Source organism: Burkholderia sp. HI2500 (assembly GCF_002223055.1).
Taxonomy (GTDB): domain Bacteria; phylum Pseudomonadota; class Gammaproteobacteria; order Burkholderiales; family Burkholderiaceae; genus Burkholderia.
Genome location: NZ_NKFL01000006.1, coordinates 2,853,113 through 2,968,455 on the forward strand (window position 1 = coordinate 2,853,113; position 115,343 = coordinate 2,968,455).

At 66.8% G+C, this 115,343-nt stretch carries 100 protein-coding genes (2 of these 100 running past the window's edge); 63 read left to right on the plus strand and 37 right to left on the minus strand.

Annotated features, from left to right (window positions below):
* From CFB45_RS30615 to CFB45_RS30635, 5 genes are all read left to right on the plus strand, one after another.
* Nucleotides 1-747, plus strand: the 3' portion of a protein-coding gene (locus CFB45_RS30615) for a Gfo/Idh/MocA family protein (RefSeq protein ID WP_089428757.1). Its footprint begins 183 nt before the window's first position; the window shows 747 of its 930 coding nt (coding positions 184-930); its start codon lies off the left edge, out of view; it ends in the stop codon at nt 745-747.
* 74 nt (nt 748-821) lie between these two features.
* Nucleotides 822-1,835, plus strand: a complete 1,014-nt coding sequence (locus CFB45_RS30620; RefSeq protein WP_089428758.1) for an arabinose ABC transporter substrate-binding protein — start codon at nt 822-824, stop codon at nt 1,833-1,835.
* Between the two features lie 20 nt (nt 1,836-1,855).
* Nucleotides 1,856-3,418, plus strand: coding sequence for an L-arabinose ABC transporter ATP-binding protein AraG (gene araG, locus CFB45_RS30625; protein ID WP_089428759.1), 1,563 nt, complete (start codon nt 1,856-1,858; stop codon nt 3,416-3,418).
* A 32-nt stretch (nt 3,419-3,450) separates the two neighbouring features.
* Nucleotides 3,451-4,470 (plus strand): L-arabinose ABC transporter permease AraH, encoded by a 1,020-nt coding sequence (araH, locus tag CFB45_RS30630; RefSeq protein WP_089428760.1) that lies wholly within the window; start codon nt 3,451-3,453, stop codon nt 4,468-4,470.
* A gap of 52 nt (nt 4,471-4,522) precedes the next feature.
* Entirely contained in the window at nt 4,523-5,419 is an 897-nt protein-coding gene (locus CFB45_RS30635) for an SMP-30/gluconolactonase/LRE family protein (protein WP_089428761.1), read from the plus strand.
* A gap of 61 nt (nt 5,420-5,480) precedes the next feature.
* Here CFB45_RS30635 and CFB45_RS30640 read toward each other — a convergent pair whose 3' ends face one another.
* Nucleotides 5,481-5,759, minus strand: a complete 279-nt coding sequence (locus CFB45_RS30640) for an XRE family transcriptional regulator (RefSeq protein ID WP_089428762.1) — start codon at nt 5,757-5,759, stop codon at nt 5,481-5,483.
* A 96-nt stretch (nt 5,760-5,855) separates the two neighbouring features.
* Here CFB45_RS30640 and CFB45_RS30645 point away from each other — a divergent pair, with 96 nt between their 5' ends.
* From CFB45_RS30645 to CFB45_RS30685, 9 genes are all read left to right on the plus strand, one after another.
* Nucleotides 5,856-6,863: an AAA family ATPase gene (locus CFB45_RS30645; protein WP_089428763.1), complete on the plus strand. Its 1,008-nt coding sequence runs from the start codon at nt 5,856-5,858 to the stop codon at nt 6,861-6,863.
* A 62-nt stretch (nt 6,864-6,925) separates the two neighbouring features.
* Nucleotides 6,926-9,475 carry a S8 family peptidase gene (locus tag CFB45_RS30650; RefSeq protein WP_089428764.1) on the plus strand — a complete coding sequence of 850 codons (2,550 nt, stop codon included), beginning with the start codon at nt 6,926-6,928 and terminating at the stop codon, nt 9,473-9,475.
* 106 nt (nt 9,476-9,581) lie between these two features.
* Entirely contained in the window at nt 9,582-10,085 is a 504-nt protein-coding gene (locus CFB45_RS30655; protein ID WP_089428765.1) for a MarR family winged helix-turn-helix transcriptional regulator, read from the plus strand.
* Between the two features lie 221 nt (nt 10,086-10,306).
* A complete protein-coding gene (locus CFB45_RS30660) occupies nt 10,307-11,137 on the plus strand; it encodes a p-hydroxycinnamoyl CoA hydratase/lyase (RefSeq protein WP_089429207.1) in 831 nt (276 codons plus the stop codon).
* Between the two features lie 71 nt (nt 11,138-11,208).
* Nucleotides 11,209-12,657 carry an aldehyde dehydrogenase gene (locus tag CFB45_RS30665; RefSeq protein WP_089428766.1) on the plus strand — a complete coding sequence of 483 codons (1,449 nt, stop codon included), beginning with the start codon at nt 11,209-11,211 and terminating at the stop codon, nt 12,655-12,657.
* Nucleotides 12,654-14,567, plus strand: coding sequence for a feruloyl-CoA synthase (locus CFB45_RS30670; RefSeq protein ID WP_373558423.1), 1,914 nt, complete (start codon nt 12,654-12,656; stop codon nt 14,565-14,567). Before CFB45_RS30665 ends, CFB45_RS30670 begins: the two co-directional genes overlap by 4 nt.
* Nucleotides 14,568-14,788: 221 nt before the next feature.
* A complete protein-coding gene (gene mhpT, locus CFB45_RS30675) occupies nt 14,789-15,994 on the plus strand; it encodes a 3-(3-hydroxy-phenyl)propionate transporter MhpT (protein WP_089428767.1) in 1,206 nt (401 codons plus the stop codon).
* A gap of 61 nt (nt 15,995-16,055) precedes the next feature.
* Nucleotides 16,056-17,204 (plus strand): porin, encoded by a 1,149-nt coding sequence (locus CFB45_RS30680; RefSeq protein WP_089428768.1) that lies wholly within the window; start codon nt 16,056-16,058, stop codon nt 17,202-17,204.
* A gap of 33 nt (nt 17,205-17,237) precedes the next feature.
* Nucleotides 17,238-18,962: a tannase/feruloyl esterase family alpha/beta hydrolase gene (locus tag CFB45_RS30685; RefSeq protein WP_089428769.1), complete on the plus strand. Its 1,725-nt coding sequence runs from the start codon at nt 17,238-17,240 to the stop codon at nt 18,960-18,962.
* 71 nt (nt 18,963-19,033) lie between these two features.
* Here CFB45_RS30685 and CFB45_RS30690 read toward each other — a convergent pair whose 3' ends face one another.
* Nucleotides 19,034-19,510, minus strand: coding sequence for an Lrp/AsnC family transcriptional regulator (locus tag CFB45_RS30690; protein ID WP_089428770.1), 477 nt, complete (start codon nt 19,508-19,510; stop codon nt 19,034-19,036).
* A 158-nt stretch (nt 19,511-19,668) separates the two neighbouring features.
* Here CFB45_RS30690 and CFB45_RS30695 point away from each other — a divergent pair, with 158 nt between their 5' ends.
* Both CFB45_RS30695 and CFB45_RS30700 read left to right on the plus strand, forming a co-directional pair.
* Nucleotides 19,669-20,901, plus strand: coding sequence for a diaminopropionate ammonia-lyase (locus CFB45_RS30695; protein WP_089429209.1), 1,233 nt, complete (start codon nt 19,669-19,671; stop codon nt 20,899-20,901).
* Between the two features lie 49 nt (nt 20,902-20,950).
* Nucleotides 20,951-22,126 carry a M20 aminoacylase family protein gene (locus CFB45_RS30700; protein WP_089428771.1) on the plus strand — a complete coding sequence of 392 codons (1,176 nt, stop codon included), beginning with the start codon at nt 20,951-20,953 and terminating at the stop codon, nt 22,124-22,126.
* Nucleotides 22,127-22,276: 150 nt separating this feature from the next.
* Here the strand turns inward: CFB45_RS30700 and CFB45_RS30705 are convergent, their stop codons facing one another.
* A complete protein-coding gene (locus CFB45_RS30705; protein ID WP_089428772.1) occupies nt 22,277-23,635 on the minus strand; it encodes an aspartate aminotransferase family protein in 1,359 nt (452 codons plus the stop codon).
* Nucleotides 23,636-24,166: 531 nt separating this feature from the next.
* Here CFB45_RS30705 and CFB45_RS30710 point away from each other — a divergent pair.
* Nucleotides 24,167-24,739 (plus strand): hypothetical protein, encoded by a 573-nt coding sequence (locus CFB45_RS30710; protein ID WP_089428773.1) that lies wholly within the window; start codon nt 24,167-24,169, stop codon nt 24,737-24,739.
* 250 nt (nt 24,740-24,989) lie between these two features.
* Here the strand turns inward: CFB45_RS30710 and CFB45_RS30715 are convergent, their stop codons facing one another.
* Both CFB45_RS30715 and CFB45_RS30720 read right to left on the minus strand, forming a co-directional pair.
* Nucleotides 24,990-25,499, minus strand: a complete 510-nt coding sequence (locus tag CFB45_RS30715; RefSeq protein WP_089428774.1) for a GNAT family N-acetyltransferase — start codon at nt 25,497-25,499, stop codon at nt 24,990-24,992.
* 143 nt (nt 25,500-25,642) lie between these two features.
* Nucleotides 25,643-26,278 (minus strand): helix-turn-helix domain-containing protein, encoded by a 636-nt coding sequence (locus CFB45_RS30720; RefSeq protein WP_048023746.1) that lies wholly within the window; start codon nt 26,276-26,278, stop codon nt 25,643-25,645.
* 296 nt (nt 26,279-26,574) lie between these two features.
* Between CFB45_RS30720 and CFB45_RS30725 the strand changes: the two genes are divergently transcribed.
* The 3 genes from CFB45_RS30725 to CFB45_RS30735 all read left to right on the plus strand — a co-directional run bounded on the left by CFB45_RS30725 (nt 26,575) and on the right by CFB45_RS30735 (nt 29,708).
* A complete protein-coding gene (locus CFB45_RS30725) occupies nt 26,575-26,928 on the plus strand; it encodes a RidA family protein (RefSeq protein WP_089429210.1) in 354 nt (117 codons plus the stop codon).
* A gap of 31 nt (nt 26,929-26,959) precedes the next feature.
* Nucleotides 26,960-28,210 (plus strand): NAD(P)/FAD-dependent oxidoreductase, encoded by a 1,251-nt coding sequence (locus CFB45_RS30730; RefSeq protein ID WP_089428775.1) that lies wholly within the window; start codon nt 26,960-26,962, stop codon nt 28,208-28,210.
* Between the two features lie 106 nt (nt 28,211-28,316).
* Nucleotides 28,317-29,708 carry an amino acid permease gene (locus CFB45_RS30735; protein WP_089428776.1) on the plus strand — a complete coding sequence of 464 codons (1,392 nt, stop codon included), beginning with the start codon at nt 28,317-28,319 and terminating at the stop codon, nt 29,706-29,708.
* Nucleotides 29,709-29,935: 227 nt separating this feature from the next.
* Here CFB45_RS30735 and CFB45_RS30740 read toward each other — a convergent pair whose 3' ends face one another.
* Complete coding sequence (locus CFB45_RS30740) at nt 29,936-30,583, minus strand: glycine zipper 2TM domain-containing protein (protein ID WP_089428777.1); 648 nt, start codon at nt 30,581-30,583, stop codon at nt 29,936-29,938.
* A 453-nt stretch (nt 30,584-31,036) separates the two neighbouring features.
* Between CFB45_RS30740 and CFB45_RS30745 the strand changes: the two genes are divergently transcribed.
* The 3 genes from CFB45_RS30745 (at nt 31,037) to CFB45_RS30755 (ending at nt 34,047) form a co-directional block, all read left to right on the plus strand.
* Entirely contained in the window at nt 31,037-32,236 is a 1,200-nt protein-coding gene (locus CFB45_RS30745) for an amidohydrolase family protein (RefSeq protein ID WP_089428778.1), read from the plus strand.
* 85 nt (nt 32,237-32,321) lie between these two features.
* On the plus strand, nt 32,322-33,506 hold the full coding sequence (locus CFB45_RS30750; protein ID WP_089429211.1) for an amidohydrolase family protein: 1,185 nt from the start codon (nt 32,322-32,324) through the stop codon (nt 33,504-33,506).
* Between the two features lie 67 nt (nt 33,507-33,573).
* Nucleotides 33,574-34,047, plus strand: a complete 474-nt coding sequence (locus CFB45_RS30755) for a nuclear transport factor 2 family protein (protein WP_089428779.1) — start codon at nt 33,574-33,576, stop codon at nt 34,045-34,047.
* 98 nt (nt 34,048-34,145) lie between these two features.
* Here CFB45_RS30755 and CFB45_RS30760 read toward each other — a convergent pair whose 3' ends face one another.
* On the minus strand, nt 34,146-35,006 hold the full coding sequence (locus CFB45_RS30760; protein ID WP_046548765.1) for a LysR family transcriptional regulator: 861 nt from the start codon (nt 35,004-35,006) through the stop codon (nt 34,146-34,148).
* A 185-nt stretch (nt 35,007-35,191) separates the two neighbouring features.
* On the opposite strand from CFB45_RS30760, the gene CFB45_RS30765 reads away from it, so the two are divergent.
* The 5 genes from CFB45_RS30765 (at nt 35,192) to CFB45_RS30785 (ending at nt 47,160) form a co-directional block, all read left to right on the plus strand.
* Nucleotides 35,192-35,866, plus strand: a complete 675-nt coding sequence (locus tag CFB45_RS30765) for an ankyrin repeat domain-containing protein (RefSeq protein ID WP_089428780.1) — start codon at nt 35,192-35,194, stop codon at nt 35,864-35,866.
* A 239-nt stretch (nt 35,867-36,105) separates the two neighbouring features.
* Nucleotides 36,106-44,160, plus strand: a complete 8,055-nt coding sequence (locus tag CFB45_RS30770) for a hemagglutinin repeat-containing protein (RefSeq protein ID WP_089428781.1) — start codon at nt 36,106-36,108, stop codon at nt 44,158-44,160.
* Nucleotides 44,157-44,420, plus strand: a complete 264-nt coding sequence (locus tag CFB45_RS30775; RefSeq protein WP_089428782.1) for a hypothetical protein — start codon at nt 44,157-44,159, stop codon at nt 44,418-44,420. Before CFB45_RS30770 ends, CFB45_RS30775 begins: the two co-directional genes overlap by 4 nt.
* A 35-nt stretch (nt 44,421-44,455) precedes the next feature.
* Nucleotides 44,456-46,177 (plus strand): ShlB/FhaC/HecB family hemolysin secretion/activation protein, encoded by a 1,722-nt coding sequence (locus CFB45_RS30780; protein WP_373558428.1) that lies wholly within the window; start codon nt 44,456-44,458, stop codon nt 46,175-46,177.
* Nucleotides 46,178-46,299: 122 nt separating this feature from the next.
* On the plus strand, nt 46,300-47,160 hold the full coding sequence (locus tag CFB45_RS30785; RefSeq protein WP_089428784.1) for a hypothetical protein: 861 nt from the start codon (nt 46,300-46,302) through the stop codon (nt 47,158-47,160).
* A gap of 276 nt (nt 47,161-47,436) precedes the next feature.
* Here the strand turns inward: CFB45_RS30785 and CFB45_RS30790 are convergent, their stop codons facing one another.
* Nucleotides 47,437-47,916, minus strand: coding sequence for a helix-turn-helix transcriptional regulator (locus CFB45_RS30790; protein ID WP_089428785.1), 480 nt, complete (start codon nt 47,914-47,916; stop codon nt 47,437-47,439).
* Between the two features lie 486 nt (nt 47,917-48,402).
* On the opposite strand from CFB45_RS30790, the gene CFB45_RS30795 reads away from it, so the two are divergent.
* Entirely contained in the window at nt 48,403-49,206 is an 804-nt protein-coding gene (locus CFB45_RS30795; protein WP_089428786.1) for an ABC transporter substrate-binding protein, read from the plus strand.
* 47 nt (nt 49,207-49,253) lie between these two features.
* Nucleotides 49,254-50,102, plus strand: a complete 849-nt coding sequence (locus CFB45_RS30800) for a phytanoyl-CoA dioxygenase family protein (protein WP_089428787.1) — start codon at nt 49,254-49,256, stop codon at nt 50,100-50,102.
* 81 nt (nt 50,103-50,183) lie between these two features.
* Here CFB45_RS30800 and hutC read toward each other — a convergent pair whose 3' ends face one another.
* Together hutC and CFB45_RS30810 are read right to left on the minus strand one after the other, a co-directional pair.
* On the minus strand, nt 50,184-50,921 hold the full coding sequence (hutC, locus tag CFB45_RS30805) for a histidine utilization repressor (protein WP_069252748.1): 738 nt from the start codon (nt 50,919-50,921) through the stop codon (nt 50,184-50,186).
* Between the two features lie 30 nt (nt 50,922-50,951).
* Nucleotides 50,952-51,494, minus strand: coding sequence for a helix-turn-helix domain-containing protein (locus CFB45_RS30810; RefSeq protein WP_089428788.1), 543 nt, complete (start codon nt 51,492-51,494; stop codon nt 50,952-50,954).
* A gap of 135 nt (nt 51,495-51,629) precedes the next feature.
* Between CFB45_RS30810 and CFB45_RS30815 the strand changes: the two genes are divergently transcribed.
* The 3 genes from CFB45_RS30815 to CFB45_RS30825 are packed head-to-tail and all read left to right on the plus strand — an operon-like array spanning nt 51,630 to nt 54,063.
* A complete protein-coding gene (locus CFB45_RS30815; RefSeq protein ID WP_089428789.1) occupies nt 51,630-52,412 on the plus strand; it encodes an aldolase in 783 nt (260 codons plus the stop codon).
* Between the two features lie 50 nt (nt 52,413-52,462).
* Complete coding sequence (locus tag CFB45_RS30820) at nt 52,463-53,359, plus strand: dihydrodipicolinate synthase family protein (protein WP_089428790.1); 897 nt, start codon at nt 52,463-52,465, stop codon at nt 53,357-53,359.
* Nucleotides 53,356-54,063 carry an MOSC domain-containing protein gene (locus tag CFB45_RS30825; protein WP_089428791.1) on the plus strand — a complete coding sequence of 236 codons (708 nt, stop codon included), beginning with the start codon at nt 53,356-53,358 and terminating at the stop codon, nt 54,061-54,063. Before CFB45_RS30820 ends, CFB45_RS30825 begins: the two co-directional genes overlap by 4 nt.
* 55 nt (nt 54,064-54,118) lie before the next feature.
* Here CFB45_RS30825 and CFB45_RS30830 read toward each other — a convergent pair whose 3' ends face one another.
* Nucleotides 54,119-54,883 carry an SDR family oxidoreductase gene (locus tag CFB45_RS30830; protein ID WP_089428792.1) on the minus strand — a complete coding sequence of 255 codons (765 nt, stop codon included), beginning with the start codon at nt 54,881-54,883 and terminating at the stop codon, nt 54,119-54,121.
* Nucleotides 54,884-55,285: 402 nt separating this feature from the next.
* Between CFB45_RS30830 and CFB45_RS30835 the strand changes: the two genes are divergently transcribed.
* Nucleotides 55,286-55,993 carry a YceH family protein gene (locus CFB45_RS30835; protein ID WP_089428793.1) on the plus strand — a complete coding sequence of 236 codons (708 nt, stop codon included), beginning with the start codon at nt 55,286-55,288 and terminating at the stop codon, nt 55,991-55,993.
* Between the two features lie 90 nt (nt 55,994-56,083).
* On the opposite strand, the gene CFB45_RS30840 is transcribed toward CFB45_RS30835, so the two are convergent.
* The 3 genes from CFB45_RS30840 to CFB45_RS30850 are packed head-to-tail and all read right to left on the minus strand — an operon-like array spanning nt 56,084 to nt 58,355.
* On the minus strand, nt 56,084-57,349 hold the full coding sequence (locus CFB45_RS30840) for a hypothetical protein (protein WP_089429212.1): 1,266 nt from the start codon (nt 57,347-57,349) through the stop codon (nt 56,084-56,086).
* On the minus strand, nt 57,349-57,801 hold the full coding sequence (locus CFB45_RS30845) for a hypothetical protein (protein WP_256978432.1): 453 nt from the start codon (nt 57,799-57,801) through the stop codon (nt 57,349-57,351). Before CFB45_RS30845 ends, CFB45_RS30840 begins: the two co-directional genes overlap by 1 nt.
* Complete coding sequence (locus CFB45_RS30850; protein WP_089428795.1) at nt 57,801-58,355, minus strand: hypothetical protein; 555 nt, start codon at nt 58,353-58,355, stop codon at nt 57,801-57,803. Before CFB45_RS30850 ends, CFB45_RS30845 begins: the two co-directional genes overlap by 1 nt.
* Nucleotides 58,356-58,758: 403 nt before the next feature.
* On the opposite strand from CFB45_RS30850, the gene CFB45_RS30855 reads away from it, so the two are divergent.
* The 3 genes from CFB45_RS30855 (at nt 58,759) to CFB45_RS30865 (ending at nt 62,053) form a co-directional block, all read left to right on the plus strand.
* The gene (locus CFB45_RS30855) at nt 58,759-60,075 is read left to right on the plus strand and encodes a lipase family protein (protein ID WP_089428796.1); all 1,317 of its coding nucleotides are present in this window, start codon (nt 58,759-58,761) and stop codon (nt 60,073-60,075) included.
* 193 nt (nt 60,076-60,268) lie between these two features.
* A complete protein-coding gene (locus tag CFB45_RS30860) occupies nt 60,269-61,399 on the plus strand; it encodes a 3-deoxy-7-phosphoheptulonate synthase (RefSeq protein ID WP_089428797.1) in 1,131 nt (376 codons plus the stop codon).
* Between the two features lie 225 nt (nt 61,400-61,624).
* Nucleotides 61,625-62,053 carry a PRC-barrel domain-containing protein gene (locus CFB45_RS30865; RefSeq protein ID WP_046548755.1) on the plus strand — a complete coding sequence of 143 codons (429 nt, stop codon included), beginning with the start codon at nt 61,625-61,627 and terminating at the stop codon, nt 62,051-62,053.
* A 55-nt stretch (nt 62,054-62,108) separates the two neighbouring features.
* Here the strand turns inward: CFB45_RS30865 and CFB45_RS30870 are convergent, their stop codons facing one another.
* The 5 genes from CFB45_RS30870 to dapF form a co-directional block, all read right to left on the minus strand.
* Nucleotides 62,109-62,624 carry an Ohr family peroxiredoxin gene (locus CFB45_RS30870; RefSeq protein WP_089428798.1) on the minus strand — a complete coding sequence of 172 codons (516 nt, stop codon included), beginning with the start codon at nt 62,622-62,624 and terminating at the stop codon, nt 62,109-62,111.
* 25 nt (nt 62,625-62,649) lie between these two features.
* Nucleotides 62,650-63,405, minus strand: a complete 756-nt coding sequence (locus CFB45_RS30875; RefSeq protein ID WP_089428799.1) for an SDR family oxidoreductase — start codon at nt 63,403-63,405, stop codon at nt 62,650-62,652.
* A gap of 205 nt (nt 63,406-63,610) precedes the next feature.
* Entirely contained in the window at nt 63,611-64,624 is a 1,014-nt protein-coding gene (locus CFB45_RS30885; protein ID WP_089428801.1) for a LysR family transcriptional regulator, read from the minus strand.
* Between the two features lie 160 nt (nt 64,625-64,784).
* Nucleotides 64,785-65,678, minus strand: coding sequence for an RNA polymerase sigma-70 factor (locus CFB45_RS30890; RefSeq protein WP_089428802.1), 894 nt, complete (start codon nt 65,676-65,678; stop codon nt 64,785-64,787).
* Entirely contained in the window at nt 65,669-66,472 is an 804-nt protein-coding gene (gene dapF, locus CFB45_RS30895; RefSeq protein WP_089428803.1) for a diaminopimelate epimerase, read from the minus strand. The genes CFB45_RS30890 and dapF overlap by 10 nt, the downstream gene beginning before the upstream one ends.
* 269 nt (nt 66,473-66,741) lie before the next feature.
* On the opposite strand from dapF, the gene CFB45_RS30900 reads away from it, so the two are divergent.
* The 3 genes from CFB45_RS30900 to trhA all read left to right on the plus strand — a co-directional run bounded on the left by CFB45_RS30900 (nt 66,742) and on the right by trhA (nt 69,841).
* A complete protein-coding gene (locus tag CFB45_RS30900) occupies nt 66,742-68,820 on the plus strand; it encodes a carbon starvation CstA family protein (RefSeq protein WP_089428804.1) in 2,079 nt (692 codons plus the stop codon).
* 12 nt (nt 68,821-68,832) lie between these two features.
* On the plus strand, nt 68,833-69,039 hold the full coding sequence (locus tag CFB45_RS30905) for a YbdD/YjiX family protein (RefSeq protein ID WP_011353713.1): 207 nt from the start codon (nt 68,833-68,835) through the stop codon (nt 69,037-69,039).
* 181 nt (nt 69,040-69,220) lie between these two features.
* Complete coding sequence (gene trhA, locus CFB45_RS30910; RefSeq protein WP_039349524.1) at nt 69,221-69,841, plus strand: PAQR family membrane homeostasis protein TrhA; 621 nt, start codon at nt 69,221-69,223, stop codon at nt 69,839-69,841.
* Between the two features lie 67 nt (nt 69,842-69,908).
* Here the strand turns inward: trhA and CFB45_RS30915 are convergent, their stop codons facing one another.
* From CFB45_RS30915 to CFB45_RS30925, 3 genes are all read right to left on the minus strand, one after another.
* A complete protein-coding gene (locus CFB45_RS30915; RefSeq protein WP_089428805.1) occupies nt 69,909-71,318 on the minus strand; it encodes an MFS transporter in 1,410 nt (469 codons plus the stop codon).
* Complete coding sequence (locus CFB45_RS30920) at nt 71,315-71,746, minus strand: nuclear transport factor 2 family protein (protein WP_089428806.1); 432 nt, start codon at nt 71,744-71,746, stop codon at nt 71,315-71,317. Before CFB45_RS30920 ends, CFB45_RS30915 begins: the two co-directional genes overlap by 4 nt.
* Nucleotides 71,747-71,863: 117 nt before the next feature.
* Nucleotides 71,864-72,217 (minus strand): DOPA 4,5-dioxygenase family protein, encoded by a 354-nt coding sequence (locus tag CFB45_RS30925; protein WP_089428807.1) that lies wholly within the window; start codon nt 72,215-72,217, stop codon nt 71,864-71,866.
* A 492-nt stretch (nt 72,218-72,709) separates the two neighbouring features.
* Here CFB45_RS30925 and CFB45_RS30930 point away from each other — a divergent pair, with 492 nt between their 5' ends.
* On the plus strand, nt 72,710-73,087 hold the full coding sequence (locus tag CFB45_RS30930) for a hypothetical protein (RefSeq protein ID WP_089428808.1): 378 nt from the start codon (nt 72,710-72,712) through the stop codon (nt 73,085-73,087).
* A gap of 235 nt (nt 73,088-73,322) precedes the next feature.
* Nucleotides 73,323-73,811 (plus strand): hypothetical protein, encoded by a 489-nt coding sequence (locus CFB45_RS30940; protein ID WP_089428809.1) that lies wholly within the window; start codon nt 73,323-73,325, stop codon nt 73,809-73,811.
* A gap of 231 nt (nt 73,812-74,042) precedes the next feature.
* On the opposite strand, the gene hpnH is transcribed toward CFB45_RS30940, so the two are convergent.
* Both hpnH and ispH read right to left on the minus strand, forming a co-directional pair.
* Nucleotides 74,043-75,203, minus strand: coding sequence for an adenosyl-hopene transferase HpnH (hpnH, locus tag CFB45_RS30945; RefSeq protein ID WP_039349540.1), 1,161 nt, complete (start codon nt 75,201-75,203; stop codon nt 74,043-74,045).
* 12 nt (nt 75,204-75,215) lie between these two features.
* Nucleotides 75,216-76,157 (minus strand): 4-hydroxy-3-methylbut-2-enyl diphosphate reductase, encoded by a 942-nt coding sequence (gene ispH / locus CFB45_RS30950; RefSeq protein WP_039349543.1) that lies wholly within the window; start codon nt 76,155-76,157, stop codon nt 75,216-75,218.
* Between the two features lie 402 nt (nt 76,158-76,559).
* Here ispH and CFB45_RS30960 point away from each other — a divergent pair, with 402 nt between their 5' ends.
* Nucleotides 76,560-77,747, plus strand: coding sequence for a glycosyltransferase (locus tag CFB45_RS30960; protein ID WP_089428811.1), 1,188 nt, complete (start codon nt 76,560-76,562; stop codon nt 77,745-77,747).
* Nucleotides 77,748-77,865: 118 nt separating this feature from the next.
* On the opposite strand, the gene CFB45_RS30965 is transcribed toward CFB45_RS30960, so the two are convergent.
* Nucleotides 77,866-79,320, minus strand: a complete 1,455-nt coding sequence (locus tag CFB45_RS30965; protein ID WP_089428812.1) for a phage tail protein — start codon at nt 79,318-79,320, stop codon at nt 77,866-77,868.
* A 108-nt stretch (nt 79,321-79,428) separates the two neighbouring features.
* Nucleotides 79,429-80,436: a hopanoid-associated sugar epimerase gene (gene hpnA, locus CFB45_RS30970; RefSeq protein WP_059780150.1), complete on the minus strand. Its 1,008-nt coding sequence runs from the start codon at nt 80,434-80,436 to the stop codon at nt 79,429-79,431.
* 176 nt (nt 80,437-80,612) lie between these two features.
* Here hpnA and CFB45_RS30980 point away from each other — a divergent pair, with 176 nt between their 5' ends.
* The 3 genes from CFB45_RS30980 to CFB45_RS30990 all read left to right on the plus strand — a co-directional run bounded on the left by CFB45_RS30980 (nt 80,613) and on the right by CFB45_RS30990 (nt 83,347).
* Nucleotides 80,613-80,909, plus strand: coding sequence for an acylphosphatase (locus CFB45_RS30980; protein WP_069253069.1), 297 nt, complete (start codon nt 80,613-80,615; stop codon nt 80,907-80,909).
* A 16-nt stretch (nt 80,910-80,925) separates the two neighbouring features.
* Nucleotides 80,926-81,825 carry an EamA family transporter RarD gene (gene rarD / locus CFB45_RS30985; protein ID WP_089428813.1) on the plus strand — a complete coding sequence of 300 codons (900 nt, stop codon included), beginning with the start codon at nt 80,926-80,928 and terminating at the stop codon, nt 81,823-81,825.
* Between the two features lie 397 nt (nt 81,826-82,222).
* The gene (locus tag CFB45_RS30990; protein WP_089429214.1) at nt 82,223-83,347 is read left to right on the plus strand and encodes an OpgC domain-containing protein; all 1,125 of its coding nucleotides are present in this window, start codon (nt 82,223-82,225) and stop codon (nt 83,345-83,347) included.
* Nucleotides 83,348-83,393: 46 nt separating this feature from the next.
* Here the strand turns inward: CFB45_RS30990 and CFB45_RS30995 are convergent, their stop codons facing one another.
* Together CFB45_RS30995 and CFB45_RS31000 are read right to left on the minus strand one after the other, a co-directional pair.
* Nucleotides 83,394-83,600: a hypothetical protein gene (locus CFB45_RS30995; RefSeq protein ID WP_089428814.1), complete on the minus strand. Its 207-nt coding sequence runs from the start codon at nt 83,598-83,600 to the stop codon at nt 83,394-83,396.
* A gap of 120 nt (nt 83,601-83,720) precedes the next feature.
* A complete protein-coding gene (locus CFB45_RS31000) occupies nt 83,721-85,241 on the minus strand; it encodes a peptide MFS transporter (RefSeq protein ID WP_089428815.1) in 1,521 nt (506 codons plus the stop codon).
* 500 nt (nt 85,242-85,741) lie between these two features.
* Here CFB45_RS31000 and CFB45_RS31010 point away from each other — a divergent pair, with 500 nt between their 5' ends.
* The 7 genes from CFB45_RS31010 to CFB45_RS31040 all read left to right on the plus strand — a co-directional run bounded on the left by CFB45_RS31010 (nt 85,742) and on the right by CFB45_RS31040 (nt 93,613).
* Nucleotides 85,742-86,320 (plus strand): cupin domain-containing protein, encoded by a 579-nt coding sequence (locus CFB45_RS31010; protein WP_069252724.1) that lies wholly within the window; start codon nt 85,742-85,744, stop codon nt 86,318-86,320.
* 179 nt (nt 86,321-86,499) lie between these two features.
* Nucleotides 86,500-88,110: a peptide ABC transporter substrate-binding protein gene (locus tag CFB45_RS31015; RefSeq protein ID WP_089428816.1), complete on the plus strand. Its 1,611-nt coding sequence runs from the start codon at nt 86,500-86,502 to the stop codon at nt 88,108-88,110.
* Between the two features lie 11 nt (nt 88,111-88,121).
* Nucleotides 88,122-89,060 (plus strand): ABC transporter permease subunit, encoded by a 939-nt coding sequence (locus CFB45_RS31020; protein WP_089428817.1) that lies wholly within the window; start codon nt 88,122-88,124, stop codon nt 89,058-89,060.
* Between the two features lie 13 nt (nt 89,061-89,073).
* Nucleotides 89,074-89,976 (plus strand): ABC transporter permease, encoded by a 903-nt coding sequence (locus CFB45_RS31025; protein WP_089428818.1) that lies wholly within the window; start codon nt 89,074-89,076, stop codon nt 89,974-89,976.
* A gap of 2 nt (nt 89,977-89,978) precedes the next feature.
* Entirely contained in the window at nt 89,979-90,971 is a 993-nt protein-coding gene (locus CFB45_RS31030) for an ABC transporter ATP-binding protein (protein WP_089428819.1), read from the plus strand.
* Nucleotides 90,968-91,987, plus strand: coding sequence for an ABC transporter ATP-binding protein (locus CFB45_RS31035; RefSeq protein ID WP_179255115.1), 1,020 nt, complete (start codon nt 90,968-90,970; stop codon nt 91,985-91,987). The genes CFB45_RS31030 and CFB45_RS31035 overlap by 4 nt, the downstream gene beginning before the upstream one ends.
* A gap of 165 nt (nt 91,988-92,152) precedes the next feature.
* Nucleotides 92,153-93,613, plus strand: coding sequence for an OprD family porin (locus tag CFB45_RS31040; protein ID WP_039349592.1), 1,461 nt, complete (start codon nt 92,153-92,155; stop codon nt 93,611-93,613).
* Between the two features lie 54 nt (nt 93,614-93,667).
* Here CFB45_RS31040 and CFB45_RS31045 read toward each other — a convergent pair whose 3' ends face one another.
* The 3 genes from CFB45_RS31045 to CFB45_RS31055 form a co-directional block, all read right to left on the minus strand.
* Complete coding sequence (locus CFB45_RS31045; protein ID WP_089428820.1) at nt 93,668-94,663, minus strand: DedA family protein/thiosulfate sulfurtransferase GlpE; 996 nt, start codon at nt 94,661-94,663, stop codon at nt 93,668-93,670.
* Nucleotides 94,664-94,815: 152 nt separating this feature from the next.
* Complete coding sequence (locus CFB45_RS31050; protein WP_089428821.1) at nt 94,816-95,085, minus strand: hypothetical protein; 270 nt, start codon at nt 95,083-95,085, stop codon at nt 94,816-94,818.
* 270 nt (nt 95,086-95,355) lie between these two features.
* Entirely contained in the window at nt 95,356-97,701 is a 2,346-nt protein-coding gene (locus CFB45_RS31055) for a phosphocholine-specific phospholipase C (protein WP_089428822.1), read from the minus strand.
* A gap of 573 nt (nt 97,702-98,274) precedes the next feature.
* Here CFB45_RS31055 and CFB45_RS31060 point away from each other — a divergent pair.
* The 3 genes from CFB45_RS31060 to CFB45_RS31070 all read left to right on the plus strand — a co-directional run bounded on the left by CFB45_RS31060 (nt 98,275) and on the right by CFB45_RS31070 (nt 101,082).
* Nucleotides 98,275-98,775: a GNAT family N-acetyltransferase gene (locus CFB45_RS31060; RefSeq protein WP_089428823.1), complete on the plus strand. Its 501-nt coding sequence runs from the start codon at nt 98,275-98,277 to the stop codon at nt 98,773-98,775.
* A 272-nt stretch (nt 98,776-99,047) separates the two neighbouring features.
* Nucleotides 99,048-100,643 carry a thioredoxin family protein gene (locus CFB45_RS31065; RefSeq protein ID WP_089428824.1) on the plus strand — a complete coding sequence of 532 codons (1,596 nt, stop codon included), beginning with the start codon at nt 99,048-99,050 and terminating at the stop codon, nt 100,641-100,643.
* Nucleotides 100,644-100,716: 73 nt separating this feature from the next.
* Complete coding sequence (locus CFB45_RS31070; RefSeq protein ID WP_046548726.1) at nt 100,717-101,082, plus strand: 5-carboxymethyl-2-hydroxymuconate Delta-isomerase; 366 nt, start codon at nt 100,717-100,719, stop codon at nt 101,080-101,082.
* Between the two features lie 77 nt (nt 101,083-101,159).
* Here the strand turns inward: CFB45_RS31070 and CFB45_RS31075 are convergent, their stop codons facing one another.
* Nucleotides 101,160-101,423, minus strand: a complete 264-nt coding sequence (locus tag CFB45_RS31075; protein ID WP_089428825.1) for a DUF4148 domain-containing protein — start codon at nt 101,421-101,423, stop codon at nt 101,160-101,162.
* Between the two features lie 245 nt (nt 101,424-101,668).
* A complete protein-coding gene (locus CFB45_RS31080; RefSeq protein WP_089428826.1) occupies nt 101,669-103,072 on the minus strand; it encodes a GntP family permease in 1,404 nt (467 codons plus the stop codon).
* A 315-nt stretch (nt 103,073-103,387) separates the two neighbouring features.
* Between CFB45_RS31080 and CFB45_RS31085 the strand changes: the two genes are divergently transcribed.
* From CFB45_RS31085 to CFB45_RS31105, 5 genes are all read left to right on the plus strand, one after another.
* Nucleotides 103,388-104,866, plus strand: a complete 1,479-nt coding sequence (locus tag CFB45_RS31085) for a sigma-54 interaction domain-containing protein (protein ID WP_089428827.1) — start codon at nt 103,388-103,390, stop codon at nt 104,864-104,866.
* A gap of 54 nt (nt 104,867-104,920) precedes the next feature.
* The gene (locus CFB45_RS31090) at nt 104,921-105,448 is read left to right on the plus strand and encodes a BON domain-containing protein (RefSeq protein WP_089428828.1); all 528 of its coding nucleotides are present in this window, start codon (nt 104,921-104,923) and stop codon (nt 105,446-105,448) included.
* A gap of 61 nt (nt 105,449-105,509) precedes the next feature.
* Nucleotides 105,510-105,782: a hypothetical protein gene (locus tag CFB45_RS31095; protein ID WP_089428829.1), complete on the plus strand. Its 273-nt coding sequence runs from the start codon at nt 105,510-105,512 to the stop codon at nt 105,780-105,782.
* Nucleotides 105,783-105,885: 103 nt separating this feature from the next.
* Nucleotides 105,886-106,185 (plus strand): H-NS histone family protein, encoded by a 300-nt coding sequence (locus tag CFB45_RS31100; RefSeq protein ID WP_089428830.1) that lies wholly within the window; start codon nt 105,886-105,888, stop codon nt 106,183-106,185.
* 603 nt (nt 106,186-106,788) lie between these two features.
* Nucleotides 106,789-109,146, plus strand: coding sequence for a GNAT family N-acetyltransferase (locus CFB45_RS31105; RefSeq protein WP_089428831.1), 2,358 nt, complete (start codon nt 106,789-106,791; stop codon nt 109,144-109,146).
* A gap of 688 nt (nt 109,147-109,834) precedes the next feature.
* Here the strand turns inward: CFB45_RS31105 and CFB45_RS31110 are convergent.
* Nucleotides 109,835-110,386, minus strand: coding sequence for a hypothetical protein (locus CFB45_RS31110; RefSeq protein ID WP_089428832.1), 552 nt, complete (start codon nt 110,384-110,386; stop codon nt 109,835-109,837).
* 173 nt (nt 110,387-110,559) lie between these two features.
* On the minus strand, nt 110,560-111,381 hold the full coding sequence (locus CFB45_RS31115; protein WP_089428833.1) for an IclR family transcriptional regulator: 822 nt from the start codon (nt 111,379-111,381) through the stop codon (nt 110,560-110,562).
* A gap of 665 nt (nt 111,382-112,046) precedes the next feature.
* On the opposite strand from CFB45_RS31115, the gene CFB45_RS31125 reads away from it, so the two are divergent.
* Nucleotides 112,047-112,895 carry an ureidoglycolate lyase gene (locus CFB45_RS31125; protein WP_089428834.1) on the plus strand — a complete coding sequence of 283 codons (849 nt, stop codon included), beginning with the start codon at nt 112,047-112,049 and terminating at the stop codon, nt 112,893-112,895.
* 109 nt (nt 112,896-113,004) lie between these two features.
* Here CFB45_RS31125 and CFB45_RS31130 read toward each other — a convergent pair whose 3' ends face one another.
* Nucleotides 113,005-113,388 carry a VOC family protein gene (locus CFB45_RS31130; RefSeq protein ID WP_089428835.1) on the minus strand — a complete coding sequence of 128 codons (384 nt, stop codon included), beginning with the start codon at nt 113,386-113,388 and terminating at the stop codon, nt 113,005-113,007.
* A gap of 276 nt (nt 113,389-113,664) precedes the next feature.
* On the opposite strand from CFB45_RS31130, the gene CFB45_RS31135 reads away from it, so the two are divergent.
* Nucleotides 113,665-114,285: a CGNR zinc finger domain-containing protein gene (locus tag CFB45_RS31135; RefSeq protein ID WP_256978434.1), complete on the plus strand. Its 621-nt coding sequence runs from the start codon at nt 113,665-113,667 to the stop codon at nt 114,283-114,285.
* 35 nt (nt 114,286-114,320) lie between these two features.
* On the opposite strand, the gene prpR is transcribed toward CFB45_RS31135, so the two are convergent.
* Nucleotides 114,321-115,343, minus strand: the 3' portion of a protein-coding gene (gene prpR / locus CFB45_RS31140; protein WP_089428837.1) for a propionate catabolism operon regulatory protein PrpR. Its footprint extends 960 nt past the window's final position; only the last 1,023 of its 1,983 coding nucleotides appear in the window; the start codon falls outside the window, past its right edge; the stop codon is at nt 114,321-114,323.

Here is a 115,343-nt window from a genome sequence, read left to right on the forward strand (position 1 = left end):
GATGCCGTGTCGCTGTGCGCGCCGCCGCAGGTGCGCTATGCGCAGGCGCGCGCCGCGCTCGAAGCCGGCAAGCACGTGATGCTCGAAAAGCCGCCGGGCGCGACGCTCGGCGAAGTGGCCGTGCTGGAGGCGCTCGCGCGCGAACGCGGCCTCACGCTGTTCGCGACCTGGCATTCGCGCTGCGCGAGTGCGGTGGAGCCGGCCCGCGCCTGGCTCGCGACGCGCGCGATCCGCGCGGTGCAGGTGCGCTGGAAGGAGGATGTGCGGCGCTGGCATCCGGGGCAGCAATGGATCTGGGAGCCGGGCGGCCTCGGCGTGTTCGACCCGGGCATCAACGCACTGTCGATCGTCACGCGCATCCTGCCGCGCGAGCTCGTGCTGCGCGAGGCGACGCTCATCGTGCCGAGCGACGTGCAGACGCCGATCGCCGCTGAGCTCGATTGCGCGGATACCGACGGCGTGCCGGTGCGCGCGGAATTCGACTGGCGGCACGGCCCGGTCGAGCAATGGGAGATCGCGGTCGACACGGCCGACGGCGTGCTCGCGATCAGCCGCGGCGGCGCGCAGTTGTCGATCGCGGGCGAGCCGGTCGAGCTCGGGCCCGAACGCGAGTATCCGGCGCTGTATGCGCACTTCCATGCGCTGATCGCGCGTGGCGAAAGCGACGTCGACGTGCGGCCGCTGCGGCTCGTCGCCGATGCGTTCCTGTTCGGCCGGCGCGTGCAGGCCGACGCGTTCGGCCGCTGATCACGCGGGCGCGCCCCGGCGCGATCGCACACGACGAATCATTACGGCACAAGCCGATATCAAGGAGACACCGCATGAACCGCACGACTCACACGATTCGCCGCCATACCCTGCGCGCGCTGCTGGCCGCACTGTGCATCGCGCCGCTCGGCATGCAGGGTGCCGCGCGCGCCGACGCGCCGCTGAAGATCGGCTTCCTGGTGAAGATGCCCGAGCAGGCGTGGTTCATCAACGAGCAGAACGCGGCGTCCGCGCTCGGCCAGAAGGAGAATTTCTCGGTCGTGAAGATCGGCACGCCCGACGGCGAGAAGGTGCTGGCCGCGATCGACAACCTCGGTTCGCAGGGCGCGCAGGGTTTCGTGATCTGCGCGCCGGACGTGCGCCTCGGCCCGGCGATCGCCGCGCGTGCGAAGCGCTACAACATGAAGTTCGTGACCGTCGACGACCAGCTCGTCGATTCGACCGGCAAGCCGCTGCCGAACGTGCCGCACCTCGGGATGTCGGCGACCAAGATCGGCAACCAGGTCGGCCAGGCCATTGCCGACGAGATGAAGCGGCGCGGCTGGAAGCCCGAGGAAGTCGGCGCGCTGCGGATCACGAACTACGAGCTGCCGACCGCGAAACTGCGCACCGACGGCGCGACGCAGGCGCTGCTCGCGAGCGGTTTCCGCAAGGAGAACATCTTCGACGCGCCGCAGAAGACGACCGACGACGAAGGCGGCTTCAGCGCGGCCGCGCCGGTGCTCGCGCGCCATCCGAACGTGAAGAAGTGGGTGGTCTACGCGCTGAACGAGGAAACCGTGCTCGGCGCGGTGCGCGCGACCGAGCAGCTGCACATCCCGGCGGCCGACGTGATCGGCGTGGGCATCAACGGCGCGGGCGAGGCGTTTGCCGAATTCCAGAAGAAGGAGCCGACCGGCTTCTACGGGACGATCGCGGTCAGCTCGACGAACCACGGCAAGGACAGCACGCAGAATCTCGTCGAATGGATTCGCGGCGGCAAGACGCCGCCGGCCGACACGCAGACGAGCGGCAAGCTGATGACGCGTGCGAACTGGCAGGCCGTGCGCGCCGAGCTCGGCATCTGAGCGCACGAGGCGAGAACGCGATGACGACGCAGACGATGACGGCCGTATCCGGCAATGATCGCGACACCGGCGGCGATGCCGGCGCGTCGCCGCCGGGCGGCCCGCTGCTCGCGCTCGACGGCATCACGGTGACGTTCCCGGGCGTGCGCGCGCTCGACGCCGTGTCGCTGTCGGTGCGCGCGGGCGAAGTGCACGGGCTGATGGGCGAGAACGGCGCGGGGAAGTCGACGCTGCTGAAGGTGCTGTCCGGCGTGAACCAGCCGCAGGCCGGCACGCTGACGCTGAATGGCACGGTGCAGCGCTTCGCGTCGACGCGCGCGGCGCTGGAGGCCGGCATCGCGATCATCTACCAGGAGCTGCATCTGGTGCCCGAGCTGACGGTCGCCGAAAACCTGATGCTCGGGCAACTGCCGAGCCGGCTCGGCGTGGTCGACGAACGCACGCTCGCCGCGCGCGCGCTCGATGCGCTGGAGCGGCTCGGCGAGCACATCGATCCGGGCATTCCGGTGAAGTACCTGTCGATCGGCCAGCGCCAGATGATCGAGATCGGCAAGGCGCTGATGCGCGACGCGCGCGTGATCGCGTTCGACGAGCCGACGAGTTCGCTGTCCGCGCGCGAAACCACGCAACTGTTCCGGATCATCCGCGCGCTGCGTGCGGAAGGCCGCGCGATCATCTACGTCACGCACCGGATGGAGGAAGTGTACGAACTGTGCGACCGCGTGACGGTGTTCCGCGACGGCCGCCGCATCGACACGTTCGATTCCGTGACCGATCTCGACCGCGACCGGCTGATCGGCTGCATGGTCGGCCGCTCGATCGAGGACGTGTACGGCTACCGGCCGCGCACGGCTGGCGACGTGCTGATCGAGGCGAAAGGGCTGGCGGGGCCCGGGTTGTCCGAGCCCGTGTCGTTCACCGCGCGGCGCGGCGAGATCGTCGGCTTCTTCGGGCTCGTCGGCGCGGGCCGCTCGGAGCTGATGAAGCTGCTGTACGGTGCCGCGCGCCCGAGCGCGGGGCACGTCGAGCTGAACGGGAAGCGGGTGGCGTTCGGGAGCCCGCGCGACGCGGTGCGCGCCGGTCTCGCGCTGTGCCCGGAAGACCGCAAGCAGGAGGGCATCGTCGCGATCGCGTCGGTGGCCGACAACCTGAACATCAGCGCGCGCCGGCATTTCAGCCCGGCGCGGGTGCTGCTCGACGGGCGGCGCGAACGCGAACTCGCACAGCGCTACATCGAGCGGCTCGCGATCAAGACCCGCGACGGCGACACGCCGATCGGCGCGCTGTCCGGCGGCAATCAGCAGAAGGTCGTGCTCGCGCGCTGGCTGGCCGAGCGCATCGACGTGTTCCTGATGGACGAGCCGACGCGCGGCATCGACGTCGGCGCGCGCGCGGAAATCTACAACCTGTTCTACGAACTCGCGGAAGCGGGCCGCACGGTGATCCTCGTGTCGAGCGACCTGGCCGAGGTGATCGGCGTGTCGGACCGGATCATCGTGATGAAGCAAGGACGGATCGCGGGCGAGGTCGCGAAGGCGCAGGCGACGCCCGACGCGCTGATCAAGCTCGCGCTGCCGCGCTAGCGCCCCGCAACGATCAACCGGATGCAAACGACATGAGCCAGGCAATGCAACCCCAACGCACTTCCCCGTCCCCCGATGCCGCCGTCGTACCTGCGCGAGCGCGCGGCGGCGTGTGGCAGCTGATCAACCGCTCCGGCATCGTGATGGTGTTTCTCGTGCTGTTCGCGACGCTGTCGCTGACCGTGCCGGACTTCCTTACGCCGCGCAACATCCAGGGCCTGCTGCTGTCGGTCACGCTGATCGGCTCGATCGCGGTGACGATGATGTTCGTGCTCGCGCTCGGCGAGGTCGACCTGTCGGTCGCGTCGATCGTCGCGTTCTCGGGCGTCGTCGCGTCGACGCTGATCACCGCGACGCACAGCGTCGTGCTCGGCATCGCGGGCGGCGTGCTCGCGGGCGGCGCGGTCGGGCTCGTCAACGGCGTGCTGATCGCGCGCTGGCGGATCAACTCGCTGATCGTCACGCTCGCGATGATGGAAGTCGTGCGCGGGCTCGCGTTCATCACGTCGAACGGCGACGCGGTGATGATCTCCGAGGAACGCTTCTTCGATCTCGGCGGCGGCTCGTTCCTCGGCATCTCGTATCCGATCTGGAGCAACATCGTCGGCTTCGTCGTGTTCGGCTTCTTGCTGCGCAAGACGGTGTTCGGCAAGAACGTGCTCGCGGTGGGCGGCAACGGCGAGGCCGCGCTGCTCGCGGGGCTGCCGGTGATGCGCATCAAGATCACCGTGTTCGTGCTGCAGGGGCTCGTGACGGGTTTTGCCGGCGTAATGCTCGCGTCGCGGATGAGCCTGGGTGACCCGAAGACGTCGGTCGGGCTCGAGCTCGGCGTGATTTCCGCGTGCGTGCTGGGCGGCGTGTCGCTGACGGGCGGCGTCGCGACGATCTCCGGCGTGCTGGTCGGCGTGCTGATCATGGGCTCCGTCCAGGACGCGATGAGCCTGCTGAACGTGCCGACGTTTTACCAATATCTGATACGCGGCGGAATTCTGTTGCTCGCGGTGCTGTTCGACCAGTATCGTCGCAACCAGCGGCGCGCGATGAAGATCTGATCCCTGGCGAACGCGCGGCCGCCTGCATAAGCGACAGATATCGGGAGACGGCATGCAACAGATTCATCCGGCCGGGCAGGCGACGCTGCTGGCGGACACCCGCAACACGCTCGGCGAAGGTGCGACGTGGTGCGACAGGACGCACGCGCTGTATTGGGTGGACATCGAAGGCGCGCAACTGTGGCGCTGCCGCGCGGACGGTTCGGACCTTACCCCGTGGGCGATGCCCGAACGACTCGCGTGCTTCGCGCTGACCGACGACCCGGACGTCCTGCTCGTCGGGCTCGCGACGCATCTCGCGTTCTTCAATCTGCGCAGCGGCGCGTTCACGCGGATCGTCGACGTCGAGCCCGATCTGCCGACGCGGCTGAACGACGGGCGCTGCGATCCGTTCGGCGCGTTCGTGTTCGGGATGAAGGACGAAGGCGCCGAGCCGCCGAAAGCGGTCGGCGGGTTCTACCGGCTCAATGCCGATCTCACGCTGGAGCGGCTCGCGTTGCCTGCGGCCGCGATTGCGAACAGCATCGGGTTCTCGCCGGATGGCACGAAGATGTATTTCTGCGATTCGCTGGTGCGCGAGATTTTTGTGTGCGATTACCGTGCGGGCGGCGATGTCGCGAACGTGCGGTCGTTTGCGCGGCTGACCGATGCGAACGGCGATCCGGACGGCTCGATCGTCGATCGCGACGGCGGCCTGTGGAATGCACAGTGGGGTGGCAGGCGGGTGGTGCGCTACGGGCCGGACGGTGTCGAGACGGATCGCGTGGCCGTACCGACTGCGCAGCCGAGTTGCACGGCGCTCGACGGTGAGGGCCGCCTGTACGTGACGAGCGCACGCGTCGGGTTGAGCGACGATGCGCTGGTCGACGACCCGCATGCGGGCGGCGTGTTCGTCGCGCAGACGCGGCATGCGGGGATGACGACGGCGCGGTTTGCGGGTGGGAATTGATCCGGCTTTTCGATCGAACTTGAATTCCAATCAAATACTGTATATATATACAGTATTGTCACTATCCGCTGATGGCTGCCAAGCGCTCAAGTAGTGCCACGGTTCTTTTTGCATTCTCGAGAGCGCCACTCAAGTCGTCATGTCCCTGAGTTTCGGTCAATGCGGCCGAAGCCAACTCCCCCAGGCAATAGTTGATGAGTTTGGTGGGGGCGCCAAGTTTCTCCGCTTCATAACGCGATAGACACGACTTGTCGATTCCGTGGGCGGCCGCAAACTCGGCCTGCGTCCTTTCGCCGCGCGCCCAACGGATAAGCTCACCCTGGCTTTGCGGAAGTTGCATGTGGGTTGATGCTGTAATTACATTGAGTTGCTATAGTAGCATCAACAGGAAGGCGTGAGGTCCTATACTTCGCATCTAGATATTTAGAGGTTCCCGATGGCTCGCTCCGACCAGGTTAAGGCTTTACTCCGCGCATATGCTGGTGACAATCATGAACATTTCTTCGCGGTTGCCATGCAAATGGCCGCCGATGAGGCTCATCGGGGACACACCAAGCTGGCTGCGGAACTGCGTGACCTTGTAGACACAGCAAAGGCTGGTAAGACCGGCGAGCAGACGACGTCGCGAGTCAAGACTTCGGCGCGCCCGACTCCTCTCGCCCAACCGAAGAGCGAACTGTCAGAACTGCTGACGGCGCAGTACCCGCAGGAGCATCTTCAGCAGATGGTTCTTTCCGAGACAGTCCGGAGGAAACTCGACAGAGTCCTGCGCGAGCAGCGTCATCACGGACAATTGCGTCTCCATGGATTGAGCCCGCGTAGGAAGCTTCTTCTTGTCGGGCCGCCCGGTACGGGCAAGACCATGACTGCGGCTGCGCTTGCGGGGGAACTTCGCTTGCCGCTGTTCACTGCGCGGTTCGACAGCCTCATAACGAAATTCATGGGTGAGAGTGCATCCAAGCTGCGTCTCGTGTTTGAGGCACTGAAGTCGACGCGCGGAGTGTACTTCTTTGACGAGTTCGATTCGTTGGGCTTACAGCGTGGCAGTCAACACGACGTTGCTGAAATGCGTCGTACGCTAAACATGTTCCTGCAGCTCATTGAACAAGACACGTCCGACAGTTTGTTGATTGCGGCAACCAATCACGGGAAGGATCTTGATGCGGCGCTGTTTCGCCGTTTCGATGACGTCATCCAGTACGATGCCCCAGACGAGCAACAGATTGAAGCGCTGCTCAAGAATAGCCTCGGCACGTTCGTGACGTCTAAAATTGATTTCCCTCGCCTAGCTCAAATTGGTCACGGTGAATCTCATGCTGACATCGTCAAGGCGTGCGTCGATGCACTCAAAGATGCCGTGATGGAAGGTCAGAGGATTGTCAGCCACGAAAGCGTCGCTCGCCATCTGGAAGAACGTACTCAGGGTCGCAATTTTCGAGCGTAAGATTCGGTAAAGTTTACTGTAGACTCTTTAGCTAATAGAACTAAACCGAGAGCTTAGAGAGAATGGCAGATGAACTGAAAAGTCACTTGTCCGTCGACGGATATGTGACCGGGGTTAAATTTCGCTCTCCTTTGAACGTCATTCGAGAGCCTGCTCCGCAGCGGGCAGATCGAGGGGCGCATGGAGCTCGCCTGCTGAAGCAAATAGAGGAGCTCGGTGGCGAAATAGAAGAATTGGAAGATTTGCGGGAGCAACTTGGCCTCCCACTGCGCCGAGGGATTCGCATCGCCATTGAAGTCAAGCCACGCAACGCTTTTGACTACGGCACGGTTGAATGGGCAAAGGATGGTATCCAGCTTTCAGCCGTGATCTCTCATGACGACCATGACGTTGTCGTGTTGCACGTGCCGGATGGGAAGCTTTCAGCATTTGTTAAGCGTATTACTGAATATATTCACGAGAACAATAAGAAAAGCGGCAAGCCAAAGAATGCATCTCTAGTCAATGCGATTGAAAACATCCGACGTGCTGCATTTTCTGAACTCTGGACTGACGTGTCGAGTCCGCCCGAAGATGACGAGAATCACTGGTTCCAAGTCTGGTTACGACACTCTGCTGGGAAAGCCGACGCTGTGGTCTCGGACTTCAGAGCAGAAGCGGCGAAGGTAGGAATTGACGTTTCGAAAGGATATGTTCAGTTTCTCGGACGCCTTGTCGTCGCCGCTTATGGAAATCGGCTTGCCTTCCAAAAGGCAGTTGAACTTCTCGATCTGATCGCAGAAATACGGTTCGTTGAGCCGAATGCTGAGTTCTTCATCGGGGAACTCACTCCTAGCGAACAAGCCGACTGGATTCTCGACCTGGTCGAACGCACGACGGTCGGCGACGATGACGCTCCCCATGTATGCATTCTGGATACGGGGGTGAACAATGGGCATCCGCTGCTTGAACATGCGCTCTACACGCAGGATATGCATACGTACCATCCAAATTGGCCGAAGCACGACGCTGACAGTCACGGTAGCGAGATGGCGGGTATTGCGCTCTACGGCAACTTGTCAGCAGTTCTCAATTCGACAGAGCACGTGACGCTACCGCATCGGCTTGAGTCGGTAAAGATTCTCCCACCTGACGGAGAGAACTCACCAAAGCTTTGGGGCGCTGTCACCCTTGACTCCGTTAGCCGCGTCGAAGTCGCAAATGCCAATCGCACTCGGGTGTTCGCGATGATGACAACCTCCGTGGGTCACGTTGAGGGCAATCCATCTGAATGGTCCGCGACCATCGACCAGTTAGCTTTCGGTCGTGCGGTATTAGACGTGCCGGCGCTGAAGGCGATATTTAAAGCCAAAGGAAAAGTTGAGGAAAGTCCACGCGTCCCGCGACTCTTTGTTCTCTCCGCAGGCAACGTAGATTGGCCGGAGTGGGCTGAGTATCCGAACGTGAATGCTAAAAGCCCGGTTCAGAATCCTGCGCAGGCTTGGAACGCCTTGACTGTTGGAGCATGTACCGATCTTGTTGAGATCGATACCAAGAAGCACAATGGGCACACGGTAATTGCCGAACGTGGCCTCCTTTCGCCGTCGTCCACTACGTCGATGATTTGGGCCGGTTCTGCTTGGCCATTCAAGCCTGACGTCGTTGCAGAGGGAGGTAATGGCTCGTTCGACAGTCTCGGCATGGTCGATATCGGACCGGAATCTTTGCGGGTCTTGACCACATCGAACACGCCTCTTGATGAGCCGTTCATCACGTCAGGTGACACAAGCGGTGCCACGGCAGAGGTTGCAAGAATTTGCGCTCATTTGCGTGCCCGCTATCCGGCCTACTGGCCCGAAACCATTCGTGCGCTTGTCGTCCACGGCGCCAGGTACACACCTGCCATGCGCGCAACTTTGCCGGTGAATCTAAAGAAGGAGGACAAGGAGCAACTGCTACGCACGTTCGGCTACGGAATGGTTAGCCTTGATCAATCCGAGTTCTCGACAATCCACCGCCCGACGCTTGTTATCCAGCGGGAATTTAACCCATACGTGCGAGGCGATAAGTCCATCACACTCGGTGACATGCAGTTGCACGAACTGCCGTGGCCGGCGAGTGAGCTTCGCGCGCTTGGCGAAACTCAAGTTGAATTGCGCATCACGCTATCGTACTTTGTCGAACCGAACCCGAGTTCGCGCGGCTGGCAAAGCAAGTTTCGGTACCAGTCGCACGCGTTACGATTTGCAGTAAAGGCTGCTACAGAAGACGCTAGCGAATTCCGCAAGCGGATCAACAAGGTTGAGCGGATGGAGGGCGAGGCAGGATTCACTGACCCGGATTCCAGTCAGTGGTTGTATGGTCATCAACTTCGCTCGCGGGGCTCATTGCATTCGGATGTCTGGACTGGAACTGCGGCGCAGCTTGCTTCGAAATCGCATGTGGCGGTCTTTGCGGTTGGGGGATGGTGGAAAGATTGGGAGCAACTGAAGCAATGGAAACAGAAGGCCAGATACGGCCTCGTCATATCACTTCGGGTTGCAGACACTATCGATACCGATATTTACACACCGATTGCCGCACTTATCGAGCAAGGGATCGAGATTGATATTAATCTGGACGACCTTCTTTGAACACGTCTCGAGCGTGCGTGGGGCTACCGCGCATAACGCATGCTCACAGGAAACTGAGCGGTTGACGTACTGGTAAGATGGCCCGCAATTCCATCCCGCCCGCACCATGAGTTCCGCACCGACCAAAACCGCGAATCCGAAGAACGCCGCGAAGAACGCCGCCCGCGCGACGGGCGACAAGCCGAAGGCGCGCGTGCAGCAGCGCCTGACCTACGTGATCGGCGGTCTCGACCGGCTGCTGCGTCGCCACATGACCGACGCGCTCGCCCCGCTTGGCATCACGCTCGCGCAATACACGGCGCTGTCGGTGCTCGAGGCGCGCGGCGCATCGTCGAACGCGCAACTGGCCGAGCGCTCGTGGATCACGCCGCAATCGGCGAACGAAGTGATGAGCGTGATGGCCGCCCGCGGCTTCGTCACGCGCGAAGCCGACCCGTCGCACGGCCGCATCATCCTGCTGACGCTGACCGACGAAGGCGCGGCGATGCTGCGTGAATGCGAAGCAGTCCTGCGCCCGCTCGAGACGCGCATGCTCGGCGACGTCTCCGCGGACACGGCCGCGGACGTGCAGCGCGCGCTCGAACTGTTCTCGCGCAACCTGCGCGGCTGACCCCCTTCCGAACCTTCATCGCGCCGGCCCGTGCGGGCCGCGTTCGCGTTGCCGGTCGCCTGACCGTTCCCCGATTCCGTCGCCTCCTGCCGCTTTCCGCTCCGGGTTTACACCGGCGCTCGTGCCGCTTGCAATATCAGGTAGCCTGATATTAAATGAAGCCGTCCGCAGCAGGGATGCTGCGCACCGAATCGCACTGGAAACGAACGACAGGAACCGACATGAGCAAGTACGACAACCGCTGGCAGACCGTTGAAGTGAACGTGGAGGCTGGCATCGCGTGGGTGACGTTGAATCGCCCCGAGAAGCGCAACGCAATGAGCCCGACGCTGAACCGGGAGATGCTGGAAGTCCTCGACGCAGTCGAGTTCGACGACGAGGCGAAGGTGCTGGTGCTGACCGGCGCGGGCGCCGCGTGGACGGCCGGCATGGATCTGAAGGAGTACTTCCGCGAGATCGACGGCGGCTCCGACGCACTGCAGGAAAAAGTGCGCCGCGACGCATCGGAATGGCAATGGCGTCGCCTGCGGATGTACAACAAGCCGACGATCGCAATGGTGAACGGCTGGTGCTTCGGCGGCGGGTTCTCGCCGCTCGTCGCGTGCGACCTCGCGATCGCGGCCGACGAAGCCGTGTTCGGGCTGTCGGAGATCAACTGGGGCATCCCGCCCGGCAACCTCGTCAGCAAGGCGATGGCCGACACGGTCGGGCACCGCCGCGCGCTGCACTACATCATGACCGGCGACACGTTCACCGGCGTGGAAGCTGCCGACATGGGCCTCGTGAACAACAGCGTGCCGCTGGCCGAACTGCGTGGCGCGACGATCGCGCTTGCGGCGCGGCTGATGGACAAGAACCCGGTCGTGCTGCGTGCGGCAAAACACGGCTTCAAGCGCTCACGCGAACTCACGTGGGAGCAGTGCGAGGATTACCTGTACGCGAAGCTCGACCAGGCGCAGCTGCGTGACCCGGAGCGCGGCCGCGAGCAGGGTCTGAAGCAGTTCCTCGACGACAAGACGATCAAGCCGGGCCTGCAGGCTTACAAGCGCTGACACAAGCGTCGACGCAGCCGCCGGCGTCCCCGCCGGCGTAATCGCAAGAGACAGGCAAGGCAGGAGACGACATGACCGACAGACGGATGCTGATCGGCGGCGAGTGGTGCAACGCTCGCGACGGCCGCACTTTCGACCGATTCAACCCCGCGACGGGCGCGCTGGCGTTACGCGCGCCGGCGGCCGGCGTGGCCGACGCCGACGCGGCGATCGACGCCGCACACCGCGCGTTTCCCGCCTGGTCGGCGCTTGCGCCGACCGAGCGCCGCCGGCTGCTGCTGAAGGCGGCCGACCTGATGGACGCGCGCATCGACGCGTTCATCGCGACCGGCGTAGCCGAAACCGGCGCGACGCCGGGCTGGATCGGCTTCAACGTGACGCTTGCGGCGAACATGCTGCGCGAGGCCGCGTCGATGACGACGCAGATCGCCGGCGACGTGATTCCGTCCGACGTGCCCGGCAATCTCGCGCTCGCGATGCGCGTGCCGTGCGGCGTCGTGCTCGGCATCGCGCCGTGGAACGCGCCGGTGATCCTCGGCACGCGCGCGCTCGCGATGCCGCTCGCGTGCGGCAACACGGTCGTGCTGAAGGCATCCGAAGCGTGCCCCGGCGTGCATGCGCTGATCGGCGCGGTGCTGGACGAAGCGGGGCTCGGCGCGGGCGTGGTCAACGTGATCACGCACGCGGCGGCCGACGCACCCGAACTCGTCGAGCGGCTGATCGCGCATCCGCACGTCAAGCGCATCAACTTCACCGGCTCGACGCATGTCGGGCGCATCATCGCGCGCCATGCGGCGGCGCACCTGAAACCGGTGCTGCTCGAACTCGGCGGCAAGGCGCCCGTGCTCGTGCTGGATGATGCCGATCTCGACGCGGCCGTCGACGCGATCGCGTTCGGCGCATTCTTCAACCAGGGGCAGATCTGCATGTCGACCGAGCGCGTGATCGCGGCGCGGCCGATTGCAGACGCGCTCGTCGAACGCCTCGCCGCGAAGGCGCGCACGCTGGTCGCGGGCGATCCGCTGGCCGGCCATCCGCTCGGCACGATGGTCGACGCGGCGGCCGCCGCGCGTGCGGCGGCGCTCGTCGAGGATGCGCGGGCGCATGGCGCGAATTTGCCGCTCGGCTGTCGCGTCGAAGGTGCGACGATGCAGCCGGCGATCGTCGACGGCGTGACGCGCGACATGCGGCTGTATCGCGAGGAATCGTTCGCGCCGGTCGTCGCGATCCTGCGCGCGGACAGTGACGACGAAGCGGTCGCGCTCGCGAACGACAGCGAGTTCGGGCTGTCGGCGAGCGTGTTCAGCCGCGATGTCGCGCGCGCGATGGCGGTCGCGCGCCGGATCGAATCGGGGATCTGCCACATCAACGGCCCGACCGTGCACGACGAGGCGCAGATGCCGTTCGGCGGCACGAAGGCAAGCGGCTACGGCCGCTTCGGCAGCCGTGCATCGATCGCCGAATTCACCGAGCTGCGCTGGATCACCGTGCAGACCACGCCGCGTCACTACCCGATATGAGCGAGGCGACGATGAATGTAGCGAAGCCTCCGGGTGAGGCCGCACAAGATACCGGCGGCGTGCGTTATCGCGCGGCGGCCGTCGCCGTGGGCGCGGCCGAGATTCGTCGCGCGGAAAACGGCGCGTGGTACCTGCGTTCGCGCGAACCGCTCGGCGACTACCCGACGCGCCTGACCGACTGCCTCGTGAACGGCGCGCAAGCACACCCCGATCGCGTGCTGGCCGCGAAGCGCGGCGACGACGGCCGCTGGATCGAGATCACCTACGCGCAGATGCTCGACCGCGCTCGCGCGCTCGGACAGGGCCTCGTCGATCTCGGGCTGTCGGCCGAGCGACCGCTCGCGGTGCTGTCCGGCAACGATCTCGAGCATCTGCAGTTGATGTTCGCGGCGATGCTGGCCGGCGTGCCGTATTCGCCGATCTCGCCCGCGTATTCGCTGGTGTCGACCGACTACGGCAAGCTGCGTCATACGCTCGGTGTGCTGAAGCCGGGTGCGGTGTTCGTCGCCGAGCGCGCGCCGTTCGCGCGTGCGCTCGACGCCGTGTTGCCGGCTGATGCGGCGCTGATCGTCGCACACGACGACGATGCCAGTGTCGACGCCGACGGAAAAGGCCGCGCGGTGCCACTCTCGCGCCTGCTCGCCACCCCCCCGCGCACGATCGACGCGATCCACGCGGCGATCGGCCCCGATCACCTCGCGAAGATCCTGTTCACGTCCGGATCGACGAAGCAGCCGAAGGCCGTGCCGACCACGCACCGGATGCTGTGCAGCAACCAGCAGATGCTGCGCCAGACGATGCCCGAACTGACACGCGAACCGCCGGTGCTGGTCGACTGGTTGCCGTGGAATCACACGTTCGGCGGCAGTCACAACCTCGGCATCGCGCTGTACAACGGCGGCACGCTGTATATCGACGACGGCCGCCCGATGCCGGGCCGCTTCGACGAAACCGTGCGCAACCTGCGCGAGATCGCGCCGACGATCTACTTCAACGTGCCGAAAGGCTGGGAAGAACTGACGGCCGCGCTCGAACGCGATGCCGGGTTGCGCGACACGTTCTTCTCGCGCGTGAAGCTGTATTTCTTCGGCGGCGCGGGCCTGTCGCAGGCCGCGTGGGACCGGCTCGACCGCGTGACCGAAGCGCATTGCGGCGAGCGGATCCGGATCATGGCCGGCCTCGGGATGACGGAGGCGTCGCCGTCGTGCCTGTTCACGACGGGGCCGCTGATGCGCGCCGGCTATATCGGGCTGCCCGCGCCCGGCTGCGACGCGAAGCTCGTGCCGTGCGGCGGCAAGCTCGAACTGCGTTTCAAGGGGCCGAACGTGATGCGCGGCTACTGGCACGCGGACGTCGATCCGCGCGACGTGTTCGACGACGAAGGCTATTACCGCAGCGGTGATGCGGGCGTGTTCGCCGATCCGGCGCGGCCGGAGCTCGGGCTGCTGTTCGACGGGCGGCTGACCGAGGATTTCAAGCTGAGCAGCGGCACCTTCGTCAGCGTCGGGCCATTGCGCGCGAACGCGGTGTCGAGCGGCGCGCCGTACGTGCAGGACGTGGTCGTCACCGGGATCAATCGCGACGACATCGGGCTGCTGGTGTTTCCGCGTGTCGACGCGTGCCGTGCGTTGGCGGGGCTCGCCGCCGATGCTTCGGTGACCGACGTGCTGCGCGCGCCGGCCGTGCGCGCGGTGTTCGAGCAATGGCTCGTCGAGCTGAACCGGCAGGCGAGCGGCGGTTCGACGTTCGTCGCGCGCATCCGGCTGATCGACACGCCGCCGTCGCTCGACCTCGGCGAAGTGACCGACAAGGGTTCGCTGAACCAGGCGGCCGTTCAGAAGCATCGCGCGGCGACGATCGACGCGCTGTACGACCCGGCGCGACGCGATCCTGACGTGATTTACGCGTAAGCAGCACGCGCGAGCAGTAAGCAGCAGTAAGCATCAACAAGCACGCACAACGACCGGCCGGCCACGACACCGGCAGGCATGCTTGCGGCCAGTGAATCAGGCTGCCTGATAAAGGCGGCCGTTCAGACGACACCTCGCGCGCCGCTTCGCCACTGGCCGGCGACGGCGCGCGGTGGCCGTTGCATGGTCGACCGATTACAAGACATGGGACTGGAGACACGATGAACACCTACGTAGCGGAAAAATCCACGGTCGCGACCACGCTCGCGCTGTGTTTCGCGATCGCACTTCTCGAAGGACTCGACCTGCAGTCGGTCGGCGTCGCCGCGCCGCGCATGGCGCGCGAATTCGGGCTGAGCGTGTCGCAGATGGGTATCGCGTTCAGCGCGGGCACCTTCGGGCTGTTGCCGGGCGCGATGCTCGGCGGGCGGCTCGCCGACCGGATCGGCCGCAAGCGCGTGCTGATCGCATCGGTCGTGCTGTTCGGGCTGCTGTCGATCGCCACCGCGCAGGTATCGACGTTCGCGATGCTCGTCGTCGTGCGCGTGCTGACCGGCATCGGCCTCGGCGGCGCGATGCCGAACCTGATCGCGCTGTCGTCCGAAGCGGTCGAGCCGCGCTCGCGCAGCAGCGCGGTGGCCACGATGTACTGCGGGATCCCGTTCGGCGGCGTGATCGCGTCGGTGATCGGCGTGCTGCTCGCGGGCGACACCGAATGGCGGCACATCTTCTACGTCGGCGGCGTGGGGCCGCTGCTGCTCGTGCCGCTGCTCGTGTGGTTCCTGCCGGAATCGCGTGCGTATCTCGACGTCGCCGGCACGCCGGCCGCGCGCACCAGCGTCGCACGCACGCTGTTCGGCGACGGCCGCACCACATCGACGGTCGCGCTGTGGGTCAGCTACTTCTGCACGCTGATCGTCCTGTACTTCCTGCTGAACTGGCTGCCGTCGCTGATGGCCTCGCGCGGGCTCGATCGCGCACACGTCGGCCTCGTGCAGATCGCGTTCAACGTCGGCGCGGGGCTCGGCGCGCTCGGCATCGGTGCGGCACTCGACCGGATGCGCGCGTCGCGCGTGGTCGGCGGCATGTACGTGGGGATCGTGCTGTCGCTCGCCGCGCTCGCGGCGGCGCCCGGTTTCGCGTCGCTCGCGGCCGCCGCGTTCGCGGCCGGGATGTTCGTCGTCGGCGGGCAGTCGGTGCTGTATGCGCTCGCGGCGATCTACTACCCGACCGCGATGCGCGGCACGGGTGTCGGCGCGGCGGTGGCAGTCGGCCGGCTCGGTTCCGTCGTCGGGCCGCTCGCGGCCGCGACGCTGCTGGCCGCCGGCCGCAGCGCGCCGGTCGTGATCGGCGCGAGCATTCCCGTCACGCTCGTCGCGGCCTTCGCTGCATTCGTGCTGATTCGCCGCCCGCAAGCCGGCGACTGATGGTTCGTTTTTTCAATGCGCGCCGTCAGAGCGCGCTTACTCAAGGTCTGGAGACGCAACGATGAAGACGAAGACAAGGAACGGCCTGCTGGCCGCCGGAGCGTGCTGCGCATTTGCCGCGCCGGTCGCGCATGCGCAGTCGAGCGTGACGCTGTACGGGATCATCGATACGGGCGTCGAATACGTGTCGCACGCGAACGCGGCAGGCGACCACGTCGTGCGGATGCCGGGCGTGACGGGCGAGCTGCCGTCGCGCTGGGGGCTGCGCGGCACCGAGGATCTCGGCGGCGGCTATCAGGCGGTGTTCACGCTCGAAAGCGGCTTCAACGTGCGCGGCGGCGATCTCGGCCAGGGCGGCCGGTTGTTCGGGCGCCAGGCATTCGTCGGGTTGAAGAGCGGCTTCGGCACGCTCGCGTTCGGGCGCCAGTACACGATGACCTACCTCGCGCTGCAGGGCGCGGACATCATCGGCCCTGACATCTACGGGCTCGGCTCGTTCGACGCGTACGTGCCGAATGGCCGCGCCGACAACGCGGTGACCTACGTCGGCGCGTATCGCGGCGTGACGTTCGGCGCCGCGTATTCGTTCGGCCGCGACGGCGCGGGCACCGGCAACTCGCCGGGGCAGGGCACGTGCGCGGGGCAGGTGCCGGGCGACGCGGTGCAGTGTCGCAACTGGTCGGTGATGCTCAAGTACGACAGCGCGTACTTCGGTGCGGCGGCGTCGTACGAGGAACAGCGCGGCGGCACCGGCGCGGCCGCGAACTTCTTCGACGGCGTCGCGCCCGTTCCCTTCACCAGCAGCGGCGGCAAGGACGCGCGCACGCACGTGAGCGCGTATGCGCAGGCGGCCGGCGCGAAGATCGGCGCGGGCTGGATCGGGCGGCGCGTGTCGACCGGTTCGCCGGCCGCGGCGGGTGCGCATTCGGATTTGTTCTTCGTCGGCGCATCGTATGCGGTGAAGCCGGATTTCGTCGTCGACGGCGAAGGCTACCGGATCGTCAACAGCGCGCACGACACGCGCGCGACGATGGCCACGCTGCGCGCGACCTATCTGTTGACGAAGCGCACGGCCGTCTATGCGCAATCGTCGTATCTGTGGAACAGCGCGCATGCGCGCTACTCGGTCAGCGGCGGCGGGCCCGGCACGACGCCCGGCGCGGGGATGGGGCAGCTCGGCGCGATGGTCGGCGTGCGGCACATGTTCTGATTCACCGGCGTGACGAACCGAACGGGAGTTATCTTGAACAGGAAATCTGCATTCCTCTGTATTGCGCCGCTGTCCGCCGCCGCGATGCTCGCCGGTTGCGGCGGCGACGATTCGGTGAATTCCGCACCGACGCACCTGAGCGCCGCGACACCGGCCGCGATGGCGCAGACCTGCGACGCGCTCGCCGCGAAGCTCGCGTATGCGAACACGTCGTTCACGTCGGTGACGACCGCGGCCGCCGGCGCGCTCACGGTGGCGGGCAAACCGATCGCCGAGCACTGCGTGATCGCAGGGAAGATGAACGAGCGCGTGAGCACGGTCGACGGCAAGACCTATGCGATCGGCTTCGAAATGCGCTTGCCGAAGGCGTGGAACGGCCGCTTCTTCTACCAGGCGAACGGCGGCCTCGACGGCAACGTCGTGACCGCGACCGGCGAGATCGGCGGCGGCGGGCCGCTGACCGACGCGCTGAACCAGGGCTTCGCGGTGATCAGCTCGGATTCCGGGCACAGCGCCGCGCAGAACCCGCTGTTCGGCCTCGATCCGCAGGCACGCCTCGACTACGGCTACGGCGCGGTCGACGCGCTCACGCCGATGGCGAAGCAGGTGATCCGGCTCGCGTACGGCAAGGCGCCTGATCGCAGCTATTTCGGCGGCTGCTCGAACGGCGGCCGTCACGCGATGGTCACGGCGGTGCGCAACCCGGCCGACTACGACGGCATCATCGCGGGCGATCCGGGCTTTCATCTGCCGAAAGCGGCGATCGGCGAGATGTACGGCGCGCAGCAGTTCGCGAAGATCGCATCGGCGACCGGCTCGAACGGGCTGCCGGATATCCGCAGCGGCTTCAATGACGCGGAGCGGCAGTTCGTCGGCGCGAAGATCCTCGAGAAATGCGATGCGCTCGACGGCGCGGCCGACGGGATGGTGCAGGACGTCGCCGCTTGCCAGGCGCACTTCAGCGTCGATGCGGACATCCCGACCTGCGCGAACGGCACGCGCACGGGCGCATGCCTGACGACCGCGCAGAAGACCGCGCTCGGGAACGTGTTCACGGGCGCTCGCAACAGCGCGGGCCAGGCGCTCTATGCGGGCTTTCCGTACGATCCGGGCATCGCGGGCGGCGGCTGGGCCGCGTGGAAGCAGTCGAATTCGATCACGCTCGACCCGGCCGCGATGGCGTTCACGTTCATGTCGCCGCCAAAAACCGCCGCGGCGCTCGCGAACCTGCCCGGTTTCGCGCTCGGCTTCGACATGGATAACGACGCGCCGGCGATCTTCGCGACCAGCGGCGTGTACACGCAATCCGCGTGGACGTTCATGACGCCGCCTGACGAAACCAACCTGTCCGCGCTGAAGGCGCGCGGGGCGAAGCTGCTCGTCTATCACGGCACCGGTGACCCGGTGTTCTCGTTCGACGACACGCGCGACTGGTACGCACGGGTCGCGCAGGCGAACGGCGGCGATGCGTCGGATTTCGCGCGCTTCTATCCGGTGCCGGGGATGAACCACTGCTCGGGCGGGCCGGCGGCCGACCAGTTCGACCTGCTGACGCCGCTCGTCGCGTGGGTCGAGCAGGGGCAGGCGCCCAATGCGGTGGTGGCCACCGCGCGCGATGCGACGAACGTGGCGCCGAATGCTGACGTGCCCGCGTCATGGGGCGCGGGACGTACGCGGCCGCTGTGTCCGTATCCGCAGGTGGCGCGCTACAACGGGTCGGGCGACGTGAATTCGGTGGCGAGCTTCAGTTGCCGCTGACGTAGCCGTCGATGGGAGGTGGCCGGCGCATGCATTCGTGCGCCGGTCGCCTCATGTGTGCAACCGCTCACTTACTCGCCCGGCTCGACCGGCACCTCGAGCCCGACCTTCACGCGGCTCATGCTCACCAGCGTCTTGAACCGCTTCACGTTGTTGTTCGCGAAGAACAGCTCGCGCGTGAGCGCGTTGTACTGATCCATGTTGCGTACGGCCAGGATCAGCACGAAATCCCATTCCCCCGTCACGTAGTAGCACTGCTGGATCTGCGGGCAGCGCTCGAAGGTGCGCTTCATCGCGTCGAGCTGGTCGATCTGCTCGCTTTCGACCTCGACGTTGACGACGATCGTCAGCGGATGATCGACCTTGTCCGGCGCGACGACAGCGGTGTAGCGCTCGATCACGCCTTCGTCCGCGAGCCGTTTCAGGCGCCGGTTCACGGCCGCGGTCGACAGGTTGACGCGCGCGCCGAGCTCGCTTTGCGGCGTCTGCGCGTCGCGCTGGATTTCCATCAGCAGCTTGCGATCGAACGCATCGAGTGGGGTGGTCATGATGGCGCGTGAAACCTCGAAAGAATGAGAAATTTTTGCGTGGCAGTCGCTAATTTGGCGATTTTATTGACCCGCATGCGCAATATTATTTTTCGAACCGGCGGCGCGTGCAACCCGTGCGCGCCCGACCCGAACCGACTCACGGAGTGCTGCCCGCGATGCTGATCGCCAACCCCCGCGCCTCGCGCGCCGCCTATCCCCACGCGCTGCGCCGCGTGATGAACATGGCATCGGCCGACGAAAGCGGCGCGTGGCTGTCGCACTGGCCGCTCGTCGGCAACGCGCGCACGCCGCTGCGCGCGCTGCCGGATCTCGCCGCGCGGCTCGGCGTCGCGAGCGTCAGCGTGAAGGACGAGTCGTGCCGCTCGCCGCTCGGCAGTTTCAAGGCGCTTGGTGCGCCGATCGCGCTGGTGCGGCTCGTGAAGCGCCTGCGACGCCCGCAGGATCTCGATCCGCAAGGGCTCGTCACCGGCCGCTACGCGGCGGAACTGGCCGACCTGACGGTGATCAGCGCGACCGACGGCAATCACGGCCGCGCGCTCGCCGCCGCCGCGCGTGCGATCGGCTGCGGGTGCGTGATCGTGCTGCACGCGAACGTCGACGCCGAGCGCGAACGCGCGATCTCCGCGTACGGCGCGCGGATCGTGCGCATCGAGGGGAACTACGACGAGTCGGTTGTCTGCGCGGCGCAGCTTGCGCAGGCGAACGGCTGGTATGTCGTGTCCGATACGTCGTACGACGGCTACGAAGCGATTCCGCGCGACGTGATGCAAGGCTATGGCGTGATCGCCGCCGAGGCCGCCGCACAGGCGGCGCAGGACGACGGGCGCCCGTTCACGCATGTGCTGCTGCAGGGTGGCGTGGGCGGCCTCGCCGCGGGCGTCGCGAGTTACCTGTGGGAGCGCGACGGCGTGCAGCGGCCGCGTTTCATCGTCGTCGAGCCGCGCCAGGCCGATTGCCTGTACCAGAGTGCGCTCGCTGGGCGCGCGTCCAGGGCGACCGGCAGCGTCGATTCCGTGATGGCGGGGCTCGCGTGCGGCGAGGCGTCGCCGCTGGCGTGGGACTTCCTCGAGATGTGCATCGACTACTTCATGCTGATCGACGACGAAGACGCCGTGCAGGCGATGCGCGGCCTCGCGGCCGGCAGCGGTCGCGACGTGCCGCTCGTGGCGGGCGAATCGGGCGCGGCCGGCGTCGCGGGGCTCGAGGTGCTGATGCGCGACCCTGCGCTCGCACGGCAGGTGGGGCTCGATGCGCACTCGCGCGTGCTGGCGATCAATACGGAAGGCGCGACGGCGCCGTCCGTGTACCGGAACTGCGTCGGCGAAACGGCCGATGCCGTGCTCGCGCGGCAGCGCGCCTGGCAGGACCGCGCGGCAGTGGCGGCCTGAACGACATCCCGACCGATCCCGATCGACCACGACTGACGAGGCCAACGCCATGGACGCAACCGAAGAAAGCACGCTGCAGGGGCAACTGAAGACCTGGCGCCGCCACTTGCACCAGCATCCGGAGACGGGGTTCGAAGAGGTGAACACGTCGGACTACGTCGCGCGCATCCTGACGACGCTCGGGCTCGACGTGCATCGCGGGATCGGCGGCACGGGGCTCGTCGCGAACCTGACGGCCGGCACCGGCAAGCGCGCGATCGGCATCCGCGCGGACATGGACGCGCTGAACATCGCCGAGCACGCGCCGGGCCGCGAACACGCGTCGCGCACGCCCGGCAAGATGCATGCGTGCGGGCACGACGGCCACATGTCGATGGTGCTCGGCGCCGCGCAGCTGCTGGCCGAGCGCAAGGATTTCGACGGCACCGTGCGTTTCATTTTCCAGCCGGCCGAGGAGCACGGCCGCGGCGCGAAGGCGATGATGGCCGACGGGCTGTTCGAGCGCTTTCCGGTCGACGCGATCTTCGGCGCGCACAACATGCCGGGCATGCGCGCGGGCACGTTCTCGACGCGTGCGGGCGGCATCATGGCGAGCGAGGACAATTTCGTGATCCGGATCGACGGGCGCGGCACGCATGCGGCGCGCCCGCACATGGGCATCGATCCGATCGTGATCGGCGCGCAGGTCGTGTTCGCGCTGCAGACGATCGTGTCGCGCAATCTCGATCCTGGCCAGCAGGCCGTGATCTCGTGCACGGAGTTCATCACCGACGGGCTGCGCAACGTGCTGCCGTCGACGGTGACGATCAAGGGCGACACGCGCAGCTATTCGCGCGACGTGCAGGCGCTGCTGGCCACGCGGATGCGCGAGATCAGCGAAGGGATCTGCCGCACGCACGGCGCGACCTGCATGTTCGAGTACACGCACGAGTTCGCGCCGACGGTGAATTCGCCGGAATGGGTCGACACGGCCGTGCGGGCCGCGGCGCAGGTGGCGGGCGCGGAGAACGTGGACGCGAACGTCCAGCCGATGATGATCTCGGAAGACTTCGGCGCGTTCTTGCAGGCGGTGCCCGGCAACTTCGTCTTCATCGGCAACGGGGAGGCGGCAGGGCGCGGCGGCGTGCCGCTGCATAACGCGGGCTATGACTTCAACGACGAGATCCTGTCGATCGGCGCGCGGTATTTCGAGGCGGTGGCGCGGCAGGCGTTGAAGGCGGCGTAGCGCATCGCTGCATGAGGCGAATGCGACGGGAAACGGCTCGCTGTGCGGCGGTCCGTTTCACTGTCACGCGACACGAGCGACGCCGCAGCCGCAGGCAACACATCGTGGCCGCGCTCGCGCGATGTGTTGCCTGCCGCGAATGTCACGCCATCACACCAGCTCGCCGAGACACGCGTCGAACTGCGCGACGAGCCGGTCGACATCATCGGCCGTCGTCTGCGGACACACGAGCATCATGTTGTGGAATGGCGTGATCAGCACGCCGCGATTCAGCAGGTACAGGTGCACGATGTGCTCGAGTTCGCTGTCGAGCTGCGCGCCGGCGATCGTGCCGTTGCGCGGCGGCGTGGGGGCGAACTGGAACTCGGTGCGCGCGCCGATGCGCGTCACGCACCACGGCAGTTCGTGTTTCGCGATCGCCTGCTCGAGCCCGGTCGCCAGCCGCGCGGCGAGTTCGAACATGTGCGCATAGGCCGCGTCGGTCGCGACTTCGGCGAGCGTCGCACGCATCGCATGCATCGCGAGCATGTTCGCGGTGAGCGTCGTGCCGATCCCCGAGTGGCCGGGCGGCGCGTTCAGCTTCGCCTGCTTCGCGCGTTCCGCGAATTCGGCGCTGAACCCGTACACCGCGCACGGCACGCCGCCCGCGATCGGCTTGCCGACCACCAGCATGTCCGGCTCCAGATCGTGCGCGACCGCATAACCGCCCGGGCCGCTGCTGATCGTGTGGGTTTCGTCGATCACGAGCAGCGTGCCGTGGCGGCGCGTCAGTTCGCGCGCGGCCTCCCAGAAGCCCGGATCGGGCAGCACCATCCCGATGTTCGTCATCGCGGGCTCGGCGAGCACGCAGGCGACATCGCCGCGTTTCAGCGCGGCTTCGAGCGCGGCGAGATCGTTGAATTCGACGACGCGCGTGTTCGCGAGCAGGTCGTACGACTGCCCGAGCAGGCTGTCGCGCTGCACGGGGCGGCCGTCGACGAGATCGACGAAGACGTCGTCGACCGTGCCGTGATAGCAGCCGTTGAACACGACGATCGTGTTGCGGCCGGTGGCCGCGCGCGCCCAGCGCAGCACGAAGCGGTTCGCGTCGCTCGCGCTCAGCGCGAATTGCCAGACCGGCAGCCGGAAGCGGCGCGCGAGTTCGCGCGACACCCACGCGGCATCCTCGCTCGGCAGCATCGTCGTGTAGCCGCGCGTGGCCTGCTCGACGAGTGCCCGCGCGACGGGTTCGGGCGCATGGCCGAACATCGCACCGGTGTCGCCGAGGCAGAAGTCGGCGTAGCGGTGGCCGTCGACGTCGGTGAAGGTCGCGCCGCGCGCTTCTTTCACATACAGCGAGAACGGCGTCGACCAGTCCTGCATCCAGTGCAACGGCACGCCGAACAGCAAGTGCTCGGACGCTTCCGCGGACAGGGCGCGGGAGACCGGCATGGCTTCGGTGAATGCACGGCGCTCGCGATCGAACAGCGCGCGGGCGCGGATGAGGTCGACTCCGTGGCGGGAAGGCAAAGGCAGCTCCTGGGCTGTGAGGATGACGAAGACGATAGCGCGGAGCGCGGGGGGCTGAATAGAGGCGGAATTACCGAGGCGGACGCAGGTGCTCGGACGCGGCGATTCAATGATGCGCATGTTGAAGTGCGAGCAGCACGAAGACCCGGCTCATTTTTTCCATTCGATTCAATTTGATTGGTAGATAGCATAGGTAAATAAAAAACGGAAATCGGCATAAAGGTTTCCATGTATTTGATTCCGGTTTTTCGCAACCTATCGTTGACGCATGTCGTTGCGTGAATATGTCCACATGGCTAGGTGAATACTGCCTTACGGGAGGGTGACGGCAGGGTGGGCAGGCCGGCGAAAGGGCATTGCCGGCCCCATGCGCGCAATGACGGAAATGGCATTCCACGGGGATATTGCATTCAAATTTCGAGATACTGGAATATCGAATTTGAATGCAATGGGCGGAATGTTTTGTCCGAAGCGAACCGCTAATGGGCGGCGTTCGGATTTCACGAAACGGCCTGAATACGGAATAGAAAAATGAAGATCGGCAAATACATCATCGCGGCGGGCGCATGCATTGCATTCACCGGCATCGCCCAGGCGGGCCCGACGTCGCCGCACGCCGTCGTCAAGACGATCCGGTTGACGGCGCACATTGGCGACAGCCTGTTCGTGTCGACCTCGGGCGATGCGGCCGCCCATGGCGTGGTCGAGCTGAATGCGACGGACGGCTCGCCGCAGACGTTCGGCGCAACGCTGCCGATCCGCGTCTACACGACGAATCCCGACGTCCGCGTCGCGCTGCTGCAGCCGCTGAGGCTGTCGAACGGCCGCTACGACATGACCGACGCGAAGGTCGTGCTGGCGGACAAGGCCGGCGGCGCGGACATCGCGCACGACGGCGCGCGCACGCTCACCCTGGTCAAGCCCGGCATCAATGGCTACGACGAAACCCGCAACCTGACGATCCGTGCCAATGCGCCGGCTACGCGCGGGGCAGCCGGAGTCAACGGAAGCTACCGGGGCGATCTGGTGCTGATGTTCGAACCGGTCGCGTCGGCGGGGGACGATACGGTCCCGGGCGGCAGGGTGGCGGCGGTAGACAAGTAGGGATCTGGCCGGCCGGGTTGCTGCAATAAAAGTTTTTGCGCATAAACCGACAGCGGCACGACTGGCCGCTGTCGTATTGCATGGAAAGTTAGTGTGTGCTCACAGTCGGGCTGTTGCGTTCGACGTGTGTTCGGCGCCGGTCCATGGTGTGCCGACGTCGCTGCGAATGACGGGAGCGTCGACGCGCGGTGCCGGTGAGTGGGTGCTCGCTTGGCGGTGCCTGGCGCTTCCCGTTCGCAGCAGCGGCACGCTACGCCAGCGTCTTGACCATGTGGTGCTCGTCATAGAACCGCCCGTCGACGAACATCGAGCGCGGTTCCGTCCCGAACCGCACGAACCCTTGCGACGCATACAGCCGCTCCGCGGTGGCGTTGACCTCGTTCACGCACAGCATCAGTTGCTTGCAGTCCCATTCCCGCGCCGCGTGGGCGGTCGCGCTTTCGAGCAGCGTTTGCGCGATGCCTTGCCCGCGATACGCGGGATCGACGAACACGCCCCAGATCGTCGCCTTGTGCGCGATCTTCACGCGCGCATCGCGGCGCACGCCGGTGATGCCGACGAGCGTATCGCCGTCGAACGCGCCGAACACGGCGCGTTCACGGGTCGGCGTGATGCGCGTCGCGAATTCGTCGACCGGCACCTGCGATTCTTCGTCGAGCGTCGGCAGGAAGGAGGTGGGGGCGGTGTCGACCGCACGCAGGCGAACGGTCTGGAAACGGGCGGCGTCGGCCGCTTCGAGCAGGCGGGTGGTGATCGTCATCGGGGGCGTTCCGGTTGAAGGTCGTGCATGCCGGCGCGAGCCGCTGGGGCCGCGGGATGCATCGTCCTTATCGTAATAGGAATCCCGGTGTTGCGCGGCGACGTTCGGCACCGCCGCGTGATCGCATTCCGATCGTCAGATCGTCAGATCGCGTCGCGCGGCCGCCTGGCATCGCCGTCGACGCAGCACGCGAGCACCTCGGCATCGGTGTCGCCGAGGCTCAGGTACACGTGCCCGACCGCGCTGTCGAAATACAGGCTGTCGCCGGCGCCGAGCCGGTACGCATGGCCGTTCTCGAAGCGCAGCTCCAGCTCGCCGCTCAGCACGAACACGAACTCCTCGCCGCTGTGCCGGATGTAGTCGGCGAAGTCCGACAGCTTGCGCGCATGGATGCGCCCGCGCACGGGCACCATCCGCTTGCCGGTCAGGTCGTTCGCGAGCATCCCGTACGCGTAGTTCGGCGTGTCATAGACCATCTGCTGGCCGGCCGGCGTGAACGACGGCGTCATCGCGCCGGCGGGCGCCGGGCGGCCGAACATCGTGTCGAAGTCGAGCGCGAGCGCATGCGTGAGCGCCGCGAACTTGTCGTAGGTGAGCGCGATGTCGCCGCGCTCGGCCTTCGAAATCGTCGACACCGCGATGCCGGAGCGCTCGGACAGTTGCGCGAGCGTCAGGCCGCGCGACTTGCGCGCGTCGCGCAGCCGCGCGCCGACCGTCTGGTGGTCGAGCTGCGGCGCGGTGTCGGTGGGCGGCGGAACGGGGACGGTGGATTTGGGCATGCGGATACGGGGCGCGGCGTACGTGACGTGAATACGGGTTTTGTCGTATACGAGAATAAATTTTCTCGTATATGATAATTTTCGTCGAAATCGCCGACGGTTGGCGTGACGGCCACTCTAGCATCGGACGGCGCGAAACTCGCGGGACTGGTGCGGCCGGCGTGAACGACACGTGTGCGTATCGGCACAGCTCGCCCGTGCGGCGGTTGCCCGACGATTCCGCACACGGCAGCGGCTTTCCCAGCCATTTATTTTCCCGGCCGGTCGCGGCCGGCCTTGCGAAGGTGCAAACCATCATGTCCAGTGAAATCCAACGTCTGCAGACGAGCGCACGCATGAGCCAGGTCGTGATCGCGAACGGCTTCGTCCACCTGGCCGGCCAGGTGCCCGATACGGCCGGCGCGCCGATCGCCGTGCAGGCGACCGAAATCCTCACGCGCATCGATGCGTTGCTCGCCTCGGCCGGCGTCGACAAGACGCGCGTGCTGACGGCCAACATATGGCTCAGCGATGCCGCGCACTTCGACGCATTCAATGCGGTGTGGGACGCCTGGGTGCCGGCCGGCCACGCGCCGACCCGCGCCTGCGTGCAGGCGTTGCTGATGAAACCCGGTCTCGACGTCGAGATCGCCGTGACCGCGCTCGCCTGACGCCGGCACCGCCCGCCCCGAGGAACTCCCGATGACATTCGACACGCTCGTCCTGGGCGGCGGCATGATCGGCGTGTCCGTTGCCGTGCATCTGCAACAACGCGGCCTGTCGGTCGCGCTCGTCGACCGCAAGGCGCCCGGCAACGAGACATCGCTCGGCAATGCCGGGCTGATCCAGCGCGAAGGCGTGTATCCGTATGCGTTTCCGCGCGGCTTCGGCACGCTGCTGAAATACGCGTGCAACCGCTCGCCCGACGTCCGCTATCACGTCGGCGCGCTGCCGAAACTGATTCCGTTCCTGTACCGCTACTGGCGCAACTCGCATCCGGCGCGCCATGCGGAGATCGCGCGCGCGTATGCGCCGCTGATCGAACATTGCGTGACCGAGCATCGTGCGCTGATCGAAGCGTCCGGCGCCGGCGCATTGCTGCGCGAAGGCGGCTGGCTGAAGGTGTTCCGCACGGCCGCGACGCGCGATACGGAAACGCGCGCCGCCGAGCGCTGGCGCGCCGAATACGGCGTGACCTTCGACGCGCTCGATGCGGCCGCGCTGCGCGTCGCCGAGCCGAACCTGAGCCGCGCGTTGGTGGGCGCGCTGCGCTACACGGGCTCCGATTCGATCAGCGATCCGAATGCACTCGTGAGCGCGTATGCGCGCCACTTCGAGCAGCTCGGAGGCCGCATCCTGACCGGCGACGCGCTGACGCTGTCGGCCGCGAACGGCTGGCGCGTCGACACCGCGCAAGGCCCGGTCGATGCGCGCGCGGCGGTCGTCGCGCTCGGGCCGTGGTCGGACCTGCTGTGCGAACGGCTCGGCTACACGCTGCCGCTCGCGGTCAAGCGCGGCTATCACATGCACTACGCGGCGCAGCCGGGCGCGCGGCTGAACGGGCCCGTGCTCGATGCCGACAGCGGCTTCCTGATCACGCCGATGACGCGCGGCATCCGCCTGACGACCGGCGTCGAGCTCGGGCTTTGCGATACGCCGCCGACGCCCGTCCAGCTCATCGCCGTCGAACCGGTCGCGCGCGAGCTGTTTCCGCTCGGCGCGCGCGTCGACGGCGCGCCGTGGCTCGGCCGCCGGCCGTGCACGCCCGACATGCTGCCCGTCATTGGTGCGGCGCCGCGCCACCGCGATCTGTGGTTCGCGTTCGGGCATGCGCATCACGGCTTCACGCTCGGCCCCGTGACCGGCCGGCTGGTCGCCGACCTGATGACCGGCACGCAGCCGTTCGTCGACCCGACGCCGTTTCGCGTCGAACGCTTTCTGCACGGCCGCTGAACCGGCGACCGTGCGCTGCAGCAGGGCGGCCGGCACACGACGCCGGCCGCTCCATCCAGCGGCCGGCCGACCCGGCTCGCCGCGACGATCAACGACTGGAGACAACATGCAACAGCACACGATGCGGCGCGAACTCGGCGCGCGCCAGATTTCGTTCATGGCCCTCGGCATGGCCATCGGCGTCGGCCTGTTCCTCGGCTCGGCGTCCGCGATCAAGGCGGCCGGGCCCGGCGCGCTCGTCGCCTACCTGATCGGCGGCGCGATGATCTTCCTGATCATGCGCGCGCTCGGTGAGATGGCCGTGCACCGGCCGGTGTCCGGCTCGTTCGGTGCGTATGCGTTCGAATACGTCGGGCCGTTCGCCGGCTACGTGGTCGGCTGGAGCTACTGGCTGCTGATGGTCGGCGTCGGTGTCGCGGAGACGACCGCCATCGGCATCTACATGGGCTTCTGGTTTCCGGACGTGCCGCAGTGGTTGTGGGTCGTGTCGGCGATCGCCGCGATCTCGGCGTTCAACCTGCTCAACGTGAAGGTGTACGGCGAACTGGAGTTCTGGTTCGCGATCGTGAAGGTCGTGACGATCGTGCTGATGATCGCGGGCGGCGCGCTGATCGTGTTCACCGGGATCGGCCATGGCGGCCAGCCCGTCGGCCTGTCGAACCTGTGGCGCCACGGCGGCGTGTTTCCGCATGGCATGCTCGGGGTCGTGAGCGCGCTGCCGATCGTCGCGTATTCGTTCGCGGGCGTCGAGATGATCGGCCTCACCGCCGGCGAGGCGCGCGAGCCGCAGAAGATGATTCCGCGTGCGATCAACTCGGTGCTGTGGCGCATCCTGATCTTCTACGTCGGCGCGCTGTTCATCATCATGGCGCTGTATCCGTGGCACGAACTCGGCGAGCATGGCAGCCCGTTCGTGACCACGTTCGAATCGCTCGGGCTGCGACAGGCCGCCGGCATCGTCAACTTCGTGGTCGTGACGGCCGCGTTGTCGAGCTTCAACTGCATCGTGTTCAGCGGCGCGCGCATGCTGTCGAGCATGGCCGGCAACGGCCTCGCGCCCGCGTCGTTCGCGGCGCTGAGCGCAAGCGGGTCGCCGTCGCGCGCGGTGCGGGCGACCGTGCTGTTCATGTCGGTCGGCGTGGTGCTGAACTATGTGATTCCGGCGCGCGTGTTCGGCTGGCTGATGTCGTTCCTGTCGTTCGACGTGGCCGTGATCTGGGCGATGATCGTGCTGACCCACATGCGGTTCCGGCGCGCGCTGGCCGCGCGCGGCGAGACGGTGGCGTTCCGCATGCCGTACGCGACGGTCACGTCGTGGATCTGCCTCGTGTTCGTCGCGTTCGTGTTCGTGATGCTCGGCGTCGATCCGTCGACGCGCGGGTCGCTGTACGCCGGCGCGGCGGTGATGGCGCTGATGGCGATCCTCTACCGGCGTTCGCGGCACCTGCAGGCGGCTGCGCGGTCGACGCGCGTCGGGCTTGGCGTCGAGCGCGTTTGATGGCGATGCGCTGAGTCGTGGCTGTTGGTGCGGGAGAGTGGCCGTGCGATGGCGCGCGTTGGAGACGGGTGCGAAGGCGCCGCGGCAGTGTCGGCGGCGCGTCATGCGCGCCGCGCGGGCACGAAGAATGAGGGTGAGGTGAAACAGGCGCGCCGTCGCGCCGAACCGGTGCCCGACGCCAAACGCGCGACGAGGCGCCCGATCAGGTCAGGCGCACCGCATCGGAATCAATAACGCGACAATTGATTGCCATTGATCTGCACGCGATCGCCCGGACGCAGGTTGCCCGGCGACTGCACGTCGAACGAGCGCATCGTTCCGTCGCTGACCTGCACGTCGATCCGGTAGCTGCTCGGGCCTTGCGCGGCGCCCATCTGCTGGCCGATCTGGTTGCCGGCCACCGCACCGCCGAGTGCACCGATCACGGTGGCCGCATCGCGGCCGTGACCGCGGCCGAACTGGTTGCCGACCAGGCCGCCGACCAGCGCACCGACGACGGTGCCGGCGACGCCCGACGGGCCGACCGAGCCGTTGACCGGCTGGATGTTCGAGACCGTGCCGTATTGCGTGCCGTAGCCGTTGCCGTACTGCTGCTGATTGCCGTACTGGTCATACGGCTGCGATCCGTATTGCTGCGGGTTGCCGTACTGGTCGTACGGTTGCGGCGCCTGGTTCGGATACGGCTGTTGCTGCTGCACGTAACCCGGTTGCGAATACGCGGGCTGCGCGTAGCCGGGCGTCGCGTATTGCTGCTGCTGCGGATACCCCGGCTGCGCGCCGTAGTAACCCGGCGCGACGCAGGCGGTCAGCGGAAGCGCCGCGACGGCGACGAGCGAGGCGAACAGAACGGTCTTCGTGGAAGGCATGCGCATCATGATGTTTCCTGCATCGGCAACGGGTTCGCCGACGAATACCGGAACGGGTGGCGAACTCGGCGTGAGTATAAGGAATGGCCGGAGGCGCGTCCGGTGCGGCCGGGTAACAACGTGTAAAGTCTGTTGCCGCGTAAATCGTCGAGCGGGCGGGGCGTTGAAGCGAGTCCCGGCAAGGGCGCGAGACGGCCGCATTCCGGTGATGCCGACGCTGCGCGGCCTTCGGTTTTTCCGTCGCTTTCCCCGCGATCCCGCCCCATCGCCGTGCCAGGCCCGGCGGCCGCGCGCGCCGCGCATCGCGAAATCGAATGCGCGGCATCGCGACATTTAATTGGCCTCGGGCGACGGCGTCCGATATCGTGGCCGGATTCCCTGCCAACGGTCGCGCCGTGCCGGCTGCGGTGCCTTCCCCTGTCCGCGCCGGCGACGTGCCGCGACCGCCCCACATTCCGAGCCATGACCGATCGTATCTTCATCAACGCCGTCGACGCCGGCGGCCAGCCCATCCATCTCGTCGTCCGTGACGGCCGCTTTACCGCGATCGGCGCCGATTGCGCCGCCGCGCCCGGCGCGGAAACGATCGACCTCGACGGCCGCGTCGTGCTGCCCGGCTTCGTCGACGGTCACATCCACCTCGACAAGAGCTTCGTCGGCGATCGCTGGGTGCCGCACGAACCGGTCGGCACGCTGCGCGAGCGGCTCGCGGTCGAGAAGCGCCAGCTCGCGGCCGCGCCGCCGATCGTCGAACGCGCGAATGCGCTGATCGCGCAGGCCGCCGCATTCGGCACGGTCGCGATGCGCAGCCACGTCGACGTCGATGCAACCACCGGCCTGTCGAACCTGCAGGCCGTGATGGCCGCGCGCGAGCAATGGCGCGGGATCGTCGATATCGAACTGGTTGCGTTTCCGCAGGCCGGCGTCGTCACGTGCCCCGGCACCGCCGAGATCCTCGACGCGGCCGTGCGCGAAGGTGCGGACGTGGTCGGCGGGATCGACCCGACGACGCTCGACGGCGATGCGGACGGCCAGCTCGACATCGTGTTCGGCATCGCCGAGAAGCGCGGCGCGAAGATCGACATCCACCTGCACGAGCCTGGTGAAACGGGCATCGCGCAGCTGCTGCGGATCGCGGCGCGCACGCGCGCGGCGGGGCTCGGTGGCCGCGTGAACGTGAGCCATGCGTACGCGCTCGGCCAGGTGAGCGATGACGACGTGCAGCGCACGGCGGCGGCACTGGCCGACGCCGGCGTGTCGATCCTGACGAATGCGCCGGGCGACTGCGCGTTTCCGCCGGTGCAGGCGCTGCGCGACGCGGGCGTGCTCGTGTTCGCGGGCAACGACAACATCCGCGACGCCTGGTGGCCGTACGGCAACGGCGACATGCTGCAGCGCGCGATGATGGTCGGCTATCGGTCGGGCTTCTACACCGACGAAGCGCTCGGCATCGCGCTCGACATGGCGACGCACGCCGGCGCTCGCGTGATCGGCAAGGATAACTACGGAATTGCAGTCGGCTGCGATGCGACGTTCGTCGCGGTGCGTGCGCCGAATGCGGCGGCGGCCGTCGCGGGCGTGCCGGCCGAGCGCTGGGTGTTCCGTCGCGGTGAAAGCGACACCGGCGCGCCGTTCGCTCCCGCGCTGCGCTTCACGCGCTGACCGACCTGACCGGCGGCACGGCATGCGCCGTGCCCGCTTCACGCTGACCGCACTGACTGCACTGACCGACCTTACCGGAACCGACATGACGAACCTGCTGATCCGCAACGTCCGCCCGAACGCCGACGCCGCGCTCGACATCCTGATCGAAGGCGATCGCATCGTGCGTGTCGGCCCGTCGCTCGACGCGCCCGCCGGCTGCGCGATCGAGGACGGCGCAGGCGCGCTCGCGCTGCCCGGCCTCGTCGAAGGCCACACGCACCTCGACAAGACGCACTGGGGGATGCCGTGGTATCGCAACCAGGTCGGGCCGCGCCTCGTCGACCGCATCGAGAACGAGCGCCACTATCGCGCGACGAGCGGCCATGACGCCGGCGCCGCGTCGCTCGCGCTGGCGCGCGCGTTCCTCGCGGCCGGCACGACGCGCATCCGTACGCACGTCGACATCGATACCGAAGCCGGGCTGCGGCATCTGCACGGTGTGCTCGCGACCCGCGAGACGCTGCGCGGGCAGGTCGAGATCCAGATCGTCGCGTTTCCGCAATCGGGCGTGCTCAAGCGGCCGGGCACCGATGTGCTGCTGTCCGAAGCGCTGGCCGCCGGCGCCGATCTGCTCGGCGGGCTCGATCCGTGCGCGATCGAAGGCGATCCGGTCGAAGCGGTGGACGTGCTGTTCGCAATCGCCGAGCGCCACGGCCGCGGGCTCGACCTTCATCTGCACGAGCGCGGATCGATGGGCGCGTATTCGCTCGACCTGATCCTGCAGCGCACGGCTACGCACGGCATGCAGGGCAAGGTGACGATCAGCCACGGGTTCTGTCTCGGCGATATCGCCGAACGCGAGCGCGATGCGCTGCTCGCGCGGATGGCCGAACTCGGCGTCGGGCTCGTCACGACCGCCCCCGCGGCGGTGCCCGTGCCGCCGGTGGCCGCGTGCCGTGCAGCGGGCGTGACGGTCATCGGCGGCAACGACGGCGTGCGCGATACGTGGACGCCGTATGGGTCGCCCGACATGCTCGAACGCGCGATGCTGATCGGCATGCGCAACGATTTCCGCCGCGACGATGCGCTCGAAGTCGCGCTCGACTGCGTGACGCACGGCGCGGCGCGCGGTTGCGGCTTCGACGGTTACGGGCTGCAGCCGGGCAGCCGCGCGGACGTCGTGCTCGTCGACGCGCTGACGTTCGCCGAGGCTGTCGTTGCGCGACCGGTGCGGCGGCTCGTCGTGTCGTCGGGGAAGATCGTCGCGCGCGACGGCGCGCTGGTCTGAGTGAAGCGTGAGCGCAGCGTCGCCCCGGTATGATCGGGTTTTCAGCGGGATTGCCCGGGAGACGACGATGCGACGCACGACAGCGGCACGGGCCGCACGATGGATGGCGGCGGCCCTGTTCGCCGTGAGCGCCGCGCACGCGGTGGCGGCCGGCCCAACGGACGCACAGCAGGAAGCCAACCGGCGGACGGTGCTCGCGTTCTATGAAAAAGGCCTGAACGAGAAGGACGCCGACGCCGCGCTCGCGTACGTCGGCGATCGCTACGTGCAGCACAACCCGAACGCGGCCGACGGCCGCGACGGCTTCCGCAAGTTCGTCGCGTTCCTGCGCGACAAATATCCGCAGTCGCACAGCGAGATCAAGCGCTCGTTCGTCGACGGCGACTACGTGATCCTGCACGTGCATGCGGTGCGCGAACCCGGCACGCGCGGTAGCGCGATCATGGACATCTTCAAGCTCGAGAACGGCAAGATCGTCGAGCACTGGGACGTCAATCAACCCGTGCCCGAGCAGGCCGCGAACGGGAACACGATGTTCTGACGAGGGCCGGGCGCTCGGGCATGTCGACGCGCCCGCGATCTCGTCGTATCGGCAGTGCCGCGGCGTCCTTCACGTTGCCGCCGCATCCGGCCGGCTTGCTACTCCTCCAATTCCAGCATCGTCGCGAGCGCCTTCGTCAGTTCGCTGACCATCGGGTCGGCCGTCGGCCGGTGCAGGATCGCGATGTCCATGTGCTCGATCGGCGCGAAGCCCTGCTTCGCGGTCAGCACGACGTGCTCGTCCGTCACCACGCGCGCGGGCAGCACGCTGATGCCGAGCCCGTCCGCGACGGCGGCCTGGATGCCGCTCAGGCTCGACGTCGTGAAGCTGATCCGCCAGCGGCGGCCGCGTTCCTCGATCGCCTTGATCATGTCGTCGCGATAGAGCCCGCGCGGCGGGAACACGACGATCGGCACCGGGTCGAGGTCGATCGACGGATGCTTCGCGCTGTCGATCCAGCGCAGCTTCTCGGGCCAGCGCACGACGGCCTCGCGGCTGTCGCGACGCTGCTTGATCAGCACGAGGTCGAGCTCGCCACGGTCGTACGCGGCGCTGATGTCGCGGCTCAGCCCGCACATCACTTCGAGCTTCACTTGCGGATGCGCGCGCTTGAACGCCGCGAGCGCGTGCGTCGTGCGGCCCGCCGCGAAATCGTCGGGCACGCCGAGCCGGATCGTCAGCGCGACCGTGGCGCCCGACAACGCTTCCAGCATCTCGTCGTTCAGCGCGATCATGCGCCGCGCATAGCTGAGCACCGTCACGCCCGCGTCGGTCGGCCGCACGTCGCGCGTGCCGCGGTCGAGCAGGCGATGCCCGGCGATTTCCTCGAGGCGGCGCACCTTCTGGCTGACCGTCGACTGCGTCGAATGCAGGCGCGCGGACGCCGTCGTGAAGCTGCCGCAGTCGGCGACCATCACGAGCGCGCGCAGCAGGTCGAGGTCGAACAGGGGTCTATTCATTTATGCACTTCTGCGGATTCGAACATTTCATTTCCAAATGCGTGCGACGACTTTTAACATGGCCGGACGGAGTGGGCAATCGCGGTTTCGCCGGACCCGGCGCGGCGTCGCGGGGTGCCATGGGGGCGCCTGACGTATTGCAGCGGCCGCATATCGGCGTGCGCGGCACGCAAGGAGGAAACGGGATGTTGTTCAAACGGATCGCGATCATCGGCGCGTTTGCGTTGACCACGCTTACGTCGGCGGTGGCCGCCGCCGACGGCGGCGCGCTCGAAGGTCGGCTGCGCGGCGCGGCCGATCGCGGCGATGCGGGCGAAGTGCGCACACTGCTCGAGCGCGGCGCGCGGATCGATTCACGCGACGGGCAGGGCCGCACGGCGCTCCTGATCGCGACGCACGGCAATCACGTCGATGCGGCGCGCGTGCTGATCGACGCGGGCGCGGACGTCAACGCGAAGGATGCGATCCAGGACAGCCCGTACCTGTATGCCGGTGCGCGCGGCCATCTCGACATCCTGCGGATGACGCTCGCGCATGGCGCCGACCTGCGCAGCACGAACCGCTATCGCGGCACCGCGCTGATTCCGGCGGCGGAGCGCGGGCATGTCGATACGGTGCGCACGCTGATCGATGCGGGCGTGGATGTCGATCATGTGAACCGGCTCGGCTGGACCGCGCTGCTGGAGGCGATCATGCTCGGCGACGGCAGCGAGCGGTACGTGCGGATCGTGCAGTTGCTCGTGGACGGGCACGCGAACGTCAATCTGGCCGATTCCAACGGCGAGACGCCGCTGCAGCATGCGCGCAGCCGAGGGTATGCGCGGATCGAGCGGATTCTGGTGGCTGCGGGAGGGCGGTAGGTATCAGTGGAGGGTACGATTTGCGCGTGAGTACGCCGTTGGTACTCGGTCGATCCACCGCAGCCGAGGCGACAATCCTATTCGCTTTCGTGCGAGCTTTGTATGCGACGCACGTCAATTGGACGAGTCTGATTTTTATTGTTTCGTAGTATTTAAGAAACGTTTGTCGTTTTGTAACGCTTTGCTTTCGGCGCCTCGGGTTATGGTTCGTCGGTCGAATTCAGACCAGCAGAAGAACGATGAACAAAGAGACCTACCGTCTGGTGTATTCCAGGCTCCGGGGGATGGTGGTGGCGGTTGCAGAAACCGCGACTACCACGGGGAAATCAGCCGATGGTGAGACTCGTGCTCTTCGCGTGTTGCGCAGCGCGTCGATTGTGGCCACCGCCACCGCGCTGGGCGTCATGCCTGCAATCGCACCGGCGCAAATCGTGCCGACACCGGGCGCGCCGACACACGTCATCCAGACGCCGAACGGCTTGCCGCTAGTCAACATCGCCGCACCAAGCGGCGCGGGTGTATCGATCAACAACTACAATCAATTCGACGTCCAACGCAACGGCGCGCTGCTGAACAACTCGCCGACGATGGTCCCGACGCAGCAGGCGGGGATGATTAACGGCAACCCGAACTTCGGGCCCGGACAGTCGGCACGCATCATCGTCAATCAGGTCAACAGCACGGCTGCAAGCCAGATTCGCGGCTACGTGGAGGTCGCAGGCAATCGCGCGGAAGTCGTGCTCGCGAACCCCGCCGGCATCGTGGTGGACGGCGGCGGCTTCATCAACACCAGCCGCGCCACATTGACGACTGGCCAACCGTACTACGGCGCTGACGGCTCGCTTGCGGGCTATCAGGTCAACCGTGGACTGATCACGGTCCAGGGCGCGGGCCTGAACGCGTCGAACGTCGACCAGGTGGATCTTATCTCCCGAGCCGTACAGGCCAATGCAGCGATCTATGCAAAGAACCTGAGCGTGATCGCCGGTTCGAATCAGATCGACCACCATACACTCGCGGCCACGCCGATTCAAGGCGACGGCGCCGCGCTGGGCGTGGCAATTGACGTCAGTCAACTGGGTGGCATGTATGCCGAGCGCATCCTGCTGGTTTCGAATGAGCACGGTGTTGGGGTTGCCAATGCCGGAACAATCGCCGCGCAGTCGGGCAACCTGACGCTGCAGTCGAATGGCCAGCTCGTGCTGACCGGCAAGACGAGCGCCGCCGGCAATCTCGCGGTCACGGCGCAAGACGGCATCCAGAACAGCGGCACAACGTACGGGCAGCAGAACGTCTCGGTGTCGACGGCCGGTACGCTGTCGAATAGCGGCGCATTGGCGGCGCAGCAGGCGCTGAACGTTTCGGCCGGCAGCGTTGCGTCGACCGGCTCGCTTGGCGCCGGTGTCAATGCGGATGGCGCGGTCAGCAGCAATAGTGACCTGACCGTCACCACTGCCGGCCAGTTGACGGCGACCGGCCAGAACGTCGCGGGCGGCAACGTCACGTTGACGGGCAGCGGTATCGATCTGTCGGGCTCGAAGACGGCTGCGAACGCAAACGTTTCGCTGCTCGCGCAGGCGGGCGACCTCAACCTGACGAATGCGACGACCAGCGCGCAACGCGCGATCGAAGCGCGTGCCGCGGGCACGCTCGTCAACGACCACGGCACGCTGTCGAGCCAGGCCGGCACGACGCTCGAAGCAGGCGCCCTGTCGAACCGGGGCGGACAGGTCTCCGCAGTCGGCCCGCTCGCAATCAATACGTCAGGACAGGTCGCGAACCAGGACGGGACGCTCGTGACCGACGGCGCCCTGACACTGAATGCACGTGATATCGAGAACGTCGCCGGCACGATGCAGAGCGGCGGCGCCTTGTCGGTGTCGGGTACATCGCTCGACAACTCGGCGGGTCGGATCGTGTCACTCAATGGCGACGGCCTGTCGTTGTCCACGACCGGCCAACTGACGAATGCCGGGGGTACGACGGCGACCGGTGCGCAAGGCGGCGTGATCGGCGGCAACGGCGACGTGACCGTGAAGGCCGGCGCTGTCATCAACCGCGGCAGCCTGACGGCACAGCAGGCGCTGAAAGTCACGACGGCCCTGCTCGATAACCGCGACGGCGCAATCGCCGCGGACCGGCTGAACGTAAAGGCCACGGACCTGCACAATGCGCACGGTTCGCTCACACAGTACGGCAATCAGGACACGACGCTCGACGTCAGCGGCACGCTCGACAACGCGAGCGGCACGATCCAGACCAACGGCACGAACCTGACGCTCGCGCCGGCGATGCTGAACAACGCAAGTGGCACGATCATTCACGCTGGTACGGGCGCGTTGATCCTGATGCCCGGCCTCGGGTCGGGGCTGCTGACGAACGCCGGCGGCTCAATCGTGAGCCGCGGGTCGGTCGGGTTGTCGGCGGGCACCTTCGACAACATCGGTGGCATGCTGGCTGCGCTCGGTTCGGTCTCGGCGAGCGTTGGCGGTGAACTGAACAATGCGGGCGGCTCGGTCGCGGCCAACTGTGACGTGTCGCTCGACGCTGGCACTGTGACCAACACCCAAGGCGGGCAACTCGGCGGCGCGAACGTGCAGCTTCGCACGGACAGCTTGATCAATGACGTCGGTCGAATCAGCGCCGATGGCGACGTCGATATCACGACGACCGGAGCGGTATCCAATGCGGGCGGCCAAATCGGCGCGACGCGAAATCTTTCCGTCAACGCGAGCTCGCTCTACGGCGGTGGTGCGTACAGCGCGGCGAACGACCTGGCGCTGTACCTGCAAGGAGATTTTACGAACACGTCGGACTACCAGTTCAACGCCGGTCGCAATCTGGCGTTTACGCTGCCGGGTACGTTCAACAACGTCGGCGGCCTGATGAGCGTGAACGACCTGAGCATCGACGCCGGCGACATCGCCAACAGCGGCGCGATGGCGGCCGGCGGCCTGCTGCGCACGCAGTCGAACGCGCTGATCAACACCGGCACACTGGTGGGCGGCAGCGTATCGCTGGCCGCAGCGTCGACGATCGTGAACCTCGGCCCGACCGCGCTGATCGGTGCGTCGGACAGCGACGGACTGCTCGAGCTGCTCGCGCAGAACATCGAGAACCGCGACGATACGACCGCGACCGATACTCCGGCGCTGACCGCGATCTACGGCCTGGGTCGCGTGGTGCTGGCGGGCGGCAAGGATGCGGCCGGCCACTACACGAAGGCTGCGCATATCCTGAACCAGTCGGGATTGATCCAATCGGACGGCGACATGGCACTGCATGCCGGTCTCGTGACGAACACGCGTCGCGAGATGCAGACGGCGTGGACCTCGCAGGTTGATGCTGCGCTGCTCGAGAGTCTTGGCATCAGCCTTTCCGGCCGCACTGGTCAAGTCGGCGTGAAGGATCCCGACAGCATCGGCGGTGTCTACGTCGAGCCGCCGCACGGTGGCGAGTACAACAGCACGTACCAGTACACGACCTATACGGGCACGCCGCTGGCGAACCTGATCTCGAAGATCACCCCGGAAGCGCAGATTGTGGTGGGCGGCAACCTGAATGCTTCGTCAGTCGACACGTTCCAGAACTACTGGAGCCGGGTGACGGCAGCCGGTGACATCGCGATGCCCGGCACGCTCGATCAGGACAGCTGGAAGGGGCAGCTTGCGCCCCAGATCAAGGTGACCTACACCGGCAATTACTGGTACCGCAACTACGACGGCACCAAGTTCTGGAGCTATTCGTTCTGCGATACGCCGGGCTGCAACGCGCCGTCGGACCTGCGCGAGTACGCGCTGCCGGGCTACGAATCGAGCTTCGTCGCAAACGGTACGCTCTCCGGCACGGGCGTGAGCATCGACAACCCGGCCGGCAATGCGGGGATTCCATCGATCGGGCTGCCGCCGGGCGTTGACGTGGGCACCGTCGGTGGCGGCATCGACCGGGTAATCGCTAGTGCGACGGCAGTCGACGTGCTGACGAACCTGACGATTCCGCAGGGCGGCCTGTTCCACCCGAACCCGGTGCGGAACGCGAACTACCTGATCGAAACGAATCCGGCATTCACGAACACGCGCTCGTTCATGTCGAGCGACTACTACCTGCAGCAGCTCGGGCTGAACCCGGACCGGACGGAGAAGCGTCTGGGCGACGGATTTTATGAGCAATGGCTGGTGCGCAATCAGCTCACCTCCCTGACCGGCAAGACGGTGCTGGGGCCGTACACGGACATCGAATCGATGTACCGGGCGCTGTTGTCGTCCGGTGCCGATCTGGCGAAGTCGCTCAATCTGCCGCTCGGGATCGGTCTGTCGGCCGAACAGGTCGCACAGCTCACGAGCGACGTGGTGCTGCTGGAGACGCGCGTCGTCGACGGCCAGTCCGTGCTGGTGCCCGTGGTGTATCTGGCCAAGGCAAGCCAGCAAGACATGAACGGCCCGCTGATCGCCGGCGGCGATATCGATCTGAAGGAGGTGCAGTCGTTCTCGAACAGCGGCACGATCGGCGCAGCGGACAGCCTGTCGATCGGTGGCCAGAGCCTCCACAACCGCTTCGGCGCGCTGCAAAGCGGCGGCCAGATGACGCTGGCGACGACCGGCACGGTCGACCTGACCTCGGCGAGCGTGAAGGCCGGCAGCCTGGCCCTGGTGGCCGGCGGCGACCTGATCCTCGATACCGCGACGCAGACGCGAAGCCAGACAAACGCCGACGGCGCGACGCGTGTCTCGACGACGCTCGGGCCGCAAGCGAGCATCGACGTCGCCGGCGACGCGGCGGTCGTGACCGGCGGCAACTTCCAGCAGAACGCCGGCAATCTGAGCATCGGCGGCGATCTCGGGATGCAGGTCGGTGGCGACTGGACGCTCGGCGCGCAGCAGGTCGGCGAGCATAAGGTGGCCGAGCGCGCAAACGGCGTATCGGACACGGACATCAACCGAAGCGTCGGCAGTTCGGTCAAGGTCGGCGGTGTCTCCGGCATCGCGGTCGGCAACGACCTGACGGCGCACGGTGCACAGATTGAACTGGGTGGCGGTGGCGCCGTCGTGGCTGGCGGCACCGTGGCGCTGGGTGCCGCGAGCGCGACGTCGACCGTGAACAGTAACAGCTCGGGCGGCGGCGGTGGCCGCAGCTATGCGGAGACGCTGCATACGTCGGATCAGGCCTTGACCGGCACGACGCTGACCGGTGGCGACAGCGTGGCGATCGCGGCCGGCAAGGACCTGAACGTGATCGGTAGCGCGATCAGCCTGGACCGGGGCAATGCGACGCTGGCGGCGGCTGGCGACGTGAACATCGGTGCCGCGACCGAGACGCACGACCTGAACTCGCACGAAACGCACAGTCGCAGCGGTGTGGTGAGCGGCACGAAGGTCGCAAGTGGGATCGACCAGACAATGACGCTGAACCAGGGCAGCCTGGTGTCGGCGGATGGTGTGACGATCGCGAGTGGCAAGGATCTGAATATCCAGGGCAGCACGGTCGTCGGCACGAACGACGTCGCACTGAGCGCGGCGCGCAATGTGACGGTGACGACGACGCAGGATACCCTGGATTCATCGAGCTACTACCAGAAGAAGGAAACGGGACTGATGTCAGGCGGCGGCCTGTCGGTATCGGTGGGTAGCAGTTCGCTGAAGACGACCAGCCAGACGAGCGAGGTGTCGAACAACGGCAGCACGATCGGTTCGTTGAACGGCAATCTGAGCATCACCGCCGGGAATGATCTGCACGTGACGGGCAGCGACCTGATTGCCGCGCAAGACATCAGCGGCACGGGCGCGAACGTGACGATCGATGCGGCGCAGGACACCGGTCATCGTCGCGAGACGCAGGAAGTGTCGAAGAGCGGGCTGACGCTGGCGCTGAAGGCGCCGGTGATCGACGCGGTGTCGAACGTGGTGGACCAGTCGCGCGCGGCCAGCAAGAATCAGGATGGTCGAGCAGCAGCGCTGCACGGGATGGCGGCCGCCAGCGGCGCGATCGATGCAGTCGGCGCAGGCGCGGCCGCGTTGGCCGGAGGTGCGACGCCCGAATTCAAGGTCGAGGTCAGCGTCGGCAGCAGCCATAGCAAGAGCGCGTTCACCGAGGACAGCGTGACGAATCGTGGCTCGAGCGTGAATGCCGGCGGAACGGTGGCGTTTGCGGCGACGGGCAATGGGCAACCGGGTAGCGGCAACGTGACGATCGCCGGTTCCGACGTGAACGCGACCGACGTGATTCTGGCGGCCAAGAATCAGGTCAACATCGTCAATACAACGGATACCGATTCCACGCGCAGCACGAACGAGTCGAAGAGCGCGAGCGTGGGCGTATCGGTGGGCACCGGCGGCTTTGGCGTGTCGGCGGCGATGTCGAAGGCCAACGGCGACGGCAACAGCGTTCTGGCCACGCAGAACAACAGTCACGTGAACGCGGCGAATACGGTCACGATCCTCTCGGGCGGCGATACGAACATCATCGGCTCGAACGTGAGCGGCAATCAGGTGAATGCCGATGTGGGCGGCAACCTGAACATCGCGAGCGTGCAGGACACGCTGTCGAGTGCGGCACATCAGTCGAGCTCGGGCGGTGGCTTCAGCGTCAGCCAGGGCGGCGCCAGCGCGAACTTCAGTCAGAGCAAGGGCAACGCGACGGGCAGCTACGCGGGCGTGAATGAACAGGCCGGGATTCAGGCGGGCGATGGCGGTTTCAATATCAACGTCATGGGCAATACTGACCTGAAAGGTGGGTTGATCGCAAGCGATGCGGACGCGTCGAAGAATGCGCTGACGACCGGTTCCCTCTCCTTCTCGGATATCCAGAACCAGTTGAGCCACGATGCGAAGTCGAGCGGCTTCAGCGCCGGCGCGACGACGGGTGACGGCGGGATGAACTACAGCACGCATGGCAGCGGATCAGGCAAGAATGCGGGCGGTGCGTCGCCGATGCTCGGCCAGCACGAGAGCGGCAGCGACAGCGCGACGACGCAGAGCGGCGTGAGTGCGGGCACCGTCACGATCACGGATTCGGCGAACCAGACGCAGGATCTGGCGAGCCTGAATCGCGACACGACCGATACGAACGGCACGGTGGCCAAACTGCCCGACATGCAGAACCTGCTGGACAAGCAGGCGGACATGATGGCGGCGGCCAGCGCAGCGGGCGAAGCGGTGTCGCGCCGGATCGGCGACTACGCGGACAAGATGATGGAGGAAGCGAAAGCCAACGGTGATCGGGCTGGCGTCGACGCGTGGAAGGAAGGTGGTGCGAACCGCGCGCTGATGCAGGGTGCCGGCGCGGCACTGGTGACGGGGCTAGCCGGCGGAAACGCTGTGGGTGGTGCCGCTGGCGCGGCGATATCGTCGATCGCCGCAGGCAAGCTGAACGACCTGAGCAGCGCGATCGCGAGCAGCGATCCGACCGGCACCGCCAACCTGAATCAGGCGCTGGGAAACATCGTGGCGAACGTGATCGCGACGGGCGCTGGCGGGGCCGTGGGCGGTGAATCCGGTGCGTTCTCCGGGTATAACGTCGACCGGTTCAATCGGCAGTTGCATCCGGATGAAAGGACGCTCGCGAAGCAACTGGCCGAGAAGAGTGGTGGCAAGTACACGACGGAGCAGATCGAAGATCAGATGCGAATCATGAACGGCTCAATTGTCGGAGACCGTGAATTGGGTACGCCCGATACGTTGGTCGGACAAATGCCGACTGATTCCGGGGCGCGGTGGCAATACGCTGGTACGACGGATGACGGTAAGCCGACACTGACGCAGATCTCAGTGCAGCCGAATTCGGATTTGCAAAGCTATATTCTGGCGAATTCTGGATCGGCACAGAACGGCGTGCCAAACATCGTTTATGACCAGACTGGCAAAAGCAGCTCTGGCTCCAATCTGAGCGGGCCGTTCACGAAGTTCGACCCGTCTGATGTGAATTACGTCAAATCTACCACTGGGGACCTGGCCTCTGCTACGTCAGCGACGGCTGGATGGATTTCATCGACAACTGGTGCCTTGGCTGCTGCTCCTTCGCCATATTCGCCTGCATTTGCCTGGATCGCCTCCGCTGCAACCGCAGCCGGCATTGGGGCTGATGCTGTCTCGCAAGTACTCAATCCAAATATTGGTGGTTACCTTGTAAGCAACTCTGTCAACATTGTTGGGAATGGAGTTTTGGCGGGCAAATTCCCTGGTGGGGCACCAGCTTTTAATGCGATGGTTAGCGAATTCAACAACACGCCGGCAGCAATATTTCTGCAGGATTTCACAAATTCGTCGTGGAAGTATTTCACTGAAGGAAAAAAGAAATGAAAATTATAGAAGATGGAAATTTCACGTGGAGCGTTAGTATTTTTCTGGTTCTTGTGGGATTCGTTGTCATGTTCGGATTTTTGAAGTATGGCCCGCCGTCGGTTCTCAGCGCGCTCATGGTCTGTGTCGGTTTTGGTATCGCTGCGGTTGGGGGAATGACTAGCAGGGCCAGAATGTTAAGAATCAAGCCCTTCGACAATAGCTATAAAAAAGCACGCGACAGCTACAAGACGAAAGACGGCGACGAGGACACGAAGTGAAAACCTCCCTTCGGCTGGCGGCTCTGCCGCTCGCCCTGGTCTCGCTCGCGGTCAGCGCGCAGCAGCATACGCCGACGTCGGCCGATGCCGCAGCCGCTGCACGCGCGAATGCCGAACAACAGCAGCAGTTGCAACAGCAACGCGACGCGCAGCGGCGCGAAGCAGTGATCGACGCGCCGACGGTACGTTCGGACGTCTCGCGTGTCGAGATCCATCCCGCCCTGCCGGAAGAAACGCCGTGCTTCCCGATCGACCGATTCACGCTGGATGTACCCGAGGCGCTACCGGACGGGTTGAAGGCCCAAGGCGCATCGGCACTGCCGCAGGACCGCTTTGCGTTCGCGCGCGACTGGCTCGCCCACTACGCCGGCGCCTGCATCGGCAAGCAAGGCGTCGATACGCTCGTCAAGGGCCTGTCGCGGGTCATTCTGTCGCGCGGCTACGTCACGACGCGTGTGCTGCTGTCGGAACAGGACCTGTCGTCCGGCACGCTGACGCTCGCACTGATCCCCGGCGTGATCCGCCACGTGCGTTTCACCGACGAAAAACTGCGCGGCACCTGGAAAACCGCCTTCCCGACCCGCGCCGGAGAACTGCTGAGCCTGCGCGACCTCGAGCAGGGGCTCGAGCAGATGAAGCGCGTATCGAACCAGGACGTGTCGATGCAGATCGTTCCGGCCGACGTGCCGGGCGAAAGCGATGTCGTGCTCGACGTAAAGCGCGGCAGGCCGTGGACGGTGGTCGCGTCGATCGACAACTCCGGCACGCGCGCGACCGGCAAGCTGCAGGGCAACCTGTCACTCGGCATCGACAACCCCCTGGGCCTGAACGACGTTTTCAACATCGGCGTGAGCCAGGATCTCGAACTCGGCGACAAGGGACTCGGCTCGCACGGCTGGAACGGCTTCTATTCGATCCCGTGGGGCTACTGGACTGCGACGCTGTCCGCATACACGAACACCTACTACCAGCAGATCGCCGGTGTAAACCAGACCTTCGTCGCAAGCGGTAATTCGAAGACGGTCGACCTGAAACTGCACCGTGTGCTCGCACGCAGCCAGAACGACGTGCTCGGTGCGCAGATTCGCCTGTCGCGCCGTTTCGGCCAGAGCTTCATCGAAGACACGGAGATTCCGCAGCAGCGCCGCAACAACACGTTCGTCGAGCTGGGCCTGACCGATCGCCACTACTTCGGCGGCGCCCAGTTCGACGGCACGCTGGCCTACCGGCAGGGCGTCGGCGCATTCGGCGCGCAGGACGACATCCTCGCTTTCGGCGGCGGTCCGACCTATCGCTATCGGATGGCCGTGCTGGACGGCAACCTGTCCGTGCCGTTCGCGATCGCGCGGCAGCCGCTGCGCTACGTGACGACGGTCCACGGCCAGTACACGGGCAACACGCTGTACTACATCGACGATCTGACGATCGGCGGCCGCTACACGGTACGCGGCTTCGACGGCGAGACGATGCTCGCCGCGGCACGCGGCTTCTACTGGCGCAACGAACTGCAGGCGCCGATCGCCCAAACTGGGCACGCTGCCTATGCGGGTCTCGACTACGGACGCGTGTGGGGTCCGCAACCGGTCGCGCTGGTCGGCACGCAATTGGCAGGCGCTGCGATCGGGATCAAGGGCAGCGTCGGCACGCGGTTCGGTGCGTACGCCTACGACCTGTTCGCCGGCACGCCGGTCTATAAGCCGTCGGGGGTCGACACGGCACGCGTGACGGTCGGCTTCCAGTTGACCTCGCAGTTTTGATCGTTGAATCGACGGGCGATTTCAGTGCTGTCCGGCACATCTGCGCGTCGCCGTCCGCGAGGCGACGTCGCCTCGTCCTAACCACACCTCCCCATGAGTGGGGAAACCTGGAGAACCATACGATGCAGGAATTCTTTCGCTCCCCCCGTCTTCTCGCGGTTGCGCTGATCATGGCAACGCTGTCCGCGTGCGGCGGTGGAGACGACGGCAGCACACCCGGTACGGGATCGTCCTCGTCGTCCTCATCCGAAACCACTGCCCCGTCCGCACAAGCCGCGTGCAGACCGGACGGCAGCTTTACCTATTCCGGTTCCGTGTCTTCGGTTACAGCCAGCAACGGACAGTTCGCCGTGGTGGTTGTCCCGAGTCTGCCCACGGAGTATCAGAAGGGCCGAAATTTCACGGCGCCGGCGGCACCCGCCTCGAGCCAGGTTCAGCAAGCAAGCGGTGCGTTTACCACGCTGGCCTCCTCGGCCGCGGCAACCGATTGCCTCGGCCTCGACCACGGCATGGTGACCGACATCCAGGGTGTGGGCAGTGACGTCGCGATTGGCCGATGGGTTCAAGCCATGGACACGGATGGCAATACCTACAACATCCAGCAGGGCGTCCACTACGCGGTCGGCACGCCGCTGTCGTTGTCGGCGACGAGCGGAACGCTGGTCTGCACGCAATTGATCGCGGATACCGTCGCCAATAACAACGGCGGTCCGGCCGGCACGCTGGGAACGACTTCAGCCACGCTCGATCTGGGCACGCGCACGCTGAACGACCTGAGCCTGTCGATCAATCTGGCCAATACCCCGTACACGCTGACGAAGTCCCAGACGCCATTGAATGCCGCTTCGACCGAGGGACAGTTGTCCATCCAGTCGGTTGTGGTGGGACATGACGTGGCGCAGCCGATGGTGGCGCTCGGCTACTCGGCAACGCTGCCGAATACGCAGGGGATTGGCGGTGTCGTGGTGTTGTCGTGCCGATGACGACGCCTGCGGTTGCAGCAACAACACCACGCGTGGCAGCGTCGTCGTCGCGCCCGGCGGATTCGGGGGAGGACAAGGCATTGACGGCGTTCCTCATGGACCAGATCGCATCGATCCTGTCGGAGCGTCACGAACCGCGTCCCCATTGCCCGCGATGTAGCGGTAGCCACATCAGCAGCGCGGGATTCAAGGTGCGGCAAGTCAGTCGGCGGCCGATGTTCGAGTGCGTGACGGAACAGGTGCTGCCACGGGCCGTCGGGTAAAGCACCGGTGTGGTTACCCCCACACTTCCCGAGAAAGATGCAGATCCTTCGACCACGCGGCGAGACTCTTCCAGATGTTCCGCAGCGGCGTGCCTGAGCGCTCGGCGGCTTCCTCGGCGGCTTTCACCACCACCGGCAGCGGCACTTCGTCGAGGATGACGGAAAACTGCGATTCATATCCCGTCGGAATCCGTCCGGTAGCCAATGCGTCGGCCAGCAGCCGTTCGGTCAATTCACCCTTGTAACTGACGTTTGAACTCACAACGGCCTTGTAGAGACCGTTTTGCGGCTGCCGCGGTAGCGCAAGGAGTTCGATGCCGAGCACGCTGAGCAGCGTAATCAGCTTGTTGACGCCGAGATCCTTGACTTTGCCCGATTCGAGCTGGTTCACGGTTAGGCGAGACAAGCCGGCGAATTTCGCAAGTTGGGCCTGTGTGAGGTCGAGTTCTGCCCGCCGTTTTGCGACAGCCTGACCAATTTCATAGAGTTGCATGGCGACCTCCTGCCGTGGGTACGGCGATCTTTGATGTAAGGTATATCTTGCATATTTGGGCGGGTTTTCGGCGTCGGAGAATTCCGCCGTGGTCTAGGGTGCGTCGCCCACACCGCTGGACATGCTGGGTCAAGTCCGTGATGAGATCGCCGCTTTAGACATCGTCACCCTGCAGATTTCGGGAAAATCGCGTCCTGTGGCGGGCGTGCGTCGCGCAGGGTAAACACCGCAAAGAGCCAGAAAATCCCGCCAGACAGCCATTTTGTAAGCGCAACCCAATTTTTCCTCCCTGATTTTGGCCTCCCGCGCACCCGCTACTCACCCCACCCCCATTTCCCCCGCTTGCGCTCAAAAATTGAGCGGTCTAGACTGCAACGCAGTTTCATCGAAGTCCCTGTCTTTCGCACACCGCGCCGGGGCGATCCGGCGCAACGCTTCCCACCGGACGCCGCCTACCCGCCGCGTCGAGACCTACAAGGACGCACCATGAACCGCACTGCAAAGCTTCTCGTTACCGCACTCGCGTTCGCACCGCTCGCGTCGTTCGCCCAGGACACGTCGACGATCCGCTGGGGCATCGACCCCACGTATCCGCCGTTCGAGGCGAAGCAGCCCGACGGCTCGCTCGCCGGCTTCGACATCGACCTGCGCAATGCGATCTGCGAGCAACTGCATGCGAAGTGCGTGTGGGTCGAGCAGGGTTTCGACGGGATGATTCCGGCGCTGCGCGCGCGCAAGTTCGACGTGATCATGTCCGCGATGACGGCCACCGACGAGCGGCTCAAGCAGATCGACTTCTCGAACAAGCTGTACGCGTCGCCGGGTGCGCTCGTCGCGCCGGTCGGCTCGACGCTGCTGCCGACCGCCGCGTCGCTCGCGGGCAAGCGCGTCGGGATCGACCAGGGCACGACGCAGGAGGCGTACGCGAAGGCCGAATGGGCGACCAAGGGCGTGACGATCGTCTCGTACCAGAACCAGGACCAGGTGTACCAGGATCTCGTCAACGGCCGCCTCGACGCGACTTTCCAGGACAAGACGCGGGCCGGCTACTCGTTCCTGAAAACGCCGCGCGGCAAGGGCTATGCGTTCGCGGGCCCCGACGTGACCGACGTGCGGATCACCGGCTACGGCGTCGCGATGGGCGTGCGCAAGGGCGATGAAGCGATGAAGAAGCGGCTGAACGACGCGATCGTCGCGATCCGCGCGAACGGCACGTACCAGAAGATCGCCGCGAAATATTTCGACTTCGACATCTACGGCGCGAAGCAGCAACTGACTTCCGCACCGTGAATCAGTGATTGCGTGATTCCGTGATTCACTCCATCGACAGGCACACCATGACGAGTATCCAGGACCGCGTCGCGCAAGCCGTGACGCCCGAACTGATCGCCGCGTTCCGCGAGGAAGGCGCGGTCTGCATCAAGGGCATCTTCTCGCCCGACGAAGTCGCCGCGCTGCGCGCCGGCATCGACACGAATCTCGCGCAGCCGAGCGAGCGCGCGAAAGTCGCGAGCCGGCCCGACGATCCGGGCTGGTTCTTCGAGGATTTCTGCAACTGGCAGCACAACGACGCGTATCGCGACTTCATCGTGCGCTCGCCGGCGCCGTCAGTCGCCGCCGCGCTGATGGGCACCGAGCACGTGCGACTGCATCACGACCACCTGCTCGTGAAGGAGCCCGGCACGCGGCAGCGCACGCCGTGGCACCAGGACCAGCCGTACTACAACATCGAAGGCGACGACAACGTCAGCATGTGGATTCCGGTCGATCCGGTGCCGCTCGAATCGACGCTCGAATTCGTCGCGGGCTCGCATCTCGGGCCGTGGCTGATGCCGCGCACGTTCATGGACAAGGAAGCGAAGTGGTTCCCGGAAGGGAGCCTGGCTGACCTGCCCGACATCGAAGGCGACCGCGCGGCGTTTCCGATCCGCCACTGGGCGCTCGAGCCCGGCGACATGGTGTGTTTCCGGATGCTCACGCTGCACGCGTCGGGGGGGACGCAGAACCGTCGGCGTGCGTTCTCGATCCGCTTCGTCGGCGACGATATCCGTCACGCGCCGCGCCGCTGGAAGACGTCGCCCGATTTCCCGGGGCTCGCCGAGCAATTGGCCGACGGCGCGCCGCTCGATCACCCGCTGTTTCCTGTCGTGTGGTCGCGTGACGCGGGGCAGGCCCGCGCGATCTGACGCGGGCGGGTGTGCGTGACGGACGCGGCGGCCGTTTCCTGACGAAACGGCCGCCGCGCGCTTTTTACTGTGGGAACAGGATCAGGTCGGGTGGCGTCCGGCGCCCGGCTTGAAGCGCGAGCCGAGCCGGTAGCGGTTGCCCGGGTGCAGGAAGTGCACGAACGTGACGGGCTGCCCGTTCGTCCAGGTGCGGCGTGTGAGCGTGAGGCACGGCTCGTCGGCGCGCATGTCGAGCAGCCGCGCCTGTTCGCCGGTCGGTAGCGACGCATCGACCACGTGCTCGATCTCCAGTTCGTCGTGCGACACGTTATTGAACAGGTACTCGGACGGCGGCTCGACCTGGAAATCCTGGTCGATGAAGCCGGGCGCGGCGGCCGGGTTCACGTAGCGATCCTCGAGCTGGATCGGGCGGCCGTTTTCCTCGTGCACGCACACCACGTGAAACACCGGCGTGTTGACCGGCAGGCCGAATGCAGCCGCGACATCGAACGACGCGGGCTCGCTCGACTGGCTCAGCACGCGGCAGCGATATTCGTGCCCACGCGCGCGGATTTCGTCGCGGATGTGCGCGATCATCAGCAGGTTCGACTGCGGCTTCACTTCGGCGACGAACGTGCCGACGCCCGCGATGCGCTTCAGCACGCCTTCCTCGGTCAGTTCGCGCAGCGCGCGGTTGACCGTCATGCGTGCGACGCCGAACTGGGCGGCGAGATCGAGCTCGGACGGGATGCGGTCCCCCGGGCGCCAGTCGCCCGCTTCGACGTTCTGGCGAACGAGCGTCTTGATCTGCTGGAACGGTGCGGTGGCCTTCGTGACCATCGGGGATCCTTGCGCGAAAAGGTGACGATGCTAGTCGTCGTGACTGACGATGACCACGATCTCCGCCTGCGCGGTGCCGAGGCTGCGCGTGCGGTGCGGGATGAGTGCGTTGAAATAGACTGAATCGCCGGCCTTGAGTTGCACCGTCTCGTTCGGAAATTCGATTTCGACGCGACCCTTGTGCACGAACAGGAATTCCTCGCCTTCGTGCTCGCGGAACGTCGACGCGACGAATTCGTGCGGCGGATGCACGACGAACGGCAGCATCTTCTTCGGCGCGACGCCGGCCGCGATGCTTTCGAAGCGGTGGGCCTGGCTGTCGGCTGCAGCGCCCATCGCCGTGCGCTCGCCGGCGCGCGTGACCGTGATCAGCTCGCGGTTGTGGCTTTCCGAGAACAACTGCTCGACGTCGACGTTCAGTGCCTTCGACAGCTTCAGCGCGACCGCGATCGACGGCACGCTCAGGCCGCGCTCGACTTTCGACAGGTAGCTCTTGGTGAGGCCCGTCTCGTCGGCCAGCACGTCGAGCGTCCAGCCCTTCTGTTTTCTGAGCAGCTTCAGGCGAATCGTCATGGGGCGCCAGGTGTCCTTCGAAAAACCGATTGTAACGCATGACACAAAGTGTCCTATGGTGTATTGTGTGTCATGTTTTGCCGGGAAAGCGGCCGCGGACGGCGCGACCCGACCCGATCCATTCAGGAGGTGAACATGGCGGAAACACTGAATCTGACGAAGGAGGCGCTGGTCGCGCTGGCGGAGCGGCGTCTGGACAACGCGGTGGGCGACAGCGGCTGGTCCGCGCGGCAGAAGCTCGCGCTCACGTGCCGGATCCTGTTCGACGCCGGTCACGATTCGGGCCTGGCCGGGCAGATCACCTGCCGCGCGGGCGACGCCGGCACGTACTACACGCAGCGGCTCGGGCTCGGTTTCGACGAGATCTCGGCGGCGAACCTGTTGCGGGTCAACGAGGATCTCGACGTCGTCGACGGCGAGGGCATCCCGAATCCGGCCAACCGGTTCCATACGTGGATCTACCGCGAGCGCCCGGACGTGAACTGCATCATCCATACGCATCCGGCGCATGTCGCGGCGCTGTCGATGCTCGAACAGCCGCTCGTCGTATCGCACATGGATACCTGCCCGCTGTACGACGATTGCGCGTTCCTGAAGGACTGGCCCGGCGTGCCGGTCGGCAACGAGGAGGGCGAGATCATCTCGAAGGCGCTCGGCAGCAAGCGCGCGATCCTGCTGTCGCACCACGGCCAGCTCGTGGTCGGCAAGACGATCGAGGAAGCGTGCATGCTCGCGCTACTGATCGAGCGGGCCGCGAAGCTGCAACTGCTCGCGATGGCGGCCGGTGAAATCAAGCCGGTGCCGCCGGCGCTGGCGCGCGAAGCGCACGACTGGATTTCGAAGCCGAAGCGCGATGCGGTGACGTTCGACTACTACGCACGCCGGGCATTGCGGACGCATCAGGACTGTGTCGCATGAGCGGGCGATTCGTCGTTCTCGTCTCAGATCATCATTGAGGAATACCTATCGTGTCCATTCTGCTGAAAGGCATCATTGCCTACCCGGTTACGCCGTTCTCCGCTGACGGCGGCGTCGACCTGAAAGCACTCGAAGTGCTGATCGAGCGGCTGATTGCCGACGGCGTCCACGCGATCGCCCCGTTGGGCAGTACCGGCGAAAGCGCGTACCTGGCCGACGCCGAATGGGAGGCCGTCGCCACCGCGTCGATTCGTGCGGTGAAGCGGCGCGTGCCGACCGTCGTCGGCATTTCCGATCTCACCACGGCGGGCGCGGTGCGCCGCGCGCGCTTCGCGGAACAGGCCGGCGCCGATGCGGTGATGGTGCTGCCGGTGTCGTACTGGAAGCTCGCCAACGACGAGATCGTCGCGCACTATCGCGCGATCGGCGCTGCCATCGGCATCCCGATCATGCTGTACAACAACCCCGCGACGAGCGGCGTCGACATGTCGCCCGACCTGATCGCGACGATCTGCAGGACCGTCGACAACGTGACGATGGTGAAGGAGAGCACCGGCGACATCGGGCGGATGCACCGGCTCGCGCAGCTGAGCGACGGCGCGATTCCGTTCTACAACGGCAGCAATCCGATGGCGCTCGCCGCGCTCGCGGCGGGTGCAGCCGGATGGTGCACGGCCGCGCCGAACCTGAATGCGGCGTTGCCGCTGGCGCTGTTCGACGCGATGCAGGCGGGCGACCTGGCGCGTGCGAGGACGGTCTTTCATGCGCAGCTGCCGCTGCTGCAGTTCATCGTCAACGGCGGATTGCCGGTGACCGTGAAGGCCGGGTTGCGCCTGCGCGGCTTCGATGCCGGCGAACCGAGAAAGCCGCTGATGCCGCTCGGCGACGCGCGCACGCGCGAACTCGAACGCCTGCTCGCGGCGCTGCCCGACGGTGTGACGACGTGAGCGATACGGCACGGCCGCTGATCTCCGCCGCCATCGACGCGGTGCGGGTCGGCAAGCGCCGGCCGCTGGCCGGCACGCCGCACGCCAGCGCGATCGACAAGCAGCCGGTCGACGCGCGTCTGTGGCTGGGTACGCTCGGCTTCGCCGGCGACGAGCAAGCCGATGCGCGGCATCACGGTGGACCTGACAAGGCGGTGCACCACTATGCGTACGATCACTATGCGTGGTGGTCGGCGCAGATCGGCGCGCGCGACGTGCTGGCGCAACCGGGCGCGTTCGGCGAGAACCTGTCGACGCTCGGCGTGACCGAGCACGACGTATGCCTCGGCGACGTGTTCACGCTGGGCGGTGCCGTGCTTCAGGTGTCGCAGTCGCGGCAGCCGTGCTGGAAGCTGAACGCGCGCTTCGATCATCCGCGAATGGCCGCGCTCGTGCAGCAAAGCGGCCGGACCGGCTGGTACTACCGCGTGCTGCAGGAAGGCTGGGTGGAGTCGGGTGATGTGCTGACGCTGCACGAGCGCCGCTACCCGCAATGGTCGCTGGCGACGGTACTCGACGTGCTGTACCGGCGCACGCTCGACATGGCCGCGCTCGATGCGCTGTGCGCCGTGCCGATATTGCCGCCCGGCTGGCGCACGATGCTCGAAAGGCGCCGGACGGAGCGGCAGGTCGAAGACTGGACGAAGCGGCTCGAAGGACGATGATGCGCCGCGTGCCGCGTGCCGCGTGCCGCGTGCCGCGTGCCGCGCGCCGCGTGCCTCAGTGGCTCGGCAGTTCCCGCACGTCGGCGGTGGGCACCGAGCCGAACGCGTCGCTCAGCGCATAGCCGATCAGCTGTCGCGCGGCCGCCTCGGGCGTCGCGAGCGCGCCGCTCGACTTCAGCTGGTCGAATTTCTCGCGCATCGGGAAGTTGTCTTCGCTGGTCGAGCGGATCGTCGCCTGCATGCCCGTATCGACGACGCCCGGCGCGACGCTGCAGATCCGCAGCGCTCGGTTCGCGTCGAGTGCGACTGCGCGCGCATGGTGATCGAGTGCCGCCTTGGTCGCACAGTAGACGCTCCAGCCCGCGTACGCGTTGCGTGCCGCCCCGCTCGACACGTGCAGGATCCGGCATTCGGTCGTGGCCGATACCGCTTGCGTGAGCGCGGCCGACAGCATCAGCGGCGCCGCGACGTTCACGCCGACCGCGCGTGCGACGATCGCTGGGTCTTGCGCGGCGAGCGGGCCGATCGGGTCGACGATGCCGGCGTTGTTGAACAGCAGCACGATCGACGCGCCGTCGACGAAGCGGCGCAGCGTGTCGCCGGCCAGCCAGGCCGCGACGGCCGCCGGGTCCGACAGGTCGAGTTCGATTTCGGCGAAACGGTCGCCGGCTTGCGACGCGAGCGACGGATGGCGGCTGCGCGACACGCCGAGCACGGCGACGCCTTCCAGCAGCAGTTGCTCGGCGAGCGACGCGCCGAGGCCGCGAGTGTGTCCGGTGACGATGGCGCGCACGTGCGGGGCGGAAGAGGATGCGGTCATGGTGGTGAACGGGTCGAAGGGGTGAACGGGATGAGCGGCGTCGACGCGCGGTGCGCATGCGTGGCGGCATGGCGTGCGGGACAGACGATGCGTGGTATTGCGTGCGATGGCGGTCGCGCGGCGCCGCAGACGTCGGGGTGACGCATATCGTAGCGCTCGCATGCGGGGCGTGCAAACGCCGCCGTGCGTGCGGACGCGGAATCCGCGGGGCTGCGCGTATCCGACGCCGCGCGGCGCGGGCTCGCCGATACGTTGGACGAAAGCCTGCTGCGGCAAGTGCGCGCGCCGGCACGCCGCGCGGCGCCGGGCCACGCGACGCGAGCTATCATATGGCTCGCCCGTGCGCGATGCCGGACGGGCCGCGACCGTTTCCCTTCACCTGCTGCACGCTGCGACCCACTCATGAACACCACGCCGGATACGCCCACGCCACGCGCCCTTCGCGAACTCACGCCCCTCGAGGCCCGCATTCTCGGTGTGCTCGTCGAGAAACAGCACACGGTGCCGGACACCTATCCGCTGTCGCTGAATGCGCTGACCGCGGGCTGCAACCAGAAAACCGCGCGCTCGCCGGTGATGAACGTCAGCGAGGATGAGGTCACGACCGCGCTCGACGGGCTGAAGCACCTGAGCATCGTGATGGAAGGCAGCAGCAGCCGCGTGCCGCGTTTCGAGCACAACATGAACCGCGTGCTCGGCATTCCGAGCCAGGCGATCGCGCTGCTGACGATCCTGCTGCTGCGCGGCCCGCAGACGGCCGCCGAACTGCGCCTGAACAGCGCGCGCCTGCACGGTTTCGCGGACATCTCGTCGGTCGAGGCGTTTCTCGACGAACTCGCGGCGCGTGCGCAGCCGCTCGTCGTCCGGCTGCCGCGTGCACCGGGCGCGCGCGAGAACCGCTGGATGCACCTGATGTGCGGCGAAGTGAATCTGGCCGATTTCGCGAGCGCGGAGGCCGGCGGCGCGGATTCCGTGCCGCCTTCCGAATTCGAAGCGCTGAAGGCCGAACAGAAGCGCCTCGCGGATGAAGTGGCGCGGTTGAATGCGCTGGTTCTGCGGATGGCCGGCGAGTTGGGCATCGACGTCGACGCGCAAGGCGACGCGGGCTGATGTAGATGGCGGCGGTGGCCCGCCACGGGATGGCCACGTCGCGGCACGGCCGGGTCGGGGCGCGATGCGGGGACTACCCGCATCGCCGCGTTACTTCAGCTTGACGCCGGGTACGAGATAGCGCGAACCGCCCGGTTTCAGGATCGGCGCGAGCGCGGCAAACGGCACATCGAGTTGCGGCCCGAGACAGGCGCCCGCCGCGTGACCGATTCCGGATACGACGAACGACAGCTTGCCGGGCGCATCGAGTTCGAACGCCAGATACTCGGGGAACACGTCGGCGCACGACAGCCACTCGCCTTCGCCGTCCGTTACTTGCCGACCGTGTGTCGCCTTGTCACGCAACCGCGTAATGAAGCTCACCAGCGCGGGGCTTGTTCCCGGATCGCCGTCCTTGCCCGCCGTAGTCGCGTCGATCACGCGATTCCAGTCGAGATACGCGCCGCGCAGCAGGTCGAACGTGACCGGATGGTAGTGATTGTTCGGATGGGCGCCGCCGCAGAACGTACTGCCCGATTCCACGATGCCGAGTGCCGCAGGTGACAGCCACGTGACCTTCACCTGTTCGTCGTCGAAGCCGCCGAGCGAACCGGCGGCCGGCCCGTCGTCGGAATAGCGGGTCGAAGCACATGCGAGCGCGGCGAGATTCATCTGCCAGTGCTGCTGCTCGAGCAGGCGGTTGACCCGTGCCATGACCGCGGGATCGGGATGACGGCTCAGACGCGGATACATGAGCTCCGTGCGCGGGTCGCGCCACATCCGGTACGCGACGGTGCCGTCGCCGATCTCGGGGCCTGCGGGCTGCGCGTGCCCGGCAAGCTTCAGCGTGGCATAAGGCGCCTGCCGCATGTCGATGGCCACGCCGTTGGCGATACCGCTGCCGACGCCGCCGGCGATGCGGTCGGTGATGGCTTCGACGGAGCCGGGCGCGACCGCGTCGGGATCGTATTCAGCGATGCGTCGCAGCGTGAAGCTGCGCGTCTTGCCGGTGCGTGCGTCGGTCCATTGGCCGCGATAGCCATTCTTGTCCTGCGTGCCGCGCCAGGTTGCCGCTGGATGGTCGAAGTCGGCGCCGTCGCTGTATCGCGTCATGTCGCGCACGTCGTCCGGCAACGCGGTGCGCTCGAGCGGCTCGACGAGCTGCGCAGGGTCGCCGTGCAGCGGAATGTCGATGCCGTACTGCGTATAGAAATAGCGACCCGAGATCGTGCCGTTCGCCGCCGGGCGGCGGTCGAGTTCCATCACGATCTCGCCGGCGCCTTGCAGCAAGCCGCGATAGACGACCCGCGGCGCGGCGTCGGCCGCTCCCGCGCGCAGCGCGATCATCACCAGCACGATCCGGATCAGCGGGCGCATCACCAGCGGCACCCGGTTTGTTCGGACGCGTCGACGTCCAGTACCCTGCCGAACGCGGTCTGCTTGCCGGTGCGCGCGCTGGTATAGGTCATCGAATAGATCATCGCGCCCTGCGACATCATCTCGTAGCGCCCGTTGATCCTGCCGTCGACCATCTCGACCCAGGTTGTCGTGAACTGGTGCGGGCGGCCCTCGGCGAGCACTTCCTCGTCCACGTGCTCGACCACCAGCGGCAGCGCCGTTTTCGCTTTCGCATAGCGAACCATGCCGCCTGACCAGCCGACGGCGTCGTCGTAGTAGGTGCGCGTCTCGAAGCGCACGGGTTTGTCGCCGTCCGACTTGAAGCAATACACCTCGGTGGAGACCTTCGCGAACGCGGGCAGCGACGCGCAGAGCAGCAGGGCGGCAAGGATTTTTTTCATGATGGGCCGGTGAAGAATGAAGTGCGGCATCAACCGAGCATGATCCGCGTGGCACCTGCATCGACGAGCCGGAACAGCAGATCCTCGACGGTCGTCTCGGGCGCGGAGCCGAGATCCGCATTGACGCGCCACCCGTGTTCCGTGCGAACCGGTTCCGACAGGTAGTGAACGATGCCGTGCAGGCCGTCTTCGGCCGGCGTGTTCTCGTCGTCGACGTCGAACCACGCGAAGAACCACGCCTTGAACGCCTCGACGGCCGCGCTTTCGTCGAGACCATCGGCCTCGATCGCGGCCCAGTCCCACACGAACGGGCGGATCGACACGGCCGCTGTTTCGAGGTCGAACGCCAACGGCTCGAACGCCAGCTGCGTGGCGGAATCGACCATCGCCGGCTGGCCCGCCGATTTGCCTTCGGTCGCGATGAGGTCGGCCCGGCACGGCAACGCGAGCGACCCTTCGGTGGCGAGCGTGCCGTCGGCCCGCCGGTAGGCCGGTTCGACGATCACGGCCGGTTGCGCCGCCGCTTTCGCGAGCAGGTCGGCATACGGTTGGCGGATGGCGCGGAGCAGTTCGGAGACGGTCATCGTGGCGTATCGGTTGGGCAGGGAGCGATCGGTTACATGCAGTCAGTATGCGGCGCGGCCGGCATCGCACGACGCGGCCTTCGGTACCGGACAGCCGTGATCGTACGGCACTTCGACAACACGCGGACAGTCGGCCGAATGGCCGGAGCGACCCTGCATCGCGCGACGACCGATTTAGACGTTTACCTTCAAACAATCGAAAACGCCCATCGAGCGCGCGCTCGTTGTGCTTCAATTCATCCGGTTTGTAGTCCTACTAAAATTACAGGTTCAGAACAGGCCGGATTACTCATTCACAGGAGACAGTCGATGGCTCGGAAACGGTTTTGAAGCGGCACACGCGATGGTCTGCAACACCGCGAACTTCCTTCGATGAAAGCAGGTTATCCCAGGGGCCCCAACCATGTCCTCCAGACGTTTCATGATGGCCGCGGCAGCGATGTCCGCCGCGTTGGCCACCAACGCGCCGGCAGCCAGCGCCGCCGCGCCAGCCGTATCCGACCCGTTCTACACGTACACCGGCACCACGCCGTTGGCATCGATCCCACCGGGCACGGTGCTCAAGACGCGCAACGTCACCTACCACGTGGCCGGTATCCCCACCGCGCTGACCGCGCAGCAGTTGCTGTATCGCACCCATAACGCGCTGAACCAGCCGGTCGTCAACGTGACGTCCGTGATCCGGAGCCCGGTCAGCAACGGCCAGGCCATCTCGTACCAGTCGGCTTACGATTCGCTGAACCCGTACGACGAGCCGTCGCAGGTGATCGCCGGCGACCGTGACGTGACCAAGATCATCAACGTCGGCACGCTGCTCTACAGCGCGGAATCGATCCCGCTGTCGACGCTGCTGCTGCTCGGCTACAACGTCATCGTGCCCGATACGGAAGGCCAGACGGCCGACTTCGCCGCCGGCCCCGAATACGGGATGACGACGCTCGATTCGATCCGCGCGGCGCTCAATACGCCGTCCACGGGCCTGAATCCGTCGAGCAAGGTCGCGATGATCGGCTATTCCGGCGGCGCGATCGCGACGAACTGGGCCGCGCAGCTCGCGCCGAGCTATGCGCCCGAGATCAACAGGCAGCTCGTCGGCGCGGCGGAAGGCGGCGTGCTGGTCGATCCCGCGCACAACCTGCGCTACGTCGACGGCAGCATCGTGTGGGGCGGGGTGGCCGCGGCCGCGCTGGCCGGGCTGTCGCGCGGCTACGGCTTCGACCTGACGCCCTATCTCAGCGATACCGGCGTCGCCGTGTTCAAGGACATCCAGAGCCAGTCGCTCGCCTACATCCTGCCGAAGTACACGGGGCTGCGCTGGGGCACGCTGTTCAAGCCGCAATACGCGAACGACATCAACAGCATTCCCGTGTACGTGACGTATGCGAACAAGGTGAATGCGGGGCTGGCCGCATCGCCGACGATCCCGATGTTCATCGGCCAGGGCACGGCGGGCGCGCTCGATGGCACCTTCAGCAGCCAGGTGGGCGACGGCGTGATGATGGCGTACGACGTGCGCGCGCTGGCGCAGAAGTTCTGCGCCAGCGGCACGCCGGTCACGTACAACGAGTATCCGCTCGAACATGCGGGCGCGATCGTGCCGTGGGTGGCCGGCATGCTGCCGTGGCTCTACGACCGTTTCAACGGGAGGGCCGCGCCGAGCAATTGCTGGCTGACGTCGCTGCTGCCGAGCAATTCGCTGGCGCCCGAGACGCTGCACTAGCCGCAACGCCGCGTGCGATGCGGTGCATGGCCGGGCGACCCTTCGCGGGTCGCCTTTTTCTTTTTGCCTTTTGATCTGCGTCGCGCTGCGGCAAGGCCGCCGCGTCGGTCCCCCCGCCGCAACCCGCCACCGTCCCGCCCGGGTGCCATAATCGAGCCTGCCCATCATTCCAGACGTCCCCCGGAGAATCACCATGCAGAACCTCGACAATCCTTCCCACGATCGCGAGGTAGGCAGCGCCGACGCGACGCAGGACACCACGCGCATCGACGACGTCCGCATCGGCGCCGTGCGCCCGCTGATTTCGCCGGCGCTGCTGCAGGACGAACTGCCGGTGCCGGCCGCCACGCAGACGCTCGTCGAGGATACGCGCCGCGCGATCGGCGACATCCTGCACGGCCGCGACGACCGGCTGCTGCTCGTCGTCGGCCCGTGCTCGATCCACGATCACGACCAGGCGCTCGATTACGCGCGCCGCCTGAAGATCGCCGCCGATGCGCTGAAGGACGACCTGCTGATCACGATGCGCGTCTACTTCGAGAAGCCGCGCACGACGGTCGGCTGGAAGGGCTACATCAACGATCCGCGCCTCGACGGCAGCTTCCGCATCAACGAAGGGCTGCGCGCCGCGCGGCAACTGCTGCTCGACATCAACGCGCTGGGCCTGCCGGCGTCGACCGAATTCCTCGACCTGCTGAGCCCGCAGTACATCGCCGACCTGATCGCGTGGGGCGCGATCGGCGCGCGCACGACCGAGAGCCAGAGCCATCGCCAGCTCGCGTCGGGCCTGAGCTGCCCGATCGGCTTCAAGAACGGCACCGACGGCGGCGTGCAGGTCGCGTCCGATGCGATCGTCGCCGCGGCCGCGAGCCATGCGTTCATGGGCATGACGAAGATGGGGATGGCCGCGATCTTCGAGACGCGCGGCAACGACGACGCGCACGTGATCCTGCGCGGCGGCAAGAACGGCCCGAACTACGACGCCGAGCATGTCGAGGCGAGCTGCGCGGTGCTGCGCAAGGCGGGCCTGCGCGAGCAGGTGATGGTCGACTGCTCGCACGCGAACTCGAACAAGTCGCATGAGCGGCAGATCGACGTCGCGCAGGATCTCGCGCGGCAGCTGTCGCAGGGCGAGCAGCGGATCGTCGGCGTGATGGTCGAAAGCCATCTCGAGGCCGGGCGCCAGGACCTGAAGCCGGGTGTGCCGCTGAAGTACGGCGTCTCGATCACGGATGCATGCCTGAGCTGGACGCAGACGGAGCCGGTGCTCGACGTGCTGGCGGAGGCGGTGCGGCAACGGCGCGCGCAGGCGCGCAGCGCGTGACGAGGGCGATGTACGCGATTCGCTGCGGTGTCCGTAATGTCGCCATGGCAAGAGGCGCCTGACAGCGGCTGCGTCATCACGTCCGATGCAGCGTTTCGCGAGTGGCGCTAACATGGGCCGGTGTGATGCGTCGTACAGAGGCCTTCTCGTTTCACGCGGCGCATGCACGGAGGCGGCTTGGCCGGCCGCCGACACCGACAACAATTCACCGGAGTGCATAACAGCATGGCTTTCTACAAGACCCTCATCGCAGCAACCGTCCTCGCCTCGAGCGTCAGCGCACATGCGCAGATCGCGGGTGCGCAGCCGATCAGCGTGACCGTCGAGCAATCGCAGGCGCTGCTCGAAGGCTGGAGCGTGAAGAAGAGCGTGCTCGGCAAGGCCGTCTACAACGACGAGAACCAGAAGGTCGGCACCGTGCGCGACCTGATCGTCGCGCCGGACGGCTCGGTATCGGCGGCGATCGTGTCGGCCGGCGGCTTCCTTGGCGTGGCCGCGCATGACGTCGCGGTGCCGATCGCATCGCTCGACGTGCGCAACGGCAACATCTACCTGCCGGGCGCGACGAAGGATGCGCTGAAGGCGACGCCCGCGTTCCAGTACGCGAAGGTGCCGTCGCCGCCGAAGCCGAAGAAGCTCGACGACAAGCACTGAGCGAGCACGGATTGGCAATACCCGGCGCGCAACGCGCCGGGTATTTTGTTTGCGGTCAGCCGTTCGACGGATCGTCCGGTGGCGCGAGCGCCACGACGTGGCTGATGCCTTCGTGCGCCATCTTCGTATAAGGGCTGAAGCGCTCGGTATTGCGGACGAGTTCTTCCGCCACCGTGCGCTCGACCCCCGGCAACTGCACGCGAATGTTCGCGTTCAGCATGAACAGCCCATCCACCGGATCGCGGCAGAAGTCGACCGATGCACTGACCGACGCGCCGGCGATCGACACGCCGGCCCGCGTGGCGAGCAGGCTCAGCGCCCCATGAAAGCAAGCCGCATAGCTCGCGGCAAACAGTTGCTCCGGGTTCGGGCCGTCGCCCGGCCCGCCCAGTGCGGACGGCAGGCGCAGCGCCACATCGAGGCGGCCGTCGTCGGAACGCGCGACACCCGATGCGCGGCCATGCTCCGCCGCCCCGCCCGTGACGGTCACCGTCGTCGAATAGAGCGTCTGTGGTTCCCGCCCGCGATACTTGTCGAGCAGCGAGAGCGGCGGCGGCCGTAGCGGCGTCATGGTGTGCGCGATCCTGCGGTGCGGCTCAGCGCGCGGGCTGGTTTTTTTTGAACCACGTATCGAAGGTCGTCGCAGCGAGGCGCGCGCCGGGCGCGGGGACGAGCGTGTCGTCCTGCAGTATCGCGCCGAAATAATCGGCGCCTGAGTCCCTGACCACCGTGCGCGGGTCGTGCGTGATCTTCAGGAAATGTTCGACCAGGTCGGCGATCCGCACCCGATCGGGGCCGCCGATTTCGGCGATGCCGTTGCGCGGTGCGTCGAGCGCGACATCGGTGACGGCGGCCGCGACGTCGTCGGATGCAATCGGCTGGAAGAACGCGGTGGCCTGCCGCGTGGTGTCGCCATCGGCGCTCGATTGTGCGATCGCGCCGACGAAGTCGAAAAACTGCGTCGAGCGTACGATCGTATAAGGCACGCCTGCTGCGCGGATCAGGTCTTCCTGAATGAGCTTGCCGCGGAAATACGCGCTTTGCTGCAGGCGGTCGGTGCCGACCACCGACAGCGCGACGTGATGGCGCACGCCCGCCGCGCGCTCCGCGGCGAACAGGTTGCGCCCCGACGTCTCGAAGAATGCCTTCACGGCCGCTTCCTCGAACGACGGCGAGTTCGCGAGATCGACCACGACGTCCGCGCCCGCCAGCGCGTCGCCCAGCCCCGCGCCCGTGATCGTATCGACGCCGGTCGACGGCGCTGCCGCCAGGGCGTCGTGGCCGCGCGCGATCAGGTTCCTGACGACTTTGCTGCCGATGAGGCCGGTACCACCAATCACGACGATCTTCACGATTGCTCTCCTTGAACGGGCGCGCGAGAGACGCGCCGCCTGAATCGGTCGAAGCCGGCGCGCATCGCATTCGCACGCGTGCGCCGGCACGTTGCCGAATGGCGCGCCGCGATGCCCGCACGCCGTTCGATCAACCCGCATCGTAGGCAGATGCCGCGCGATCCGGTAGAGCCCCACAGGTGCTCACGGTGTTGCTTCGAATGCATCAATCGACCGGCTCCAGCGGTGCCGTCGTCGTTACGGTGGTCATCGTCGTGAGGCACTGCAGGTCGCGGGCGCACGTCCGTTCGATCATGTAGTCGATGAATGCGCGGATGCGCGTCGGCAGGTGCTTGCGGCTCAGGTAACAGAGATAGTGTCCGCCGTCGTCCGGCGCGTGCTGGCCGAGGCAGCTCACCAGTTGCCCGTCGGCGAGCAGGTCGCACACCTGGTACGCGGGCAGTTGCGCGATGCCGAGCCCGTCGAGCGCCGCGCGCACGACCAGATCCATGTCGTTGAAGGTGTGATGCGCGGCGAGCTGGTGCTGCTGCGCCAGCCCGTCGACCTTGAATTCCCATTCAGTCACGCGGCCCGACGCGGTGCGCAGGTTGATGCAGCGATGCTGCGCCAGCTCGTCCACGTGACGCGGCAAGCCGTGCCGGTGCGCGTACGACGGCGACGCGCAGACGATCATCTGCATCGGAATCAACTGGCGCGCGACGATCGCGCTGTCCTCCATGCGGCCGTCGCGAAACGCGACGTCGATGCGGTCGGCGGAGAAGTCGGCCGGCCGGTCGTTCAGCAGCAGCTCGAGCGTGATGTCCGGATACTGCGCGTGGAAATCGCCCAGCAGCGGCGCGATGATCTTGCGGCCGAAGCCGGGCGTCGAGCCGATCCGCAGGTGTCCGCTCGGCGGGCCGCTGCGCAGCTCGCGCATGTCCTCGAGCGCCTGCGCGAGCTGTTCGATGCCGGGGCGGCAGTTTTCATAGAAGCGTTCGCCTTCGCGCGTCAGCGACATGCTGCGCGTCGTGCGCTGGAACAGGCGCGCGTCGAGCCGGTCCTCGAGCCGCTGCACGTGGCGGCTGACCGACGAGCGGCCGACGCCGAGGCGATCGGCGGCGCGCGCGAAGCTGCCTTCGGTGACGACGGCCAGGAAGGTGACCACGCCAGCGTAGCAGGTCGAGAAGCTGCGCGCGAACGGATCGTCGGCGTCGGGGCGGCGGATGGAAGTATCTGGCATAAAGGTGCTGGAATCGTGGTGTCCATACGCGACTAGACGTTTCAGCACAGCTGCCTGTGACACCGGCCGCCATCTTTTTTAAAAATGGGACGCGGCGGCGGGCGGGCAGGCTATTTTTCCGGCTCGAGCTCGAGCTTCGATGGCGCTCGAGGCGCGCACGTCAACCGGCGGTGCAGGTTGCCGCGAGCCGGGCGAGCTTGTCGGGGTTGCGCTGCACGAGAATCCGGACGATGCGTGTACCGTCGGTCTCGAACGACATCGCGGCGTCGAGCTGTCCGTCGATGAAGCGCAGCATGGCCCACTGGCCGTTGAGCACGACGGACCGCATCTCGACCCCGCTGCCGTGGCGCAGCCACGTCGCATAGAACAGTTGTGCGACACGCCGGCTGCCGACCATGGGCCTCGGGACACTCCGGACCTTGCCGCCGCCGTCGCCGATCAGGGTCGCGTCCTCCGCGAGCAGCGCCTGGATCGACGGGAAGTCGCCCTGCGCGAGCGCGTGCGAGAACGTCTGCAGCAACCGGTGGTGCGTTTCGCGCGGCACCGCGTGGCGAGGCGAGGCGTCGTCGCGCAGCCGCGCCTTGGCACGGCTGACGAGTTGCCGGCACGCGGCTTCGGACTTGCCGATCGCGTCGGCGATCCGGTCGTAGTCGATCTCGAAGATTTCATGCAGCAGGAAGGCGGCGCGCGCCTCCGGCGTCAGCCGTTCGAGCAGCAGCAGGAACGCGACCGACACGTCGTTCGCGCGCTCGGTCATTTCCTCGGGCGTGGCCGGTGATGCGTCGAGTTCCGGCTCGGGCAGCCAGATCCCCGCGTATTGCTCGCGCCGGATCTTTGCCGCGCGCAGGCGGTCGATCGACGTGCGTGTCGTGACGGCGACGAGCCACGCTTCGGTGTTCTCGATCCCGTCGCGTGCCGTGTCGTGCCAGCGCAGCCAGACGTCCTGCACGATGTCCTCGGCGTCCGCGACGGAGCCGAGCATCCGGTACGCGATCTTCTGCAGGCGCGGACGCAGTGCCTGGAACGTGTGTGCGTCGTCGGCCGTCACGGCCATACTCCGCTGAACCCAAATGTGACCGGCCCGCTCAGGAGCACACTGCCGGTGCCATCCCAACGCACCGTCACGTCGCCGCCGTCGCACTCGACCCGCACGGTCTCGTCGAGCAGCCCGCGCCGGATGCCATTGACGACCGCGCCGCACGAGCACGATCCCGAACCGAGCGGCACGCCGCCGCCGCGCTCCCAGATGCGCAGGCGAATATGCGTGCGATCGATGACCTGAACGAAGTGCACGTTGGTTTTCCGCGGAAACAGCGGGTGCGTTTCGATGGCCGGGCCGAGCACCGCGACATCGATCGCGCGGAGATCGTCGACGAAGAACGTGCAGTGCGGATTGCCCATGTTGCACGCGGCCGGCGCGCCGGGCAGTGGCAGCGCGAGGGTGTCGAGGGCCTCGGCGAGCGGCACGTCGCGCCAGCCGGTGAGCGGCCGGCCCATTTCGACGGTGATCAGGCCGTTCGCCTCCGTCGAGCACACGAGATACCCGCGGGGCGTCCGCAGCACGAGCGACGACAGGCCGGTTTCCCGCATCAGTTGCCATGCGACGCCGCGCGTCGCGCTGCCGCAGGTGTCGAGCGGCGTGCCGTCCGCGTTCCAGAACGCGACGCGGGCCGCCGCGTCGTCGCAGTCCGACACGACCGCGAGCTGGTTGAAGCCGATGCCGAAACGCCGGTCGCCCATGCGCCGCACCAGATCCGGGGTGATGGGGGGCGCTTGATCCTGACCGCGCAGGTCGACGATGGCGAAGTCGTCGCCATTTGCGTTCATCTTCTGAAATCTGAGCGGCATGACAGTTCCGGAAGGGAGGCAGGCGAACACTGTACGTGGCTCGCCGTTCGCGATCAATCGCCGCACGATGCCGTGCCCGCGCGGCGCATCTACGTAATTCTACGTAGCTCCGCATACGTAGTTATCCGCTTGTAAGCCGCCCCGGTCGCGCGGAATACTACGGCCCATCGCCGCGACCTCTGCGAGGCTGCGGCACGACGCATCGACGTCACGCGGGTTCGGCCCCTCGCCGCATCCACTCAAAAACACATTGGAGACCAGGAGACGCCATGAATCGGGCTTCCAGTACCCTGCTCTGGATCGCGGTCGCGCTGCTCGGCGCGTTCGCGTTCGGCACGATCGCACTCGCTCACGGCGAGCGCGTCAGTGCCCTCTGGATCGTGATCGCCGCAGTCTGCGTGTATCTGATCGCGTATCGCTTCTACAGCCGTTTCATCGCCAGCAAGGTCATGCAGCTCGACGGGCTGCGGATGACGCCGGCCGTCAAGTACAACGACGGCCTCGACTACGTGCCGACCAACAAGTACGTGCTGTTCGGCCATCACTTCGCCGCGATCGCCGGCGCCGGCCCGCTCGTCGGGCCCGTGCTCGCCGCGCAGATGGGCTACACGCCCGGCATGCTGTGGATCCTGGCCGGCGTCGTGTTCGCCGGCGCGGTGCAGGATTTCATCGTGCTGTTCATCTCGACGCGCCGCGACGGCCGCTCGCTCGGCGATCTCGTCAAGATGGAGCTCGGCACGGTGCCCGGCGTGATCGCGCTGTTCGGCGCGTTCCTGATCATGGTGATCATCCTCGCGGTGCTCGCGCTGATCGTCGTGAAGGCGCTGACCAATTCGCCGTGGGGCACGTTCACCGTCGCCGCGACGATCCCGATCGCGCTGTTCATGGGCGTCTACACGCGCTACATCCGTCCGGGCCGCATCGGCGAAGTGTCGATCATCGGCTTCGTGCTGCTGATGGCATCGATCGCGTTCGGCCAGCACGTGCACGATTCGCCGACGCTCGCCGCGTGGTTCACGTTCACGGGCACGCAACTCACGTGGATCCTGATCGGCTACGGCTTCGTCGCGTCGGTGCTGCCGGTGTGGCTGCTGCTCGCGCCGCGCGACTACCTGTCGACCTTCCTGAAGATCGGCACGATCCTCGGCCTCGCGATCGGCATCCTGGTCGTCGCGCCGGAACTGAAGATGCCCGCGCTGACGAAGTTCGTCGACGGCACGGGCCCGGTGTGGTCGGGCAACCTGTTCCCGTTCCTGTTCATCACGATCGCGTGCGGTGCCGTGTCGGGCTTCCACGCGCTGATCTCGTCGGGCACGACGCCGAAGCTGATCGACAACGAAACCAACGCGCGCTTCATCGGTTACGGCGCGATGCTGATGGAATCGTTCGTCGCGATCATGGCGCTGGTCGCCGCCTGCGTGATCGAGCCGGGCATCTACTTCGCGATGAACGCACCGGCCGCCGTGCTCGGCTCGACGCCGGAAGCGGTGGCCAACACGGTCACGCAATGGGGCTTCGTGCTGACGCCCGACATGCTGACGCAGACCGCGAAGGCCGTCGGCGAAACGACGATCATCGCGCGCGCGGGCGGCGCGCCGACGCTGGCCGTCGGCATGGCGCACATCCTGCACCAGGTGATCGGCGGCGAAGCGATGATGGCGTTCTGGTATCACTTCGCGATCCTGTTCGAGGCGCTGTTCATCCTGACGGCCGTCGATGCCGGCACGCGCGCGGGCCGCTTCATGCTGCAGGACCTGCTCGGCACGTTCCACCCGGCGCTCAAGCGCACCGAGTCGCTGCCGGCGAACCTGGTCGCCACCGCGCTGTGCGTGGCCGCGTGGGGCTACTTCCTGTACCAGGGCGTGGTCGATCCGCTCGGCGGCATCAACACGCTGTGGCCGCTGTTCGGCATCTCGAACCAGATGCTCGCCGCGATCGCGCTGGTGCTCGGCACCGTCGTGCTGTTCAAGATGAAGCGCGAGCGCTATGCGTGGGTGACGATCGTGCCGACCGTGTGGCTGCTGATCTGCACGCTGACCGCCGGCTGGCAGAAGATTTTCGACGCGAACCCGAAGGTCAGCTTCCTCGCGCACGCCGCGAAGCTGCAGGCCGCGGTGGACGAAGGCAAGGTGCTCGCGCCGGCGAAGTCGATCGCGCAGATGAAGCGGATCATCTTCAACGACTACATCGATGCGGCGCTGGCCGGGCTGTTCATCTTCGTCGTCGTGGCGATCGCGGTGTACGGCGTGATCGCCGTGCTGCGCGCGCGCCGCGAGTCGAAGCCGACGGTGCGCGAGACGCCGTACGAAGCCATGCCGGCCGCGCAGGCGCTCGGCAGCGGACGTTAAGGGGAGGCCGCGATGTTCAGCGATCTTGGCAGCGACCTGCGCAGCGCGGGGCGTTACCTCGGGCAGGCGTTGCGGCTGATGGTCGGCCTGCCCGACTACGACACCTACGTCGCGCACATGCGCGCGACCCATCCGGACCGCGAGCCGATGACGTATGAGGAATTCTTCCGCGAGCGTCAGAACGCGCGGTACGGGTCGGGCGCGGGGAAGTGCTGTTGAACCGGGCGGTTCAGGCCGTTCGGTCATCGAAAGGGAAGCGCCGCGATGCATGTCGCGGCGCTTTTTTCTTTGGCGGGCCGGCGGCGCGCTGCGCCGTTTGCCTGAACGCAGCACGGCAAATTCCGCCGGCCGGTATCATAGGGTTTCCTCTTTTCCCGATGGACCCGCAGGAGAACACGTCGTGCATGTCGGTGAGCGTTTCAACAGCATTTCCCATCTCGTCGGCGCGGTGCTGTCGGTGGTCGGTCTCGTCGCGCTCGTGACGATGGGCGCGCTCGAAGGCGATCCATACAAGGTGGTGAGCTTCAGCGTGTATGGCGCGATGCTGATCCTGCTCTATGCGATCTCGACGCTGTATCACAGCGTGCGCAATCCGCGCCTGAAAGCGATCCTGCAGAAGTGCGACCACTCGGCGATCTACCTGCTGATCGCCGGCAGCTATACGCCGTTTACGCTGGTCACGCTGCGCGGCCCGTGGGGCTGGTCGCTGTTCGGCGTGAGCTGGGGGCTGGCCGTATTCGGGATCGTGCAGGAGCTGACGCTCGGGCGGCGCACGCGCCTGCTGTCGATGATCCTGTACGTGGCGATGGGCTGGCTCGCGCTCGTCGCGGTGCGTCCGCTGATCCACGCGCTGCCGCCGGTCGGCACCGCGTGGCTCGTGGCCGGCGGATTGATCTACAGCGCGGGGATCTACTTCTTCATCAACGACGAGCGCATCCGCCACGGGCACGGCATCTGGCATCTGTTCGTGCTGGCCGGGAGCCTGTGCCAGTTCGTCAGTGTCGCGATGTATGTCGCGTGAGCGGCAGGCGGCGTTGAGACAATGACGGCGCGCTGCGCCGCCGCGCGCGCACCTGCGGGAGCTTGCGTTACCGGCGCGTGGCGGTTTGTAGCGGCGCGGCCGGTTCGCCGGATGCCGGTGTCGGCCTCGCCGTGACCCACCACGTCGCGGCGGCGAGCGCCGACAATCCGGTCGCGATCCCGAGCGCCACCCGCATCGCCGCCGGAAACGGCTGCAACGTCGCGATGCACGCACCGAAAATCGCCACCCCGAGCGCCGATCCGCTCTGCCGCGCCGCGTTCAGCGCTGCCGCTGCAACACCAGCGCGGCGCCGGTCGACCGTCCCGAGCGCCGGCGACGTCGCGGCCGGCGAGATGAATCCCGATGCAAAGCCGATCGCGAGCATCGGCGCGACGGCGAGCCATGCGGGTGTCGTCGCGCCGATGCCCGTCATGCCGAGCGCGCCGGCCACATAGAGCGCGAACGCCGCGCACATCGTGCCGCGCGCGCCGAAGCGCGCAACCAGCCTGCCCGAACCCAGCCCGCCGAGCGCGACCATCGCGGTCATCGGCAGGAACGCGAGCCCCGTATCGAGCGGGCTCGCGCCGCGGACCTGCCGATAGAACAGGCTGAGCACGAACAGCAAGCCGTAGAACACGAACGCCGACGCCATCGACACGACCGTCGATCCGGCGAACAGCCGGTTGCGGAAGAACGCGAGCGGCAGCATCGGTTCGCGGCGCCGCGCTTCGATCGCGATGAACGCGCTCCACGCGACGACGCTCGTCACCGCGCCGCTGATGATCGGCGCCGAGCGCCAGCCGAGCGACGGGCCTTCGATCAGCGTGCCGATCAGTGCCGCGATCGCAACGATGGCCGCGGCCTGGCCGCCCCAGTCGAAATGCCGCGATGCGTCGACGACGGCGGCGCGCACGACCGAGCGGCCGAGCCAGATGCCGGCCAGCCCGAGCGGCAGGTTCACGAAGAACAGGCTGCGCCACCCGAACAGATGGATCAGCAGGCCGCCGATCAGCGGGCCCGACGCCATCGCGATGCCACCGCAGCCCATCCACAGGCTGATCGCCGACGCGCGCGCGGCCGGTGCGGGGAAGGCGCGGTTGAGCAGCGCGAGCGAGCAGGGCACCAGCATCGCGCTGCCGACGCCTTGCAGCGCGCGGGCGATCGCGAGCGCCGGGAGGGTCGGTGCGACGCCGCACAGCGCCGACGCGGCGACGAATACCGCGAGCCCGGCGAGATAGACGTCGCGATCGCCGAGCCGGTCGCCGAGCGTGCCGCCCGTCATCAGCAGGCTCGCGAACGCGAGCGTGTACGCGTTCACGATCCACTGCAGGCCGGCCACGCGGCTGCCGAATGTCTGGGCGATGTCGGTGAGCGCGACGTTGACGATGGACGCGTCGAGCAGCACGAGCGTGTAGCTCACGCAGGTCGCGGCGAGCACACGGCGGGCCGCGGCGCGGTTTGGCGCGGCGGCCGTCATGCGCGCTCCGGCGCCGGCGTGGCGGCGCGCAGCGCGAGAAAGCCGACCCATCCCCAGTACACGCGATGATGCGCGATCAGCCCGTCGCGCAGGTCCATCACCTCGACGAGATCGACCTGGTCGCCGTCCGGCGTGGCGCGCGGGTATTCCCACGTGAGCTGGCGGCCGTTCGAGAAGAACAACCCGGTGCGGTACCAGCGCCCGAGCGGGTTGCCCGGATTGCGCAGGGCCGCCGCGAAGAATGCGCCGATCGCGGCCTTGCCGTGCAGCACGCCGGAGCCATGATCAGGCAGCGTGACGACGATCAGCGGCGTTTCGAGTACGGCGTCGTCGGCATACAGCGCCATCAGCGCATCGACGTCGCGCGCGACGACGGCTGCGTGCCAGCCTTCATAAATATGCCGGACATCGGCGGTGGCGTGTGACATGACGGGTTCCCGAAGCATCGATAACGGAACCCACTGTAGGGGCGCGCCGCCGCGGGACGTTTCACGTCAACCCGAAACGTGGATGTCGCCGCGCCGCAGGCGGCTGCGTGACGGCCGTTATCCGGCCAGTGCGTCGAGATTCAGCTGATACGACTTCCCGATCCACACCGCGCAATCGCGATGGTCGCGCAGTTCGTCGTTCGTATTCGGGTGCAGGAAGATATCGAGCGCGCCGTGGTTCAGCACGAGCCACGGCACGATCTCGTCGAAGCGCGCGGCGTCGAACGCGATCTGGTACGACCAGGCCGGATGCGGGCCGACGGGGCGTTCGTGAAAGCGGCCGAGTTCGATGACCGTGCCGAACCGTTCGTCGACGACCTGGCGAAACGCCCAGGCCGCGTCGCGGCTGGCCGCATCGAAATAGACGTGTGCGTGCCAACTATGGATGGCGGTGGTGTCGAGGGCAGCCATGGACGGACTCGATGAAAATGGGAATGCATGAGGTGCCGTGCGAAACGGCCGATGCGTGATTATCGCGCGTCATTGCCGTGCGCGTCGTGTCTCGATCCGGCAATCCGGAAGCGACAACTTGTCCTGAATCACGAGAACCGTTCGATTCGACGGGCCCACCGATTGAAGTGTCCGCACGCGCGATATCACGCCGGAAGCCTTGTCGGCGGGTGTGCCGGTGGTGATCGCATCGGCAACATGTCATTTCGGAAATTGAAACAGCGTGGCGTGCGCCGCTTCGGATCGTCTGAACAAAGGCGATCAGGGCATTGAATGAAATAAAGAAATTCCTGTTTGACGGGATTCGCGCATGACGCGATTTGCGCACCGGGTGTCGACACCGAAAATATCAATTGCAGAATCGGCTATTCATACGGAATGCAGCGCGTCATACGATGGTTTCAACGCATCGTCGAACATGATCGATGCGGGGACAACCACCTGGAGGCCACTATGCGATCCCTCGTTCCCGTTGCGGTACTTTCCTGCGCACTCGCTGCGCTGCCCGCCGTCAGTTTCGCTCAGTCCGCCGTCATCGACGGCACCTCGAATGCGTCGCTGTCGAGCTGGTCGGCGGCGCGTGCCGAAACCGACGCGCAACTGATGCAGATGACGCGCGCCGGTTATCGCGCAACGTCGGCCGGCAACCAGAACTATCCGCTCGCGATGCAGCGTGCGCTCGAACGGGTCCACAACCCGGTGCCGGACCGGTCGCGCGAAGAGCATGCCGCAATGGAAGCGCGCGCCGCGCGCGACGCGCAGGGCGGCCATCCGGTCAAGGCGTTCTTCGTGAAGACCGCGTACTACCTGAAGGGCGAGAACACGTTCTGATGCAGGAGGCGAGCATGGCTTGCACGATCCGATTTGCAGGCGTCGCTCGCGCGTCGGCGCCGCTCCGGCCGCCGGACGCACGAGCGACGCCACGGCGCGACGATGGGCACGACGATGGGCACGGCGCGCGGCGTCGTGCGAAGTATCTGCGCGATGCGCGCCGCGACGCCGCTGCGTGCCGCATCGCATGGCCGGCTTTCGACGCGAGCGATGCGCCTGCCGACGGGAGCCCATCATGAAGGGCGCCCGGAAGAACCGTCGCCACGTGCCGCTGACCCGCGAGTGGCTGCTGCCGCTGCCGCCCGTGCATGCACGCGACATCTCGCTGAAGTGCCACATGGCGCTCGTCGCGCTGCGTAGCGGGCATGGCAGCGAGGCGCTGCTGATGCGCTTGCGCACGAGCGTCTACCTGGTGTTCCTGGCGCTCGACGACGCGGTATGCGCGGATGCGGACATCGACCTGTGCGTCGATGCGGAACGGGCGCTCGATGCGGGCGTGGCGCGCGCGTCGCAAAGCGGCGCATGGACGCTGCGCGACGACGAATGCGCGGTGCTCGAGCATGTGCTCACGGCGCACGACACGTGCGTCACGACGCTCACGCGGCACCGGCTGGCCGAGCTGTGGGAGCACGTCTGCGCGTTTGCATCGAGCGGCCAGCCGGCGCTCGTTGCGGGCGCGGCGCAGAAGCTGCGCATGCATGCGGCCGAATCGCTGGCCGCGTAGCGTCGCACCGGTTTCGCAGGGAGGATGGAGGAGACAGGGCCGGCCGCACCGGCGCAGCCGACACAGTCGCGTTGATTCAGCGCATGCGTGGCTGTCGCGGCAATCGATACGGTGGCGGCGAAACGCGAGACAAAATCGCGGCCCAAAACAAAAGCGCCACGGAGCGGACTCCGTGGCGCTTCATTTTTTCCCGCCGGCGCGGAGGCGTGACCTTCGCGTGGCGAACCGCGCTTACGCTGCGGCTGCCGGCTTCGCCGCCTTTTGCAGCTTGCCCTTGCCGGCGCGCTGGATTTCCTCGAGCTTGATCTCGACGTGACGCGAGAACACGTACTCGGCCGGGCGCTGCTTGTCGATCGGAATGTCCGGCGCGAACGGGCCGTCGGTCTTGATGCCCTTGCGGCTCACGGCGAACGCCTTCAGCGGATGCGCCATCGTGTCCATCACGGCGGTCGCTTCGAAGCCGCAGTGGACCATGCAGTCCGCGCACTTCTCGTAGTTGCCGACGCCGTAGTTGTCCCAGTTCGTGTCTTCCATCAGTTCCTTGAAGGTCTTCACGTAACCTTCGCCGACCAGGTAGCACGGCTTCTGCCAGCCGAACACCGTACGCGCCGGGTTGCCCCACGGCGTGCACTTGTACGTCTGGTTGCCGGCCAGGAAGTCGAGGAACAGCGACGACTGGCTGAACGACCAGCGCTTGCCGCCTTCGCCGCGCTTCAGGATTTCGCGGAACAGGTTCTTCGTCTTGTCGCGGTTCAGGAAGTGCTGCTGATCCGGCGCGCGCTCGTACGCGTAGCCCGGCGACACGGTGATGCCGTCGACGCCGATCGGCTTCAGCGTATCGAAGAACTTCGCGACGCGCTCGGGGATCGCATCGTTGAACAGCGTGCAGTTGATGTTCACGCGGAAGCCGCGGCGCTTCGCTTCCTTGATGGCCGCGACCGCCTTGTCGTACACGCCTTCCTGCGACACCGAATGGTCGTGCATCTGCGCGTCACCGTCGAGGTGGACCGACCAGACGAAGTACGGGCTCGGCTGGTAGTCGTCCATCTTCTTTTCCATCAGCAGCGCGTTCGTGCAGAGGTAGACGAACTTCTTGCGCTTCATGATGCCGCGGACGATTTCCGGCATTTCCTTGTGCAGCAGCGGCTCGCCGCCTGCGATCGACACGATCGGCGCGCCGCATTCGTCGACCGCTTCCAGGCATTCCTGGACGGACAGACGCTGGTTCAGGATGGGGTCCGGGTAATCGATCTTGCCGCAGCCGTTGCACGCGAGGTTGCAGCGGAACAGCGGCTCGAGCATCAGCGCGAGCGGATAGCGTTTGTTGCCGGACAGGTGTTGGCGCGTGATGTACGCGCCGACGCGGACTTGCTGGAGCAGCGGAATAGACAAGAGATGTCCTCCTTAAACTTCGCGGGCGACAGCTTGCGTGAGCTTCGCCGGCAGCTTGAATTCGACTTTTTCCTCACGGCCCGCCATCGTCGTGACGTCGACGGGACCCAGCGCGCGCAACGCGCCGATGACATCTTCGACCATCTCCTCGGGCGCGGACGCCCCGGCGGTCAGGCCCACGGTTTTCGCATTCGCGAACCATTCGGCCTTGACTTCCGAACCGTCGGCGACGAGGTAGCTCGGCACACCGCTTTCGGTGCCGATCTCGCGCAGGCGGTTCGAGTTCGAGCTGTTCGTCGCACCGACGACCAGCAGCACGTCAACCTGTTCGCTCAGCTCGCGCACGGCGGCCTGGCGATTTTGCGTCGCGTAGCAGATGTCGCGCGTGTCCGGGCCGACGAGGTCGGTGAACCGGCGCTGCAGCGCTTCGATGATGCCGCGCGTATCGTCCACCGACAGCGTGGTCTGCGTAATGTACGCGACCGGCGTGTCGACGGGCAGCGTCAGCGTATCGACTTCGGCTTCGCTCTGCACGAGGATCACCTCGGCCGGAATCTGGCCGATCGTCCCCTCGACTTCCGGGTGGCCCGCATGGCCGATCAGGATCAGCCGGCGGCCCGCCGCGACATACTGGCGGCCCTGCACGTGCACTTTCGTGACGAGCGGGCAGGTGGCGTCGAGCACGTCGAGCCCGCGCGTTTCCGCGTCGCGCTCGACCGTCTGGGCGACACCGTGCGCGCTGAAGATCGCGACAGCGCCGTGGGGCACCTCGTCGAGTTCCTCAACGAATCGGGCCCCTTTATTACGCAGATTTTCGACGACATGCCGGTTATGCACGATCTCATGACGCACATAGACCGGCGCACCGTGCTGTTGCAGCGCGCGATCGACGATCTCGATCGCGCGGACAACCCCCGCACAAAAGCCGCGGGGCTGGGCAAGGATGACTCGCATAAGTGAGCGAACTCCGACGACAGACGCCGGGGTTCGAGGAGCTGGCACTCGCTCGCTCGCCCCGGCTTGATGTTATGAAGGCAGGAACGAACCGGCCGGCCAGGCCCCGGAACCCCGAATTAATCGCGCATTTTAACTCTATCGGGAAGTCCTTGCTCTGGTGCTGTGTCCGGCGTGTTGCATTTGCGGGAGAACCGCGTCGGCGCTGGCGCGCGCGGAACCCAGTAAACTACGCGGTTTCGCGGGCAGCCGCTCCGGCTGCCCGGCGTCGCGCTCATTTCAAGGCCATTCGATGACCGTCGATTCTTACGCGTATTGCCCGCCCGCCCGTGCGGTTTCGGGCGTTTTGATCCAGACCCCTATTAGTTTTGCCGATGCCGGCGCCCGACAGGAGGCGCGCCGATGATGCTGGTTCTTGCATTCCTGGTGTCCGGCGTGTCGCTGATGATCTGGATCGTGCTGCTCGTCGCGCGCGGCGGCTTCTGGCGTGCGGTGCCCGCGCGGCCGCTGCCGCCCGAGGCGCGCGGCGCGGCGGCCGAGGCCGGCTGGCCGGCCGTCGTCGCGGTCGTGCCGGCGCGCAACGAGGCCGACGTGATCGCCCGGGCGGCGACTTCGCTGCTCGAGCAGGATTACCCGGGCGACTTTCATCTGATCATCGTCGATGACCACAGCGACGACGGCACCGCCGACGCAGCCCGCGCGGCTGCGCTCGCGATCAACCGCGCCGACCGGCTGACGGTGCTGGCCGCGAAGCCGCTGCCGGCCGGCTGGTCGGGCAAGGTGTGGGCGCAGTCGCAGGGGATCGCCGCGGTGCAGACGCTCGGCCTGCCGGCCGACTACCTGCTGCTGACGGATGCCGACATCGGCCATCCGCCCGACGCCGTCGCGCAGCTCGTCACGCGCGCGCAGGCCGAGAACCGCGATCTCGTGTCGCTGATGGTGCGGCTGCGCTGCGATTCGTTCTGGGAAAAGGCGCTGATCCCGGCGTTCGTGTTCTTCTTCGCGAAGCTCTACCCGTTCTCGTGGATCAACAACCCGCGCAACCGGACGGCCGGCGCCGCGGGCGGCTGCATGCTCGTCAAGCGCACGGCGCTCGAGGAAGCGGGCGGCATCGAGTCGATCCGCGGCGCGCTGATCGACGACTGCAGCCTTGCCGCGCAGATCAAGCATCGCGGCGAAGGCCGCCATCCGATCCGGCTCGACCTGGCCGACCGCAGCGTGTCGTTGCGCCCGTACGACAGCTGGCGCGACATCTGGAACATGATCGCGCGCACCGCGTTCACGCAGCTGCACTACTCGCCGCTGCTGCTGGCCGGCACGCTGCTCGGGATGACGATCATCTATCTCGTGCCGCCCGCCGCGGCGCTCGCTTACGGCGCGCGCGCCTGGCCGGCGTGGCTCGCATGGGCGTCGATGTGCGCCGCGTATGCGCCGATGCTGCGCTACTACCGGCGCTCGCCGCTGTGGGCGCCGGCGTTGCCGCTCGTCGCGCTGTTCTACGTCGGCGCGACGTTCGCGTCCGCGTGGCGTTACTGGCGCGGCAAGGGCGGCCAGTGGAAGGCGCGCGTGCAGGCGCCGGTGGATCGCTGAGTGTTGCCCGGGAGGCGTGCCTCCCGGCAGCCGGAACGCAAAACAGCCCGATCGGTGGAAACCGGTCGGGCTGTTTCGTTTGGGACGGTGCCTGTTCGGCGCTGTGGCGTGCCGGTACTCAGCGCTGCGTCAGCATCATGTACATCTGGACCACGACGTCCGGCGAGAACGTGAACGGCACCCAGCCGTAGCCCGTGTGGCGGGCCACCAGCAGGCGGTCGCCATTCGACTGCTTCTGCACGGCCATCATCGGGTTCTTCGTCGTCACGAAGCGCCAGCCGGCCGGGATGCCGGGCGGCGGCTCCGGCTGCATCGACGCGCGCGCATGCGCGAGTTCCTCGATCAGCTGGCCCAGTTGTTCCGGATGCAGCGTGATCGATTCGCCGTTGATGGTCAGCGTGAGTTCGTTCTGCGTCGGGCGCGACACGTGCAGCGTCGCTTTGTCGGACGGGGCCGGGGTGGTGGCGACGTCGGCTTCGGCTTCGACTTCAACCGGCGTTTCGGCTTGCGCCGTCGCGACAGTGGCCGTTTCGGCGTCGGCCGTTGCATCCACCGTTTCGGCCGCCGCCGCCGCGGGCGCGATCACGGCCGGTTCCGCCGCCGGCGTACCGGCCGGTACAGGTTCGACGACTTCGGCTGCAACGGCCGTGGCGGCGACTGCGCTCGTCGCGGCTTCCTTGACGACGGCCTCGACCAGCGCCTCGGCGTCGGCGATGGCCTTCGCGTGGTGCTGCGCGGCCGCTTCGGCTTGTGCGATCGCTTCCGCATGACGCTGCGTGACGGCCTCCGCCTGCGCGGTGGCATCGGCGTGGCGCTGCGCGGCCGCCTCGGCCTGCGCGATCGCTTCGGTATGGCGTTGCGTGACGGCTTCGGCCTCGGCGGTCGCTTCGGCATGACGCTGCGCGGCGGCCTGCGTTTCCGCGATCGCCTGCGTGTGCTGCTGCGCGAGCGCTTCGGCTTCCTTGATTGCAGCCGTATGGCGCTGCGCGGCGGCTTCGGCTTCGGCGATGGCAGCCGCGAGACGCTGCGTGGCCGCTTCGGCTTCGGCGGTCGCTTCCGCGTGCCGCTTCGCAGCGGCTTCGGCTTCGACGGTCGCGGCTGCATGGCGCTGCGCGGCCGCCTCGGCTTCGGTGGCTGCCGCGTGATGGCGTTGCGCGGCGGCCTCCGCTTCGGCGATCGCTGCCGCATGGCGCTGCGACGCTGCTTCGGCATCCGCATGACGCTGCGCGAGCGCTTCGGTCAGCGCGGTGGCTTCCGCATGGCGCTGCGACGCGGCTTCGGCTTGCGCGGTGGCATCGGTATGACGCTGGGCGGCGGCTTCGGCCGCGGCGGTCGCGCTGGCGTGGCGCTGCTGCGCCGCCTCGGCATCGGCTGCTGCTGCCGTGTGGCGTTGTGCGGCGGCCTGCGCTTCGGCTTCCGCGGCGGCGTGACGCTCGGCCGCCGCCCGGGCCTCCGCTGCCGCGGCGCGCGCGAAGGCTTCCGCGCTGCGGGCCGCCTGCTGCGCGGCGTGGTGATCGTGGAGGAGCTGATCGACGCCCACGGTGAGCGAAGCGATCTGATCGTTCAGGTTCATGCGTGTCTTCTCTGCGTAAGACCCGCGATTTTAACCGCTGCGCCGGTAGCGGGCCGCGCGCGACGTGTAACAAAGTGCGCAAAGCGGCGTGAAGCACGCCGCTTTGTGTTACTTCAGGTAGCCCGCGGCGCCGAACCAGTCGAGCGCATCGCGCAGCCCTTCACGGTACGGGCGCGCCCGGTAGCCGAGTTCGCGCTCGGCTTTCGCGGACGTGAAATACATCTTGTTCTTCGACATCCGCAGCCCGTCCACGGTGACGAACGGCTCCTTCTTCGTGAACTTCGCGACCGCTTCCGCACCGACCGCGAGCGGGTAGAGCGGCCAGCGCGGCAGCGCGATCGTCGGCGCCTTGCGGCCCGTCATCTGCGCGATGTCGGCGAGCATCTGCTGCAGCGGCAGGTTCTCGCCGCCGAGGATGTAGCGCTCGCCGATCCGGCCGCGCTCGAGCGCGAGGAAATGGCCGTGCGCGACGTCGTCCACATGCACGAGGTTCAGCCCCGTGTCGACGAACGCGGGAATCTTGCCGAGCGCGGCTTCGACGATGATGCGGCCGGTCGGCGTCGGCTTCACGTCGCGCGGGCCGATCGGCGTCGACGGATTGACGATCACCGCCGGCAGCCCTTCGTCGGCGATCATCCGCTCGACCGCGCGTTCCGCCAGCACCTTGCTGCGCTTGTAGACACCGATCGCCTGCTCGGCCGTGAGCGGCCGGTTTTCGTCGGAGGGATCGCCGGCGCTCGTCACCTTCAGCGTCGCGACGCTGCTCGTATAGACGATCCGCTCGACGCCTTCCGCGCGCGCCGCGCGCATCGTCGCGACCGCGCCCTCGAGGTTCGCGCGTTCGATCTCGTCGGGATCGGGCGCCCACAGCCGGTAGTCGGCTGCCACGTGCAGCAGGTAGCGCACGCCGCGCAGCGCGGCGCGCATCGACGCCTCGTCGCGCATGTCGCCGGTGACGATCTCGGCGTCGAGATCCGCCACGTTCGTGCGCGGGCTGGTCGGGCGCACGAGCACGCGCACCGCATAGCCTTTCTGCTGCGCAATGCGCGCGACGGCCGAGCCGACGAAGCCGGATGCGCCGGTGACGAGAACGAGATCGCGGGAGGTATCAGTCATGCGTTTCCTTCAGGGCCGCGCGCGGGCGGCGCGGCGGTTGAGCATCGGCGAGATTGTACGTGGTCGGCGCGGGCGGCGACGCCACGCCGTGACGGGCATGAAGCGGCTCCGGCCCGTGTGCGAAGCGGCCGACGCGACTACAATGCCGGGCTTGAATGCAACGGGAGGGCGACGCGATGAGCCGCAATGAACTGGACGAACGGATCGAGACCTACTACGTGCGGGTGCGCGGCGTCGTGCAGGGCGTCGGCTTCCGTCATGCGACGGTGCGCGAGGCGCATGCGCTGAAGCTGCGCGGCTGGGTCGCGAATCTCGAGGACGGCACCGTCGAGGCGATGATCCAGGGCCCCGGCGCGCAGATCGACCGGATGCTCGCGTGGCTGCGCCACGGCCCGCCGGCCGCGCGCGTGACCGAGGTGACGTTCGAGGAACGCAAGACCGAGAAACGCTTCGAGCGCTTCCAGCAGCAATAAGAGGCGCGGAACGATCATGACGGGGTATCCGGAGGCCGGGCGCGGCCTCGTGTTGTCGGTGATGGCGTCGACACTGTTCGCGCTGATGTCCGCTTACGCGAAACTGCTGGCGCCGCTCACGGGGCTCGACATCTTCGCGTGGCGCGTGTTGTGGACCGCGCCGGGCGCGCTCGCGCTGATCGCGCTGCGCGGCCGTTGGCCGGCGCTCGTCGACCTCCTGCGGCGCAGCGTGCGCGACTGGCGCCTGCTGATTGCGCTGCCCGTGAGCGCCGCGCTGCTCGGCGTGCAGTTGTGGCTGTTCCTGTGGGCGCCGCTGCACGGCCGCATGCTCGAAGTGTCGCTCGGCTATTTCCTGCTGCCGCTGACGATGGTGCTCGTCGGCCGCTTCTACTATCACGAACGGCTCGATCCGCTGCAATGGGCGGCGGTCGCGTGCGCGGCGCTCGGCGTCGCGCACGAAGTGTGGGCGACGCGCGCGTTCGCGTGGCCGACGCTCGTCGTCGCGCTCGGCTATCCGCCGTATTTCGTGCTGCGCCGGCGGATCAACGCCGATTCGCTCGCCGCGTTCGCGGTCGAGATCGTGCTGCTGTGCCCGATCGCGTTCGCGATGGTCGTGACGAGCACGACGCACGTGGCCGACCACCCGGTGCTGTGGGCCGCACTGCTGCCGGGCCTCGGCGTGCTCAGCACGCTCGCGCTCGCGAGCTACCTGAAGGCGAGCCGGATGCTGCCGATGGCGCTGTTCGGGATTCTCGGCTACGTCGAACCCGTGCTGCTCGTCGCGGTGTCGCTGCTGCTGCTCGGCGAGACGCTGAGCATCGCGAAGCTCGCGACGTACGGGCCGATCTGGGTCGCGGTCGCGCTCACCGCGTGGCACAGCGCGATGTTGATGCGGCGCCTGCCCGCGCGCGGATAAACGTCGGTCGCGACGCGGCGGCTGCATGCGGCGTGCCGCGTCGCGCATCGCAAAACCACCATGCCGCAGCGGTCGAACCCATCGATGCTGACCGCAAGCTGGCATCGCGCTGACGCGAGTCTGGCGACGCTGCCCGCCTTGCGCGACAAGGCTCGCGCGTGTAATCGAACAGAAGATTCGGTTGCACTTTGTTACTTAGGGTCTCCCCGGATCGGCCATTAGACTGGCCTTACCGACTTCCCTTCGTATGCAGCCTTTCAATGAACGGTCATCTCCGTGCCTGGCCGGCCGGGTTGGCGCGATGCGGGCATACGCGTATCGTCGCTGATCGCGCTCGCCTTCCGCTCCTCGATCCATTCTCCGGTGCGTGTCGCACCGCCGTCGTGCAGGTGTGCTCATGTCGTTGAGCCCGCCGCCTTCCGCCACGTTTCCACCGTCGCGCAGCGGCCGCCTGATCGAAGTCGATTTCTTCCGCGGCATCGTGCTGTTGATGATCGTCGTCGATCACATCGGCGCGAGCGTGCTGTCGCGCGTCACGCTGCACGCGTTCGCGCTGTGCGATGCGGCCGAGGTCTTCGTCTTTCTCGGCGGCTTCGCGACCGCGAGCGCCTATGGCGCGATTGCCGAGCGACACGGCGCGCGCGCCGCGCAAAAGCGCTTCGTGCGCCGCGCGATGCAGATCTACCGCGCGTTTCTCGCGACCTCGACGCTGATGCTCGTCGTGTCGGCCGTGCTCGATCACTACGGGATCGATGCGCCGAACCTCGCGCTCGACGACGTTAGCGTGATGCTCGCGTCACCGCTCACGGGCGCAGCCGAGCTGCTGACGTTCCAGCGCCAGCCCTATCTCGCGTCGGTGCTGCCGATGTACGTGCTGTTCGCGCTCGCGTCGCCGGTGCTCGTGCCGTTCGCGCGCCGGCATCCGTGGCTGCTGGTTGCGCTCAGCGTCGCGTCGTGGCTGACGGCGGGCTGGCTCGGCCCCGAGTTGCTGGATGCCGACGGATTCCGCTGGAGTTTCAATCCGTTCGCGTGGCAACTGATGTTCGTCGCCGGCGTGCTCGCGCGCTGCCAGCCGTTCTACCGGCGTATCGCGCTCGGGCGCTGGGGGGCCGCCGCGACCGGGCTCGCGTGCGCGGTCGTGCTCGGCTGCGCGAGCTACAAGCTGTTCTCGGGGCTGCCGCTGCCGGAAGGCGTGTTCAAGCGCGATCTCGCGCTGCCGCGCGTCGTGAGCTTCGCGGCCATCGCGTGGCTGATGGCCGATTGCGTGCGCTTCGGCTGGATCGCGCGGATCGCGCAGGGTGTGCGGCCCGTCGTGGCCGTGGGCCAGCGCGGGCTCATCTGCTTCGTCGCGGGCGCGGCGATCTCGCTCGTCATCGATTCGCTGCTGCATCCGGTCGTGCGCAGCGCGGATCTGCGGCACGTCGGCGTCGGCCTCGTGGCCGACGCGTGCGCGCTCGGGCTGATGATGGCCGTGGCCGGCTCGGGATCGTGGATCGCGCGGTGGCGCGGCGCGGCCGCGTGAGCGGCGCGGGACGCAGTGCGTGCGGCACGGAGCGTGCCGCGCGGCGTCAGTGAGGTGAGTCGATACGGGAGCGGGGAACGGAGGTGGCGTCGTCGGCTTCCGCGTCGTCGCGTTCGTCGGGCGCCGGCTCGTCGCGTTCCGCGAGTACCGCGTCGGCTTCGGCCGCGGCGCGCGCGGCACGTATCGCGGTGCAGCGCTGAGCGTGCCGGATGTCCGACAGTATCCTCAAGAGCCGCGTTGCTTTGCTTTTCATCGTCTTCTCCCGCCAGTGCGCATCTCGCGAAGCGGATGCGCTTCCTGCAACCAGTGTAGGACGCGTTCGCGTGCCTGGCGGGAGAATGTGGCGTGCATGCCGCACGCCGAGGGATATTACTTACTGCGCGGTGGCGACGCCCTGCGCCTGCGGCGCATCTTCGCGGCGCGCTTCCGCACAACGCTGGTGCTGGCGCGACAGGCGGTTCATCAGCGGCAGCAGCAGCAGCGCGAGCACCATGCCGATCGCGGCGAGCCAGCCGAGCTTCTCGAACAGCGACAGGTACAGCGGCAGCGATTCGGTGGCCGGCAGTTCGTGCGACGGCATCTGCGCGAAGTTCGCGACGACGCTGCCCAGATACTGCGACACGCCCGTCGCGACGAAGTACGCACCCATCATGAAGCCGCTCATGCGCGCCGGCACGTAGCGGGCGATCATCGCGAGGCCGAGGCCGCTCACCAGCAGTTCGCCGAGCGAGTAGAGGCCGTAGCCCCACACCATGAACCACGACGACACACGGCCGTCGACCGCGTAGCGGCCGCTGATCGTGAACACCAGGTAGCCGGCGGCCACTGCGCCGAAGCCGAGCGCGTACTTCGCGGCGACCGGCAGGTCGCGGCCGCTCTTCGCGACGGCGTTGTACACCCACACGAGCACCGGGCTCAGCAGCATGATCCAGATCGGGTTCAGCGCCTGGAACTGCGCGGCGCTCCACGTGAACAGCGTCGTGTCGAACAGCATGAAGCGCGGATCGACGTTGCGCAGCGCGAACAGCGTCAGCGACGTCGACATCTGCACGTAGAAGATGAAGAACAGGATCACCTGGCCGATCAGCACGAGCGCCGCGATCAGGCCCGCGCGCTCCGAGCGCTCCGACTTCGCGATCATGTACGCGAAGATCGCGAGGATCGCGAACGCTGCCGTCCACACGCTGGCGACGGCGAGCTGCTTGTGCTGCAGCACGTACAGCGTGATCAGCGCGAGCCCGACCCCGCCCAGCGCGACCGCGCCGAGGCGCTTCCAGCGGATCGGCTGGTCGTCCGGCAGCGAGCCGACGTGCGCGAGCGTGCGATGCATCAGCATGAAGTTGAGGATCGCGAGCAGCATGCCGCCGCAGCAGACCGCGAACGCGGCGTGCCAGCCCCAGTGATCCTTGATCCACGGCGTCGCGAGCATCGACACCGTCGAGCCGATGTTGACCGCCATGTAGTAGATCGTGAACGCGCTGTCGATGCGCGCGTCGTCGCCTTCATAGATGCGTCGCACGAGGTTGGCCGCGTTGGCCTTGAACAGGCCGTTGCCGACGACGATCACGCCGAGCGACGCGTACATGTACGTCAATTGATCATTCGGGACCGACAGCATCAGGTAGCCGGCGCACAGCACGGCCGCGCCGATGATCATCGTGCGACGGGCGCCGAGCACCTTGTCGCCGATCCAGCCGCCGATCGACGGCGCCGCATAGACGAGTGCGGTGAACGCACCCCAGGTCAGGTTCGCATGGCTGTCGGTGAAACCGAGCCGGTCGACCATGAAGAGGACCAGGAGCGCGGCCATGCCGTAGTAGCCGAAGCGCTCCCACATTTCGATGAGGAAGACCGTCGTGAACGATCGGGTTTGTGAAACGGGTGGTTGCATCATCAATCTCGTTTGAAACGGACGGCACGGATCACGCGTCGTCTTTGGGGTCGAACTGGCGCCGATGCACAATGGGCCGGGTAGGCTTCGTGACGGCGATGGAACAGTCGGGCGGTTAGCCCGGGCCGGGGTCGGACTCCGCCGGGTGTGGCGGGGAAGGGCCCCGACCGGCGCGCGCATGGTAACGGCTGCCGGTCCGGTGCGTCAGGTGCCTGCCACCTAGGGAAACTCCCAATGTGGCAGCAGCTTTCAGGAACATTCGTCTCATCATCTATTTGTAAGATTCCGTGCAGGTCCTCCGAAGATTCCCGGAGAGCCGCTTGCAGCTTGCCTGTGAAGCCGGCGAGTCTGGCAAGATAGCGCGTCGTTTCGCTCGCTTCGTGTCCCGTTTAGTGCACCGGGCTTGACACCGAAGACGTGGGCGAACCCGAAGACTAAGCTATATCGTTCTAACTTAGTTATTTTCCATCAAACATTTTTTGACGATCACTTTTCGGCCTGCTATGGTTCCCCCCACTGAAAACTCGCGGGCTGCAGATGCTGCCGCGCTGGGCAGCAAGATTCGCGCGTTGCGCCAACGACTCAAGCGCACGCTCGACGACACCGCTACCGCCGCGGGGATTTCGAAGCCGTTTCTGTCTCAAGTCGAACGCGGGCTCGCGTCGCCGTCGCTGACATCGTTGGCCGGTATCGCGCACGCGCTCGGTGTGACGGTGCAGTACTTCGTGGATACGCCGAGCGAGGAACGCTCGGTGTGCCGAGGCGAGCAGTTGCGCTTCTTCGGGTTTGCCGATTCGGCGAACCTGTTCGCGCGGTTGACGAACGTATCCGAAGGGCGCCAGCTGGAGGCGATCCTCGTGAGGATGCCGCCGGGGCAGAAGCGGTCCGAGGTGACGACACATGCAGGAGAGGAGTTCCTGTATGTGATTGAAGGGGAAGTGTCGCTGACGCTGGAAGGCAAGACGTTCGTCCTGCAGGCCGGCGACAGCTCGCACTATCAGTCGACGGTCCCGCACAGCTGGGTCAACACCGCGAAGATCGAGTCGGTGGTGGTCTGGGTCGGTACACCGAGGCTGTTCTAACGCACAGGTATTCCTTCGTTTCGAAGACGGAATACCTGTCGAAAGAAACGTAAGGAATACTAAAATGCAATACGAGAATCACGGGCCTCCTCAATCGCTGCGCCCGTCAGCGTCTCAAGCGTAATCCGCGGCATCCGCCGCGCGACGCTCACCGAACAACCTTTCTCAAGACTGCCACGATGAAATCCTTGCATGCCATGTCGGCCGTGCTGGCCGCGCTCGCCCTGACGCCTGCCGCCCACGCCGTTACCGTTCCGTCGAACGTCGCGCTCGCGCCTCAACAGGACCTGACGCGACAGGTGCCCGCCGAAATCGAGTCGCTCGACCCCGCGCACATCGAATCGTGGACCGGTAACACGATCGGCCTCGACCTGTTCGAAGGGCTGGCCCGCATCGATGCGGCCGGCCAGGTCGTGCCGGGCGTCGCGCTGTCGTGGGAGCGCAAGTCGCCGACGACGTGGATCTTCAAGCTTCGCCATGACGCGAAGTGGAGCAACGGCCAGCCGGTGACGGCCGCCGATTTCGTCTACTCGTGGCAGCGCCTCGTCGATCCGAAGACGGGCTCGAAGTACACGATCCTCGTCGAGTTCGTGAAGAACTCGAAGGACATCATCGCAGGCAAGGCTGCGCCGTCGACGCTCGGCGTGCGCGCGATCGATCCGTACACGCTGGAAGTGACGACCGACGTGCCGGTCGCATTCTTCCCGGAACTGACGGCCATGGTGCCGCTCGCGCCGGTGAACAAGGACACGGTGACGAAGCTCGGCGACGCATGGACGCGCCCGGGCAACATCGTCAGCAACGGCGCGTACCAGCTCGTCGACTGGCAGCCGAACAACCGCATCGTGATCTCGAAGGATGCGAAGTACTGGAACGCGCCGAAGGTCGTGATCAACAAGGTCACGTACTTGCCGATCGAGAGCGACGAGACGGCGATGCGCATGTACCAGGCCGGCCAGATCGACTACAGCTACTCGATCCCGTCGGGGATCTTCCAGCAGGTCAGCAAGCAGTTCGGCGGCGAACTGCGCCAGGGCCTGCAGCTCGCGACCTATTACTACTACCTGAACAACAGCGATCCGGCGCTGAAGGACAAGCGCGTGCGCCAGGCGCTGTCGATGGTGCTCGATCGCGACGTGCTGACGCAAAGGCTCACGCAGGCCGGCGAGAAGCCGATGTACGGCCTGATGCCGAGCGGCACGAAGGGCGTGCAGCCGTTCACGCCGGATTGGGCGTCGTGGCCGATGGCGAAGCGCGTCGAGACCGCGAAGAACCTGCTGAAGCAGGCCGGCTACTCGGATGCGAAGCCGCTGTCGTTCACGCTGACGTACAACACCAACGACCTGCACAAGAAGGTCGCGCTGTTCGCCGCGTCGGAATGGCGCACCAAGCTCGGCGTCAATACGAAGCTCGAGAACGTCGAGTTCAAGGTGCTGATGAAGGAGCGTCATGACGGCAAGGTGCAGATCGCCCGTGACGGCTGGTTCGCCGACTACAACGACGCGATGACGTTCTTCGACCTGCTGCGCTGCGGCAGCGCGCAGAACACCGTCGGCTACTGCAACAAGCAGGCCGACGCGCTCGTCGACGAAGGCAACCAGAAGCTCGACGACAAGGCACGTGCCGCGCTGCTCACGCAGGCGCACGACATGGCGCTGAGCGACACGCCGATGGTGCCGCTGTTCCAGTACTCGGCCGATCGTCTCGTGAAGCCCTATGTGGGCGGCTACTCGCTGAAGAACGTGATCGACATGCGTGCTTCGCAGGACATGTACCTGATCAAGCACTGAGCGGAGCGATCATGCTGGCCTACGCATTGAGGCGCACGTTGTGGGCGGTGCCGACGATCCTCGCGGTCGTCACCGTCTGCTACCTGCTGCTGCACTTCACGCCCGGCGGTCCGTTCGATACGGAAAAGCAGTTGTCCGCCGCGACGCTCGCGAACCTGAACGCGAAGTACCACCTCGATCAGCCGCTGTGGAAGCAGTACCTGATGTACCTCGATTCGCTGCTGCATGGCGATCTCGGTCCGTCGTTCCGCTACGTCGACTGGTCGGTGAACGATCTCGTGAAGAAGGCGCTGCCCGTGAGCCTCGGCGTGGGCGGCGTGTCGATCCCGATCTCGATCGTGTTCGGCGTGTTGCTCGGCACCGTCGCGGCGGTGCGCCGCGACAGCTTCATCGACCGCGTCGTGATGCTGATCGGCAACGTCGGCAATGTCGTGCCGCCGTTCGTGCTCGGTCCCGTGCTCGTGTGGATCTTCGCGATCCTGCTGAAGACGTCGTCCGGCAACGGCTGGCTGCCCGCGGGCGGCTGGGGTGACGGCGGCTGGGAGTACCGGCTGCTGCCGATCGTGCTGCTGACCTTCATCAACATGTCGCTGCTCGCGCGCGTGATGCGCGGCTCGATGATCGAGACGCTGTCGAGTAACTACATCCGCACCGCGCGCGCGAAGGGCCTGCCGGGCTCGACGATCGTGCTGCGCCATGCGCTGAAGCCTGCGCTGATGCCGGTCGTGTCGCTGTTCGGCACGGTCTGCATCACGTCGATAACGGCGGCCGTCGTCACCGAATCGGTGTTCGCGCTGCCGGGGCTCGGGCAGCTCGTCGTGAACGGTGCCATCAACCGCGACTACACGCTGGTGCTCGGCCTCGTCGTGCTGACGACCGTCTGCGCGGTGCTGTTCAACCTGCTGGTCGACCTCGCGTACGCGTGGCTCGATCCGCGCATCCGTTATTGAGCGAGGCACAGCGATGACTCCGACTACTCCCGTCGTCGGCCTGCCCGTGCAGGCCGACTCGCCGCCGCGTTCGCGCTCGCCGTTCGCGCTTGCGATGGCGCGCTTCCTTCACAACCGTGCGGCCGTGTTCAGCCTCGTGCTGCTCGCGCTGATCACGCTCGCCTGTTTCGTCGGCCCGTGGCTGCTCGCGGCCGATCCTTCGGCAAGCGACTGGGGCTCGATCAGCCTGCCGCCCACCTGGGCGAACCAGCACTGGTTCGGCACCGACGAGCTCGGCCGCGACCTGCTGGTGCGCACGCTGATCGGCGGCCGCGTGTCGATCGAGGTCGGCCTGCTCGGCACGCTCGTGTCGGGCCTGTTCGGCGTCGCATGGGGCGCGACCGCGGGCTTCGCGGGCGGCCGCGTCGACTCCGTGATGATGCGCATCGTCGACATGATGTACGCGATCCCGTACCTGCTGATCGCGATCCTGATGATGACCCTGTTCGGCCGCTCGTTCATGCTGGTCGTGCTGACCATCAGCGCGTTCTCGTGGATCGACATGGCGCGCGTCGTGCGCGGCCAGACGCTGTCGCTGCGCAGCCGCGAGTTCGTCGATGCGGCACGGGCGATCGGCGTGACGCCGGCGTCGATCGTGCTGCGCCACATCGTGCCGAACCTGCTCGGCGTGGTCGTCGTGTACGCGACGGTCTCGGTGCCGGGCATCGTGCTGACCGAATCGGTGCTGTCGTTCCTCGGCCTCGGCGTGCAGGAACCGATGACGAGCTGGGGCGTGCTGATCCAGGACGGCGCGCAGAAACTGGAATCGACGCCGTGGCTATTGCTGGCCCCGGCCGTCATGCTGTGCGTGACGCTTTACTGCGTGAACTTCGTCGGCGATGGCCTGCGTGACGCGCTCGACCCGAAGGACCGCTGAAGATGGCCGCACTGCTTGAAGTAGACAACCTCGGCGTGCGCTTCACGCGCAAGGACGCGCCGCCGGTGGACGCCGTGAGCGGCGTGTCGTTCTCGCTCGAAGCCGGCAAGACGCTCGGCATCGTCGGCGAATCGGGCTCGGGCAAGAGCCAGACCGTGATGGCGATGCTCGGCCTGTTGGCCGGCAACGGCACGACCACCGGCGCCGCGCGCTATCGCGGCGACAACCTCCTCGAGATGGATTCACGCGCGCTGAACAAGATACGCGGCGACCGGATCGCGATGATCTTCCAGGATCCGATGACGTCGCTCAATCCGTTCCTGACGATCGAGCGGCAGATGACCGAGACGCTGCAACTGCATCGCAAGCTGTCGCGCAAGGACGCCACGAAGCGCGCGATCGAGGCGCTCGAATCGGTGCGCATTCCCGATGCGGCACGCCGCATCCGCATGTATCCGCACGAGTTCTCGGGCGGCATGCGCCAGCGCGTGATGATCGCGATGGCGCTGCTGTCCGAGCCGGAAATCCTGATCGCCGACGAGCCGACCACCGCGCTCGACGTGACCGTGCAGGCGCAGATCATCGACCTGCTGCGCGAGCTGAACCGCGAGCGCGGCACCGCGATCGTGCTGATCACGCACGACATGGGCGTGGTCGCGGGCCTCGCGGACGACGTGATGGTCATGTATGCGGGCCGCACCGTCGAATACGCGCCGGCCGATTCGATCTTCGCGGCGCCGTCGCATCCGTACACGATCGGCCTGCTCAACGCGCTGCCGCGCCTGACCGACGCGGACGATGCGCCGCTCGTCGCGATTCCCGGCAATCCGCCGATGCCCGGCACCGCGCCGGCCGGCTGTGCGTTCGCGAAGCGCTGCACGTATGCGGAAGAACGCTGCGGCGCGGCGCGCCCCGCGCTCGAAACCTATGGCGCCGTGGGCGCGGTGCGCGCGTGCCACCGTCCCGTGGCCGATCTGACGGGAGGTCTGCGATGAGCGTCAATGAACGCCGCAATACCGGCGCGACGGACGACACGCTGCTGTCCGTCGACGGTCTGAAAGTGCATTTCCGCGTGCCGCTCGGCGGCTATCCGTGGTCGCCGAAGGGGACGCTGCGCGCCGTCGACGGCGTGTCGTTCGACGTGAAGCGCGGTGAGACGGTCGGGCTCGTCGGCGAATCGGGCTGCGGGAAGTCGACGCTCGCGCGCGCGCTGATCGGCCTCGTGCCGATGACGGCCGGCACGGTGAAATGGCGCGGCGAAGCCGTGGCGCCCGATCACCTGCGCGGCACCACGATGCGGCGCGAAGTGCAGATGATCTTCCAGGATCCGCTCGCGTCGCTCGATCCGCGCATGACGATCGAACAGGTGGTCGCGGAGCCGCTCGTCACGCACCAGGCCGGCCTCGGCCGCACGGAGGTGCGCCGCCGCGTGGTCACGATGCTCGAACGCGTCGGCCTGAACGCGCATCACCTGCTGCGTTATCCGCACGAATTTTCCGGCGGGCAGTGCCAGCGCGTCGGCATCGCGCGCGCGCTGATCGGCGAGCCGAAGCTCGTGATCTGCGACGAACCCGTCTCGGCGCTCGACGTGTCGATCCAGGCGCAGATCGTGAACCTGCTGCGCGACCTTCAACGCGAACTGTCGTTGTCCTATCTGTTCGTTGCACATGACCTGGCGGTGGTGAAGGCCATCAGCCAGCGTGTGCTCGTGATGTATCTCGGCCGCGTGATGGAGTTCGGCACGCGGCATGACGTGTACGGCGTGCCGCAGCACCCGTACACGAAGGCGCTGCTCGATGCGGCGCCGACGCCGGAGCCGGCGCGCGAGCGTGCTCGCCGTCCGATGCTGCTGGCGGGCGAGATGCCCTCGCCGCTCAACCCGCCGTCCGGCTGCGCGTTCCGCACGCGCTGCCCGGTCGCGATCGACGCGTGCGCGCAGGACGTGCCGCTGCCGGAAGTTCGGCAGGGGTCGGCCGCGCGTGTCGCGTGCATCCGCGCGGGTGTGGCGTGAGCTGAAGTGACGCAGCAAACATAACCAAGGCAGGTCAACAGGGGTAGGTGCGGCGCGAACGATCTTCGCGCCGCGGGTACAGGCGCGTCTTTGATCGGGCGCGCCGGGGGGCCGGGCGCGGATCGCAACCGGCGTGGACGATATCAACACAAGACGAGAATTACGATGAAAAAACAGAAGACGATCGGGACGGCATCGAAAATGCTGCTTGCCTGGGGGCTGCCGGCACTCGCCGGTGTCTCGCTGACGGGCGTCGCGCACGCCGACGACGCGGCCCCCGCACCGCTGACGGTCGCGCAGGCCGCACCGGGCACGACCGTTGCGCAGGCAACGACCCCGAACGCCGTCATCAACGCCGAGGCGAACCAGGCCGTCACGCCGCCCGACGAGCCGTCGGCGCAGTCGCAGTCGAAGGGCTTCATCGCCGACAGCCATCTCAACTTCCTGTTCCGCAACTATGCGGACGTGCTCGACGCCAAGGGCGGGCCGCATCGCCACGCGTGGGTCCAGGGCGCGATGGCGAACTTCGAGTCGGGCTACACGACGGGCCTGATCGGTATCGGTTTCGACGCATCGCTGTATGCGGCGCTGAAGCTCGACGGCGGCCAGGGCGCGGGCAGCATGGTGCACATCGCGAAGGGCGGCGGTGGCGGCAACCAGCTCGCCTGGGCCTATCCCGGCATCTACGACGTGAAGGCGCGCATCTCGAACACGGTGGTCAAGTACGGTCTGCAGGCCGTCGACAACCCGTTCATGGAGCAGCACGACAACCGCGCGCTGCCGCCGACGTTCCTCGGTGCGACGCTCGTCAGCAATGAATTCAAGAACGTGATGCTCGAGGCCGGCAGCTTCACGAAGACCGACGCGCGTGGTCATACGACGCTCACCAACCTGACGACGCAATACGGCGGCACGCGCATCAACCGCCTGTCGTACGTCGGCGGCACGTGGGACTACTCGCCGAACGGCGAAATCGCGCTGTACGCGAACCAGGCCGACGACGTGTGGCACCAGTACTACGCGTCGGTGAAGCACAGCATCGGCAGCCCGCAGACGATCAAGTGGACGGGCTTCGGCAACGTCTACTCGACGCACGACACGGGCGACGCGCTGCAAGGCAAGATCAACAACAACGCATACAGCCTGTCGCTGGCCGCGCAGCACGGCCCGCACGAGCTGCTGCTCGGCTTCCAGCAGGTGCTCGGCGACCAGTTCTTCGACTACCTGAACGAAACGAACGGCATCTTCCTGACCAACTCGATGGACGTCGACTACAACGCGCCGCACGAAAAGTCGCTGCAGCTGCGTTACACGTTCTACGGCAAGGAAGCGGGCCTGCCGGGCTTCAAGGCGATGGTCTGGGGCGTGACGGGCTGGGGGGCGGACGGCAGCGCGGGCGCGGCGAACGACCCGAGCAAGTCGAGCATCTACTGGAGCAACGGCGCGCCGGTGCAGGGCCGTCACCACGAGTTCGGCTTCATCCCGTCGTACACGTTCCAGAGCGGCAAGCTGAAGGACACGAAGGTCACGTTCATCGCGATGTGGCACGCCGGTTCGGCACACTACTCGGATGCGACGAACACCGAGTACCGCCTGGTCGTGAACCTGCCGCTGCACGCGTTCTGATCGCAGGGGGCGCAGGCGCCCCCGCCTCGCACGGCCGGCCTTCGATCGACGCGATCAGGCCGGCTTGTGCAGCCCCGCGACCGGATCGTTCGCAGCGGGCATGTCTTCCACGAGCGACGTGAGCTGGCGGCCCGTATCGCGCCATGCATCGAGGCCGCCGCGCAGCGCGAGCGCATCGGTGAAGCCGGCGTCGAGCAGGCGCTTCGCCATCAACGCGGCCGTGAACTCGTTCGGGCACGAGCAGTACACGACGAACTTCTGCGAGAACGGATAACGCGCGACGATGTCGCCGATCTGGCGTTCGTCGGCGAACTGCGCGCCGGGAATCGTGAACGGATCGAGCTTGCGGTGCTCGGGCGAGCGCACGTCGAGGACCACCGGCGCGGACGTATCGCGCAGCATCGCGTCGAGTTCGTCGACGCCGACCCGCGCGCTCGCGAGCTGGCGGATCAGCGCGCGGCGGCGCATCCAGCGGATCGTCGCGTACACGGCCAGCACCGCGACGGCCACCAGCAGCGCCGCGCGGCCGAGCTGGCCCGCACCGGCGAACAGCCAGTCGATCTGGCGAGCGAACATCAGCCCGACCATCAGCCCGACGATCGTCCACAGCGCGGCGCCGAGCGCGTCGTAGCCGAGGAACGTGCGATAGCGCGTGCCGAACGCGCCGGCCATCGGCACCGACACGAGCGACAGCCCCGGAATGAAGCGCGCGACGGCGAGCACGCGCACGCCGTAGCGGCCGAAGAAGCGTTCGGTTTTCTTCACGCAGCTGTCACGCGACAGCGACAGGCGGCAGATCGTCTTCAGCGTCGTGCCGCCGAAGCGCCGGCCGGCGAGGTACCACACGGTGTCGCCGATCAGTGCGCCGAGCACCGACAGCACGACCACCGTGACCAGTTGCGAGCCGATCATCGCCGGATGCATCGCGGACATCGCGCCGAACAGCACGAGCGTCGGCATCGCGGGCACCGGCAGCCCGATGGCCGCCGCGAGCACGTTGACGAAGACGAGAAGCGGCCCGTATTGGGCGACGAGGTCGCGGAGGAGCATGACGGCTGGCCGAAAAGGAAACGCGCGCGGAAAGCACGCAGATGGGCCGATTATCGGCCTTTTTCAAGTCAGCGGCGGGAATAACGCAACGTGCGTGACGGCGGCAGGGGGCGCGGTGAGCCGGCGCGTTGCGCGCGGCTCACCGTTCGAAATCAGGAGGAGGTGCGGGCGAGTGACGCGGCGCCGTGGTTTTCGCCGGGGAGCTCGGCGCCGTGCGAGCGGATCGCCGCGATCAGTTCGGCCGGCGTGATCTCGTAGCGGACTTCGCGGTGGATGCCGGGCTTGCGTTCGTCGATCTCGATCAGCAGCACGCTCTTGCCGTCGCCGGTTGCTTCGAGCCGGAGCGAGCGCAGTTCGCGACCGTCGGTCGGGTCGTGTTCGGTGAGCAGGGTCATTGCCCCGGATGAGCCGGAAGTGCGCATCGAACCTATCCTCGTATCGTGGATGCCGTAGTGGCGAAGATGTCTTGGTTGAATACAGCTTGGCGCAGTTTAACGCGAACGGGCCGCAATTCGGAGCAATTTCGTTGGGGGGAATTGAGGGCTGAACCATTGATCCTTCTGATGTTTGAGCCGCGCGGGGCGGGCGTTTGCGCCGGATCGGGCGCAGCCGCGGCCGGCGCCTGACCGCCGTGCGCGGCCGGGCCGGCCCGGGCGGCGACACGCGGCGCAGCGCGGGTCGCCGCGGCGGCATCAGAAGCGGTCGGCGAGCCCCATCGCCGGGTCGCTGACCGAGTGGCGGCCGGTTTCGACGCGGCCGGCGACGCGGCGCGAGAAACTCGCGTCGCTGTCGGCGGTGACGATGAAGTCGTACCAGTGGCCGGTCGAGTCGAGCTTCCAGTGCAGCTCGGCCTGGTCGCCGGCGCGCACCGTGACCGTCCACGTGGTACCGGTACCGTGGCCGTGACCCTGGCTGTTGCCGTCCTCGTTGCCGTGGCCATGATCGCGATCGTCGTGCGCGCCGCGTCCGGACAGCGGCCCGTAGACCTGGTTCGACCTCACGGTGAAGCGCACCGTCCCGCCGCCGTGGTTGCGCAGCTTCAGGTGGAGGTTGCCGCTCGCGCCCGCATAGCCGACGCGAACCTCCGGCTGCGGCGCACGTGCACCGGCCAGGCGGCTGAGGTCGCCGGTGAAGCGGCGGTGATAGCCGTTCGGGCCCAGCACCCACAGGTCATATTTACCGCCGTTGTCGGCGCGCGCGGCCCAGTCGCCGTGCAGCGTCTTGCCCGGTTCGACGACGTAGCGCCGCGGCAGGCGGTCGAGGTGCAGCTTGTCATAGACGTGAAACACGGCGGCGGCGCGGCCCGTGTTCGCGAACTTCAGCGTGACCGTGCCGGTGCCGGCATCGGTACGCGTGCTGGCATGCAGTTCGTAAGGCAGCGCGCGCGACGGGCGCACGCCGGTCGCCTGCGCGGGCAGCGACGGCGCGGCCGGCGGCACGATCTTCGGCGCGGCCTGTTGCGCGGCGCTCAGCGCGTCGACCTGGCTTTTCGTCGTATGGCCCGCGAGCGTCGGCAGCGGTTCGTTGTTCGGCGAGCGGAAGTTGAACGCGCTCGTCAGGTCGCCGCACACCGCGCGGCGGTACGCGCTGATCTGCGGCTCCGCGACGCCGAAGCGTTTTTCGAGGAAGAGCAGCGTCGACGTATGGTCGAACACCTGCGAGTTGACCCAGCCGCCGCGGCTCCACGGCGACACGACCCACATCGGCACGCGCGGGCCCGGGCCGTACGGACGGCCGTCGATCGCCGGCTGGCTCGACGTGGCCGGCGTGAAGTCGTGGTACTCGGCGGCGACGTCGGCGTCCCGCAGCGTATGGCCGCCCGCGAGCGTGCCGTCGGCGTTGCGCGACGGCACGGCCGGCGACGGCATGTGGTCGAAGAAGCCGTCGTTTTCGTCGTAGTTCACCAGCAGCACGGTCTTGCTCCATACCTCCGGGTTCGCCGTCAGCGCATCGAGCACGGCCTGCACGTACCAGCCGCCCTGCGCGGGGCTCGACGGCCCCGGATGTTCGCTGTACACGGACGGCGGGATGATCCACGACACCTCGGGCAGCGTGCCGTTGCGGATGTCGTCGCGGAACGATTCGAGAAAGCCGTACGGCATCGTGTTGCCGAACCCCTTCGCGAGCGGGCTCAGCGGATCGTCGATCGCCGGATCGTAGAACGCGCCGGCCGCCGTCACGGGCTGCGTGATGTCGGTCGACGCGACGTACGCGGGCCGGCGCGCGGGCGGCATCTGCTCGATCGCCGCGCGCCAGTGGCGGAAGCTCATCATCTCGTTGCAGCCGAAGTTGTCGATCAGGCTCTGGTAGACCTTCCAGTTCACGCCGGCCTGCTGCAGCCGGTCGGCGTAGGTGGTCCAGGTCCAGCCCTGGCTCGACGGGCCGATGTCGTTGCCGCCGTTGAACTGGTTGTTCAGCGCGGCGATCTTCACGCGGCTGCCGTCGGCCGGGCTGATGCCGTTCGGGCCGTTGGTGCCGCTCCAGTAGAACAGGCGGTTCGCGATCGTGCCCGTGTGCATCCCGCAGTGATAGTGGTCGCACAGCGTGAACGCATCGGCGAGCGCACGCTGGAACGGTACTTCCGCCGCGTCGTAGTAGCCCATCGACAGCGGCGTCTTCGCGTCGGGCCAGCGGTTCATCCGGCCATGGTCCCACGCGGCCTGCGCATCGGCCCACGTGTGCGGCGTGCCGCCCGCGCGCTGCGCGTTGCCCTGGCTTGCGTCGAGGTGATACGGCGTGACGGTGGTGGCCGGCGTCGGCTTCGTGTACGTCTGGTAGAACACGTTGCGGCCGTTCGGCGACGGCACCGCGAAGCGGTCGCCGTAACCGCGCACGCCCTTGAACGTGCCGAAGTAGCTGTCGAATGCGCGGTTCTCCATCATCAGCAGCACGACGTGCTTCACGTCCTGGATGGTCCCCGTTTCGTGAAACGCGGGAATCGCGAGCGCGCGGCGGATGCTCGGCGGAAACGCGGACAGCGCGGCGGCGGCGAGGCCGGAAGTGGCGGTTTGCTGAAGGAATTTGCGGCGTGACGTCATGGCGTTCGGGTCCTGTGATGATGGGAGCGTTCGTGACTTCGTCTGGCGGCGCCCGTGCATCGCCCCCCTGGGACGATTCGCGCGGCGTGTGCGTTCGAGTGCATCGGCCGCGCGTGGCGGAGGTGCGCGCATCGCGCGCGATGCGTGGTGTCGCGCGGATGCGTTGGCCGTCGCCGCGATCCCGTGCAACGCGCGCTCGTGATGCGCGGCCGGGACGTCGGCACACGCCGGCCCGGCGCATGCCGGGTTGGGCGGCGCCCAGTCTAGGGACGCGGCGTGACGTCGACGTGATGAAGACATGACATCGCATGTCGCGCGCGTGACGTTGCGTGCGCAACGATTGATCGGGAAGCGATGCGTGTCGAAGACGAGTCAGGAATTACCGATTGCGGTTGCGGAATCGGTCAGATTTTTCCTGTTCGCGGTGGCGTGGCGTAATCGCGCATCGTTGCGGGTGCAACGGCATTGCATGACGCCCATGTTTCAAATGCGTGAAATCGGATAAGCTCGACACGTTGCTGCGCAGGTGCGCAGCCCGCGCGACTGGCGCGACTTTTCGGAACCGGCCCACCCATGACCGACATCACGATCCGGCACAGCGAGGCGCACGACGTCGACGCGATCCGGCAAATCGCCGCGCATCCCGCGGTGTACGCGAATACGTTGCAGCATCCGTTTCCGTCGCTCGAGAAATGGCAGAAGCGGCTCGACGGCGTGCGCGAGCACGGCGTGAGCCTCGTCGCCGAAATCGACGGCGTGGTGGTCGGCCATCTCGGCCTGCATCCCGAACAGAATCCGCGCCGTCGCCATGCGGCAGGGCTCGGCATGATGGTCGACGCGACGCGCCACGGGCGCGGCGTCGGCAGCCGGTTGCTCGCGGCCGCGATCGATCTCGCGGAAAACTGGCTGAACATCACGCGCCTCGAGCTGACCGTGTTCACCGACAACCGCGCGGCCGTCGCGCTCTACGAGAAGCATGGCTTCCGGGTCGAGGGTGAATCGCCGGGCTATGCATTGCGCGATGGCGTGCATGCGTCCGTGTATCACATGGCGCGGATCAAGGCGCGGCAGTGAAGGCTCGGCCGACGCGTACCTGACAGCATGCGCGGCCGCGATGCCGCGCGTCATATTCATTCGAGAATTCGTTCGTTTTCTGCCGGCTGTGCCCGTCGTATCGTCGAAGGATTTGCCGGTCGCCTCGGCCGGCGTGCGTTTTTCCGAAACGATCATGCGCGGCGTTGCACGTCGGCAAGCTTCATCGTCATCGCTTCATGGCTGTGACTTCCCAGCCATCGCTTCGCGCGCCGCACCTTCCCGCAACCGTCTCTTTCAACGGACCCGCTTCGATGAAAACTGCTCTCCGGAATCTGACTGCCGCCTGCCTGCTCGCCGCCGCGGGTGCGGCGCTTGCCGCTGCCACGCCCACGGGCGCTCCGGCGGCGAGCGCCGCGCCTGATGGCGCGCACCTGCCGCCCGGCATTGCGTGGCAGCACGGCGACGTCGACGCCGCCTTCGCGCTGGCGAAGCGCACCGGCAAGCCGCTGCTGCTCTACTGGGGCGCGGTGTGGTGCCCGTCGTGCAACCAGGTGAAGTCCACGATCTTCAGCCAGCAGGCATTCAAGACCCGCTCGTCGTTCTTCGTGCCCGTATATCTCGACGGCGATACCGAAAGCGCGCAGAAGCTCGGCGAGCGTTTCAAGGTGCACGGCTACCCGACGATGATCCTGTTCCGTCCCGACGGCACCGAAGTGACGCGGCTGCCGGGCGAAGCCGATCTCGATCGCTACATGCAGGCGCTGTCGCTCGGGATGACGGCTGCGCACCCGGTGCGTCAGACGCTCGCGACCGCGCTGAAGAATGGTGCGTCGCTGACGCCGGACGAATGGCGCCTGCTGGCCGACTATTCGTGGGATACCGACGGCGCGCTGCCAGTGGCGGCCGATCGCGTCGCCGAGACGCTGCAGTCGCTCGCGCAACGCGCACGCGCGGCCGGCGCGAAGGCCGAATCGGCGCGCTTTGCGCTGAAGTCGGCCGTGGTCGCCGCGTCCGACGATCCGGCGCAGGCCGGCGCGCTCGACAAGGCGGCGCTTGACGATTCGTTGCGCACGGTGCTGCAGGATCCTGTGTTGTCGCGCGCCGACTCGGACGTGCTGGTTGCGGCGCCCGCGCGCGTGGTCGCGTATCTCGGCGGCGACGACGCGCAGCGCGCGAAATTGCGCGGCGCGTATGACACGGCCCTCGCGCGCCTGTCGACCGATACCACGCTGTCGTCGATCGACCGGCTGATGGCGCTGCACGGCCGCGTGCTGCTCGCGCGCGGCGATGCACGCAAGGGGGCACCGCTGGCCGCGCCGGCGCTGGCCGACACGGCGCGCAAGCAGATCGCCGCGTCGGTGCAGGGCGCCGCGAATGCCTACGAGCGGCAGGCGCTCGTCAGCGAAGGGGCCGACACGCTGACCGACGCGGGGCTGTACGACGAGTCGGATGCCTTGCTGAAGACCGAGCTGACGCGTTCGTCCACGCCGTACTACTTCATGTCCGGGCTGGCTGCGAATGCGAAGGCGCGCGGCGACAAGGCCGCGGCGCTCGACTGGTACCGCAAGGCCTATGACGTGGCGAGCGGGCCGGCGACGAAGCTGCGCTGGGGCGCGACCTACTTTGCGAATGCGGTCCAACTGGCGCCGGACGATTCGGCGCGCATCGAAGGGATTGCCGCGAGCGTGCTCGCGCAGGCCGACAAGACGCGCGATGCGTTCTACGGCGCGAACCTGCGCGCGCTGACCAAGGTCGTCACGCAGTTGAACCAGTGGCGCGCCAGCGGTGCACACGATGCATCGGTCAAAGCGATCGCGAAGCAGTTCGACGGTATCTGTGGGAAACTGCCCGCCGGCGATCCGCAGGCAAGCGCCTGCGCGCGCCTGATCCAGCCGGTCAAGGCATAGATCCGGTGGCACTGCGTGGGCTGTCGGGATGCCTTCCGGCGCTTGTCCCGATACCCACGAGGCCACCGACACCATGCCCCACCTGACGCTCGAATATTCCGCGAACCTCGACGGGTTCGACGCCGGCGCGACCTTGCGCGCGCTCAATGCCGCGCTTGCCGCGTCCGGTCATTTCAACGAGCTCGACATCAAGAGCCGCGCGCTGCGGTTCGATACATTCGCGGTCGGCACGTCGCCGGCGCCGCGCGCGTTCGTCCACGCGAAGCTCGCGGTGCTGAGCGGCCGGACGACCGACGTCAAACGTGAATTTTCGGAGCAGGTGCTGGCGGAACTGAAGCGACACGTCGTTGCGCCGCCCGGCACGCACCTGCAGCTGAGCGCGGAAATACTCGAACTGGAACGCGAGTCCTACGCGAAAGCGAGCATCGAGCCGCGCTGAGCGGACGGTGCGGTGCGTGCGGCGCGAGCCGCGAACGTGGCGGTGATGCGCGCACGGCCGGCGGATTCGAAACCGGACTATTGGCCCGTGGAGTACGTGCCGCGATTGCCGTAGCCGGCGCCCGCGGCCCGCGGCGCACCCTGCTGCCGCGCGATCTTCGCCTCGGCGGCCTGAATGCTGGCCGGGTAGAACCAGTCGCTCGGCTGGAAGCCGGCCTTTCTCAGTGCAACCACTTCGGCATGAACTTCGGCGCGCGTGAGCGGCTGGCTGGTTTGCGCCTGCGCGGCGAGCGGCGCGGCGAAGACGGCGGCGAGGGCGATGGTGCGGATGAGCAGGTTCATGAGCGGATACCTCCAGGTTTTCGACGGTACCGATCGCATGCGGTCACCGTTGAAAGCAGTGTAGGCCTCGCCCGACGCGCGAAAAATGCCGCTGCGACCAACGTAGTGTTCTGCTGCGGATAACAATGCGTGAGCCGGCGAGCGCGCGTGGGCGGCGTGCGGCAAAAGGGGGGGGAGTGGAGGCGCGGCCGGCCGCATCGACGCGGCCGGCGGGCGGCGGCCCGGAGACGGGCCGCTGCGGGGTGTTACACGAGCCCTGTCGTGTAGTACACGGCGATCACGAAGAACACCGCGAGCGTCTTGATGATCGTGACCGCAAAGATGTCGCGATACGACTCGCGGTGCGTGAGGCCCGTGACCGCGAGCAGCGTGATCACCGCGCCGTTGTGCGGCAGCGTGTCCATGCCGCCGCTGGCCATCGCGACGACCCGGTGCAGCACGTCCAGCGGGATATTCGCGGCCTGCGCACCCTTGATGAACAGGTCCGACATTGCGGCGAGCGCGATGCTCATGCCGCCCGACGCCGAGCCCGTGATACCGGCGAGCGAGCTGACCGACACGGCCGCGTTGACGAGCGGGTTCGGAATGCTCTTCAGCGCATCGCTGACGACGAGGAAGCCCGGCAGCGCGGCGATCACGCCGCCGAAGCCGTATTCCGACGCGGTGTTCATCGCGGCGAGCAGCGCACCGGCGACGGCGGCCTTCGAACCGGCCGCGAAGCGCCCGCTCACGCGCTTGAATGCGGTCAGGACGACCAGCACGATGCCGAGCAGCAGCGCGGCCTCGACCGACCAGATCGCGACGACGGTCTTGATCGACGTCGTGACCGGCGCGTGCACGCCGGGCAGCACGTCCGGCGCGACCGTATACGACGCGGCACCGTACCACTGCGGAATCAGCTTCGTGAACGCGAAGTTCGACACGCCGACCAGGATCAGCGGCAGGATCGCGAGCGCGGGATGCGGCAGCGACGTGGTCTCGACACGCTCCGGCTCGTTGACGAGCGACGTGCCGTAGCCTTCGCCCTTCGCCATCGCCGAACGGCGGCGCCATTCGAGATACGTGAGGCCGACGACGATGATGAACAGCGAGCCGATCGTGCCGAGCACCGGCGCGGCCCAGGCGGTCGTCTTGAAGAACGTGGTCGGGATGATGTTCTGGATCTGCGGCGTGCCGGGCAGCGAATCCATCGTGAACGAGAACGCGCCGAGCGCGATCGCGCCGGGCATCAGCCGTTTCGGGATGTTGCTCTGGCGATAGAGTTCGGCCGCGAACGGATAGACCGCGAACACCACGACGAACAGCGATACGCCGCCATAGGTGAGCAGCGCGCACACCGCGACGATCACCGCATTCGCGCGTGAGCGGCCGATGTAGCGGATCGCCGCATGGACGATCGACTCGGAGAACCCGGAGAGTTCGATCACCTTGCCGAACACTGCGCCGAGCATGAACACCGGGAAATACAGTTTGACGAAGCCGACCATCTTCTCCATGAAGATGCCGGAGAAGACCGGCGCGACGGCGGCGGGTTCGGTCAGGAGCACCGCGCCGAGCGCGGCGATCGGCGCGAACAGGATCACGCTGTAGCCGCGATACGCGGCGAACATCAGGAACGCCAGCGCGGCGAGGACGATCACGAAAGACAAGGGAGTCTCCTAATGGCTTTGGTTGTTGTTCGATCGCGGGACGCGCCGCGGACCGGCTCAGGTTCGTGCAGGTTTCGTGCCATCGGCCGGATTGCGCCGCCGGACATGGGTCCGCCGGAGACCGGCGGGCCCGCGCCGGTCGTTGTCTGAGGATTCTACATAAAACGTCTCCATCCGGAGACGAAATGGCCGTCCGGCCAGCCCGTGGAATCGGGCAGGCTTTCCTGGGCAACGTGTTGCGGCGTGTCTCCAGAGTGAGATAATCCGTCTCGTTCCGGAGACAGCCGGCCCAAAATACACGGAGACGACGACACGATGATGAATGACTGGGCCCGCCTGCCCGTCAACTACGGCGACGTGCTGCGGCGCGCCGCCGAGTCGCTGTTCCGGACCTTCGAGGATTCGAGCGCGGGCACGGTGGTCGTCGACCGCGATGCGCGTGTGGTGTGGATGAACGAGCGGTACGCGGCGCGCTTCGGTTTCGCCGATCCGCAGCAGGCCGTCGGCCTCGACTGCGAGGCCGTGATCCCGAACAGCCTGATGCGCGAGGTCGTGTCGACCGGGCAGCCGATCCTGCTCGACATCATGGAGACGGGCCGCGAGCCGCTCGTCGTCACGCGCCTGCCGCTGAAGAACGAGGCCGGCGAGACGGTCGGCGCGATCGGCTTCGCGCTGTTCGACCAGTTGAAGACGCTCACGCCGATCTTTTCCCGCTACGCACAGCTGCAGCAGCAGCTGATCGCGACGCAGCGTTCGCTCGCGCAGGCGCGCCGCGCGAAATACACGTTCGCGAGCTTCGTCGGCACGAGCGCCGCGAGCCTCGAAACCAAGCGCCAGGCGCGCCGCGCCGCGCAGGTCGATTCGCCGGTGCTGCTGCTCGGCGAGACGGGCACCGGCAAGGAACTGCTTGCGCATGCGATTCACGCGGCGTCGGCGCGCGCGCTCCAGCCGCTCGTGACCGTCAACGTCGCTGCGATTCCCGACACGCTGCTCGAAACCGAGTTCTTCGGCGCGGCGCCCGGCGCATACACGGGCGCCGATCGCAAGGGGCGCATCGGCAAGTTCGAGCTGGCCGATCGCGGCACGCTGTTTCTCGACGAGATCGGCGACATGCCGCTGCCGCTGCAGGGCAAGCTGTTGCGCGTGCTGCAGGACAAGGAATTCGAGCCGGTCGGCTCGAACCGGATCGTGCGCGCCGACGTCCGGATCATCGCGGCGACGAGCGCCGACTTGCCGGCGCTGGTCGCGGCCGGGCGTTTTCGCGCGGATCTCTATTACCGGCTGAACGTGCTGACGATCCACGCGCCGCCGCTGCGCGAGCGCGCGTCCGACATCGCGGCGCTCGTCTACGCGACGCTCGAGGAGCTGGCCGCGCAGCACGGGCGCGCCGCCCATTGCGAGCTGACCGACGATGCGCTGCGGATGCTGTGCGCGTATCCGTGGCCGGGCAACGTGCGCGAGTTGCGCAACACGCTCGAACGCGCGTTGATGCTGTCGGACCGATCGGTGATCGATGCGCGCGCGCTCGCGCCGTTCCTTGGGCCGGTGCGCGTCTCGACGGACGGGGCCGCACCCGCGCAGCCGCTGGCCGTGGCACAGGTCGAACGGCGCGCGGGCGAGCAGCCTGCTGCGCCGGCCGCTTCGTATGCCGCCGCATTGGCGGCGTGGGAGCGCCAGTTCCTGACCGATGCGCTGGCGGCCTGCGACGGGAAGGTCGTGGAAGCGGCCGCGCGCATCGGGATCGGCCGCGCGACGCTGTACAAGAAGCTGGCGGCGCTGGGCATCGACCGGTAAGCCAGACGGCCAAGCCGGCGCGCTCGGACGTGAAGCATCGAACAGGAGATCACGATGAAACGGATCGGCATCGCAGGGTGGCTGACCATGTTGCTGGCGACCGCTGCGTTCGCGCAGTCCGGCGACACCGATGCGCCCGAGGCGCGGCGCAACTGGTACAACGATCCGTTCATCGCGCTGTCGCGGGACGTGGCCGAATGCCCGTTGCCGCTCGGCCCGTGGATGACCCGGGCCGAGATGACGGACGACGCGCATTACCGCGCCGAACGCGGCACCACCTGCTGGCTCGCGCATCGCTGCACGAAGCCGAATTCCTATATGTATGACGCACCGATCGCCGATGCCGTGAAGGCGCACTTCACCGGCTCCGATCGGCTGCATGGCACGAGCCTGTGGATCACCGTGCAGCGACGTTTCATTTACGTCGAAGGATGTGCGGACACGGCGTTCGATCAGCCGGCGTTGCAGCGCGAACTCGAGGCGCTTCCGGACGTCGAGCAGGTGTTCGTTCGCATCACCGACGATCCACGCAAGCGCTTGCCGTACAAGGCGCGCGGGCAACCCGGCCGTACGCCGAACTGACGGCCGAAGGGCCGCGCATGGCATACTCGCGACATTCAAAAAAAGGTTGACGGGAACCACAATGAAACACATGCTTGCGTCGGTCTGTCGGCGGCCTCGGGCGGCCGTTGTCTTGGCTCTGGTTGCAGGGCTCGGCGGGTGTGGCGGCAGCGCACCGCTGTTCACTTCGGACGGGCGTCCGACTACCCAGGTGCAATGCACCGGTAGCGACTGGAGCAATTGCACCGACAACGCGCGGGCGATCTGCAACGGCGATTTCGAAGTGATTCAGCAATCGAGAGATGACGCCACGCGAAATCTTCTCTTCGCGTGCAAGAAAAAGAGCGGTTATTGATCCCGAGATAACCGGCTGAGGAGACCACGATCGGGCGAAGCGTTTTTCTGTTGGCTGAGCGTCATCTATTTTTCACGAATAACACTCACGGAGTCCCATCCATATGGCGACCTACAGGCAACTGAGCGCGCAGCTCGAACGGCTTCAGCAAAAGATCGACAAGGAACGTGAAAAGGCGATTGCCGATGCGATTGCCGATATCCGCGCGAAAATCGAGGAATACGACATTACGCCGGAAGAGCTCGGGTTTCGTCCGGTAGGCGCGGCCGCTGGCGCAGCCAAGCCGAAGCGCGTGTCGCCGCCGAAATATTTGAACCCGAAGACGGGTGAAACCTGGAGTGGCCGCGGGCGCTCGCCGACCTGGCTCGGCAAGAATCGCGAGCGTTTCCTGATCAAGGACTGACTCCCGAAAAACCTCACCTTTCGCGTACTGACTGACGGTGCGAACGGCCATGCGACCGTCGCACCGTTTTGTTTTTGTGCATTTCCGGCGCGATTCCCGATGGCGTATTGAACTGCGACGCCGCGCAATTAACGGATCCCGTTTTGCGAATTCGCTGCGATTCGCCGGGATATCGCGGCGAATTCCGGTAAACAGCCGCGCAATTGCGCAGCGCATGCGCATTGGCCTGCGCCATTCTCGTGGTGCACGCATGCTGCGAATTCCGATCACCTTTCGCGTGTTGGCGCGTGGCGCCGGGCAATTCCCGAAGAGTCTCACCATGGCTCCTGTAAATCCTCACCTTTGACGAAGCGGACGCAGCGTCGCGCTGCACGCCTGCACCGTTTGCGCCGAGCGGATGTGCTCGGCCGGCGCGCGGCGATGGCTTCCGTACTGGTGTTGCAGGCCCATGATGCGAGCGTTGACGTGGGTCGAACAGTCGGCCGTTCGGCATATAGGCAGCCGCATGCGCTTCGCCTATGCTTGGGGTTCGCGTCGATCGGCGTATGGCCTGCCCGTGCCGCATGCCGATCGGGTCGTCTTTCGTTACCGCAGGGAGCCGATGTGACCGTTCGCCATCTCGATGCGTTGTTCCAGCCCAAGTCCGTTGCGGTCGTCGGCGCGTCGTCGCGCGCGGGCAGTATCGGCGCGATGGTGTGGTCGCGCGTGCTCGACGGTGGATTCGAGGGGCCCGTGTGGCCCGTCAATCCGAAGTATCGTGAGCTGCACGGGCATCCGGTCGTTGCCGATGTCGACCGGTTGCCCGCGCCGCCATCGGTGGCCGTGATCTGCACGCCGCCCGCGACCTGGGCCGGCATCGTGCGCAAGCTCGGCGAGCTCGGCACGCGCGTTGCGGTGATCGTCGGCGAGGCGCGCACCGATGCCGATCGCACCGCGCTCGATCGCACGCTGAAGGCGGCGAAGCCGTTCGTGCTCCGTATCGTCGGGCCGGGCAGCCTCGGCGTGCTGTCGCCTGCACGGCACGCGCATTTCGGCGCGCCGGCCTACACGGCACGATCGGGCGGCGTCGCGTGGGTGTCGCAATCGAACGCGCTGACGAACGCGGTGCTCGGCTGGGCCGATGCACGGGGCCTCGGCTTTTCGCACGTCGTCGCGCTCGGCGGCGAGTCCGACGTCGATGCGGGCGACGTGCTCGATTATCTCGCGAGCGATCCCGGCACGCGCGCGATCCTGCTCGAACTCGATACCGTGCGCGCCGCGCGCAAGTTCATGTCGGCCGCGCGCGCGGCCGCACGCAACAAGCCGGTGCTCGCATTGCGCACCGGCCGCGCCGATCCCGGCGACGCGCTCTATACGGCGGCGTTCCAGCGCGCGGGGATGGTGCGGGTGGATGCGCTCGACGATCTGCTCGACGAGATCGAGACGCTCGGCGTCGGCCGCGTCACGGCGCGCGGCGCGGCCACGCTCGTGACGAGCGACGCGGGTGTCGCGAAACTCGCGGTCGATGCGGTGGCCGAGGTGCGCGATGTGCTGACCGACTGGTCGCCCGCGGCCACGTCGGCGGTGTCGGCGGCGCTGCCGCATCTTGCATCGCCCGGCAATCCGCTGACGCTGGGCGACGATGCGCGCCCCGAGCATTTCGCCGCGGCGGTCAAGGCGCTCGCACCGTTCCCGCAAACGGGCACGCTGTTCGTCGTCCATTCGACTTCCCACAGCGCGCCGGCCGACGCGGTTGCGCACACGCTGATCGAATCACGGCAGTACGCGCATCGCGGCATCCTCGCGTGTTTCTTCGGCGCGGTCGACGCGGCGACGCGCGATGCGCTGCACGCGAACGGCATTCCGGTGCACACCACGCCGCAGCGGCTCGCGCGCGCGTATGCGCGTCTCGTCGACTACAACCTCGGGCGGCAACTGCTGATGCAAACGCCCGAGGGTACGCCGCTGCAGCCGGCCGAGTGCGTGGCATCCGCGCAGGCCGACGCGCGCCGGATGGTCGAAGCCGGCCAGCATGAACTGACCGGCGAAGCCGCGCTGCGCTGGCTGTCTCATTTTGGCCTGCAGGGCGAGCCTGCCGTCGAGCCGGCCGGAAAGAAAGTCGTCGATGTCACCGTCGACATGTACGACGATTCGAACTTCGGCCCAGTGTTTCGCTATGCCGTGCCGCCCGCGGACGGCGTATCGGCGCCGTTCGTCGTCTATGGCCTGCCACCGCTGAACACCGTGCTTGCCCGCGCGGTGATGGAGCGTTCGCCGTATGCACGCAGCACACCCATCGAGCCGACGCTCGACGCGTTGACGGCGCTGTCGCAGGTCGTCTGCGACGTGCGTGAAGTCGTTGCGATGTCGGTCACGCTGCGCGTGCTGTCCGACCGCGCGCACGTGATCGCGCCGCGCATCACGCTGGCAGCGGGGCGCAGCCGGCTCGCGATCATGCCGTATCCACGCCACCTCGAGCAGACGCTCGAGTGGCGCGGCGAGACGGTGACGATCCGCCCGATCCGTCCGGAAGACGAGGCCGCGCACAACGAACTGCTCGGCGCGATGACGCCGGAGGATCTGCGGATGCGTTTCTTCGGCGCGGTGCGCAGCTTCGATCATTCGCAGGTCGCGCGCATGACGCAGATCGATTACGACCGTGAGATGGCCTTCATCGTGTCGTTCACCGATGTGTCGGGGCGCGACCACACGCTCGCGGTGGTGCGCGCGGTGGCCGATCCCGACAACGAGACGGCGGAGTTCGCGATCGCGGTACGACCCGATCAGAAGGGCAAGGGGCTTGGCCGGCTGATGATGACCCGCATCATCGACTACGCGCGCTCGCGCGGAACCGCCTGGATGATCGGCGAGGCGCTGCGCGAGAACACGGCGATGATCTCGCTGGCGAAGGCGTGCGGGTTCGCGGTGTCGACGACGGAGGAGCCTGGCGTCGTGGGCTTCAGGATGAAGCTGCAGCCGTAGCGTCTGTCGGCGGCCCGACGCGCGGAGGCGTTGCATGCGGTGGATGTCTCCGGCCTCCCGGCATGTTCCGAATGTCCCCGGTCAGGAATGCAGAGCATTCGAGCCTGCGTCGCGAGCGAAGCAACCGCGAACGTGTCGGCGCCTGTTCGCACCGGAAATATCGACGCGCAAATGGCACCGATCCGGCACCGCGAGACGCGTACCGCTTGCCGCGATATTCGCTCCGCAGCGCTGTTTCAGGCAAGGTGTCCGCACGCATTTACCGTCGCATTCCACCTTCGAAAATTCGAACTTGCCCAAAAGGTGAGATTTTTCGGGAGCTGTCGGTGAGCTTCTCCGGGAAGGTTGGGGTGAGTCGATACGGGAGCGCTTGGTGAGCCGATACAGGAGCACTCGGTGAGCCTTCCCGGGAATGGCCGGTGAGCACCTGCGGGAGCCGCCGGTGAGCCTTTCCGGGGCGCATGGGTGAGGATCTGCGGGAAGTGTCGGTGAGGACATCCGGGACGCTTGGGTGAGGGTCTCCAGGAGCCTGGGTGAGCTTTTTCGGGAGGGTTGGGTGAGCGCTTGCGGGACGCAAAGGTGAGGCTTTTCGGGAGCGTCCGGATGCACGTCTCCCGCAAGCGCAACGCCGGCCTGGGCCGGCGTCATGCGGGGTGCGGGCACGCATGAACCGTGCCCGTGGCTACATTCAGGCAGCGAGTTTCGACGCCGCGTCGTTTACCTGGTCGCGCGAAATCGCCAGTTCCTCGAGGTGCGGATGGGCATAGACGGCGCCGGTTTCGCGCTCGAGGCGGGCGATCGTCAGCGCACAGCGCGCGGTGTCCTTCGGCATTGCGATGAAGCGCTTGACCGATTCGCCGGACGTGAATGCTTCGAACAGCGCGCCGCGCACGTCGTCCGGAAGCGTCTTGGTCCACTGGTACGGCTTGCCGTTGAACGTGATCGACGGCGGCAGCGTGCGTTCCTTCTTGGTCGCCGTGATGAGCCCGTAGGTGCGGGCCGCGTCGCCGATCTGCTCGGGCGAGAAGAGTTCGTCGGGCGTGATGTCGAACTGCTCGATGTAGCTCTCGATCGCCTGCATTGCAGCGGTACGATCGTCGCGCTTCTTCTGCGCGCGCGCGACGATATCGCGCAGCTCGTCCGCCTCTTCGGGCGTGATCGTGAAGCTTGCCTGCTTCTGCTGAAGTTCGGAGAAACGCTGGAATTCTTGATCGTTCAGAAGTTTGGCCATGACATCCATCGGACACGACGGCCGCGACAACCGGCCGCCGTAGTTTTTGAGAGGGCCGCTATTTTAGCGTAGCGCCGTGGGCGCACGATATGGCACCGTGCATCGCGCTCCGCAGAGGGGTTGCGCGCGACCGGGGGCAACGCGATAGCGCCGCCCCCGGTGCGCTCCGCCGAGCCCGCGCGTCAGCAGGTCTCGTCGCGGCACATCGACAGATGGGCGGCTGTCTCGCGCACCCCTTCGACGACCGTGTCGACGGACGGCGCCATATGCGCATCGATCCGGCGCATGTACGGGCAGGTGAGCACCGCGATCGCATGGCCGGACGGCCCGAGGATCGGTGCGGTCAGGTCGGTCACGCCGTACGCCTGGCGGCTGTCCTCGCGCAGGTAGCCGTCCTGCCGGATGGACTGGCACGCATACGCGAGTTCCTGCTCGTTCAATGGCGCTTCGCCCTTGACCTTGCGGTGCTCGGCGAGCATGTGCGCGCGCTGCTCGGCACCCTGGAACGCCAGCATCACGCGCCCCGATGCCGTATCGACGAGCCCGACACGCGAGCCGAGCCGGACCGACACGCCCCACGGGCCGGGCCCGTCGACCTGCGCGATCACGAGCAGGTTGCCGCGATCGTAGACGGACAGGTGACACGATTGCTCGGAGGCATCGGCGAAACGCTGCATCGGCGGCAACGCCTCGGCGATCAGCCGGCTCATCGGCGGATGGCGGTGCGCGAGCGAGAACAGCTTGAGGCTGAGCGTGTAGCGGTCGCCGCCGGTCGAGCGCATCACGTAGCGGCGCGCGACGAGGCGTTCGAGCATCCGGTAGATCTCGCTCGCGTTGCGGCCGAGTTCCTTCGTGATTTCGGTGCGGGTGAGGCCTTCTTTCTGCTCCGACAGGAGTTCGAGAATGTCGAGACCCTTGTCGAGCGCGGGTGCGCGATAGCGGTCGATTGCGCCCATCGATTCCCGTGCGTCGCAGCCGGGAAGCAGGTCGTTGGTTGTTTGCATTGTCGGTGTGAAGTTGGGGGATTACTTTCGATCGATTGGCGACGCACGCTGACCGATTCTGCAACACACTTGTGTCGAGCCCGCGTGTGGCGACGAACGCCATCCGTTTGAGCTTAACAACAAACATTTAGTGTGCAATGCAGCGTCTTTTTACGGATCGTTACCGGACAAGAACGGATCGATTCCCGTTCGGGATGACAGGGAAGCCCCGAATACCCGGTATTCATGACAGGTGGCACCGGTTCAAGGTAATCGAAAGGAAATCGGGCGGGGGCGCTGCCCGCGATGCTGCGCCGCAGCGCCGGCGGGGCGCACCAATAGTCGGTATCCGTCGCGCGTCATTTCACGGCGCGCGGCCGATGGTACAAAGGCTGGCGGGCCAGCGACGGTGCGGCCGCGCGTGAAGCCGGCCGGTATGGGCCGGACCATGTCGCGGGTGCCGGGCCGTCGTCGCCGATGCGCAGACCGGCGGCCGCCCGTTCGATGCGCGCCATACTTCCGTGCGGCGCCGCGATCGCTGCGCCCGCGCGAGCCTCGCGCGTCGACGGCATGCCGGATGCGGCGTCGACGCGCGCAATCGACGATCGACAATCAGTCCGGCGCGCGGCCGCGAATGGCCGCGTCGGCCGGAATCCTGTCCCATTCGACAACAGAGGTTGACCACGATGAAACTGCTTCGCTATGGCCCGTCCGGCCAGGAAAAGCCCGGGATGCTCGACGCGGACGGCCGGATTCGCGACCTGTCCGCGCAGGTGCCGGACCTGTCCGGCGATGTACTGTCCGACGCGGGTCTCGCGCGGCTGCGCGCGATCGATCCGGCCACGCTGCCGCTGGTGTCGGGCGAGCCGCGCATCGGCGCGTGCGTCGGGCAGGTCGGCAAGTTCATCGGCATCGGCCTGAACTACGCCGATCACGCGGTCGAAGCCGGCATGCCGGTGCCGAAGGAGCCGGTCGTGTTCGGCAAGTGGACGAGCTCGATCTGCGGCCCGAACGACGGCATCGATATCCCGAAGGGCTCGGTCAAGACCGACTGGGAAGTCGAGCTGGGCGTCGTGATCGGCGCGACCTGCAAGGACGTCGACGAAGCGCGCGCGCTCGATTACGTCGCGGGCTACTGCGTCGTCAACGACGTGTCCGAGCGCGAATGGCAGATCGAACGCGGCGGCCAGTGGGACAAGGGCAAGGGTTTCGACACGTTCGGCCCGATCGGTCCGTGGCTCGTCACGCGCGACGAGGTGCCCGATCCGCAGCGTCTCGACCTGTGGCTCGAAATCGACGGCCACCGTTATCAGAACGGCAACACACGCACGATGGTGTTCACCGTCGCGCAGCTGATTGCCTATCTGTCGAGCTGCATGACGCTGCAGCCGGGTGACGTGATCACGACCGGCACGCCGCCGGGCGTCGGCATGGGCATCAAGCCGTCGCCGGTGTTCCTGAAGGCCGGCCAGACGGTACGCCTCGGTGTCGAAGGACTCGGCGAGCAACTGCAGCACACGCGCGACGCGCGATAGCCGCGCACCCGGCGATTCCGTCGAACGACCGCTACCGGCAGTTCAATAGCAAGGGCCCGATTCCGCATTGCGCGAAATCGGGCCCTTGTCTTTGGTGACGCGAGCGCGATTACACGATGTTGTCGAGTTCGCAATGCGCTTCCAGCCGATACCCGTCGGGATCCACGACGAACGCTGCGTAGTAGCCCGGGCCGTAGTGTTCGCGCTTGCCGGGCCCGCCGTTGTCCTGGCCGCCGTGCTCGAGTGCGGCACGGTAGAACGCGTCGACTTCGACGGGCGAAGCGGCCTTGAACGACAGGTGCATCCCCGAGTCGGGATCAGGGGCGACGGGGCGAGGTGCATATTGCAACCACAGCTGTGGCTCGGTTGCGCCGTACCCGATGGATTCGTCGTCGGTATGCAGCCGTTTGTAGCCGAGCGCGCCGAGCGTGCTGTCGTAGAAGGCTCGGCTGCGGCCGACGTGTGCAACGCCGAACGAAAGGTGATCGATCATGTGTGGCTCCTTGGACTGAAGCGGAACGGTAGTGCGGCAAGCCTGCTTATAACCACCATGCCAGCCGCTTGTAGCGGAGTGTGCCGAGTGTGCTGTCGTAGAACGCGCGGCTGCGGTTGTTGTGGATAACGCCGGACAAAAGACGATCGATCATCTGTGGCTCCTTGGACTGAGGCGGGTGTCAGTGCAGCAAACCTTTTATAACTACCATGCCGGTTATGTTAGGAAGCGCTCGCGGGCTTGTCAACCGGCATGGCGGTTAGATACGATCCGGGCATGAGCGATACGCAACCTTCCGTCACGATGGACTGCCTGATTCCGGCGCCGCCCGAAACCCTGAGCATCGATTTCGCGAACACGCTGTACTGGCGCGGCAGCGATCCGCCGACGGAAACCTTCGGCACGATGGACGACCTGCTGGCGTGGTGTCGCGACCAGGCTGGCGTGCCGTCCAGCTTGGTGGAAGCGTGTCGGGCGCACGGCGAAGAGGCGAGTGAGCCGGCGATGCTCGCGCATGCGCTCGCGTTGCGCGAGGCGCTGTATCGGCTCTTTCTTGCGCAGGCCGAACAGCGCGAGCCGCAGGCGGACGATCTCGCGCTGCTCGGCGGCTTCCTGGCGGAAGCGGCGCCGCGTGTTGCGCTGGCACGGATCGATGGCGGTTACACGTGGCGGATCGGGGAGGCGCGTGCGACGCTGGCCTGGCTGCTGAGCCCGGTATTGTGGTCGGCGATCGACCTGCTCGGCGGCGCGCGGCTCGCGAAGGTCAAGCGTTGCGCGAACGACGCCTGCCAGTGGCTGTTCATCGACGACAGCAAGAACGGCAGCCGCCGCTGGTGTTCGATGTCGTCGTGCGGCAATCGCGCGAAGGCGTACCGCCACTATCACAAGGCCGACTGACGGTCGGCCCGTTCACTGCGCGGCAACCGCCCTGGTTATTTCACCGACAGCTTCCGCCACAGTGTCGTCTTGCTGATGCCGAGCATCGCGCACGCGCGGTCGCGGTCGCCGCCGCATGCGTCGAGCACCGCGCGGATCTCGTCGGCTTCCGCGCGACGGCGGCGCGCGTGCAGTGTCTGCGCGTCGTCGCTGTCGGCCGCATCGGGTGGTGCTGCGAACAGCTCGGGTGCGATCGCCTGCAGCGCGTCGGGATCGAGCGCGCCGCACGCGGCGGCCGGATCGCTTTCATCGGCTTCCTCGGCCAGTTCCACCGCGATCCGCTCGATCACGTTCTGCAGTTCGCGCACGTTGCCGGGCCACCGGTAGCGTACGAGCGCAGCCTGCGTTACGCCGAGCACGCGTGTGGCATCGGCGGCGTCGCGCAGACGTTCGGCGAGGCGCGGTTCGCGTCGTGCAGCCTGCACGAGCAGCGTGGCCGCGAGTGCGGGGATGTCGGCGGCGCGCTCGCGCAGCGGCGGCAGGCCGACATTCAGGATGTTGAGCCGGTAATAGAGATCCGCGCGGAACGTGCCGGCCTCGACGGCCGCGAGCAGCGGCCGGTGCGTCGCGGCGATCACGCGCACGTCGATGCGGATCGGCTCGGTCGAGCCGAGGCGGATCACCTCGCGCTCCTGCAGCACGCGCAAGAGCCGGCTCTGCAGCGACGGCGGCATCTCGCCGATCTCGTCGAGAAACAGCGTGCCGCGGTGCGCGGCTTCGAACAGGCCGGTCTTGCCGCCGCGCCGCGCACCGGTGAACGCGCCTTCCTCATAGCCGAACAGCTCGCTCTCGAGCAGCGCTTCCGGAAACGCGCCGCAGTTGACCGCGACGAACGGGTAGCTGCGCCGCGCGGACAGCGCGTGCAGGCTTTGCGCGATCATTTCCTTGCCGGTGCCGCTTTCGCCGAGCACGAGCACGGTCGCGTCGGATTTCGCGTAACGGCGCACGAGATCGCGCACGCGCGCCATCGGCGCCGATGCGCCGACCACGTCGTCGAGCGCATAGCGCGCGGCGAACTG

Coding starts and splice junctions, on each gene's coding strand:
- CFB45_RS30620 (WP_089428758.1), top strand. CDS start 822: ATGAACCGCACGACTCACACGATTCGCCGCCATACCCTGCGCGCGCTG.
- araG (WP_089428759.1), top strand. CDS start 1,856: ATGACGACGCAGACGATGACGGCCGTATCCGGCAATGATCGCGACACC.
- araH (WP_089428760.1), top strand. CDS start 3,451: ATGAGCCAGGCAATGCAACCCCAACGCACTTCCCCGTCCCCCGATGCC.
- CFB45_RS30635 (WP_089428761.1), top strand. CDS start 4,523: ATGCAACAGATTCATCCGGCCGGGCAGGCGACGCTGCTGGCGGACACC.
- CFB45_RS30640 (WP_089428762.1), bottom strand. CDS start 5,759: ATGCAACTTCCGCAAAGCCAGGGTGAGCTTATCCGTTGGGCGCGCGGC.
- CFB45_RS30645 (WP_089428763.1), top strand. CDS start 5,856: ATGGCTCGCTCCGACCAGGTTAAGGCTTTACTCCGCGCATATGCTGGT.
- CFB45_RS30650 (WP_089428764.1), top strand. CDS start 6,926: ATGGCAGATGAACTGAAAAGTCACTTGTCCGTCGACGGATATGTGACC.
- CFB45_RS30655 (WP_089428765.1), top strand. CDS start 9,582: ATGAGTTCCGCACCGACCAAAACCGCGAATCCGAAGAACGCCGCGAAG.
- CFB45_RS30660 (WP_089429207.1), top strand. CDS start 10,307: ATGAGCAAGTACGACAACCGCTGGCAGACCGTTGAAGTGAACGTGGAG.
- CFB45_RS30665 (WP_089428766.1), top strand. CDS start 11,209: ATGACCGACAGACGGATGCTGATCGGCGGCGAGTGGTGCAACGCTCGC.
- CFB45_RS30670 (WP_373558423.1), top strand. CDS start 12,654: ATGAGCGAGGCGACGATGAATGTAGCGAAGCCTCCGGGTGAGGCCGCA.
- mhpT (WP_089428767.1), top strand. CDS start 14,789: ATGAACACCTACGTAGCGGAAAAATCCACGGTCGCGACCACGCTCGCG.
- CFB45_RS30680 (WP_089428768.1), top strand. CDS start 16,056: ATGAAGACGAAGACAAGGAACGGCCTGCTGGCCGCCGGAGCGTGCTGC.
- CFB45_RS30690 (WP_089428770.1), bottom strand. CDS start 19,510: ATGACCACCCCACTCGATGCGTTCGATCGCAAGCTGCTGATGGAAATC.
- CFB45_RS30695 (WP_089429209.1), top strand. CDS start 19,669: ATGCTGATCGCCAACCCCCGCGCCTCGCGCGCCGCCTATCCCCACGCG.
- CFB45_RS30700 (WP_089428771.1), top strand. CDS start 20,951: ATGGACGCAACCGAAGAAAGCACGCTGCAGGGGCAACTGAAGACCTGG.
- CFB45_RS30710 (WP_089428773.1), top strand. CDS start 24,167: ATGAAGATCGGCAAATACATCATCGCGGCGGGCGCATGCATTGCATTC.
- CFB45_RS30715 (WP_089428774.1), bottom strand. CDS start 25,499: ATGACGATCACCACCCGCCTGCTCGAAGCGGCCGACGCCGCCCGTTTC.
- CFB45_RS30720 (WP_048023746.1), bottom strand. CDS start 26,278: ATGCCCAAATCCACCGTCCCCGTTCCGCCGCCCACCGACACCGCGCCG.
- CFB45_RS30725 (WP_089429210.1), top strand. CDS start 26,575: ATGTCCAGTGAAATCCAACGTCTGCAGACGAGCGCACGCATGAGCCAG.
- CFB45_RS30730 (WP_089428775.1), top strand. CDS start 26,960: ATGACATTCGACACGCTCGTCCTGGGCGGCGGCATGATCGGCGTGTCC.
- CFB45_RS30735 (WP_089428776.1), top strand. CDS start 28,317: ATGCAACAGCACACGATGCGGCGCGAACTCGGCGCGCGCCAGATTTCG.
- CFB45_RS30740 (WP_089428777.1), bottom strand. CDS start 30,583: ATGATGCGCATGCCTTCCACGAAGACCGTTCTGTTCGCCTCGCTCGTC.
- CFB45_RS30745 (WP_089428778.1), top strand. CDS start 31,037: ATGACCGATCGTATCTTCATCAACGCCGTCGACGCCGGCGGCCAGCCC.
- CFB45_RS30750 (WP_089429211.1), top strand. CDS start 32,322: ATGACGAACCTGCTGATCCGCAACGTCCGCCCGAACGCCGACGCCGCG.
- CFB45_RS30755 (WP_089428779.1), top strand. CDS start 33,574: ATGCGACGCACGACAGCGGCACGGGCCGCACGATGGATGGCGGCGGCC.
- CFB45_RS30760 (WP_046548765.1), bottom strand. CDS start 35,006: ATGAATAGACCCCTGTTCGACCTCGACCTGCTGCGCGCGCTCGTGATG.
- CFB45_RS30765 (WP_089428780.1), top strand. CDS start 35,192: ATGTTGTTCAAACGGATCGCGATCATCGGCGCGTTTGCGTTGACCACG.
- CFB45_RS30770 (WP_089428781.1), top strand. CDS start 36,106: ATGAACAAAGAGACCTACCGTCTGGTGTATTCCAGGCTCCGGGGGATG.
- CFB45_RS30775 (WP_089428782.1), top strand. CDS start 44,157: ATGAAAATTATAGAAGATGGAAATTTCACGTGGAGCGTTAGTATTTTT.
- CFB45_RS30785 (WP_089428784.1), top strand. CDS start 46,300: ATGCAGGAATTCTTTCGCTCCCCCCGTCTTCTCGCGGTTGCGCTGATC.
- CFB45_RS30790 (WP_089428785.1), bottom strand. CDS start 47,916: ATGCAACTCTATGAAATTGGTCAGGCTGTCGCAAAACGGCGGGCAGAA.
- CFB45_RS30795 (WP_089428786.1), top strand. CDS start 48,403: ATGAACCGCACTGCAAAGCTTCTCGTTACCGCACTCGCGTTCGCACCG.
- CFB45_RS30800 (WP_089428787.1), top strand. CDS start 49,254: ATGACGAGTATCCAGGACCGCGTCGCGCAAGCCGTGACGCCCGAACTG.
- hutC (WP_069252748.1), bottom strand. CDS start 50,921: ATGGTCACGAAGGCCACCGCACCGTTCCAGCAGATCAAGACGCTCGTT.
- CFB45_RS30810 (WP_089428788.1), bottom strand. CDS start 51,494: ATGACGATTCGCCTGAAGCTGCTCAGAAAACAGAAGGGCTGGACGCTC.
- CFB45_RS30815 (WP_089428789.1), top strand. CDS start 51,630: ATGGCGGAAACACTGAATCTGACGAAGGAGGCGCTGGTCGCGCTGGCG.
- CFB45_RS30830 (WP_089428792.1), bottom strand. CDS start 54,883: ATGACCGCATCCTCTTCCGCCCCGCACGTGCGCGCCATCGTCACCGGA.
- CFB45_RS30835 (WP_089428793.1), top strand. CDS start 55,286: ATGAACACCACGCCGGATACGCCCACGCCACGCGCCCTTCGCGAACTC.
- CFB45_RS30840 (WP_089429212.1), bottom strand. CDS start 57,349: ATGCGCCCGCTGATCCGGATCGTGCTGGTGATGATCGCGCTGCGCGCG.
- CFB45_RS30845 (WP_256978432.1), bottom strand. CDS start 57,801: ATGCCGCACTTCATTCTTCACCGGCCCATCATGAAAAAAATCCTTGCC.
- CFB45_RS30850 (WP_089428795.1), bottom strand. CDS start 58,355: ATGACCGTCTCCGAACTGCTCCGCGCCATCCGCCAACCGTATGCCGAC.
- CFB45_RS30855 (WP_089428796.1), top strand. CDS start 58,759: ATGTCCTCCAGACGTTTCATGATGGCCGCGGCAGCGATGTCCGCCGCG.
- CFB45_RS30860 (WP_089428797.1), top strand. CDS start 60,269: ATGCAGAACCTCGACAATCCTTCCCACGATCGCGAGGTAGGCAGCGCC.
- CFB45_RS30865 (WP_046548755.1), top strand. CDS start 61,625: ATGGCTTTCTACAAGACCCTCATCGCAGCAACCGTCCTCGCCTCGAGC.
- CFB45_RS30870 (WP_089428798.1), bottom strand. CDS start 62,624: ATGACGCCGCTACGGCCGCCGCCGCTCTCGCTGCTCGACAAGTATCGC.
- CFB45_RS30885 (WP_089428801.1), bottom strand. CDS start 64,624: ATGCCAGATACTTCCATCCGCCGCCCCGACGCCGACGATCCGTTCGCG.
- CFB45_RS30890 (WP_089428802.1), bottom strand. CDS start 65,678: ATGGCCGTGACGGCCGACGACGCACACACGTTCCAGGCACTGCGTCCG.
- dapF (WP_089428803.1), bottom strand. CDS start 66,472: ATGCCGCTCAGATTTCAGAAGATGAACGCAAATGGCGACGACTTCGCC.
- CFB45_RS30900 (WP_089428804.1), top strand. CDS start 66,742: ATGAATCGGGCTTCCAGTACCCTGCTCTGGATCGCGGTCGCGCTGCTC.
- CFB45_RS30905 (WP_011353713.1), top strand. CDS start 68,833: ATGTTCAGCGATCTTGGCAGCGACCTGCGCAGCGCGGGGCGTTACCTC.
- CFB45_RS30915 (WP_089428805.1), bottom strand. CDS start 71,318: ATGACGGCCGCCGCGCCAAACCGCGCCGCGGCCCGCCGTGTGCTCGCC.
- CFB45_RS30920 (WP_089428806.1), bottom strand. CDS start 71,746: ATGTCACACGCCACCGCCGATGTCCGGCATATTTATGAAGGCTGGCAC.
- CFB45_RS30925 (WP_089428807.1), bottom strand. CDS start 72,217: ATGGCTGCCCTCGACACCACCGCCATCCATAGTTGGCACGCACACGTC.
- CFB45_RS30930 (WP_089428808.1), top strand. CDS start 72,710: ATGCGATCCCTCGTTCCCGTTGCGGTACTTTCCTGCGCACTCGCTGCG.
- CFB45_RS30940 (WP_089428809.1), top strand. CDS start 73,323: ATGAAGGGCGCCCGGAAGAACCGTCGCCACGTGCCGCTGACCCGCGAG.
- ispH (WP_039349543.1), bottom strand. CDS start 76,157: ATGCGAGTCATCCTTGCCCAGCCCCGCGGCTTTTGTGCGGGGGTTGTC.
- CFB45_RS30960 (WP_089428811.1), top strand. CDS start 76,560: ATGATGCTGGTTCTTGCATTCCTGGTGTCCGGCGTGTCGCTGATGATC.
- CFB45_RS30965 (WP_089428812.1), bottom strand. CDS start 79,320: ATGAACCTGAACGATCAGATCGCTTCGCTCACCGTGGGCGTCGATCAG.
- hpnA (WP_059780150.1), bottom strand. CDS start 80,436: ATGACTGATACCTCCCGCGATCTCGTTCTCGTCACCGGCGCATCCGGC.
- CFB45_RS30980 (WP_069253069.1), top strand. CDS start 80,613: ATGAGCCGCAATGAACTGGACGAACGGATCGAGACCTACTACGTGCGG.
- rarD (WP_089428813.1), top strand. CDS start 80,926: ATGACGGGGTATCCGGAGGCCGGGCGCGGCCTCGTGTTGTCGGTGATG.
- CFB45_RS30990 (WP_089429214.1), top strand. CDS start 82,223: ATGTCGTTGAGCCCGCCGCCTTCCGCCACGTTTCCACCGTCGCGCAGC.
- CFB45_RS30995 (WP_089428814.1), bottom strand. CDS start 83,600: ATGAAAAGCAAAGCAACGCGGCTCTTGAGGATACTGTCGGACATCCGG.
- CFB45_RS31000 (WP_089428815.1), bottom strand. CDS start 85,241: ATGATGCAACCACCCGTTTCACAAACCCGATCGTTCACGACGGTCTTC.
- CFB45_RS31010 (WP_069252724.1), top strand. CDS start 85,742: ATGGTTCCCCCCACTGAAAACTCGCGGGCTGCAGATGCTGCCGCGCTG.
- CFB45_RS31015 (WP_089428816.1), top strand. CDS start 86,500: ATGAAATCCTTGCATGCCATGTCGGCCGTGCTGGCCGCGCTCGCCCTG.
- CFB45_RS31020 (WP_089428817.1), top strand. CDS start 88,122: ATGCTGGCCTACGCATTGAGGCGCACGTTGTGGGCGGTGCCGACGATC.
- CFB45_RS31025 (WP_089428818.1), top strand. CDS start 89,074: ATGACTCCGACTACTCCCGTCGTCGGCCTGCCCGTGCAGGCCGACTCG.
- CFB45_RS31030 (WP_089428819.1), top strand. CDS start 89,979: ATGGCCGCACTGCTTGAAGTAGACAACCTCGGCGTGCGCTTCACGCGC.
- CFB45_RS31035 (WP_179255115.1), top strand. CDS start 90,968: ATGAGCGTCAATGAACGCCGCAATACCGGCGCGACGGACGACACGCTG.
- CFB45_RS31040 (WP_039349592.1), top strand. CDS start 92,153: ATGAAAAAACAGAAGACGATCGGGACGGCATCGAAAATGCTGCTTGCC.
- CFB45_RS31045 (WP_089428820.1), bottom strand. CDS start 94,663: ATGCTCCTCCGCGACCTCGTCGCCCAATACGGGCCGCTTCTCGTCTTC.
- CFB45_RS31050 (WP_089428821.1), bottom strand. CDS start 95,085: ATGCGCACTTCCGGCTCATCCGGGGCAATGACCCTGCTCACCGAACAC.
- CFB45_RS31055 (WP_089428822.1), bottom strand. CDS start 97,701: ATGACGTCACGCCGCAAATTCCTTCAGCAAACCGCCACTTCCGGCCTC.
- CFB45_RS31060 (WP_089428823.1), top strand. CDS start 98,275: ATGACCGACATCACGATCCGGCACAGCGAGGCGCACGACGTCGACGCG.
- CFB45_RS31065 (WP_089428824.1), top strand. CDS start 99,048: ATGAAAACTGCTCTCCGGAATCTGACTGCCGCCTGCCTGCTCGCCGCC.
- CFB45_RS31070 (WP_046548726.1), top strand. CDS start 100,717: ATGCCCCACCTGACGCTCGAATATTCCGCGAACCTCGACGGGTTCGAC.
- CFB45_RS31075 (WP_089428825.1), bottom strand. CDS start 101,423: ATGAACCTGCTCATCCGCACCATCGCCCTCGCCGCCGTCTTCGCCGCG.
- CFB45_RS31085 (WP_089428827.1), top strand. CDS start 103,388: ATGATGAATGACTGGGCCCGCCTGCCCGTCAACTACGGCGACGTGCTG.
- CFB45_RS31090 (WP_089428828.1), top strand. CDS start 104,921: ATGAAACGGATCGGCATCGCAGGGTGGCTGACCATGTTGCTGGCGACC.
- CFB45_RS31095 (WP_089428829.1), top strand. CDS start 105,510: ATGAAACACATGCTTGCGTCGGTCTGTCGGCGGCCTCGGGCGGCCGTT.
- CFB45_RS31100 (WP_089428830.1), top strand. CDS start 105,886: ATGGCGACCTACAGGCAACTGAGCGCGCAGCTCGAACGGCTTCAGCAA.
- CFB45_RS31110 (WP_089428832.1), bottom strand. CDS start 110,386: ATGGATGTCATGGCCAAACTTCTGAACGATCAAGAATTCCAGCGTTTC.
- CFB45_RS31115 (WP_089428833.1), bottom strand. CDS start 111,381: ATGCAAACAACCAACGACCTGCTTCCCGGCTGCGACGCACGGGAATCG.
- CFB45_RS31125 (WP_089428834.1), top strand. CDS start 112,047: ATGAAACTGCTTCGCTATGGCCCGTCCGGCCAGGAAAAGCCCGGGATG.
- CFB45_RS31130 (WP_089428835.1), bottom strand. CDS start 113,388: ATGATCGATCACCTTTCGTTCGGCGTTGCACACGTCGGCCGCAGCCGA.
- CFB45_RS31135 (WP_256978434.1), top strand. CDS start 113,665: ATGAGCGATACGCAACCTTCCGTCACGATGGACTGCCTGATTCCGGCG.